General features: G+C 64.9%; 104 protein-coding genes, 2 tRNA genes and 2 pseudogenes. 57 read left to right on the forward strand and 51 right to left on the reverse strand.

Features of this window, described 5'->3' with window-relative positions; genetic code table 11:
* Positions 1-36 precede the first annotated feature (36 nt).
* From ACE10Z_RS42205 to ACE10Z_RS42230, 6 genes are all read left to right on the forward strand, one after another.
* The gene (locus ACE10Z_RS42205; protein ID WP_375785952.1) at positions 37-1,236 is read left to right on the forward strand and encodes an MFS transporter; all 1,200 of its coding nucleotides are present in this window, start codon (positions 37-39) and stop codon (positions 1,234-1,236) included.
* Between the two features lie 120 nt (positions 1,237-1,356).
* Positions 1,357-2,439, forward strand: a complete 1,083-nt coding sequence (locus ACE10Z_RS42210; RefSeq protein ID WP_375785953.1) for a zinc-binding dehydrogenase — start codon at positions 1,357-1,359, stop codon at positions 2,437-2,439.
* A 9-nt stretch (positions 2,440-2,448) separates the two neighbouring features.
* Positions 2,449-3,210: a tRNA (guanosine(37)-N1)-methyltransferase TrmD gene (gene trmD, locus ACE10Z_RS42215; protein ID WP_375785954.1), complete on the forward strand. Its 762-nt coding sequence runs from the start codon at positions 2,449-2,451 to the stop codon at positions 3,208-3,210.
* 108 nt (positions 3,211-3,318) lie between these two features.
* Positions 3,319-3,699 carry a 50S ribosomal protein L19 gene (rplS, locus tag ACE10Z_RS42220; RefSeq protein ID WP_092126446.1) on the forward strand — a complete coding sequence of 127 codons (381 nt, stop codon included), beginning with the start codon at positions 3,319-3,321 and terminating at the stop codon, positions 3,697-3,699.
* A 561-nt stretch (positions 3,700-4,260) separates the two neighbouring features.
* Positions 4,261-5,667, forward strand: coding sequence for a 3-isopropylmalate dehydratase large subunit (gene leuC / locus ACE10Z_RS42225; protein ID WP_375785955.1), 1,407 nt, complete (start codon positions 4,261-4,263; stop codon positions 5,665-5,667).
* 102 nt (positions 5,668-5,769) lie between these two features.
* Complete coding sequence (locus ACE10Z_RS42230) at positions 5,770-5,979, forward strand: hypothetical protein (protein ID WP_194457726.1); 210 nt, start codon at positions 5,770-5,772, stop codon at positions 5,977-5,979.
* A gap of 137 nt (positions 5,980-6,116) precedes the next feature.
* Here the strand turns inward: ACE10Z_RS42230 and ACE10Z_RS42235 are convergent, their stop codons facing one another.
* Positions 6,117-6,443, reverse strand: coding sequence for a hypothetical protein (locus tag ACE10Z_RS42235; protein ID WP_375785956.1), 327 nt, complete (start codon positions 6,441-6,443; stop codon positions 6,117-6,119).
* Positions 6,444-6,570: 127 nt separating this feature from the next.
* Positions 6,571-6,807 carry a hypothetical protein gene (locus ACE10Z_RS42240; protein ID WP_375785957.1) on the reverse strand — a complete coding sequence of 79 codons (237 nt, stop codon included), beginning with the start codon at positions 6,805-6,807 and terminating at the stop codon, positions 6,571-6,573.
* Between the two features lie 318 nt (positions 6,808-7,125).
* Between ACE10Z_RS42240 and ACE10Z_RS42245 the strand changes: the two genes are divergently transcribed.
* On the forward strand, positions 7,126-7,341 hold the full coding sequence (locus ACE10Z_RS42245) for a hypothetical protein (RefSeq protein ID WP_375785958.1): 216 nt from the start codon (positions 7,126-7,128) through the stop codon (positions 7,339-7,341).
* 29 nt (positions 7,342-7,370) lie between these two features.
* Here the strand turns inward: ACE10Z_RS42245 and ACE10Z_RS42250 are convergent, their stop codons facing one another.
* Positions 7,371-7,697, reverse strand: coding sequence for a hypothetical protein (locus ACE10Z_RS42250; protein ID WP_375785959.1), 327 nt, complete (start codon positions 7,695-7,697; stop codon positions 7,371-7,373).
* A 114-nt stretch (positions 7,698-7,811) separates the two neighbouring features.
* Between ACE10Z_RS42250 and ACE10Z_RS42255 the strand changes: the two genes are divergently transcribed.
* From ACE10Z_RS42255 to ACE10Z_RS42265, 3 genes are all read left to right on the forward strand, one after another.
* Positions 7,812-8,210: a metallopeptidase family protein gene (locus tag ACE10Z_RS42255; protein ID WP_375785960.1), complete on the forward strand. Its 399-nt coding sequence runs from the start codon at positions 7,812-7,814 to the stop codon at positions 8,208-8,210.
* Positions 8,211-8,297: 87 nt separating this feature from the next.
* The gene (gene leuD / locus ACE10Z_RS42260; RefSeq protein WP_298374225.1) at positions 8,298-8,900 is read left to right on the forward strand and encodes a 3-isopropylmalate dehydratase small subunit; all 603 of its coding nucleotides are present in this window, start codon (positions 8,298-8,300) and stop codon (positions 8,898-8,900) included.
* Positions 8,901-8,993: 93 nt separating this feature from the next.
* Entirely contained in the window at positions 8,994-9,782 is a 789-nt protein-coding gene (locus ACE10Z_RS42265; RefSeq protein WP_375785961.1) for a hypothetical protein, read from the forward strand.
* Between the two features lie 382 nt (positions 9,783-10,164).
* On the opposite strand, the gene ACE10Z_RS42270 is transcribed toward ACE10Z_RS42265, so the two are convergent.
* Positions 10,165-11,043 (reverse strand): HpcH/HpaI aldolase/citrate lyase family protein, encoded by an 879-nt coding sequence (locus ACE10Z_RS42270; RefSeq protein WP_375785962.1) that lies wholly within the window; start codon positions 11,041-11,043, stop codon positions 10,165-10,167.
* A 143-nt stretch (positions 11,044-11,186) separates the two neighbouring features.
* Here ACE10Z_RS42270 and ACE10Z_RS42275 point away from each other — a divergent pair, with 143 nt between their 5' ends.
* Positions 11,187-11,843 carry a carbonic anhydrase gene (locus ACE10Z_RS42275; RefSeq protein ID WP_375785963.1) on the forward strand — a complete coding sequence of 219 codons (657 nt, stop codon included), beginning with the start codon at positions 11,187-11,189 and terminating at the stop codon, positions 11,841-11,843.
* Positions 11,844-11,853: 10 nt separating this feature from the next.
* Here ACE10Z_RS42275 and ACE10Z_RS42280 read toward each other — a convergent pair whose 3' ends face one another.
* Positions 11,854-12,405 carry a TIGR00645 family protein gene (locus ACE10Z_RS42280; protein ID WP_375785964.1) on the reverse strand — a complete coding sequence of 184 codons (552 nt, stop codon included), beginning with the start codon at positions 12,403-12,405 and terminating at the stop codon, positions 11,854-11,856.
* Between the two features lie 30 nt (positions 12,406-12,435).
* On the reverse strand, positions 12,436-13,470 hold the full coding sequence (locus tag ACE10Z_RS42285) for an aspartate-semialdehyde dehydrogenase (protein WP_375785965.1): 1,035 nt from the start codon (positions 13,468-13,470) through the stop codon (positions 12,436-12,438).
* 116 nt (positions 13,471-13,586) lie between these two features.
* Between ACE10Z_RS42285 and ACE10Z_RS42290 the strand changes: the two genes are divergently transcribed.
* Together ACE10Z_RS42290 and ACE10Z_RS42295 are read left to right on the forward strand one after the other, a co-directional pair.
* Positions 13,587-14,381 (forward strand): hypothetical protein, encoded by a 795-nt coding sequence (locus tag ACE10Z_RS42290; protein WP_375785966.1) that lies wholly within the window; start codon positions 13,587-13,589, stop codon positions 14,379-14,381.
* Between the two features lie 178 nt (positions 14,382-14,559).
* Positions 14,560-14,967 carry a hypothetical protein gene (locus ACE10Z_RS42295; protein ID WP_375785967.1) on the forward strand — a complete coding sequence of 136 codons (408 nt, stop codon included), beginning with the start codon at positions 14,560-14,562 and terminating at the stop codon, positions 14,965-14,967.
* 195 nt (positions 14,968-15,162) lie between these two features.
* Here ACE10Z_RS42295 and leuB read toward each other — a convergent pair whose 3' ends face one another.
* On the reverse strand, positions 15,163-16,275 hold the full coding sequence (gene leuB / locus ACE10Z_RS42300) for a 3-isopropylmalate dehydrogenase (RefSeq protein ID WP_298374242.1): 1,113 nt from the start codon (positions 16,273-16,275) through the stop codon (positions 15,163-15,165).
* Positions 16,276-16,536: 261 nt separating this feature from the next.
* Here leuB and ACE10Z_RS42305 point away from each other — a divergent pair, with 261 nt between their 5' ends.
* Complete coding sequence (locus ACE10Z_RS42305) at positions 16,537-17,400, forward strand: EamA family transporter (protein ID WP_375785968.1); 864 nt, start codon at positions 16,537-16,539, stop codon at positions 17,398-17,400.
* Positions 17,401-17,489: 89 nt separating this feature from the next.
* On the forward strand, positions 17,490-18,668 hold the full coding sequence (locus tag ACE10Z_RS42310; protein ID WP_375785969.1) for a YbfB/YjiJ family MFS transporter: 1,179 nt from the start codon (positions 17,490-17,492) through the stop codon (positions 18,666-18,668).
* Between the two features lie 38 nt (positions 18,669-18,706).
* On the opposite strand, the gene ACE10Z_RS42315 is transcribed toward ACE10Z_RS42310, so the two are convergent.
* From ACE10Z_RS42315 to ACE10Z_RS42325, 3 genes are all read right to left on the reverse strand, one after another.
* Entirely contained in the window at positions 18,707-19,492 is a 786-nt protein-coding gene (locus ACE10Z_RS42315; protein ID WP_097676953.1) for a molybdopterin-binding protein, read from the reverse strand.
* 71 nt (positions 19,493-19,563) lie between these two features.
* Complete coding sequence (locus tag ACE10Z_RS42320) at positions 19,564-20,196, reverse strand: cytochrome b/b6 domain-containing protein (RefSeq protein ID WP_375785970.1); 633 nt, start codon at positions 20,194-20,196, stop codon at positions 19,564-19,566.
* 180 nt (positions 20,197-20,376) lie between these two features.
* Entirely contained in the window at positions 20,377-20,931 is a 555-nt protein-coding gene (locus ACE10Z_RS42325; protein ID WP_375785971.1) for a fasciclin domain-containing protein, read from the reverse strand.
* Positions 20,932-21,258: 327 nt separating this feature from the next.
* On the opposite strand from ACE10Z_RS42325, the gene ACE10Z_RS42330 reads away from it, so the two are divergent.
* On the forward strand, positions 21,259-21,609 hold the full coding sequence (locus ACE10Z_RS42330; protein WP_375785972.1) for a hypothetical protein: 351 nt from the start codon (positions 21,259-21,261) through the stop codon (positions 21,607-21,609).
* 119 nt (positions 21,610-21,728) lie between these two features.
* Here the strand turns inward: ACE10Z_RS42330 and ACE10Z_RS42335 are convergent, their stop codons facing one another.
* Positions 21,729-22,490: an SDR family oxidoreductase gene (locus ACE10Z_RS42335; protein ID WP_375785973.1), complete on the reverse strand. Its 762-nt coding sequence runs from the start codon at positions 22,488-22,490 to the stop codon at positions 21,729-21,731.
* An 87-nt stretch (positions 22,491-22,577) separates the two neighbouring features.
* Between ACE10Z_RS42335 and ACE10Z_RS42340 the strand changes: the two genes are divergently transcribed.
* From ACE10Z_RS42340 to ACE10Z_RS42350, 3 genes are all read left to right on the forward strand, one after another.
* Complete coding sequence (locus ACE10Z_RS42340) at positions 22,578-24,107, forward strand: malonyl-CoA synthase (RefSeq protein WP_375785974.1); 1,530 nt, start codon at positions 22,578-22,580, stop codon at positions 24,105-24,107.
* A 26-nt stretch (positions 24,108-24,133) separates the two neighbouring features.
* The gene (locus ACE10Z_RS42345; RefSeq protein ID WP_375785975.1) at positions 24,134-24,631 is read left to right on the forward strand and encodes a hypothetical protein; all 498 of its coding nucleotides are present in this window, start codon (positions 24,134-24,136) and stop codon (positions 24,629-24,631) included.
* Positions 24,632-24,780: 149 nt separating this feature from the next.
* A complete protein-coding gene (locus tag ACE10Z_RS42350; protein ID WP_375785976.1) occupies positions 24,781-25,215 on the forward strand; it encodes a DUF3658 domain-containing protein in 435 nt (144 codons plus the stop codon).
* A gap of 9 nt (positions 25,216-25,224) precedes the next feature.
* Here the strand turns inward: ACE10Z_RS42350 and ACE10Z_RS42355 are convergent, their stop codons facing one another.
* Positions 25,225-26,085 carry a sulfite exporter TauE/SafE family protein gene (locus tag ACE10Z_RS42355; protein ID WP_375785977.1) on the reverse strand — a complete coding sequence of 287 codons (861 nt, stop codon included), beginning with the start codon at positions 26,083-26,085 and terminating at the stop codon, positions 25,225-25,227.
* Positions 26,086-26,245: 160 nt separating this feature from the next.
* Between ACE10Z_RS42355 and ACE10Z_RS42360 the strand changes: the two genes are divergently transcribed.
* The 5 genes from ACE10Z_RS42360 to ACE10Z_RS42380 all read left to right on the forward strand — a co-directional run bounded on the left by ACE10Z_RS42360 (position 26,246) and on the right by ACE10Z_RS42380 (position 30,813).
* The gene (locus ACE10Z_RS42360) at positions 26,246-27,148 is read left to right on the forward strand and encodes a LysR family transcriptional regulator (RefSeq protein WP_375790060.1); all 903 of its coding nucleotides are present in this window, start codon (positions 26,246-26,248) and stop codon (positions 27,146-27,148) included.
* 228 nt (positions 27,149-27,376) lie between these two features.
* A complete protein-coding gene (gene sdhC / locus ACE10Z_RS42365; protein ID WP_050402512.1) occupies positions 27,377-27,775 on the forward strand; it encodes a succinate dehydrogenase, cytochrome b556 subunit in 399 nt (132 codons plus the stop codon).
* 14 nt (positions 27,776-27,789) lie between these two features.
* The gene (sdhD, locus tag ACE10Z_RS42370; RefSeq protein ID WP_094194339.1) at positions 27,790-28,164 is read left to right on the forward strand and encodes a succinate dehydrogenase, hydrophobic membrane anchor protein; all 375 of its coding nucleotides are present in this window, start codon (positions 27,790-27,792) and stop codon (positions 28,162-28,164) included.
* A gap of 3 nt (positions 28,165-28,167) precedes the next feature.
* Positions 28,168-30,009 carry a succinate dehydrogenase flavoprotein subunit gene (gene sdhA / locus ACE10Z_RS42375; protein ID WP_375785978.1) on the forward strand — a complete coding sequence of 614 codons (1,842 nt, stop codon included), beginning with the start codon at positions 28,168-28,170 and terminating at the stop codon, positions 30,007-30,009.
* An 18-nt stretch (positions 30,010-30,027) separates the two neighbouring features.
* A complete protein-coding gene (locus ACE10Z_RS42380; protein WP_050402509.1) occupies positions 30,028-30,813 on the forward strand; it encodes a succinate dehydrogenase iron-sulfur subunit in 786 nt (261 codons plus the stop codon).
* A gap of 20 nt (positions 30,814-30,833) precedes the next feature.
* Here ACE10Z_RS42380 and ACE10Z_RS42385 read toward each other — a convergent pair whose 3' ends face one another.
* The 3 genes from ACE10Z_RS42385 to ACE10Z_RS42395 form a co-directional block, all read right to left on the reverse strand.
* The gene (locus tag ACE10Z_RS42385) at positions 30,834-33,590 is read right to left on the reverse strand and encodes a bifunctional acetate--CoA ligase family protein/GNAT family N-acetyltransferase (RefSeq protein WP_375785979.1); all 2,757 of its coding nucleotides are present in this window, start codon (positions 33,588-33,590) and stop codon (positions 30,834-30,836) included.
* A gap of 113 nt (positions 33,591-33,703) precedes the next feature.
* On the reverse strand, positions 33,704-35,578 hold the full coding sequence (locus ACE10Z_RS42390) for a ferrous iron transporter B (RefSeq protein WP_375785980.1): 1,875 nt from the start codon (positions 35,576-35,578) through the stop codon (positions 33,704-33,706).
* Positions 35,575-35,880, reverse strand: coding sequence for a ferrous iron transport protein A (locus tag ACE10Z_RS42395; protein WP_375785981.1), 306 nt, complete (start codon positions 35,878-35,880; stop codon positions 35,575-35,577). The genes ACE10Z_RS42390 and ACE10Z_RS42395 overlap by 4 nt, the downstream gene beginning before the upstream one ends.
* A gap of 410 nt (positions 35,881-36,290) precedes the next feature.
* Here ACE10Z_RS42395 and ACE10Z_RS42400 point away from each other — a divergent pair, with 410 nt between their 5' ends.
* The 5 genes from ACE10Z_RS42400 to ACE10Z_RS42420 all read left to right on the forward strand — a co-directional run bounded on the left by ACE10Z_RS42400 (position 36,291) and on the right by ACE10Z_RS42420 (position 44,255).
* Positions 36,291-38,393, forward strand: a complete 2,103-nt coding sequence (locus ACE10Z_RS42400) for an ATP-binding protein (protein WP_375790061.1) — start codon at positions 36,291-36,293, stop codon at positions 38,391-38,393.
* A 150-nt stretch (positions 38,394-38,543) separates the two neighbouring features.
* Positions 38,544-40,607 carry an ABC transporter ATP-binding protein/permease gene (locus ACE10Z_RS42405; RefSeq protein WP_375785982.1) on the forward strand — a complete coding sequence of 688 codons (2,064 nt, stop codon included), beginning with the start codon at positions 38,544-38,546 and terminating at the stop codon, positions 40,605-40,607.
* A 316-nt stretch (positions 40,608-40,923) separates the two neighbouring features.
* Positions 40,924-41,310 (forward strand): VOC family protein, encoded by a 387-nt coding sequence (locus ACE10Z_RS42410; protein WP_375785983.1) that lies wholly within the window; start codon positions 40,924-40,926, stop codon positions 41,308-41,310.
* A 126-nt stretch (positions 41,311-41,436) separates the two neighbouring features.
* Positions 41,437-41,670, forward strand: coding sequence for a hypothetical protein (locus ACE10Z_RS42415; RefSeq protein ID WP_375785984.1), 234 nt, complete (start codon positions 41,437-41,439; stop codon positions 41,668-41,670).
* A 1,439-nt stretch (positions 41,671-43,109) separates the two neighbouring features.
* Positions 43,110-44,255: an OmpA family protein gene (locus tag ACE10Z_RS42420; RefSeq protein ID WP_363323470.1), complete on the forward strand. Its 1,146-nt coding sequence runs from the start codon at positions 43,110-43,112 to the stop codon at positions 44,253-44,255.
* A gap of 213 nt (positions 44,256-44,468) precedes the next feature.
* Here ACE10Z_RS42420 and ACE10Z_RS42425 read toward each other — a convergent pair whose 3' ends face one another.
* The gene (locus tag ACE10Z_RS42425) at positions 44,469-46,217 is read right to left on the reverse strand and encodes an alkaline phosphatase (RefSeq protein WP_375785985.1); all 1,749 of its coding nucleotides are present in this window, start codon (positions 46,215-46,217) and stop codon (positions 44,469-44,471) included.
* 111 nt (positions 46,218-46,328) lie between these two features.
* The gene (locus ACE10Z_RS42430) at positions 46,329-46,694 is read right to left on the reverse strand and encodes a nuclear transport factor 2 family protein (RefSeq protein WP_244068790.1); all 366 of its coding nucleotides are present in this window, start codon (positions 46,692-46,694) and stop codon (positions 46,329-46,331) included.
* Between the two features lie 176 nt (positions 46,695-46,870).
* Between ACE10Z_RS42430 and ACE10Z_RS42435 the strand changes: the two genes are divergently transcribed.
* A complete protein-coding gene (locus ACE10Z_RS42435) occupies positions 46,871-47,458 on the forward strand; it encodes a TetR/AcrR family transcriptional regulator (RefSeq protein WP_375785986.1) in 588 nt (195 codons plus the stop codon).
* Between the two features lie 183 nt (positions 47,459-47,641).
* On the opposite strand, the gene argG is transcribed toward ACE10Z_RS42435, so the two are convergent.
* Both argG and ACE10Z_RS42445 read right to left on the reverse strand, forming a co-directional pair.
* Positions 47,642-48,979, reverse strand: a complete 1,338-nt coding sequence (argG, locus tag ACE10Z_RS42440) for an argininosuccinate synthase (RefSeq protein ID WP_375785987.1) — start codon at positions 48,977-48,979, stop codon at positions 47,642-47,644.
* 78 nt (positions 48,980-49,057) lie between these two features.
* On the reverse strand, positions 49,058-49,840 hold the full coding sequence (locus ACE10Z_RS42445) for a phosphatase PAP2 family protein (protein ID WP_375785988.1): 783 nt from the start codon (positions 49,838-49,840) through the stop codon (positions 49,058-49,060).
* A 335-nt stretch (positions 49,841-50,175) separates the two neighbouring features.
* On the opposite strand from ACE10Z_RS42445, the pseudogene ACE10Z_RS42450 reads away from it, so the two are divergent.
* Positions 50,176-51,291: pseudogene (locus ACE10Z_RS42450) on the forward strand (integrase core domain-containing protein); the annotation flags it as partial.
* A 186-nt stretch (positions 51,292-51,477) separates the two neighbouring features.
* On the opposite strand, the gene ACE10Z_RS42455 reads toward ACE10Z_RS42450, so the two are convergent.
* From ACE10Z_RS42455 to ACE10Z_RS42470, 4 genes are all read right to left on the reverse strand, one after another.
* Positions 51,478-51,963, reverse strand: a complete 486-nt coding sequence (locus ACE10Z_RS42455) for a hypothetical protein (protein WP_375785989.1) — start codon at positions 51,961-51,963, stop codon at positions 51,478-51,480.
* Between the two features lie 153 nt (positions 51,964-52,116).
* Positions 52,117-53,331 (reverse strand): 23S rRNA (adenine(2503)-C(2))-methyltransferase RlmN, encoded by a 1,215-nt coding sequence (gene rlmN / locus ACE10Z_RS42460; protein ID WP_375785990.1) that lies wholly within the window; start codon positions 53,329-53,331, stop codon positions 52,117-52,119.
* A 74-nt stretch (positions 53,332-53,405) separates the two neighbouring features.
* Positions 53,406-53,963 carry an invasion associated locus B family protein gene (locus ACE10Z_RS42465; protein ID WP_375785991.1) on the reverse strand — a complete coding sequence of 186 codons (558 nt, stop codon included), beginning with the start codon at positions 53,961-53,963 and terminating at the stop codon, positions 53,406-53,408.
* 218 nt (positions 53,964-54,181) lie between these two features.
* Positions 54,182-55,021 carry an SDR family oxidoreductase gene (locus ACE10Z_RS42470; RefSeq protein WP_375785992.1) on the reverse strand — a complete coding sequence of 280 codons (840 nt, stop codon included), beginning with the start codon at positions 55,019-55,021 and terminating at the stop codon, positions 54,182-54,184.
* Positions 55,022-55,126: 105 nt separating this feature from the next.
* Between ACE10Z_RS42470 and ACE10Z_RS42475 the strand changes: the two genes are divergently transcribed.
* Positions 55,127-56,107: an NADPH:quinone oxidoreductase family protein gene (locus tag ACE10Z_RS42475; protein ID WP_375785993.1), complete on the forward strand. Its 981-nt coding sequence runs from the start codon at positions 55,127-55,129 to the stop codon at positions 56,105-56,107.
* Between the two features lie 422 nt (positions 56,108-56,529).
* On the opposite strand, the gene ACE10Z_RS42480 is transcribed toward ACE10Z_RS42475, so the two are convergent.
* Both ACE10Z_RS42480 and ACE10Z_RS42485 read right to left on the reverse strand, forming a co-directional pair.
* Positions 56,530-56,922: a YkvA family protein gene (locus tag ACE10Z_RS42480; RefSeq protein ID WP_375785994.1), complete on the reverse strand. Its 393-nt coding sequence runs from the start codon at positions 56,920-56,922 to the stop codon at positions 56,530-56,532.
* Positions 56,923-57,017: 95 nt separating this feature from the next.
* A complete protein-coding gene (locus ACE10Z_RS42485; protein WP_229185893.1) occupies positions 57,018-57,323 on the reverse strand; it encodes a 4a-hydroxytetrahydrobiopterin dehydratase in 306 nt (101 codons plus the stop codon).
* 211 nt (positions 57,324-57,534) lie between these two features.
* Between ACE10Z_RS42485 and ACE10Z_RS42490 the strand changes: the two genes are divergently transcribed.
* The 3 genes from ACE10Z_RS42490 to ACE10Z_RS42500 all read left to right on the forward strand — a co-directional run bounded on the left by ACE10Z_RS42490 (position 57,535) and on the right by ACE10Z_RS42500 (position 61,954).
* Positions 57,535-58,947 (forward strand): TAXI family TRAP transporter solute-binding subunit, encoded by a 1,413-nt coding sequence (locus tag ACE10Z_RS42490; RefSeq protein WP_375785995.1) that lies wholly within the window; start codon positions 57,535-57,537, stop codon positions 58,945-58,947.
* 293 nt (positions 58,948-59,240) lie between these two features.
* Positions 59,241-60,803 carry an alkaline phosphatase D family protein gene (locus ACE10Z_RS42495; RefSeq protein ID WP_375785996.1) on the forward strand — a complete coding sequence of 521 codons (1,563 nt, stop codon included), beginning with the start codon at positions 59,241-59,243 and terminating at the stop codon, positions 60,801-60,803.
* Positions 60,804-60,955: 152 nt separating this feature from the next.
* Positions 60,956-61,954: an N-acetylmuramoyl-L-alanine amidase gene (locus tag ACE10Z_RS42500; protein WP_375785997.1), complete on the forward strand. Its 999-nt coding sequence runs from the start codon at positions 60,956-60,958 to the stop codon at positions 61,952-61,954.
* A gap of 26 nt (positions 61,955-61,980) precedes the next feature.
* Here the strand turns inward: ACE10Z_RS42500 and ACE10Z_RS42505 are convergent, their stop codons facing one another.
* Together ACE10Z_RS42505 and ACE10Z_RS42510 are read right to left on the reverse strand one after the other, a co-directional pair.
* Positions 61,981-63,141 carry a hypothetical protein gene (locus tag ACE10Z_RS42505; RefSeq protein WP_375785998.1) on the reverse strand — a complete coding sequence of 387 codons (1,161 nt, stop codon included), beginning with the start codon at positions 63,139-63,141 and terminating at the stop codon, positions 61,981-61,983.
* A 93-nt stretch (positions 63,142-63,234) separates the two neighbouring features.
* On the reverse strand, positions 63,235-63,609 hold the full coding sequence (locus tag ACE10Z_RS42510; RefSeq protein WP_375785999.1) for a response regulator: 375 nt from the start codon (positions 63,607-63,609) through the stop codon (positions 63,235-63,237).
* Between the two features lie 199 nt (positions 63,610-63,808).
* Here ACE10Z_RS42510 and ACE10Z_RS42515 point away from each other — a divergent pair, with 199 nt between their 5' ends.
* The 7 genes from ACE10Z_RS42515 (at position 63,809) to ACE10Z_RS42545 (ending at position 70,990) form a co-directional block, all read left to right on the forward strand.
* Positions 63,809-64,573, forward strand: a complete 765-nt coding sequence (locus ACE10Z_RS42515; protein ID WP_375786000.1) for a Crp/Fnr family transcriptional regulator — start codon at positions 63,809-63,811, stop codon at positions 64,571-64,573.
* Between the two features lie 226 nt (positions 64,574-64,799).
* On the forward strand, positions 64,800-65,519 hold the full coding sequence (locus tag ACE10Z_RS42520; RefSeq protein ID WP_375786001.1) for a prolipoprotein diacylglyceryl transferase: 720 nt from the start codon (positions 64,800-64,802) through the stop codon (positions 65,517-65,519).
* Positions 65,500-66,945 (forward strand): radical SAM protein, encoded by a 1,446-nt coding sequence (locus ACE10Z_RS42525; RefSeq protein WP_375786002.1) that lies wholly within the window; start codon positions 65,500-65,502, stop codon positions 66,943-66,945. The genes ACE10Z_RS42520 and ACE10Z_RS42525 overlap by 20 nt, the downstream gene beginning before the upstream one ends.
* A complete protein-coding gene (locus ACE10Z_RS42530; protein WP_375786003.1) occupies positions 66,942-67,211 on the forward strand; it encodes a hypothetical protein in 270 nt (89 codons plus the stop codon). The genes ACE10Z_RS42525 and ACE10Z_RS42530 overlap by 4 nt, the downstream gene beginning before the upstream one ends.
* Before the next feature lie 6 nt (positions 67,212-67,217).
* Positions 67,218-67,457 carry a hypothetical protein gene (locus ACE10Z_RS42535; RefSeq protein WP_375786004.1) on the forward strand — a complete coding sequence of 80 codons (240 nt, stop codon included), beginning with the start codon at positions 67,218-67,220 and terminating at the stop codon, positions 67,455-67,457.
* A gap of 282 nt (positions 67,458-67,739) precedes the next feature.
* Complete coding sequence (gene typA / locus ACE10Z_RS42540) at positions 67,740-69,566, forward strand: translational GTPase TypA (RefSeq protein ID WP_212320135.1); 1,827 nt, start codon at positions 67,740-67,742, stop codon at positions 69,564-69,566.
* 176 nt (positions 69,567-69,742) lie between these two features.
* Positions 69,743-70,990 carry a flavin monoamine oxidase family protein gene (locus tag ACE10Z_RS42545; protein ID WP_375786005.1) on the forward strand — a complete coding sequence of 416 codons (1,248 nt, stop codon included), beginning with the start codon at positions 69,743-69,745 and terminating at the stop codon, positions 70,988-70,990.
* A 97-nt stretch (positions 70,991-71,087) separates the two neighbouring features.
* On the opposite strand, the gene ACE10Z_RS42550 is transcribed toward ACE10Z_RS42545, so the two are convergent.
* The 3 genes from ACE10Z_RS42550 to ACE10Z_RS42560 are packed head-to-tail and all read right to left on the reverse strand — an operon-like array spanning position 71,088 to position 73,305.
* Positions 71,088-71,495: a thiol-disulfide oxidoreductase DCC family protein gene (locus ACE10Z_RS42550; protein WP_375786006.1), complete on the reverse strand. Its 408-nt coding sequence runs from the start codon at positions 71,493-71,495 to the stop codon at positions 71,088-71,090.
* Complete coding sequence (locus ACE10Z_RS42555) at positions 71,492-72,820, reverse strand: SDR family oxidoreductase (RefSeq protein ID WP_375786007.1); 1,329 nt, start codon at positions 72,818-72,820, stop codon at positions 71,492-71,494. Before ACE10Z_RS42555 ends, ACE10Z_RS42550 begins: the two co-directional genes overlap by 4 nt.
* Before the next feature lie 17 nt (positions 72,821-72,837).
* On the reverse strand, positions 72,838-73,305 hold the full coding sequence (locus ACE10Z_RS42560) for a DUF2269 family protein (protein ID WP_375786008.1): 468 nt from the start codon (positions 73,303-73,305) through the stop codon (positions 72,838-72,840).
* Here ACE10Z_RS42560 and ACE10Z_RS42565 point away from each other — a divergent pair.
* From ACE10Z_RS42565 to ppa, 3 genes are all read left to right on the forward strand, one after another.
* Positions 73,273-73,629: a hypothetical protein gene (locus ACE10Z_RS42565; RefSeq protein ID WP_375786009.1), complete on the forward strand. Its 357-nt coding sequence runs from the start codon at positions 73,273-73,275 to the stop codon at positions 73,627-73,629. The two genes, ACE10Z_RS42560 and ACE10Z_RS42565, sit on opposite strands and share 33 nt — an antisense overlap.
* A 45-nt stretch (positions 73,630-73,674) precedes the next feature.
* Complete coding sequence (locus tag ACE10Z_RS42570) at positions 73,675-74,184, forward strand: GNAT family N-acetyltransferase (RefSeq protein WP_194457662.1); 510 nt, start codon at positions 73,675-73,677, stop codon at positions 74,182-74,184.
* A gap of 164 nt (positions 74,185-74,348) precedes the next feature.
* Positions 74,349-74,879, forward strand: coding sequence for an inorganic diphosphatase (gene ppa / locus ACE10Z_RS42575; RefSeq protein WP_021078233.1), 531 nt, complete (start codon positions 74,349-74,351; stop codon positions 74,877-74,879).
* 163 nt (positions 74,880-75,042) lie between these two features.
* Here the strand turns inward: ppa and folD are convergent, their stop codons facing one another.
* From folD to ACE10Z_RS42590, 3 genes are read right to left on the reverse strand one after another with little or no spacing between them, the layout of a single operon-like run.
* On the reverse strand, positions 75,043-75,927 hold the full coding sequence (gene folD, locus ACE10Z_RS42580) for a bifunctional methylenetetrahydrofolate dehydrogenase/methenyltetrahydrofolate cyclohydrolase FolD (RefSeq protein ID WP_375786010.1): 885 nt from the start codon (positions 75,925-75,927) through the stop codon (positions 75,043-75,045).
* A gap of 1 nt (position 75,928) precedes the next feature.
* Positions 75,929-76,252, reverse strand: a complete 324-nt coding sequence (locus ACE10Z_RS42585) for a DUF167 domain-containing protein (RefSeq protein ID WP_375786011.1) — start codon at positions 76,250-76,252, stop codon at positions 75,929-75,931.
* A gap of 37 nt (positions 76,253-76,289) precedes the next feature.
* Positions 76,290-76,580: a YggT family protein gene (locus tag ACE10Z_RS42590; protein WP_375786012.1), complete on the reverse strand. Its 291-nt coding sequence runs from the start codon at positions 76,578-76,580 to the stop codon at positions 76,290-76,292.
* Positions 76,581-76,877: 297 nt separating this feature from the next.
* Between ACE10Z_RS42590 and ACE10Z_RS42595 the strand changes: the two genes are divergently transcribed.
* Positions 76,878-76,953: transfer RNA gene (locus ACE10Z_RS42595), tRNA-Ala, on the forward strand.
* Between the two features lie 231 nt (positions 76,954-77,184).
* Here ACE10Z_RS42595 and ACE10Z_RS42600 read toward each other — a convergent pair.
* The 7 genes from ACE10Z_RS42600 to ACE10Z_RS42630 form a co-directional block, all read right to left on the reverse strand.
* Positions 77,185-77,994 carry an enoyl-CoA hydratase gene (locus ACE10Z_RS42600; protein ID WP_375786013.1) on the reverse strand — a complete coding sequence of 270 codons (810 nt, stop codon included), beginning with the start codon at positions 77,992-77,994 and terminating at the stop codon, positions 77,185-77,187.
* A gap of 118 nt (positions 77,995-78,112) precedes the next feature.
* Positions 78,113-78,928 carry a glutamine amidotransferase gene (locus ACE10Z_RS42605; protein WP_375786014.1) on the reverse strand — a complete coding sequence of 272 codons (816 nt, stop codon included), beginning with the start codon at positions 78,926-78,928 and terminating at the stop codon, positions 78,113-78,115.
* 141 nt (positions 78,929-79,069) lie between these two features.
* Positions 79,070-79,849: an SDR family NAD(P)-dependent oxidoreductase gene (locus ACE10Z_RS42610; protein WP_375786015.1), complete on the reverse strand. Its 780-nt coding sequence runs from the start codon at positions 79,847-79,849 to the stop codon at positions 79,070-79,072.
* A 227-nt stretch (positions 79,850-80,076) separates the two neighbouring features.
* Positions 80,077-80,580, reverse strand: coding sequence for a TerB family tellurite resistance protein (locus ACE10Z_RS42615; RefSeq protein WP_229187986.1), 504 nt, complete (start codon positions 80,578-80,580; stop codon positions 80,077-80,079).
* A 170-nt stretch (positions 80,581-80,750) separates the two neighbouring features.
* Positions 80,751-82,160 carry an adenylate/guanylate cyclase domain-containing protein gene (locus tag ACE10Z_RS42620; RefSeq protein WP_375786016.1) on the reverse strand — a complete coding sequence of 470 codons (1,410 nt, stop codon included), beginning with the start codon at positions 82,158-82,160 and terminating at the stop codon, positions 80,751-80,753.
* Between the two features lie 41 nt (positions 82,161-82,201).
* On the reverse strand, positions 82,202-83,587 hold the full coding sequence (locus ACE10Z_RS42625) for a cytochrome P450 (protein ID WP_375786017.1): 1,386 nt from the start codon (positions 83,585-83,587) through the stop codon (positions 82,202-82,204).
* A gap of 83 nt (positions 83,588-83,670) precedes the next feature.
* A complete protein-coding gene (locus ACE10Z_RS42630) occupies positions 83,671-85,062 on the reverse strand; it encodes a hydrolase (protein ID WP_375786018.1) in 1,392 nt (463 codons plus the stop codon).
* 160 nt (positions 85,063-85,222) lie between these two features.
* Here ACE10Z_RS42630 and ACE10Z_RS42635 point away from each other — a divergent pair, with 160 nt between their 5' ends.
* A complete protein-coding gene (locus tag ACE10Z_RS42635) occupies positions 85,223-86,902 on the forward strand; it encodes an MFS transporter (RefSeq protein WP_375786019.1) in 1,680 nt (559 codons plus the stop codon).
* 53 nt (positions 86,903-86,955) lie between these two features.
* Here the strand turns inward: ACE10Z_RS42635 and ACE10Z_RS42640 are convergent, their stop codons facing one another.
* A complete protein-coding gene (locus tag ACE10Z_RS42640) occupies positions 86,956-87,171 on the reverse strand; it encodes a cysteine rich repeat-containing protein (RefSeq protein ID WP_092126426.1) in 216 nt (71 codons plus the stop codon).
* 110 nt (positions 87,172-87,281) lie between these two features.
* Complete coding sequence (locus tag ACE10Z_RS42645; RefSeq protein WP_375786020.1) at positions 87,282-87,572, reverse strand: hypothetical protein; 291 nt, start codon at positions 87,570-87,572, stop codon at positions 87,282-87,284.
* Positions 87,573-87,790: 218 nt separating this feature from the next.
* Here ACE10Z_RS42645 and ACE10Z_RS42650 point away from each other — a divergent pair, with 218 nt between their 5' ends.
* Complete coding sequence (locus ACE10Z_RS42650; protein ID WP_375786021.1) at positions 87,791-88,846, forward strand: polysaccharide deacetylase family protein; 1,056 nt, start codon at positions 87,791-87,793, stop codon at positions 88,844-88,846.
* Between the two features lie 376 nt (positions 88,847-89,222).
* Here ACE10Z_RS42650 and ACE10Z_RS42655 read toward each other — a convergent pair whose 3' ends face one another.
* Complete coding sequence (locus ACE10Z_RS42655; RefSeq protein WP_375786022.1) at positions 89,223-91,850, reverse strand: glycosyltransferase family 4 protein; 2,628 nt, start codon at positions 91,848-91,850, stop codon at positions 89,223-89,225.
* A 443-nt stretch (positions 91,851-92,293) separates the two neighbouring features.
* Complete coding sequence (locus ACE10Z_RS42660) at positions 92,294-92,863, reverse strand: hypothetical protein (RefSeq protein ID WP_375786023.1); 570 nt, start codon at positions 92,861-92,863, stop codon at positions 92,294-92,296.
* Positions 92,864-93,221: 358 nt separating this feature from the next.
* On the opposite strand from ACE10Z_RS42660, the gene ACE10Z_RS42665 reads away from it, so the two are divergent.
* The 3 genes from ACE10Z_RS42665 to ACE10Z_RS42675 are packed head-to-tail and all read left to right on the forward strand — an operon-like array spanning position 93,222 to position 97,991.
* Complete coding sequence (locus ACE10Z_RS42665; RefSeq protein WP_375786024.1) at positions 93,222-94,409, forward strand: efflux RND transporter periplasmic adaptor subunit; 1,188 nt, start codon at positions 93,222-93,224, stop codon at positions 94,407-94,409.
* A 26-nt stretch (positions 94,410-94,435) separates the two neighbouring features.
* The gene (locus ACE10Z_RS42670; protein ID WP_375786025.1) at positions 94,436-97,609 is read left to right on the forward strand and encodes an efflux RND transporter permease subunit; all 3,174 of its coding nucleotides are present in this window, start codon (positions 94,436-94,438) and stop codon (positions 97,607-97,609) included.
* Between the two features lie 13 nt (positions 97,610-97,622).
* Positions 97,623-97,991: a hypothetical protein gene (locus ACE10Z_RS42675; protein WP_375786026.1), complete on the forward strand. Its 369-nt coding sequence runs from the start codon at positions 97,623-97,625 to the stop codon at positions 97,989-97,991.
* Positions 97,992-98,031: 40 nt separating this feature from the next.
* Here the strand turns inward: ACE10Z_RS42675 and ACE10Z_RS42680 are convergent, their stop codons facing one another.
* The 5 genes from ACE10Z_RS42680 to ACE10Z_RS42700 form a co-directional block, all read right to left on the reverse strand.
* Positions 98,032-98,532, reverse strand: a complete 501-nt coding sequence (locus ACE10Z_RS42680) for a tyrosine-type recombinase/integrase (protein ID WP_375790062.1) — start codon at positions 98,530-98,532, stop codon at positions 98,032-98,034.
* A tRNA-Thr gene (locus tag ACE10Z_RS42685) sits at positions 98,494-98,569 on the reverse strand. Before ACE10Z_RS42685 ends, ACE10Z_RS42680 begins: the two co-directional genes overlap by 39 nt.
* A 106-nt stretch (positions 98,570-98,675) precedes the next feature.
* On the reverse strand, positions 98,676-100,442 hold the full coding sequence (locus tag ACE10Z_RS42690; RefSeq protein ID WP_375786027.1) for a heme biosynthesis protein HemY: 1,767 nt from the start codon (positions 100,440-100,442) through the stop codon (positions 98,676-98,678).
* A gap of 20 nt (positions 100,443-100,462) precedes the next feature.
* Positions 100,463-101,722, reverse strand: coding sequence for a COG4223 family protein (locus tag ACE10Z_RS42695; protein WP_375786028.1), 1,260 nt, complete (start codon positions 101,720-101,722; stop codon positions 100,463-100,465).
* A 222-nt stretch (positions 101,723-101,944) separates the two neighbouring features.
* Positions 101,945-102,673, reverse strand: coding sequence for a uroporphyrinogen-III synthase (locus tag ACE10Z_RS42700; RefSeq protein WP_375786029.1), 729 nt, complete (start codon positions 102,671-102,673; stop codon positions 101,945-101,947).
* A gap of 173 nt (positions 102,674-102,846) precedes the next feature.
* Between ACE10Z_RS42700 and tsaD the strand changes: the two genes are divergently transcribed.
* Complete coding sequence (tsaD, locus tag ACE10Z_RS42705; RefSeq protein WP_375790063.1) at positions 102,847-103,920, forward strand: tRNA (adenosine(37)-N6)-threonylcarbamoyltransferase complex transferase subunit TsaD; 1,074 nt, start codon at positions 102,847-102,849, stop codon at positions 103,918-103,920.
* A gap of 13 nt (positions 103,921-103,933) precedes the next feature.
* The gene (locus tag ACE10Z_RS42710; protein WP_375786030.1) at positions 103,934-104,914 is read left to right on the forward strand and encodes an NAD(P)H-dependent glycerol-3-phosphate dehydrogenase; all 981 of its coding nucleotides are present in this window, start codon (positions 103,934-103,936) and stop codon (positions 104,912-104,914) included.
* Positions 104,915-104,968: 54 nt separating this feature from the next.
* On the opposite strand, the gene ACE10Z_RS42715 is transcribed toward ACE10Z_RS42710, so the two are convergent.
* Complete coding sequence (locus tag ACE10Z_RS42715; protein WP_375786031.1) at positions 104,969-105,733, reverse strand: haloacid dehalogenase type II; 765 nt, start codon at positions 105,731-105,733, stop codon at positions 104,969-104,971.
* A gap of 112 nt (positions 105,734-105,845) precedes the next feature.
* Here ACE10Z_RS42715 and ACE10Z_RS42720 point away from each other — a divergent pair, with 112 nt between their 5' ends.
* From ACE10Z_RS42720 to ACE10Z_RS42730, 3 genes and pseudogenes are all read left to right on the forward strand, one after another.
* On the forward strand, positions 105,846-106,751 hold the full coding sequence (locus ACE10Z_RS42720) for a LysR substrate-binding domain-containing protein (protein WP_375786032.1): 906 nt from the start codon (positions 105,846-105,848) through the stop codon (positions 106,749-106,751).
* 123 nt (positions 106,752-106,874) lie between these two features.
* Positions 106,875-107,986 (forward strand): annotated as a pseudogene (locus tag ACE10Z_RS42725) (alpha/beta hydrolase).
* Positions 107,987-108,082: 96 nt separating this feature from the next.
* The gene (locus tag ACE10Z_RS42730) at positions 108,083-108,496 is read left to right on the forward strand and encodes an EVE domain-containing protein (protein WP_375786033.1); all 414 of its coding nucleotides are present in this window, start codon (positions 108,083-108,085) and stop codon (positions 108,494-108,496) included.
* Positions 108,497-108,553: 57 nt separating this feature from the next.
* Here ACE10Z_RS42730 and ACE10Z_RS42735 read toward each other — a convergent pair whose 3' ends face one another.
* Positions 108,554-109,732, reverse strand: a complete 1,179-nt coding sequence (locus tag ACE10Z_RS42735) for a DNA topoisomerase IB (protein ID WP_375786034.1) — start codon at positions 109,730-109,732, stop codon at positions 108,554-108,556.
* 849 nt (positions 109,733-110,581) lie between these two features.
* Here ACE10Z_RS42735 and acs point away from each other — a divergent pair.
* The gene (gene acs, locus ACE10Z_RS42740; RefSeq protein WP_375786035.1) at positions 110,582-112,537 is read left to right on the forward strand and encodes an acetate--CoA ligase; all 1,956 of its coding nucleotides are present in this window, start codon (positions 110,582-110,584) and stop codon (positions 112,535-112,537) included.
* The last annotated feature ends 252 nt before the right edge of the window (positions 112,538-112,789 follow it).

Genomic DNA, 112,789 nt, shown 5'->3' on the forward strand with positions numbered 1-112,789 from the left:
CTCCATCGTTAGATTTTCTTGCTCCGGACGGCAACGATGAGCGTGTCCGTGGAAGCCGATACGTCCCGCCCCGACCACGCCCGGGCGACCCGAACGCTGTCCGTGACCGGGCTCAACCACGCCCTCCACGACGGTTACACCGACCTGATCTACGTGCTGCTGCCGGTCTGGCAGGCGGAATTCGCGCTGGGCTACGGGCTGCTGGCGCTGCTGCGCGGGCTCTATGCCGGCGCCATGGCTGGGCTGCAGATCCCGGTCGGACGCATCGCAGAGCGGATCGACGGCAAGTTCATCCTGATCGCTGGGACGGCGCTGTCGGCGCTCGGCTATGTGTTCGCCGGATTGTCCGGCGGCGTCATCGGACTTGGCCTGGCCCTTGCGCTCTCCGGCGCGGGCTCGAGCACGCAGCATCCGATCGCATCATCAGCGGTTTCGCGCGCCTATGGCGCGGGCGCGCGCGGGCCGCTCGGCATCTACAATTTCTCCGGCGATCTCGGCAAGGCGGCGATCCCGGCCGCGACCTCGATCCTGCTCGTGATCATGTCGTGGCGGCACACGCTGCTCGTGCTTGCGCTTGCAGGCCTGCTTGTCGCGATCTGCATTGCGCTCTGGATGCCGTCGGTCGGCAAGGGCGCCGAGCGCAAGGCAACTGCCGCGTCGCGCCGCGACGGCGCCGGCGGCGGCTTTCACTGGCTGCTCGCGATCGGCATCCTAGACACCGCGGTCAGGATGGGTTTTCTCACCTTCCTGCCGTTCCTGTTGCGCGACAAGGGCGCCTCGCTGCCGACCAACGGCCTCGCGCTGGCGCTGGTCTTCATCGGCGGCGCGGCGGGGAAATTCACCTGCGGCTGGCTCGGCGAGCGCGTCGGCACGCTGCGCACCGTGCTGATCACCGAAGGCGGCACGGCGGCGCTGATCCTTGCGGTGCTGGTATTGCCGCTGGCGCCAGCCATCATGCTGCTGCCGCTGCTCGGCGTGATGCTCAACGGCACCTCCTCGGTGCTCTACGGCACGGTGCCCGAGCTCACGCCGGCGCATCGGACCGAGCGCGCCTTCGCGCTGTTCTATACCGGGACGATCGGATCGGGCGCGATCGCGCCGGTGCTCTATGGCCTGCTTGGCGACGCACTCGGTCCGACGCTCGCCACCACGGCGACCGCGCTCACGGCGCTGGCGATCTGTCCGCTCGCAGTGGCCCTCGCGCGGCATCTTGGCGACGGTCCAACGGCAGCGTGATGACCGTAGCCCGGATGGAGCGCAGCGAAATCCGGGGCCGCTCCTTATTGCTTGCATGATTCCCGGATTGCGCTTCGCTCCATCCGGGCTACTTAAGCAAGGGTCTCACGGAGCATCCCAATGACAAGCACGCACAAGGCCTGGCGGCTGCACGCCCACAATGATCTTCGCTTCGAGGAGGTCGCAACGCCTAGGCCCGCGCCCGATGGCGTCGTGGTCCGGATCGAGGCCGGCATGGTGCTGTCCTATACCAACAAGCTGCTGTCCGGCGCGCTGCCCTACAGCCTGCCGCCGATGCCGTTCGTGCCGGGCACCAATGCGATCGCGCGAATCGTCGCCACCGGCGAGAACGTCACGCATGTGCGGAGCGGCGACCGTGTGTTCCTCAGCCCGCATCTGCGCGGCGACGTGCCGGATCGAGATCCGCCGCAGATCCTGATCGGCCTCACCGCCACCGTGACGACGCCGGAGGCGCTCGCATTGCAGGCACGCTGGCGCGATGGCGTGTTTGCGGAAATCGCGCATTGGCCTGCCGCCTGCGTCACGCCCCTCGCCAATCTCGACGACAAGCCGGCGACCGAGCTGATCGGGTTGGCAAAACTGATCGTGCCGTTCGGCGGCTTGCAGCGCACCGGCCTGCGCGGCGGACAGACCATCATCGTCAACGGCGCGACCGGCTATTTCGGCTCGGGCGGCGTGATGCTCGCGGTCGCGATGGGCGCGGGCCGCGTCGTCGCGGTCGGACGCAAGGAGGCCGCGCTCGAACAATTGCGCGATGCATTCGGCCCGCGCGTCATTCCCGCCGTCGTCACCGGCGATGCCTCAGCTGACCTTCAGACTATCCGCCGCGCCGCCGGCGGCAGCGCCGATGTCGCGCTCGACCTGCTCGGCGCCGCGAAGAGCACCTCGACCACACTGTCCACCCTGCGCGCGCTCCGGCGTGGCGGCCGGATGGTGCTGATGGGCAGCGCCGAGATGCCTCTCGAACTCTCGTTCCGCGAGATGCTGGCCAATGACTGGGAGGTGGTCGGGCAGTTCATGTACGATCGCACGGCGCCGGGCCAGCTTGCCGGACTCGCCGCCGAGGGCCTGCTGGATCTGCGCAAGATCAACGTCGCGACCTTCAAGCTCGCGGACTTCCGCCGCGCGGTGGATGCGGCCGCGATGATGCAGAGCCTCGACCTCACGGCCGTGGTGCCGTAACCAGAGTCCATGACATCGCAAGAGACCCCATCCCAGGCGACACCCTGGCGCGCCACCGTGCTGACCCTGTTCCCGGACATGTTCCCGGGGCCGCTCGGCGTGAGCCTGGCCGGCAAGGCACTGGCCACGGGTCTCTGGGCGCTGGAGGCACGCGACATCAGGGCGTCGGCGACCGACAAGCACCGCAGCGTCGACGACACGCCGGCCGGCGGCGGCCCGGGCATGGTGCTGCGGGCCGATGTGCTGGCGGCGGCGATCGATGCCGCCGGCGTCGCGGCTGACCGCCCGCGCCTGCTGATGAGCCCGCGGGGTCGGCCGTTGACCCAGACCCACGTCGCGGAACTCGCGGCCGGGCCCGGCCCCCTGATCGTCTGCGGCCGCTTCGAGGGCATCGACCAGCGGGTGATCGAGGCGCGCCGACTCGAGGAGGTCTCGATCGGCGATTATGTGCTGTCCGGCGGCGAAATCGCCGCGATGGCGCTGATCGACGCCTGCGTCCGCCTGCTACCTGGGGTAATGGGGAAGCTGGCCTCGGGAACCGAAGAGAGTTTCTCCGAAGGACTACTGGAATACCCCCAATATACCCGTCCGCAGGAGTTCGAAGGCCGCCAGATCCCGGAAATCCTGATTTCTGGCGATCACGCCAAGGTGGCGGCCTGGCGGCTGGCCCAATCCGAGGCCCTGACGGCGGCCCGGCGGCCCGATCTCTGGGCCCGGAAGGCCAGCCAAAAAGCCGCCCGGCGAGGGACAAAAAACACGACAGACGGGTGACAAACCCTGCGCTTTGCCTTATAGGCACGGCCTAATCCGCACACGCGCAGGATAGATGGACGTTTGCGCAGCCCGCACAGGCTGGGCGCGCCGCCGATGGAGATTTCGATGAACCTGATTCAGCAGCTCGAAAAAGAGCAGTTCGACAAGCTCGCCGCCACCAAGACCATTCCGGAATTCGGACCCGGCGATACCGTCATCGTCAACGTGAAGGTGGTCGAAGGCGAACGCACCCGCGTGCAGGCCTATGAAGGCGTCTGCATCGGCCGTTCCGGCCACGGCCTCAACGAGAGCTTCACCGTGCGCAAGATTTCGTACGGCGAGGGCGTCGAGCGCGTTTTCCCGGTGATGTCGCCGATGATCGACTCGATCAAGGTCGTGCGTCGCGGCAAGGTTCGTCGCGCCAAGCTTTATTACCTGCGCAGCCTGCGTGGCAAGTCGGCCCGCATCGTCGAGAAGCAGGACCGCCAGACCGCCGTCGGCGAGTAACGTTTCCCTTCATAGCGTTTTCGAGCGAAGTGGGGACCGGTTCGCGTCAAGAAAACGCGTCAAACGACAACCGGATGTGACCAAAAGCGCGGGGCCTGCCCCGCGCTTTTTTGTTGCGGCATACCTATCTACCGGACTGCCCGAACTCGTCATGCGCGGGCTTGACCCGCGCATCCATCGGAATGAGAGCTTCTTGCTCAAGAGGATGGATTGCCGGATCATAGGCGAGCGGAAGCGACGCCGTCCTTCGGACGGCTATGCCCGGCAATGACGACAGGGGCACCCCGCGCATCGATCGATTGTCGCGGACGCAAGCCCTGTGTTAGAAATTTAGAATGGTTCCGGATCGAGCAAGCCAGCGCTGCCCAACTCAGACCTGCAAGCGCGTCGTGATCGACGATCGCTCGCGGCTGCCCGGCCGCTTCTTCGGACGCTTTGCGACGTCGGCAACGTCAGAGCTTACGCGCGCAGCGTAACGCTGCCTGGACGCTGTCGCCTGCTCGCGCGCCGAGACGCGCTTAACGCCATTCCACCACTGAATTTCTCCTGGAGCTGAAGCTCATGTCCAAACCGACCACGCTGTACGACAAGATCTGGAACGACCACCTGGTCCACGAAGCCGAGGACGGCACCTGCCTGCTCTATATCGATCGCCACCTGGTGCACGAGGTGACCTCGCCGCAGGCGTTCGAAGGCCTGCGCGCCGCCGGCCGCAAGGTGCACGCGCCCGAGAAGACGCTTGCCGTCGTCGACCACAACATCCCGACCACCGACCGCTCGAAGCCGAACCCCGACCCGGAAAGCATCGAGCAGATGCGGGTGATGGCGGAGAACGCCAAGGAATTCGGCATCGAATATTACAACGAGTTCGACAAGCGTCAGGGCATCGTGCACGTCATCGGCCCGGAGCAGGGTTTCACGCTGCCCGGCACCACCATCGTCTGCGGTGACAGCCACACCTCGACGCATGGCGCGTTCGGCGCGCTCGCGCACGGCATCGGCACCTCCGAGGTCGAGCACGTGCTGGCGACGCAGACGCTGATCCAGAAGAAGGCCAAGAACATGCGCGCGATCGTCGACGGCAAATTGCCTGACGGCGTGACCGGCAAGGACATCATCCTGGCGATCATCGGCGAGATCGGCACCGCCGGCGGCACCGGCTATGTGCTGGAATATGCCGGCGAGGCGATCCGTGCGCTTTCGATGGAAGGCCGCATGACGGTCTGCAACATGTCGATCGAAGGCGGCGCGCGCGCCGGCTTGGTTGCGCCCGACCAGAAGGCGTTCGACTTCCTGCGCGACCGCCCGAAGGCGCCGAAGGGCGCGGCCTGGGATGCCGCGATGCGCTACTGGGAGACGCTGCGCTCCGACGAGGGCGCGCATTTCGACCACGAGCTGCGGCTGGACGCCGCAAAGCTGCCGCCGATCGTCACCTGGGGCACGAGCCCCGAGGACGTCATCTCGGTGACCGGCTTCGTGCCCGATCCCGACAAGATCGCGGATGAGGCCAAGCGGCTCTCCAAGCACCGCGCGCTGAAATATATGGGCCTGGCCGCCGGCACCAAGATCACCGACATCAAGCTCGACCGCGTCTTCATCGGCTCCTGCACCAACGGCCGCATCGAGGACCTGCGCGCGGTGGCGAAGATCGCCGAGGGCAAGACCGTCAACGCCAACGTCAACGCGATGATCGTGCCGGGCTCGGGCATCGTGAAGGAGCAGGCGGAAGCCGAAGGCCTCGACAAGATCTTCATTGCGGCCGGCTTCGAATGGCGCGAGCCGGGTTGCTCGATGTGCCTTGCGATGAACCCGGACAAGCTGAAGCCGGAAGAGCGCTGCGCTTCGACCTCGAACCGCAACTTCGAGGGTCGCCAGGGCTTCAAGGGCCGTACCCATCTGGTGTCACCCGCGATGGCCGCGGCCGCCGCGATCGCCGGCCATTTCGTCGACGTCCGCGACTGGCGGTAAGCGAAGTTTTCGTCTCAAGCTCGAGCCGTTGTGGAAACGGCTCGTTAACGTGACGTACGCACACTGGCTCCTCGCGAAGACAGGTTTCGTGGGGAGCCGGACGTGGCCGACAAGAACGAATTCGTCGACATGATCAGTGAGGCGACACGGCAGAAGCGCCGCCGCGCCGCGCCACGCATCATCGATCCGCTTCCAGAGGTGAAGGAAACCTCCCGCCTCAGCCACTGGCCGCCGGACCGCTGGACGCAATGGCGGATGGAAAACCTGACGCCGTGGAAGATCAAGCCCTGGAAGCTGAAGGACTGGGACTAGGTTGCGTGGCGGCCTGACAAAACGGGCGCCGTGAGGCGCCCGCTGTCGTTTCAGACCCTACCACATGAACGCGCGAAACCGTGCGACGAGAAGTCCAAGCGGGAACGCCGGCGACGAGCGCAGCGCGACGAACTGCATCACCAGAACGGGCCGAACCCGAAGCCAAAGGTGAACGGCGCCGGCACAGCATATGGATACGGCCGATAGTAATAGGGCCGCCCGTAATAATAGGAGCCGTACGGCCGGTAATAGGAATAGGGCTGGTTGTATGGCCGGTAATAAGGCCGATAGCCGTGGTGATAATGGTGACGATGGTAATGGCGATGATGGCGCTGCGCGCTGAAGTCGGTCGCCTTGCCCACCTGCCGCTGTTGTGCCGCGGCCTGCGGCGTAGCCGATGCCGATGCCGGCGCCGTCAATGCGAATGCACAAGCGACCGCGGCAACACCGATCCATCTCATCATGATCAACTCCTGCAGATTGCAATCGATCTCATCTCGCGCGCGCGAATCTGCCGGTTTGATGGCTAGGAACGACAACAGGCCCGCTGCTCACGGGCCTGTGTCTCAACTGCGCTGATAAGCCGCGCGATCAGCGGCGCCAGTGGCGACGATGGCCCCAGCCCCAGCCACGGTGATGTCCGCGACCCCAGCCACGATGCCAGCCATGACCATAGCGTACCTGCGTGGTCGTCTGGTTCGCGTTGTCCTGAACCGTTGCGGCGGTGCCCGGAGTCGCGAGCGACATCGCGCTCGCGCGCTCGGCCGGCGCCGCCAGAACCAGCACGGCACCGACGGCCGCAAGCCCCAGAACCTTCATCACCTTCATGAGTCTTCTCCTTGATCCCTTGATGTCACGTCTTGCAACGACGACTCGAGCTCCTTGCCTAGACGCGTTTTCTTCATGCGAAGAAGCATCGACTTCGCTCGAAAACGCTTTGGCATTCGAATCGACCCCCGTTGCCGCGACGCAGATCGCAAGCAGAATGCAGATGACGTGAATAGGATGTGAATGACTGCGCCACGATGGTGAATGCCGCTGGCGCACGCAGGTTCCAACGCAGCCGCTGGAATTTCGTGTCTGCGCGTAAAACCGGCATAGACAATGGTCGTATGTTGTAAGGAGCCTCTCGCAAGGAGATCGCCGATGACACAACAAGGCCCGCGCGGATGGTTGGCACTCGGCGTGGCAGCGCTCGCTGGTTCCTTGATTTCAACTGATGTCGCGCTCGCCTCGCAAGGACCGGGCGGCGGCATGGGAACGGCAAGCCACCTCACACAAATGCTGATGGCGCTCGCGGTCTATGGAACGGTGGGAGTGGTCGTCGCGGCCGGACTGATCGGCGCAGTGCGCCGACGTTAGCTCTAGATTCCGCTTCGCTCGAAAATGCTCTAGCCCGGCCGCCAGAAGCAGTTCATGCGCGGCGTGATCACGGTGCCGCTCGGCCGGTGCTCCTGCACATAGGTCGCGGTGCAATCGCGCACCGCGTTCGGGCCGGGATTGTAGCGCGGGATCACATCCGGTTCCCAATGATCGGGCTGCGACCGGTAGATCGGCACCCGCTTCAGCCGGCGGTGCTCGACGACCCGCTCGCGCACGACCGGCGCCGACTCACCGATGCGCGCTTCGGCCGCCGCGCTCTGCGCCCGCGCCTCTCCGGCCGGAAGCGAAAGCCCGACTGATGCCGCCAACAGCGTTGCCGCCACGATCCGTTTCATCACGCCACCCAAGCCCCATTCTTGAGCCTCAATCTTGGGCCGCACGGTCTCCCATTGCACCGCCAAGGTCAACTGCGCTGGCGCCGCCTGAGGCACTCGCGCTAAAGGAGTGTCATGTGGACCACAGAAAAAGCCCCCTCGCTCGCCGAGATGGAGGCCGTGGCGCACGAGATCTTCGAGCGCCTGCCGCCGACGTTCCGGGCCCTCTGCGCGGGCCTGATCATCCGTGTCGACGACTTCCCGACCGACGAGGTGCTCGATGAGATGCAGGCCGAGAGCGAGTTCGACCTGCTCGGCCTGTTTCACGGCATCGGCCTGCCGCAGCAGAGCCATGGCGACGTCGCCCGGCTGCCCAACCTGGTCTGGCTCTACCGGCGGCCGATCCTGGATTACTGGGCGGAGCACGACGAAACCCTCGGCCACATCGTCCGCCACGTGCTGATCCATGAGATTGGGCACCATTTCGGCCTCTCCGACGCCGATATGGAGGCGATTGAGGCTGATGCGGGCTAGCTCTGCAGAAATGGCCCCTTTTACCGCTGTCACATTCGCGATAAACATCCGGCTCCTACCCCATATTTTTGCCCGGGAAGAGCACCGATGGACAAGTTCACCACGCTGGAAGGCGTCGCGGCGCCGCTGAAGATCATCAATGTCGACACCGACATGATCATTCCGAAGCAGTACCTCAAGACCATCAAGCGCACCGGCCTTGGCAAGGGGCTTTTCTCCGAGCAGCGCTACAAGGATGACGGCAGCGAGAACCCCGATTTTGTCCTCAACCAGTCCGCCTATCGCAATGCGAAGGTGCTGGTCGCCGGCGACAATTTCGGCTGCGGCTCGAGCCGCGAGCACGCGCCCTGGGCGCTGCTCGACTTCGGCATCCGCTGCGTGATCTCGACCTCGTTCGGCGACATCTTCTACAACAACTGCTTCAAGAACGGCATCCTGCCGATCCGCGTGTCGCAGGAGGACCTCGACAAGCTGTTCGACGATGCCGAGCGCGGCGCCAATGCGACGCTGACCATCGATCTTCCCAACCAGCAGATCCGCGGCCCCGACGGCGGCACGGTGAAATTCGAGATCGATCCGTTCCGCAAGCACTGCCTGATCAACGGCCTCGACGACATCGGCCTGACGATGGAGAAGAAGTCGTCGATCGACACCTACGAGGCCAAGCTCAAGGAGCGCGCCTGGGCCTGAGGCGCAGCCTGCCGTCGCGCCCCGGTGCCTTCAGGCGCCGGGGCTTTTCTTTGCGAGATTGTCTTCTCACGAACCTGCTGATGGCTGACGCGCATGCTGCCTGACATCGTCACCTTCTGGCACGGCTCGATGGACGCGCTGCGCCGGACCTGTCTGCGCTCGCAGGTGGCCGCCGGGCACAAGGTCACCGTCTACAGCTTCGATCCAATTCCCGGCCTGCCCGATGGCATCGGCAACGCCGAGGCCGAGGCCGTGCTGCCGCATTCGTTCTCGGAGCGGCTGCGTCCGGCCGAGCGCGACGGGTCGTGGCGCGACTGGACCATCCTGCAGTTCAGCGACTTCTTCCGCATGCGGCTGATGAAGCAACGCGCCGGGCTCTGGCTCGACGCCGATGTGCTGCTCTTGAAGCCGATCGAGATCGATCCGGCCAAGCCCTATTTTGCCTGGGAGCGGCCGCGGCAGCTCGGCAACTCCGTGCTGTATCTGCCGCAAGACGATCCGATCGTGCGCGCATTCGAAGCGCTGATGAAGCAGGACGAGCTGACGCCGGACTGGCTGGCGCTGCGTCACCGCGTGACCTTCGCGATGCGCAAGCTGCGCGGCAAATCCAATCGCCTCTCCGATATCCGCGTCGCGATCTACGGCCCGGCTGCGCTGACCGCACTCGCGCGCCGCGAAGGCGAGTTGCAGCACGCGCTGCCGAAGCGCTCGTTCTACGCGGTGCACGCCGAGCCGAGACTGTTCTTCGAGCCGTCGGATTTCCGGCGCTACCTAGATGATCCCGGGATCATCGGCCTGCACATCTCGCCCAAGGGACGCGGCAAGGAGGCACCGATCCCGGGCAGCCTCTATGCCTGGGCGTCGGAGAAGTTTGGGGCGTAGTCACCCTCCCCTGGAGGGGCGCACCACCAAAATATCGAAAACAACCCCATGCAAAGTAGCCGGCGGCTGCCGGCGCTCGGCATGGCAGCTTGACTCGTCGGGCAAATCAGCGGTATTCTTCTATTATTCCGAAATCATGCGGACGCCCCGCGGCCATGGCATAGCATGGGCGTCGGAGAGGCTTGGGGCACCCTCCCCTGGAGGGTCCCTGGAGGGGGAGGGTCGTTGCGCATGCAGCGCAGCGAAATGCGCAGCGGGGTGGGGTGATCTCTCCGCTCGGGCGCTTCCCGTGTCGAGAGATCACCCCACCCCGTCTCACATTTCGCTACGCTCAATGTGATCCGACCCTCCCCCTCCAGGGACCCTCCAGGGGAGGGTAAGATCAATGCCCCATCGCGGCGATCGCTTCCGCGATCGCGATCGTGCGCTTCGCCATCTCGGCGTGCAGGCGCTCCACCATGCGGCCGTCGAGCTGGATCGCACCGCGCGCGGCGTTCTCCGGCTGTTCGAAGGCGGCGATGATCCTGCGGGCCTCGGCGACCTCGGCCTCCGGCGGCGTGAAGATCGCGTTGCAGGCATCGATATGGCTCGGGTGGATCAGCGTCTTGCCGTCGAAGCCGAGATCGCGGCCCTGCGCGCATTCCTCGGCGAAGCCGTCGATATTGCTGATGTCGCCATAGGGGCCGTCGAGGATCTCGAGCCCGTGCGCACGGGTCGCAAGGATGCAATGCGTGATCATCGGGATCATCGCCGTGCGGCCCGGCTTCATCCGGATCCGGGTTTCGCGCGCGATGTCGTTCGGCCCGAACACGAAGCCGGCGAGCCGGACCTTGGGGTCCTTCGACGCCGCAGCAAGCTTGTCGGCGTCGAGCACCGCACGCGCGGTCTCGATCATTGCCCAGACCCGGATCGAGGCAGGGGCATTGATGTCGCTGAGCCGATCGGCGACGGCGTTGAGATCATCGACGGTGGAAATCTTGGGAACCAGGATCCCGTCCGGCTGCGCCTTGCCGGCCATGCCGATGTCGTCGACCCACCACGGGCTGTCGAGCGCGTTGATGCGGATCAGGACCTCGCGCTTGCCAAAGCCCTTGGCGGCGACCGCCTTGGCGATCTGCTCGCGGGCTGTGGCCTTGGCGTCGGGGGCAACGGAATCCTCGAGGTCGAGGATGATGCCGTCCGCCGCCAGCGTGCGGGCCTTCTCCAGCGCCCGCACATTCGATCCCGGCATGAACAACAGGCTGCGGCGCGGACGGGTCATCGGCATTCTCCTGGGGGCTTGGGCTCCGCCGCTGTCCATTGTTTGGGCATCGGGCAGGAACCATCCTTCAACGCTGCCGTATCATCTCAGGCTGCGCGCCGAAAGTCTTGTTCCCGTCATCGGCATGTGGTTAGGCAGAGGCCATGAATTTCTTTCCGAAGCAGTTGATCGACGGCTACCGGACCTTCGCGACCCAGCGGTTGCCGACTGAACAGTCGCGATACCGGGACCTGTCCGAGCGCGGCCAGTTTCCCGAGACCATGGTGATCGGCTGCTGCGATTCCCGCGTCTCGCCGGAAGTGATTTTCGATGCCGGCCCCGGCGAATTGTTCGTGGTCCGCAACATCGCCAATTTGGTTCCGGTCTATCAGCCCGACAGCAGCGCCCACGGCGTCTCGGCCGCGCTGGAATATGCCGTGACCGTGCTGAAGGTGAAGAACATCGTGGTGCTGGGCCATGCCCAGTGCGGCGGCATCCGCGCCTTCGTCGACAAGATCAAGCCGCTGACGCCGGGCGACTTCATCGGCAAATGGATGCAGATGTTCATCAAGCCCGGCGAGATCGTCGAGCAGCGCGACCATGAGAGCATGCAGGACTTCGTCACCCGCATCGAGAAGGCCGCGGTGTTCCGCTCGCTGGAGAACCTGACGACGTTCCCGTTCGTGCGCGAGCGCGTCGAGAGCGGCGAGATGCAGCTGCACGGCGCCTATTTCGGCGTCGCCGAGGGCTCGCTGTTCGTGCTCGACCGGGTCGCCAAGGAATTCATCAGCGTCACTGATGCCGTGAGGGCCGGCGAGTAGCCGCTATCGGCTACTCATCACCGTGATAGCCGCCCCAGCGATCCGAGAGCGCGAGCAGCAGCGCTGAAATCACGAACACCAGGTGCACGGCGACGAGCCAGGTCATCCGCGTCGCGTCGAAGGCAGCGTCGATGTTCAGGAACGCTTCCAGCACGTGGATCGCGGAGATCGCGACGATCGACGCCAGCAGCTTTTGCTTCAGCCCGGCAAAATCGATCCTGGTGATCCAGATCGGCCAGTTCGGGTTGCCCGACGTGTCGATGCGCGAGACGAAGTTCTCATAGCCCGAAAAGACCACGATCAGAATGAGGTTGGCGACCAGCGTGACGTCGATCAGCGCCAGCGCATCGAGGATGATTTCCGTCGATTTGTAGCCGGACGCATGCAGCACGAACTCCCACAGCATGCGCGCGAATTTCAGCAGCAGCACGGCAAGCGCCACCACCAGTCCGACATAGAACGGCGCCATCAGCCAACGGCTGTTGAACAGCACATATTCGAAGCCACGCATGATGCGCGGCGTCGGAGGCCTGGATGGGGTGGGAGCCAGCTGTTCCGACATGGTTGCGCCGCCCCCCGTTGGTCCCCGCCGTCAGGCCGCTTTCTTCTTCGCGGTGATCAGCTTGCGGTTGATCAGGACTTCCGCGATCTGGATCGCGTTCAGCGCCGCACCCTTGCGCAGATTGTCCGACACGCACCAGAACGACAGGCCGTTCTCCACCGTCGCGTCCTCGCGGATGCGGCTGATATAGGTCGCATCCTCGCCGGCGGCCTCATACGGCGTGACGTAGCCGCCCGGCTCGTGCTTGTCGATCACGAGGCAGCCCGGCGCATTGCGCAGGATGTTGCGCGCCTCGTCCGCCGTGATCGGGTTGGCGAACTCGACGTTCACGGCCTCGGAGTGACTGACGAAGACCGGCACGCGCACGCAGGTCGCGGTCAGCTTGATCTTGGGATCAAGGATCTTCTTGGTCTCCGCCATCATCTTCCACTCTTCCTTGGTGAAGCCGTCTTCCATGAAGACGTCGATCTGCGGAATGATGTTGAACGCGATGCGCTTGGGAAACTTCTTATTGATCAGCTCGTCGTTGGTGTAGACGGCCTTGGTCTGCGAGAACAATTCGTCCATCGCGTCCTTGCCGGCGCCCGACACCGACTGATAGGTCGCGACCACGACGCGCGTGATCGTCGCCTTGTCGTGCAGCGGCTTCAGTGCCACGACGAGCTGCGCGGTCGAGCAGTTCGGGTTGGCGATGATGTTCTTCTTGGTGAAGCCGGCGGCCGCGTCCGCATTCACCTCCGGCACGATCAGCGGCACGTCGGGATCCATGCGCCAGGCAGAGGAATTGTCGATCACGACCGCGCCGGCGGCGCCGATCCTGGGCGACCATTCCTTGGAGACCGAGCCGCCGGCCGACATCAGGCAGATGTCGATGTCGGAGAAATCATAGTGCTCGAGCGCCTTCACCTTCAGGGTGCGGTCGCCATAGGAGACCTCGATGCCGACGCTGCGGCGCGAGGCCAGCACGACGACCTCGTCGGCGGGGAATTTGCGCTCGTCGAGAATGTTGAGCATTTCGCGCCCGACATTGCCGGTCGCTCCGACCACCGCGACTTTGTAACCCATCGTTCACTCTCCGACGAAAAATGCCCGTTCCCCCGCAACGTGCGGAAAGGGAAGAGGCAGCGCTTCTATGCGAGAAACCCCGTCAAGACAACGTTGCGTAGCTTTTGAGCATTTTGATGCGTTTATTTCGGGCCGATCCGGCCGCCCCCCATCATACGAGAAATCCGTCAGCGCTGACGAGCTTCGTCGACGAGGTGTACGCCACGCTCTCCCGGCTGTTCGCCTATGTCGCCGTGCTCGCGCTGTTCGCCGCCCTCGGCAGCTATCTATGGAAGCAACTGCCGGACGCAACGGCGACGGCGGCGCCCGCTGCCGCGGGCTGGGGCGTAGCCGGCCGCTCGGCGCCGGCCTTCGCCGTGAGCAAGCTCGATCCACGAGATAAAACAGAGGCTTACGAAATCTTCCGGCATCCGGAGGGCGGCCGCAAGGACGTCTTCCGCTGGGCCGATGCCAATGGCGCGCCGGCAGCCGAGCTGGAAATCTACCGCCCCGGCGGCGAAGCCATGGGACCCGCGGTCACCGAGATTGCCGGGCGGCTCGACCCGGGCGGTGTCCGCGAGCTCGAGGCAGCCGGCATCGTCGACAGCAAGTTCGGCAGCGTCACCCTGTTGCGCCCGGCGCGACAGGACGGCAGCCGCGCCTGCCTCGGCTTCCTCAAGCAGGCCGACGCGCCCGATCTGCGCATCTCCGGCTGGACCTGCCAGGGCGCCAGCCTGCCGGCCCAGCGCGCCGCGGTCGTTTGCATGCTGAACCGGCTAACCCTGCTGGCCGCGGGCAACGACACGCGGCTTGCCGCGCTGTTCGCGCACGCCGAGCTGCGGCGCACCGACTGCGTTACCTCCGGCCCGCCCGCCCTGTCGGCCGACTGGGTGATGGGCAGCGAGAACCCGCTGCTGCGCGGCGCCCTTTGATGGCGAGACCGTGGCAAGGCACTGGTTTTCATGAAACTTTTGCGCTTGGACACGCATTATCTCTGATGGTGTGGCGCAATTGACCTAGTGACGCCCCACCCTCCGTGGCTACAATGTGTTCCGAGTGATTTTGGCTGATACGCCAGCCCCCGATGGGGGCCGTAATGACGAGGATGCGATGACCTTGAAATTCCCTGCCGCGAACAAGCTCGTGGTGTTGCTTGCCGCGGCTGCCGTCACCGCAACCGCGTTCGGCATGACCGCAGCCAGCGCGCAGCAGAGCCCCAGCAAGCGCAAGCAGCAAGAGCAGTATGACCGCGACGGCCGCCGCTACTACGGCGCGCAGGGTCCGAACCGGGTCTATCAGCAGGGTCCGCGCACCCGCGTTTACGTCACCACGCGCTCGTGGCTCGATGCCGGCACCGAAGTGCTGCCCGGCGACCGCAAGTTCAACGACTACGCCTATCCGCCGGAAATCGGCTACCCGTCGTTCGCACGCGAGAACAACAACCGCCCGATCGACCGCCAGCCGCTCAGCCCGCCGGCCGACCTCGGCGGCTATCCGCGGAATTTCCCGCTGTACTGAGAATTTCGGCTGATAGCCGATACGAAAATGCCCGGCTCGCGCCGGGCATTTTTTGTTGAGCTGTCATTCCGGGATGGTCCGAAGGACCAGACCACAGATGCGCAATTGCGCATCGGGGAATCTCGAGATTCTAGGTGCGCAAGCGCGCACCATAGTTCGATGCTTTCGCATCGCCCCGGAATGACGGCTACGCCGTCACGCGTGCAGCTTCTGCAATTCCTTCAGGATCGCTTCGCCCATCTGCGCCGTGCTGACGGACGTGGTGCCAGCCGACTTGATGTCGGCGGTGCGCAATCCGCTGGCGAGCACGGCCGCGATCGCGGCATCGACCTTGTCGGCGAGATCGCCCATGCCGAAGGAATAGCGCAGCGCCATGCCGAACGAGGCGATCATCGCGATCGGATTGGCGAGGCCCTTGCCGGCGATGTCGGGCGCCGAGCCGTGCACCGGCTCGTACAATGCCTTGCGCTCCTTGGTCTTGGCGTCCTCCTTGCCGAGCGAAGCCGACGGCAGCAGGCCAAGCGAGCCGGTAAGCATCGCCGCGATGTCGGACAGCATGTCGCCGAACAGATTGTCGGTGACGATGACGTCGAACTGCTTCGGCGTCTTGACGAGGTTCATGCCGCCGGAATCGGCGAGTTGATGCTCCAGCGTGACGTCCTTGTACTCGCGCGCGTGGACCTGGGTCATGACCTCGTTCCAGAGCACGCCCGACTTCATGACGTTGCGCTTTTCCATCGACGTCACCTTGTTCTTGCGCTTGCGCGCCAGCTCGAAGGCGACCCGGCCGATGCGCTCGATCTCGAAGGTATCGTAGACCTGGGTGTCGACCGCGCGCTTCTGGCCGTTGCCGATGTCAGTGATGGTCTTCGGCTCGCCGAAATAGACGCCGCCGGTGAGCTCGCGCACGATCATGATGTCGAGGCCCTCGACCACTTCGCGCTTGAGGCTCGAGGCATCCGCCAGCGCCGGATAGCACACCGCCGGACGCAGGTTGGCGAACAGCTCGAGATCCTTGCGCAGCCGCAGCAGGCCGGCCTCCGGACGCACTTCGTAGGGAACCGAGTCCCATTTGGGACCACCAACCGCACCGAAGATCACCGCGTCGGCCGCGGTGGCCTTGGCCATGTCGCCTTCGGAGATCGACACCTTGTGCGCGTCATAGGCCGAGCCGCCGACCAGCCCCTGCTCGGTCTCGAACTTCGCGATGCCCTGCGCATTCAGCCAGTCGATCAGGCGCTGCACCTCGGCCATCACTTCAGGGCCGATGCCGTCGCCGGGGAGAAGCAGCAGTTTGTGGGTCGCCATGGTCGTTACCTCTAGATAGCTGTTTGTCGTCATTGCCGGGCAAGAGCGCGAAGCGCGTCCTCGCACGGATTACCCGGCAATCCATCCCGCTTCGAAGAAGGGTGGATGGATGCCCGGGTCGAGCCCCGGCATGACGAGCGGAGGAAAATCCGGCCGGAGTGCTAAAACGCCCCGCACCGATTGGCAAGGCACCCCGGACAGGGCCAAAATGACCCGGAAAGAGCCAACCGCGCCCCAAAAGAAGCCAACAAGACGGACCTCATGACCGCAGCCATTATCTACGCCTTCGCCTCGGCCATTTTCCTCGGCGCAGGGGTCGTGCTGGCGCAGCTTGGCCTGCGCACCGTCGAGCCGCTGTCGGGCGCTGCGATCAGCGTGCCCTCCTTCACTCTGTTGTTTCTCCTGCTCTCGCCGCTGATCCTGCATGGCGAGCCGGTGGTCTGGCGCGCGCTGCCGATCTTCATGGCGATCGGCCTGTTCTTCCCGGCCTCGCTGACGCTCCTGACCTTTGCCTCGAACCGGGCGCTTGGGCCGGTCATCACCTCGACCCTGGGCAATCTCGCGCCGCTGTTTGCGGTCACCACCGCCGTGGTGCTGCTGCACGAGCCGCTACAGCCGCAGCAGCTCGTCGGTCTCGTCGTCGCGGTCGCGGGCGCCGCGATCATCACCGTGACGCGGCCCCGCGACCTCGGTCATTGGCGCAGCTGGGCCCTGCTGCTGCCGCTCACGAGCGCGCTGGTGCGCGGCATCGTGCCGCCGATTGCCAAGCTCGGGCTGGCGATCTGGCCGAGCCCGCTATGGGCCTGCCTGGTCGGCTACATCATGTCCTCGCTGGTGGTGCTGACGGTGCAGCGTATCCGCAAGGGCAGCTTCACGGTGCAGGCGCCGCGCGACGGCCGGTTCTGGTTCGCGCTGACCGGGATCAGCAACGGGCTCAGCGCGCTCAGCCTGTTCGCCGCGGTCCGCAACGGCCCGATCACATTGGTGGCACCACTCGCTGCGATCTACCCGCTGGTCACCGTGGCGCTGAGCTCGGTGATGCTCAAGCATGTCGAGATCACCGCGCGAATCGTCGCCGGAACCCTGCTGACCGTTGCCGGCGTCGCGCTGGTCCTGATCGCCTGATTGCCCGATCCGCAAGACAGTGTTGCGACGTGCGGCGCTGGGCAGGACGGGCACAGCCTGCCACAATGGGCGCATTGCCGGAGTGAATTGTGAGAGCCCCCTCCCCGTCCTACCCGCATCCCGCGCGGCTGATCCTTATTTTGTCTCTCGCACCGACGGTCGGTCTCGGCATTGGCCGTTTCGCCTATTCGCTGGTGCTGCCTGACATGCGCGAGCAGCTGGCCTGGTCCTATTCGGCCGCCGGCTTCATGAACACGATCAATGCCGCCGGCTATCTGGTCGGGGCGCTGTTCGCCTCGCGCCTGATCCAGCGCTTCGGGCTCGCCGCATCGGTGCGCTGGTCGACGGTGGCCTGCGGGCTGTCGCTGGCGCTGTGCGCCCTCTCGGGCAATTTCGCCGTGCTGAGCTTCGCCCGCCTGCTGGTCGGCTTCGCCGCCGCGATCGGCTTCGTCGGCGGCGGCGCGCTCGCAGCAACCATCGCGCAATCACGGCCGGAGCGCGCGAACTTCCTGCTCAGCCTGTTCTATGCCGGGCCGGGCGTCGGCATCCTGGCATCCGGCCTGATCGCGCCCTTCGTGCTGCAGGGCTTCGGCGCCGGCTCATGGTGGATCGTGTGGTGGGCAATGACCCTGCTCTCCGCGATCATGACCGTGCCGCTGCTGCTTGCGCCGTTCCACGCCAATACTGCCGCGGGCGGCATCGTGCGGACCAAATTCGCAATCATGCCGGTCCTGATCTACCTCACCGCCTATTTCCTGTTCGGCGCCGGCTACATCGCCTACATGACCTTCATGATCGCCTATGTGCGCGACGGCGGCGGCGGCGCGGTTGCACAGAGTGCGTTCTGGAGCCTGATCGGCGTCAGCGCGTTCGTCACGCCCTGGGTCTGGCGGCGGGTTTTGGCGCTCGACCGCGGCGGGCTCGCCACCACCATCATCCTCGGCGTCAACGCACTCGGCGCGGCCCTGCCGATCTTCGGGCATTCACCGCTGCTGCTCGCGATCTCCGCCTTGGTATTCGGCGTCGCGTTCTTCGCCGTGGTCGGCTCGACCACCGCCTTCGTGCGTCTCAACTACCCGCCGGAAGCCTGGCCGACCGCGATTGCGGCGATGACCATCGCCTTCGGCATCGGCCAGACGCTCGGGCCGATCGTGGTCGGCGCAATCACCGACGCCGTCGGCAGCTTGTCATTTGCGCTGAACGTCTCGGCCGCGATGCTGGCGCTGGGGGCGGTGCTGGCGGCGTTTCAGCGGAAGGTCGGGCCGTAGCCCTCTGTCGTCCCGGCGAAGGCCGGGACGACAATGAGTCAGCTCCCGCTGAACGAGTTGTAGCCCTGGTCTTCCCAATAACCGCCCTTGTAGTCGTTGGTGACTTCCATCGAGAGCACGTATTTCGGGTTCTTGAAGCCGAGCTTGGTCGGCACCCTTATCTTCATCGGGAATCCGTAGGCGCGCGGCAGGATCTGGTCGGCGAATTTGAACGTCATCTGGGTCTGCGGGTGCAACGCCGTGCGCATGTCGAGCGGCGAATTGTAGCCGTCCTTGTCGGCGCACTGGAACCAGACATATTTGGCGCGCGTGTCGGCGCCGACCAGCTTGAGGAAATCGCGCAAGGGCGTGCCGGTCCAGCTGCCGATCGCGCTCCAGCCTTCGACGCAGATGTGGCGCGTCACCTGCTTCTCCTGCGGCAGCTTGTACAATTCGTCGAGCGTCCACGACTTCTTGTTCTCGACCAGCCCGCGCACCTCGAGCTTCCAGTCCGCGCCCGCGATCTCCGGCGCATCGTCGAGATCGTAATAGGCATTGAACGGGAACGGCTTGGTGATCATGCTCTCGGGGAAGGTCGGCGCCAGCGCATCCGGATTGAACATCCAGGCCTGCACCGCGTCGTTGAACTTCGAGACCTTCTTCAGCAATTCCTCTGCCGACGACGAATCGACCACGTCGCAGCCGGTCAGCAGCGTCAGCGCACCGAGGCTGGTGCCGGCCGTGATGAAGCGGCGCCGCGTCAGCTCGGGCATCGTCTTCACTGCATCGCGCACCAGCAGCTTCTTGTCGACACCGGGGATCAGGAGTTTTCTGAGACGACCCATCACATCCTCTCAATCTCATTTTTGGGCATGATCAACTCCGAAAACCGGTTTCCACTTTTCGGGATCATGCCCTAACGCCCGATGATCATGGCGCGCAGGCTCTTCGGCACCAGCAGCGCGAGCGCGACATGGATCACCAGGAAGGCGACGATCAGCGCCATGCAGGTGAAATGAACGTAGCGCGCGAAGTCGTAGCCGCCGAACAGCGAGACCAGCCAGTGCAACTGCACCGGCTTCCACATCGACAGGCCGGACAGCACGATGACGACGCCGACGGTGATGATGCCGGCATAGAGCAGCTTCTGCACCGAATTGTACTTGCTGAGATCGTCATGCGACAGCTTGAAGGTCAGCGCCGCCTTGGTATCGGCTATCACGCCGCCAGGGGTGATCGGCAGCAGCTTCTTGCGGAACCGGCCGGTGGCGAAGCCGAGCGCCAGATAGATCAGGCCGTTGACCATCAAGAGCCACATCGCGGCGAAGTGCCAGAGCAGCGCGCCGCCGAGCCAGCCGCCGAGCGTGATGCTCCGCGAGAAGGTGAAGCCGAACAGCGGCGATGCGTTATAGATCTGCCAGCCGGACATGATCATCAGGATCATCGCGAATGCGTTGATCCAGTGCACCATGCGCACCCAGACCGGCTGGATCACCTTCGCGGGCGCCGCGGTCTCTGCCTGGTGGTCGCTGACGGCAAGGCTCGTCATGGAATGTCTCTGCTCGTGGTCGTTACCGGCTTATACGCCGGGAACCGGCGTTCCGTTACGGGGTAGCGCATCATCAGTTCGATATACGCCACCTCATCTGGTCACAAAAATGCGAGCCGGGGCGAGGCTCCGGCTCGCTGTTTCGTAAGGCGTTCAGGGACTAAATCGGGCCGCCGGGTGTCAGGTCGCCGGCATCAGCACGGTGTCGACCACATGGATGACGCCGTTCGACTGGTTGACGTTGGAGATCGTCACCATCGACGTGCCGCCCTTGGCATCGACGATCCAGACCTTGCCGTCCTGCTTCTTGACGGTCAGTTCCTCGCCCTCGGCGGTCTTCAGCTTCTTGCCGTCGGTGAGGTCGGAGGCCTCGAGCTTGCCGGGCACCACATGGTAGGTGAGGATCTTGGTCAGCGTCGCCTTGTTCTCGGGCTTGACGAGATTGTCGACGGTTCCGGCCGGCAGCTTGCCGAACGCGGCGTTGGTCGGCGCGAACACCGTGAACGGACCCTTGCCTTCCAGCGTGTAGACCAGGCCGGCGGCCTTCACCGCGGCGACAAGGGTGGTGTGGTCCTTCGAATTGACGGCGTTCTGAATGATGTTCTTGGACGGGAACATCGCGGCGCCACCGACCATCACGGTCTTTTCCTCGGCGCGGACCGGCGCCACGACGGTGGCAGTGATCGCGAGCGCGCTGAAGGCGGCGGCGGCAAGATAGGCAATACGCTTCGACATGGTTCGTCTCCCGATGGGTAATCCGGCCGGCTCGGTCTTCGCCGGCGATGAAGGGGCAACAACGGCGCGTGTTGATTGGTGTGCGTCGTCGTTGGCCTGAGCTACGGGAGGTTTTCCGGGCGGTTTCCGGAAATAACTCTTTGTGATTCCTGAAACCGTCTGGCGCGCGCTTCGTACATGTGGCGCTTCACGCAGCCGTCGCGCATTCCATTCAACGGAATGGACGGGTGCGCTGCCGCGAGCAATTTGCTTGCCGCCCTTGCCTGATCGGTTCAGCCTGAGATTGCGGCGCAGCTTCACAACGGGCGGTAGTGGCGAGAAGCAATCATGAGCAGCATCACGGCTGACGGCCGCGCCACGCCTATCGTGAACGATGCCGGCAGCGACATCGGCCCGCTCGAGCAGAAGCACCTGCAATACGCCAACTATCGCGCGGTCGCAGACACCACCGAGATCACGAAAACCCATTGGCACATCGCCACCGCCAACGCGCTCGGCTGGGGCTATTTCGTCGGTTTCGTGCTGTTCCCGTTCGTCTCCATCGCGCTCCAGCAGCACACCGGTTCGTTCGCACTGGCGTTCCTCTGCATCCCCGTGCTGATGATCGCGATGGCGGTCGGCGTGTACCTGTTCGTGCCGGAGCATTCCGGCAAGGAGCTGAACGAGATCAGCGAGTGAGGCGCCGGTAGACCGTAGCCCGGATGCAGCGCAGCGAAATCCGGGAACACTCCTCGCGGAAAGACCGTCCCGGATTGCGCTACGCTTCATCCGGGCTACGGATTTGAGGGCAGCCCGACCTAATCCCGGTTCGACGGCGTCTGAATAAATCCCCGGTTATGCGTCGGGCTGATCAGGATCTCGTTCATGCAGACCCGCGCCGGCATGCTGGCCACGAAAGCGATGGTGCGGCCGCAATCTTCCGGCTGCAGCATCCTGGCCTGCTCGGCTTCGCTCGGCACCACCGGCCGCTGCTTCAGGATCGGGGTCGCGACCTCGCCCGGCGACAGGCAGCAGGCGCGCAGGCCGTTGACGCATTCGTCCATGTTGAAGGAATGGGTCAGCGCCAGCACCGCGTGCTTGGTCGTGGTGTAGGCCGGGCCCGGCATCTTCGAGACGTGGCGGCCGGCCCAGGAGGCGACGTTGATGATGCAGCCGTCCTGCTGCTTGCGCATCGTCGGCAGCACCGCGCGCATGCAATAGAGCACGCCGTTGAGGTTGACCTCGACCAGCTTGTCCCAGCCTTCCAGTTCCATGTCGGCCCAGCTGCGCTTCGGCACATTGATGCCGGCGCTGTTGACCAGGAGGTCGATGCGGCCGTGTTTGCCGACGATCGCCCCGGCGGCCTTGTTGACGTCGGCCTTGTTGCTGACATCGAGCGGGATCGCCTCGGCCTTGCCGCCCTTCTTCGTGATGTTGGCCACCACGCGGTCGAGCTCTTGCTTGCGGCGGCCGGAGACCACCACCGTCCAGCCGTCCGCAGCCAGGAATTCCGCCCCGGATTCGCCGATTCCGGTGCCGCCGCCGGTGACCCAGGCCACGCGTTTCCCATGATTTGTCATGCAAACTGTCTCCGTTGCTTTCCGAAGGGCGTTTTTGCTAATCCAGCCGGACCTTTACCGGCGCTTTCGCCCCTCAGGGGATGTTGCATGAACACGACGACCAACGCCAACCTGTTTTCCCGCCTGTTCGACGGCCTCGACGACCCCAATCGGCTGGCGATCGAGCAACTCGACGGCAGCCGCATCTCCTATGGCGACCTGATCGCGCGCGCGGGCCAGATGGCGAACGTGCTGGTGGAACGCGGCGTCAAGCCGGGCGACCGCGTCGCCGCGCAGACCGAGAAATCGGTCTCGGCCCTGGTGCTCTATCTCGCCACCGTGCGCGCCGGCGGCGTCTATCTGCCGCTCAACACCGCCTATACGCTGAACGAGCTCGAATACTTCATCACCGACGCCGAGCCGTCGCTGGTGGTCTGCGATCCCGCCAAGCTGGACGGCATCAAGGCGATCGCCGCCAAGGTGGGCGCCAAAGTCGAGACGCTCGATGCCAGCGGCAAGGGCTCGCTGACCGAGGCCGCCGACAAGGCGCCGAAGGAGTTCACCACGGTGCCGCGCGGCAATGACGACCTCGCCGCGATCCTCTACACGTCGGGCACCACCGGCCGCTCCAAGGGCGCGATGCTCTCGCACGACAATCTGGCGTCGAACTCGTACTCGCTGGTCGACTACTGGCGTTTCACCGACAAGGACGTGCTGATCCACGCGCTGCCGATCTACCACACCCACGGCCTGTTCGTGGCGAGCAACGTGACGCTGTTTGCACGCGCCTCGATGATCTTCCTGCCGAAGTTCGATCCGGACGCGATCCTGAAACTGATGGCCCGCGCCACCGTGATGATGGGCGTGCCGACCTTCTACACCCGCCTGTTGCAGAACCCCGGCCTGAACAAGGACGCCACCAAGCACATGCGGCTGTTCATCTCGGGCTCCGCGCCGCTGCTCGCGGACACCCACCGCGAATGGTCGGCGCGCACCGGCCACGCCGTGCTCGAGCGCTACGGCATGACCGAGACCAACATGAACACGAGCAACCCCTATGACGGCGACCGCGTGCCCGGCGCGGTCGGCTTCGCGCTGCCCGGCGTCTCGGTGCGGGTCACCGATCCGGAGACCGGCAAGGAGCTCGCGCGGGAGACCATCGGCATGATCGAGGTCAAGGGCCCGAACGTATTCCAGGGCTACTGGCGGATGCCGGAGAAGACCAAGTCCGAATTCCGCGACGACGGCTTCTTCATCACCGGCGATCTCGGCAAGATCGACGGCAAGGGCTACGTCCACATCCTCGGCCGCGGCAAGGATCTCGTGATCTCCGGCGGCTTCAACGTCTATCCGAAGGAGATCGAGAGCGAGATCGACGCCATGCCCGGCGTGATCGAGTCGGCCGTGATCGGCGTGCCGCATGCCGATTTCGGCGAAGGCGTCACCGCCGTCCTGGTCTGCAGCAAGGGCGCCGATATCAGCGAGGCCTCGGTGCTGAAGGCGCTCGACGGGCGGCTCGCCAAATTCAAGATGCCCAAGCGCGTCTTCGTCGTCGACGAATTGCCGCGCAACGCGATGGGCAAGGTGCAGAAGAACATTCTGCGGGATACGTATAAGGATATCTACGCGAAGGGTTGAGGAAACGCGAAGTTTCGCGAGGGACCATGAATCGAGAGCAGGCTGACCGAATCAACGATCACTTGCTCGATGCCTGGGAGGCGATCCACAAGGCGGGAATGGCCGTCGCGGGTCTTGCCAAGGCCGAGCGGGTCAAATTTGACGCCCTGCTTCTCGAAGTCGTCTCCGACTTACAGGACAAGGTGCTGTTGCAGATCTGGGAGCAATATCCCGATCTGATGCCACCGGAAAATGATCGTGCGCCGCCCGAGATCTGCAGCGAGCTGACGTGGAACGATGTGAATCTCCCGTTATCGGTAAGCGAGGCCCAGCTCGACGAAATCATCCTCTCGCTCTTGAGGTCGCAGTGGCAGAAGGTGACGGTACTTCTCACCAACGCCGGAAAGTGTTGCGAGCAGCTTGGCTTGCCCATCAGTCACGAGGTGATCGCGGCGCGATTGCGGCTACTCTCAAATACCGATCGGATTGAAGGTGTTGGCGACCTTCGCAAATGGGGCGTCAGTGAAGTCCGATTAAAGGATTAGTTTGTCGTCTGGATGGAGCCAACGGGTTGCGTAGATGCGCGTCCGATATTTGCAAGCTGTTGTCACGGGGCCTTTGGATGGATCGAGAGCGGGCGGTCGAACTAAAGAAGCATCTCCAGAACGTGGGCCGAGCACTCGAGCGTACGGTCATGGCCACGAAGGGAATCGACAAGACCGAGTGCGACGCCTTGCTGGGGCATCTGACCAAGGCCGTCGCAATCGTATACGAGAAACTGTACGACATTTATGCCGAGCATCCAGAGCTGGAGCCGCGCCCCAAACGCCCACGGATCAGCAGCAAGCTCACTTGGGATGAAGTTTCGCCAAACCTGTCCGTATCGGTCATCAAACTCGACCAGATCATCTTCTCTGTCATGGAGCCAAAATGGCGGAAGATGATGCTGATCGTGGGTCAGGCCTTTGTGAATTGCACGGACATCGGGCTGGCGATCAACAGCGAAACGATCGCTGCGCGGATTCAGGCATTGGCAAGTGCAGGCCACTTTGAGAGCCAGGGCGACCTGCGGTACTGGGGCAATAGCATGATCCGATTGAAAGTCCCGCCTGCAGGCCAGCTGTCGTAGCCTTCCCGGCTAATGCCCGCCCAACAGGCTGATCACGAACCGTCCGCCGACGATGAAGAGATAGGCCCCGAACGCCACCTCCAGCGCGCGCTTCGACAGCGCGTGCGCGACCTTGACGCCGAGCGGCGCGGTGATCAGCGTGGTCGGCATCACCAGCAGCGCGCCGATCAGCGAGACATAGCCGAGCGCGAACGGCAGTTGCAGCGCGGTGACATCCGGAAAGCGCGCGGCGGCGGGCCATCCGGCATAGACGTAACCCAGCGCGCCGGGGATCGAGATCAGCACCGCGAGCGCGGACGAGGTCGCGACCGCCTGATGGATCGGCCGGCCGTAAAAAGTCATCAGGAGGTTGGCGAACAGGCCGCCGCCAATGCCCATCAGCGTCGACAGCAGGCCGACGAAGAAGCCATAGACGCGCATCAGGAAACCCCTCGGCACATCGTCGCCAAACTTCCAGGTCTCACGCGCCAATAGCAGCCGTGCCGCCGCCGACCACGCCACCACGACGAACACGATCTTGAACAGCCGCTCCGGCGCGAAGCGTGCGGTGACGCTGCCGGCGGCGACGCCGATCACGATCGGCAGCCACCAGCGCTTCAGGATCTCCATGTCGACAGCGCCGCGGCGATAATGGGCGCGAAACGAGCTCAGCGAAGTCGGGATGATGATCGCGAGCGAGGTGCCGATGCAGAGCGGCATCCGTACCTCGAGTGGCACGTCGGCGAGGCGAAAGCATTCGTAGAACACCGGCACCAGGATCGCGCCGCCGCCGATGCCGAACAGCCCGGCGAGAAAGCCGGACAGCGCGCCGACTGCAATCAGCAGCAGTGCGAGCTCGAGCAATTCCTTCGGGTCGAGGCCGGCCATCATGTCCTTCGCGCAGTGGTTGGCGCCCGCACGTAGGCACTGGCGCCGTCTTGAGACTGTTCGCGCAGAGCAATAGCCCCTTTTGGGATTCGGGAGTATCTATGCTCTTGAGCAGGCTCTCTTGCGAAATACGGAAGGATCGAGCTTGGACCAGCTGGCGGCGATGGCGGCCTTTGTCCGCGCGGTCGAGACCGGCAGCCTGTCGGCGGCGGCGCGGTCGCTGCCGAGTTCGCTGACCTCGGTGAGCCGCCAGATCAGCGCGCTCGAGGATCACTTCGGCACCCGCCTTCTGCTGCGCACCACCCGCCAGCTCGCGCTGACTGACGACGGACGCATTCTCTACGAGCGCGCGAAATCCGTTCTCGGCGAGGTCAGGGAGATCGAGACAGCGCTGGCGCGCGACCCGCGTCAACCGTCAGGCCGGATCCGCGTCAGCGCTCCGAGCCTGATCGGGCGGCTTGTGATCGCGCCGTTGCTGGTCGCGTTTCTGCGCCGCTATCCGGCACTCGCCGTCGACCTTCTTCTGATCGACCGCTCCGTCGACATGGTCGAGGAGGATATCCATCTGGCTGTCCGCATCGGCCGCTTGCGCGATTCGCAGCTCGTCGCGCGCAAGCTTACCGATCTGCAGATGATCGTGTGCGCATCACCTGAGTATCTCAGGCGGCGCGGCGAGCCGCGGACACCGGACGAGCTTTCGTCGCACGACTGCCTGGTGTTTTCCGATTCGCCAGGGAGCGCGGAGTGGCGCTTTGCCGACGGCACGAAGACGGGTCGCAAATTCCGCATATCCGGTCGGCTCTGGATGAATAGCCTCGAGGCACTGATCAGTGCAGCGCGGGAGGGCGCGGGCATCGTCCGCGTGCCGTCGTGGCAGGTGCAGTCCGATCTTTCGAGCGGCCGCCTGCGGCGGCTGCTGTTGGATCATGAGCCGGCCCCGACGCCGCTGCATCTGACGCTTCAGCCGTCACGCCTCGCATCGCCTAAGATCAGGGCATTCGTCGATTATCTGGTGGAACAATGGGGTGAAATCGACGCCTTCCGGAGCCCGTCCGCGCGCCCGTGAACACGCTCACCCATCTTATGGACATGGATTCACTCGTTAGTTCATTCGGACTTGCATCTGGTATACCACACTGCGGATCAACCAGAATTCGGCAACTCTAACAATGAACTTCGGTTCGACCGAAGGCTATTTGGCCGTTGCGCGGGCTGATCCGACTCCGTAAATAGAACTCCTCTACCGCGTTCCCCGATGGGCCGGCCGCGGTCCCTCACAACATAAAGCCCGCCGATGACCGCCAGGATCGAACGACCGCTTTCACCCCATTTGCAGACCTACCGGTGGACGCTGACGATGGCGCTGTCCATCGTTCACCGCGCCACAGGTGTGGCACTCTATTTCGGCACCTTGCTGCTCGCCTGGTGGCTGATTGCAGCCGCGTCCGGCCCGACCGCCTACGCCAACGTGCAGGCCTTCACCGGCAGCGCGATCGGCAAGCTGATCGTGTTCGGCTACACATGGGCGCTGATGCACCATCTGTGCAGCGGCATCCGGCATTTCGTCTGGGACCTCGGCTACGGCTTCAAGGCCAATGAACGCGAAGCGCTGACCTGGGGCGCACTGGTCGCCGGCATCGCGCTGACCGTGCTGGTCTGGATCATTGCCTACGCGGTTGGAGGTGGACGATGAGCGGCCCCTCTTCGATGCGCACGCCGCTGGAGCGCGTCCGCGGCCTCGGCTCGGCGCATACCGGTACGAGCGACTTCTGGCGCCAGCGCCTCACCGCGGTTGCGATGACGCTCCTGATCGTTCCCGTGATCGTCGTGGTGATCATGCTGATCGGCCGCAATCATGCCGGCGCGGCACAGATCCTCGGCTCGATCCCGATCGCCATCATCCTGCTGCTCTTCATCGTCGCCAGCACCTGGCACATGAAGATCGGCATGCAGGTCGTGATCGAAGACTACATCCATAACGAGAAGCTGAAGATCGCCAGCGTGATGGCGAACAACTTCTTCTGCGTCGCGGTCGCATTGGCCTCGATCTACGCAATCCTCAAATTGTCGTCGGGAGTATAACCCATGGCCGGTGAAGGAAACGGCAAGGCCACCAACGGCAGTGGCCCGGCCACCAATGGCAAGGCCTATCCGATCCAGGACCACACCTACGACGTCGTCGTGGTCGGCGCCGGTGGCGCGGGCCTGCGCGCCGTGGTCGGCTGCTCGGAAGCGGGCCTGCGCACCGCCTGCATCACCAAGGTGTTCCCGACCCGCTCGCACACCGTTGCGGCGCAGGGCGGCATCTCGGCCTCGCTCGGCAACATGCACCCCGACGACTGGCGCTGGCACATGTACGACACCGTGAAGGGGTCGGACTGGCTCGGTGACCAGGATGCGATCGAATACATGGTGCGCAACGCGCCCGACGCGGTCTACGAGCTCGAGCATTGGGGCGTGCCGTTCTCGCGCACCGAGGACGGCAAGATCTATCAGCGCCCGTTCGGCGGCATGACCATGGATTACGGCAAGGGCCAGGCGCAGCGCACCTGCGCCGCCGCCGACCGCACCGGCCATGCCATGCTGCACACGATGTATGGCCAGTCGCTGCGCCACGCGGCCGAGTTCTTCATCGAATTCTTCGCCATCGACCTGATCATGGACGACCAGGGCGTCTGCCGCGGCGTGATCGCGCTCAAGCTCGACGACGGCACGCTGCATCGCTTCCGCGCCCAGACCACGATCCTGGCGACCGGCGGCTATGGCCGCGCCTATGCATCCTGCACCTCGGCACACACCTGCACCGGCGACGGCGGCGGCATGGTGCTGCGCGCCGGCCTGCCGCTGCAGGACATGGAGTTCGTCCAGTTCCATCCGACCGGCATCTACGGCTCGGGCTGTCTCGTCACCGAGGGCGCGCGCGGCGAAGGCGGCTATCTCGTCAACTCCGAAGGCGAGCGCTTCATGGAGCGCTATGCGCCGTCGGCCAAGGACCTCGCCTCGCGCGACGTCGTCTCGCGCGCGATGACGATCGAGATCCGCGAAGGCCGCGGCGTCGGCAAGAAGAAGGATCACATCTTCCTGCACCTCGATCACCTCGATCCGAAGGTGCTGCATGAGCGGCTGCCGGGCATCTCCGAATCGGCGAAGATTTTCGCCAATGTCGACGTCACCCGCGAGCCGATCCCGATCGTGCCGACCGTGCACTACAACATGGGCGGCATTGCCACCAACTATCACGCCGAGGTGCTGACCAAGCGCAACGGCGACGACAATTCGGTGGTGCCGGGCCTGATGGCGATCGGCGAGGCCGCCTGCGTCTCGGTGCATGGCGCCAACCGCCTCGGCTCCAACTCGCTGATCGACCTCGTGGTGTTCGGCCGCGCCGCGGCGCTGCGCCTGGCCGACAAGCTGACGGCGAACGCCAAGCAGCCGGAGCTGCCGAAGGATTCGGCCGACGTCGCCCTCGGCCGGCTCGATCACTTCCGCTACGCCTCCGGCGGCACGCCGACCGCGAAGCTGCGCGACAGCATGCAGCATGTGATGCAGAACAATTGCGCGGTGTTCCGCACCGGCGACGTGCTGCAGGAGGGCCAGAACCTGATTCACAAGGTCTATGGCGGCGTCGGCGACATCTCGGTGTCCGACCGTTCGCTGGTGTGGAATTCCGACCTGGTCGAGACGCTGGAATTCGACAATCTGATCGTGCAGGCGATCGTGACGATGGATTCGGCGGCGAACCGCACCGAGAGCCGCGGCGCGCATGCACGCGAAGACTTCTCGGCTCGCGACGACAAGAACTGGATGAAGCACACGCTGACCTGGATCGATCCGGCCGGCAAGACCGCGATCGATTATCGTCCCGTCCACGACTACACGATGACCAATGATGTGCAGTACATCCCGCCGAAGGCGCGGGTCTACTGAGAACGAAGGCGAGCAAGCATGGTTGAATTCGCACTTCCGAAGAATTCGAAGATTTCCGGCGGCAAGACCTGGCCGAAGCCGGCCGGCGCCACCGAGACGCGCGAATTTCGGGTGTATCGCTGGAACCCGGACGACGGCAAGAATCCGAGCGTCGACACCTACTATGTCGACACGCATGATTGCGGTCCGATGGTGCTGGACGGCCTGATCTGGATCAAGAACCACATCGATCCGACGCTGACCTTCCGCCGCTCCTGCCGCGAAGGCGTCTGCGGCTCCTGCGCGATGAACATCGACGGCCAGAACACGCTGGCCTGCACCAAGTCGATGCATGACGTCGGCGCCGGCGGCGCGGTGAAGGTCAATCCGCTGCCGCACCAGCCGGTGGTCAAGGACCTCGTCCCCGACCTCACCAATTTCTATGCCCAGTATGCCTCGATCGAGCCGTGGCTGAAGACCACCACGCCGACGCCGCAGAAGGAGTGGAGACAGAGCCACGAGGACCGCGAGAAGCTCGACGGTCTCTACGAGTGCATCCTGTGCGCCTGCTGCTCGACCTCCTGCCCGAGCTATTGGTGGAACAGCGAGCGCTTCCTCGGCCCCGCCGCGCTGCTGCAGGCCACGCGCTGGGTCACCGATTCGCGCGATGAAGCGACCGGCGAACGGCTCGACAATCTCGAGGACCCGTTCCGCCTCTATCGCTGCCACACCATCATGAACTGCGCCAAGGCGTGCCCGAAGGGCCTCAATCCCTCGGAGGCGATCGCCGAGCTCAAGTTCAAGATGGTCGAACGCCAGATATGATCAGGCAGTCGCGGCTGGCGCTATGATAAGCGGCCAGCCGCAGCTCGCCGGATCAGGATATCGGCGCCGACCGCATCGACCGCGGATCGATCGAGATCGAGCACGACATCGACGATGCTGTGATCTTCCGGATCCATCGTGGCGGTGAAGCCGAGATCGCGGCACATCCCGATCATCGTGGTGTTCTCGGTCAGCACCTGGCCGGACAGCCGCTTCAATCCCTCCGACCGCGCATAGTGGATCAGGAGCTGCATTAGTGCCCAGCCAAGCCCTTTGCCCTTGAGATCGGACTGCAGCAGGATCGCATATTCGGCGTTCTGGTACAGCGAGTCCGAATGCAGCCGGACCGCTCCCATCATCTCGCCGGTCGCCGGATCGAGCGCCACAAACGCCATCGCGCGCGCATAGTCGAGCTGGGTGAGGCGCGCGATGAAGGCGTGCGAGAATTCCTTCATCGCGTGGAAGAAGCGCAGCCTGAGATCTTCGGCGGTGACGCGCTTGAAGAACGCGGCGACCATCGGCTCGTCCTCCGGTCGCATCGGGCGCACCGTGACGCGCGAACCGTCGCGTAACGCAAGCTCGCCCTCCCATTGCGACGGATAAGGCCTGACCGCTAGTCTCGTTTGACCGGCGAACAGCCGCGCCGGCTTGCGGATCGCCACCCGCGCATCGAGCGCGAGCACGCCGGTCTCGTCTGCCAGCATCGGATTGATATCGAGCCCGGCGACCTCGGGAATGTCGGCCGCCATCTGCGCCAGCTTGACCAGGGTGAGCGGCACCAGTTCGGCCGGAACGGCCGGCACATCGCCATAGCCGCCGAGCAACCGCGAGACGCGCGTTCGCCCGACCAACTCGTGGGCGAGATTCATATCGAGCGGCGGCAGCGCTACCGCCTTGTCATTGATCACCTCGACCGCAGGGCCGCCGCGGCCGAACACGATCACCGGGCCGAAGGTCGGATCGTCGGCGATGCCGAGGATCAGTTCGCGCGCCGCGCGCCGCACGATCATCGGCTGGATCGTCACGCCTTGCAGCATCGCATCCGGCCGCGCGCTTCGCGCACGTTCCAGCACCGTCCTGGCGGCCTCAATGACGCTGTCCTTGGTGCGCAGGTCGAGGATCACGCCGCCGACATCGGATGCGTGCCTGATGTCACGCGAGAACACCCTGACCACGATCGCGTGCCCCTCGGCGAGGAACGGCACCGCCTTCTCGGCGGCGTCCTCCGCACTGTCCGCCACGACCGTCGTCACGATCGGAATGCAGTAGGCCTCGAACAGAGCGACGATCTCGGCCGGATCGAGCCAGGCGCGCCCTTCCGACAACGCCTTCACCACCACATGCCGCGCCGCGGCCGTCTCCGGCGTGAACACCGATGCGACGCCCGGCGGGGTCGCGGCGAGCGCCGTGGAGGCCTCGCGATAGCGCACCAGATACATGAAGGCGCGCACCGCATCGTCCTCGGTCGGGAAGTGCGGGATGCGGGCCGCCTCGAAGATCGCGCCGGTGCGCTCGTCGGCGCCGACCCACGCCGCAAGCACCAGTGCCGCGACCGCACTTCGTTTGGTCCTGCGGTCACGAAGGCATTGCGCCACCGCCTCGGCAATGCCCTCGGCTGGCGCCACCGCCGTTTCCACATTCGCGACCAGGACGGCATCGTTGTTGGCATCATCGAGCAGCGCGTTGAGCGCTACCACGTAGCGGGCGGCATCGGCATCGCCTGCGATGTCGACGGGATTGGCGGACGACCAGCCCTGCGGCAGCAACTCGTCGAGCCGCGATATGGTCTGCGGCGTCAGCGTCGCGGGAACGCCGCCGAGTTCGGCCAGCCGGTCGGTGGCGAGGATGCCGAGCCCGCCGCCATTGGTCAGGATCGCGAGCCGGTTGCCGCGCGGCACGAAGCCACGGCCGAGCAGCTCGGCGCAATCGAATAGCTGGCGAAGGTCGTAGACGCGCAGCATGCCGGCGCGGCGGAACGCGGCGTCATAGACCGCATCAGAGCCGGCCAGCGCGCCGGTGTGGGTCGCGGCAGCCCTTGCCCCCTCGGCCATCCGCCCCGACTTGACGATGATGACCGGCTTCATGCGCGCCGCGGCGCGTGCCGCCGACATGAACTTGCGCGCATCCTTGACCGCTTCGAGGTAGATCAGGATCGCGTTGGTATGATCGTCGAGCGCGAAATAATCCAGGAGATCGGCGACGTCGACATCGAGCTGGTCGCCGATCGAGGCGATCCCGGAGAAGCCGAGCCGCCGCTCCGCCGCCCACTCGATCATCGCCGACGCGACCGCGCCGGACTGCGAGATCAGCGCGACATGGCCGTCGGACGGCTGATGCGAGGCGAAGCTCGCATTGAGCTTCGCACGCGGCACCATGACGCCGAGGCAATTCGGCCCGACCAGGCGCATGCCGTGCCGCCGCGCCGTCTGCTCCACGATCTCCGCGAGCGAGCCCGCGCCATGGCCGAGACCGGCCGAGAGGATCGCGGCGCCGGCAACGCCCGCGAGCCCGGCCTCCGCCACGATCTCCGGGATCGCAGCCGCGGGTGCGCTGATGACGACGAGGTCCGGAACGAACGGAAGCGATTTCAGGTCGGCAACGGTGGGCTCGCCGTCCACATCCGCGTAGTTGCGGTTGACGACGCCCAGCCTGCCGGCGAAGCCGCTCGCCTTGAGGTTTCGCAGCACCGCCGCACCGAGCGACGACGGCCGCGGGCTACCGCCGACAATCGCGATGCTTCGAGGCGAAAATACCCGCTCCAGGCCGAACGTCGACATTGCTTGGTCTCGCTGGGAACCCGTGGATGCGCGGGAGGCGCCCCCGAGCGAACTCTACTTCGTCGCCCGCCCGGTTGCACCCATTGCCGCCGCGACAGAACGCGGCGGCCCCGCTAATGCAACCCCAGCGCCTGCGCCAGATTGAAGGTCAGGAAGCTCGCGACATAGGCCAGCGCGAGCATGTACAGGAACGTCACCACCATCCACTTCGCGCCGCCGGTCTCGCGGCGGATCACCGCGAGCGTCGAGGCGCATTGCGGGGCGAAGATGTACCAGACCAGCATCGACAGCGCGGTCGCCAGCGTCCATTTCTGCGCCAGCACCTGGCCGATCTGCTCCGCCGCCTCCTTGCCGCCCTCGATCGAATAGACGGTGCCGAGCGCCGCGACCGCGACCTCGCGCGCTGCCATGCCCGGGATCAGCGCCACCGCGATCTGCCAGTTGAAGCCGATCGGCCGCAGCAGCGGCTCGAGCGCGTGGCCGATCATCGCCGCAAAGCTGTAGTTGATGGCCGGCCCCTCGGCGCCTGCGGGCGCGGTCGGGAACGAGGCCAGGAACCAGATCAGCACCATCATCGAAAGGATCGTGGTGCCGGCGCGATACAGGAACATCTTGGCGCGGTTGAGCACGCCGATCGCGATGCTGCGCAGTCGCGGCACCTTGTAGTCGGGCAATTCCAGCATGAACGGCGCCGGCGCATGGTCGCGCCACAGGAAGAACTTTGCGATCGCCGAGACCGTCAGCGCGCTGGTGATGCCGGCGGCATAGAGGCCGAACATCACGAGCCCTTGCAGATTGACGAAACCCCACAGCGTGGTCGACGGAACGAAGGCCGAGATGATCAGCGTATAGACCGGAATCCGCGCCGAGCAAGTCATCAGCGGCGCGATCAGGATCGTGGTCAGGCGATCACGCCGGTTGTCGATCACCCGCGTCGCCATGATGCCGGGAATGGCACAGGCAAAGCTCGACAGCAGCGGAATGAAAGCGCGGCCATGCAGCCCGGCGCCGCCCATGATGCGGTCCATCAGGAAAGCAGCGCGCGCCATGTAGCCGAAATCTTCCAGCAGCAGGATGAACAGGAAGATGATGATGATCTGCGGCAGGAACACGATGACGCTGCCGACGCCGGAGATCAGGCCGTTCTGCAGGAAGCTCTGCAACAGGCCCCAGCTTTCGGGCAGCAAATCGTGGATCAGCTGCCCGAGCGCGGAGAAGCCGTCCGACAGCAATTCCATCGCCGGCTGCGCCCAGGTGAACACGGCCTGGAACATCACGAACAGGATCACGGCCAGGATCACGAGACCCCAGACCGGATGCAGCACGACTGCATCGATCCGGTTGGTCAGCGTGTCGGGCTTGGTCGGCAGCGTCACGGCCGCCGCGATGATGCGGTCCGCCTCGCGCTGCGCCGCCTTGAGGTCGGCAATCGTCGGCGTCGCCCACTCGCTGGCCGTCGCATCATGCGACCGCGCCAGGAATTCGTCGGTTCGCTTCAAGAGCTCGTCGACACCGCCCTTGCGGACCGCGACCGAGGTCACGATCGGCAGGCCGAGCTCCTGCGACATGCGATCGAGATCGATCGTGACGCCGCGGCGCCTCGCGATGTCGATCATGTTGAGCACGAGCATCATCGGCCGGCCGACGCGCTTCAGCTCGAGCACGAGCCGCAAGGTCAGCCGCAGATTGGTGGCGTCCGCGACGCAGAGCACGAGATCGGGCACCGCCTCGCCATCGAAGCGCCCGAGCACGATGTCGCGGGTGATCTCCTCGTCCGGACTGCGGCCGCGCAACGAATAGGTGCCAGGCAGGTCGAGCACCGTCACGCTGCGGCCCTCCGGCGTGACGAAGCCGCCGGATTTGCGCTCGACCGTGACGCCCGGATAATTGGCGACCTTCTGGCTGCTGCCGGTCAACCGGTTGAACAGCGACGTCTTGCCGGTGTTGGGCGCGCCGACCAGCGCCAGGCGCAGGGATGCAGTTGTCATTCGACGATCACGGCCATTTCTACGATTACAGCCATGGCTTCGCTCCGGCGCAGCGCGATCGTGATGTTGTCGACGCGCACCGCGATCGGATCCCGCCGGATCGTGCCTTCATGCAGGATTTCCACGCGCGCGCCCTCGACAAATCCCATCTCCACCAGGCGCTGCTCGAGCTCCTGTGGAGACAGCGATGAACCCGTCACGAGCGCATCGAGCCTGATGATCTTTCCGACAAAACCGCGATCCGCATGTCCGAGCCGGATGTCCTGTAGATTATCCTGGGAAGAGTTTGGATCGCCTGTCATGCGGCCTGTGTTTCAGCAGGTAGTCACAGGGTCAAGCATTTGCCCGTGAGAGGTTTTAGAACTCCTAAAAACAGCGCCCGCGATCGTCATCCCGGCCGATTTTCCGCTTGACTGCCGCCCCTCGCTAACGAGGTCGTGATCCCTCCGGGCGGCAGCCGCCCGGCGGGCGCGGCCCGGCCGGCAGCGCGGGCGGCATCGTCCCTCCGCGCCAGGCCCGAATGTGGATCGGCTGCCGGCCGATCGCTCTGGACGGACCTTCGCTGCCCGCGGGCGGCGCATCGCCTTCCGCACGGCCATCCCGGACGGGGTTTCGCTTCCTCCGGCGCGACGGTTTGCGTTAAGGTCGCTACGGAGCCGGAGTGCCCGTGCCGACCGCTGCACAACGCAATTCGCTGAGACTGCTGCAATGGATGATGGCCGCCTCGCTGGCCCTTCCGCTGGCGCTGTTCATGTTTGCTTCCGCGATGTCCCGGATCTCGACCAGGGAGGCCGCCGACCAGGAAATCCAGCGCACGCTTGACGTCGCCCATGAGCACGCGCTCAAGGTATTCGAGACCATCGACCGCAGCCTGGCCGAGGTCACCGAGGTCGTCCGCGGCATGAGCGATGCCGATATCGTCGCGCGCGAGAAGAGCCTGCACGAGCGACTGCGCCGGGTCGCCGACACGCTGCCCCAGGTGAAATCGATCTGGGTGTTCGATGCCAGCGGCCATGCCCTCGTCAACAGCCTGGTGGAACCAGCCCCCGATATCGATTTCTCGGATCGGGACTACTTCCGCATCCACGCCGATCGCGACATCGGCACCTATATCGGCGAGGTCCTGACGCCGCGGCCGCCCTATCAGGGTGCGCGGTTCTTCAGCGTCGGACGCCGCCGCAACAACGAGGACGGCAGCTTTGGCGGCGTGATCCAGGCCTCCGTGCTTCCGGAGTATTTCGAGAATTTCTACGCCAAGATCGGCCGCGAGCCCGGCAGCTTCCTGGCGCTGATCCGGACCGATGGCTCGATACTGGCGCATTTCCCTGTCATCGACCACGACGCCAGGTTCGAGCCGAGCGGGCCGCTGGGGCAACAGATCGTCGCCAATCCCGAGACCGGCGGCATGACGATCCGTTCCCCCGCCGACGGCATCGAACGGCGCATGCGCTATCAGCGGCTGGCCGAATACCCGATCTATGTCAGCGCCGGGCTCGAAACCTCGGCGATCCAGGCGCGCTGGATCTCGACCATGGCGCAGCACCTGATCTTCGGCATACCGGCCACCGCGCTGCTGTTCGGCCTGCTCGCGCTCGCCTATCGGCGAACCGAACGCCTGCAGGAGGAGGCGGACCGGCGCATCGAAGCCGAGGACGCGTTGCGGCATGGCCAGCGGCTGGAGGCGCTCGGGCAACTCACCGGCGGCGTCGCGCATGACTTCAACAATCTGCTCACCGTGATCCGCGCGTCGGTCGACATGCTGCGGCGGCCGGACCTGCCGGAGCCGCGGCGGCAGCGCTACATCGATGCGATCTCCAACACCGTGAACCGTGCCGCCAAGCTGACCAACCAGCTGCTTGCGTTCGCGCGCCGGCAAACCCTGAAGCCCGAGGTGTTCGACGTCTGCCAGAATGTCCGCACCCTGAGCGAGATGATCACCACCCTGATCGGCTCGCGGATCGAGATCGCAGCGCAGGTGCCGGACGAGACCTGTCTCGTCAACGCCGATGCCGGCCAGTTCGAGACCGCCATCATCAATATGGCGGTGAATGCGCGCGACGCGATGGACGGCGTCGGCCGGCTCACGATCGCGGTCCGCGCCGTGAAAAATTTGCCGTCCGAGGCGATCACGCCGCCGAGCCCGCACGGCCATGTCGCGGTGTCGGTGGCCGATACCGGCGTCGGCATTCCGCAGGAGTTGTTCGGCCGCATCTTCGAGCCGTTCTACACCACCAAGGAGGTCGGTCACGGCACCGGCCTTGGCCTGTCGCAGGTGTTCGGCTTCGCCAAGCAATCCGGCGGCGAGGTCACCGTGACCAGCGAAGTCGGCAAGGGCTCGACGTTCACGCTGTATCTCCCGCGTGTCGTCGGCAGACACAACGCGCAAGCTCAGCTCACGGAGGATGCGCCATCGGTCGATCCGACCAGTGCGTCGGTCCTCATCGTCGAGGACAATGCCGAAGTCGGAAAGTTCGCCGCCGATACGCTGACCCAGCTCGGTTGCACCTGCGTGCTGGTGGAGAACGCCACCCACGCGCTGGAGGAGCTGGCCGTCGACCCCGACAGGTTCGACCTGGTGTTCACCGATGTGGTGATGCCCGGCATGAGCGGCATCGAGCTTGCGGAGGAGATCCGCCGGCAACGGCTCGATCTGCCGATCGTGCTTGCCTCCGGCTACAGCCAGGTGCTGTCGCAGCAGGGCAGCGGCGGCTTCGAGCTGCTGCAGAAGCCCTATTCGGCCGAGCAGCTGGCCCGCGTACTGCACAAGGCCACGCGCTCGCGCCGGCTGAAGCGGGATCAGGCGCCGGCGTCGTAAGGTGATTGCGGGCGCCACAAACGCGATGTCGTCCATGCGAAAGCAGGGACCCACAGGATTGGGTTGTTGAGGAGGCTGTGGCTCCAGCGACGCGTCGCGCCGCGTCGGAACAACATCGGAACCTTCTGATTTCCCTCGCGTTGTCGCGCGATGCGCAAAGCTGAGGTAAAATCCGGATCGTCGAACAGGCCCTCGCCGGCGAAGGCCAACTCGGCCCGGAAAGTCAGCGCGACGCGCGGCGTTCCCGAGGACGGCGACGCCGCACCGGGCGAGGCCGACGACAAATCGGAATTCGTCGAGATCATTGCCGAGGACGGCGACCATGTCGAACCGCCGCCGCCGGAAATTATCGAGCCCGATCCCGAGCTGTCGCCCGAAGAGGCCGAACAGGCGCGCAAGGACTATCTGCTGACGCGGTTCTGGATCACCGCGCGTGGCTATTGGGGCCGGAGCGGCGACCGCCTGGCGTGGCTGTTCACGATCGGCCTGCTGCTGCTGATCGTCGCCAATGTCGCCGTCCAGTACGGCATCAATGTCTGGAATCGAGCGATCTTCGATGCGATCGAAAAACGCGATTCGGTCAGTGTCTTTCACCTGACCGCCATCTTCTTTCCGCTTGCGATCGGCAGCGTGCTGCTCGGCGTCGCCCAGGTGTTCGGCCGCATGGCCATCCAGCGGCGCTGGCGCGCCTGGCTGACCAACGCCGTCGTCTCGCGCTGGCTGGCGAACGGCCGTTACTACCAGCTCAATCTGGTCGACGGCGATCACAAGAATCCGGAATACCGCATCGCCGAGGATCTGCGGATCGCAACCGACTCGCCGGTCGACTTCATCGCCGGCGTGACGTCGGCGCTGCTGTCCGCCGTCACGTTCATCGTCGTGCTTTGGACGATCGGCGGCGCGCTGACGCTGACGCTCGGCGGCTCCTCCATCAGCATCCCGGGCTTCCTGGTCATCGCCGCGATCATCTATGCCGCGATCGCGTCCGGCTCGATCATGGCGATCGGGCGCCGCTTCGTGCAGATTTCCGAGGAGAAGAACCAGGCTGAGGCCGAATTCCGCTATGTGCTGACCCGCCTGCGCGAGAACGGCGAAAGCATCGCCCTGCTTGGCGGCGAGGCCGAGGAACGCGACGGCATCGACAGGACGTTTTCGAACGTGCTGCGGCAATGGGCGCGGCTTGCCGGACAGCACATGCGCACGACGCTGGTGTCGCAGGGATCGAATCTCATTGCGCCGGTGGTGCCCTTGCTGCTGTGCGCACCAAAATTCCTCGAGGGAAGCATGACGCTCGGCCAGGTGATGCAGGCAGCCTCCGCCTTCACCATCGTGCAGACCGCGTTCGGCTGGCTGGTCGACAATTATCCGCGGCTCGCCGACTGGAACGCATGCGCGAGGCGCATCGCCTCGCTGATGATGTCGCTCGACGGGCTTGAACGCGCCGAGACCGGTGATGGCTTCGGCCGCATCAAGCGCGGCGAGACCGGCGGCGAGGCCATGCTGAGCCTCAACGATCTCTCCGTCACGCTCGACGACGGCACGGCCGTGGTCGGCGAAACCGAGGTCGCGATCGAGGCCGGGGAACGGCTGCTGGTCGCGGGCGAATCCGGGACCGGCAAGAGCACGCTGGTCCGCGCCATTGCCGGCTTATGGCCCTGGGGCGGCGGCAGCGTCAGCCTGCATGCGGACCGCCGCCTGTTCATGCTGCCGCAGAAGCCCTACGTGCCCTCGGGCACGCTGCGGCGCGCGGTGGCCTATCCCGGCGCCGCAGAGGACTGGAACATCGATGAGATCGGTGACGCCCTGCACAAGGTCGGCCTCGACCATCTCAAGGAGAAGATCGAGGACGACGCACCGTGGGACCAGACGCTGTCCGGCGGCGAGAAGCAACGGCTCGCCTTTGCCCGCCTGCTGCTGCACAGCCCCGACATCGTCGTGCTCGACGAGGCGACCTCGGCGCTCGACGAAAAGAGCCAGGACAAGATGATGGAGATGGTGACGACGGAATTGCCCAAGGCGACCATCGTCAGCGTTGCCCATCGCGTCGAGCTTGAAGCATTCCATAGCCGCAAGATCGTGCTGGAGCGCCGCAAGGGCGGTGCGAAGCTGGTCAGCGACGTCGACCTGATCCCGCGCAAGGGCAAGCGGCGGCTGCTCGGACGCTTCCTGCGGCAACGGCGAGCCTCGGCCAAGGTGTCGGACAAGGCGGCATGACGGGCGTTACCGCTCCCGCCAGAACCGGCTATGCATGCGCCGCTTTTGATGAGGCCATGCGTGATCCCCGGCAACGACATTTCGCCGGGCGTTAGCCCCTTTCGAAGGGGAGGCGATGCGAGAACGCGGACGCAATTGCATCACAACGGGATCGTAGCCCGGATGAAGCGCAGCGAAATCCGGGGCCAGACCATCCTCGGCCAGAGCAGCCCGGATTGCGCTTCGCTTCATCCGGGCTACATCTTCATTTCCCGTTTCCAAGGGGAGGTGAAACGAGAGCGCGGATGCCAATGCGGCACAGCAAGGGAAGCTCGCAATGATCGACCATATCGGCTTTTCGGTCTCCGACTACGAGCGCGCGAAGGCGTTCTACCAGACGGCGCTGGCGCCGCTTGGCTATGGCCTGATCATGGAAGTGCCGGCGGAAGTGACCGGGCACGCGCCTGCGGCGGGCTTCGGCGCTAACGGCAAGCCGGATTTCTGGATCGGCGGCGAAGGCGCGATGAACAAGCCGGTGCATATCGCGATCACAGCCAAGGACCGCGCCACCGTCGACGCCTTCTACAAGGCCGCGATGGCCGCCGGCGGCCGCGACAACGGCGCGCCCGGCATTCGCGCGCATTATCATGCGAACTATTACGGCGCGTTCGTGCTCGATCCCGACGGCCACAACATCGAGGCGGTCTGCCACACGCCCGGATAACGCGCACAGGAACGGCGCGGCGCGCGATCCGTTATCGCTTCGGGCTGCGATGGAGCGATCAATGCGCGCGAGGCGACCTGACATCGGCGGACCTTGCATCGGCATCAGTGACACGGTCTCGATCTAATGCCGATCGAGCCTCCGGAAATTCCTCCGGCAACGCCGGGGACGCCGAGCGAACCGCCGCCGGGGATTCCGCCCGGCAATCCGCAGCCGGAGGTGCCACCGCCGGTGCGCGAACCCGGCGAGCCGCCGCGACCGGACGAACTGCCCGGCAAGACACCCGACGAATCACCGGTGCGCGGACCGCCGGGGCCGACTGGCCCGCCGCCTGCGACAGATCGACCCGCCGTCCCCTGATTCGCCGTCGCACCCTGGTTCCAGATCGATTGCGAGTGTGTCCGAGCGTTTCTTCTGAACACGCGGTGAACAAGCGCAGATGCAACCCGTTATAATGTCGAAATAAACTTCGCCGATGATTCGGCGCTCGCCACAATCCGGCCTAACGGCTGGCAATTCATCGTCCTGCCGAATTGTTCGGCTCTGACTTCTTTTACTTCCTGCCCAGACTTTCCCCCGGGGACTCCAAGACCATGACAAAGCTTCGTCTCGTGCTGCTTGCCACGACTGCGCTGACGGTGATGCAGTTCGCCACCTCAGCGTCGCACGCACAAACTTCGCCGCTGGTCGTCGCACAGGCGCAGCCAAAGGAAGAGCTCGGACCTGACGGAAAGCCGAAGCCGCGGCCCGCGCCGGGCGCTCCAGCGCATCCGGCACCGCCTGCCGCCGCGCCGCCTGCCGCCGCACCGCATCCGCAGGCGCCGCCTCCGGCAGCCGCGCCACATCCGGCTCCGCCCCCGCCCGCAGCGCCCGCGCGTCCGACCCCGCCACCTCCGCCACCCGCCGCCGCTCCGCCGCATCCGACGCCGCCGGCTCCGCCCGCAGCCGCGCCTGCACGCCCCGCTCCGCCTCCGCCGCCCGCGGCCGCCCCCGCACACCCTGCTCCGCCGGCCGCTCCCGCACGGCCCGAACCGCCCGCCGCACGCCCGGCTCCGCCTCCGCCGGCAGCCGCGCCTGTGCGGCCCGAGCCGCCTGCCGCGAAGCCGACGCCAGCACCTGCACGGCCGGAGCCGCCTGCAGCGGCACCCGCGAAGCCTGCGACGCCACCGCCGCCGGCCGCTGCGCCCGCACATCCGACGCCGACCCCACCGCCGCCACCGGCCGCAGCCCCGCAACGTCCGGCTACGCCGCCGCCCGGCGCCGGACCTGCGCACACTCCGCCGACACCGGCGCCAAGTGCCGCACCAAGCACCGCACCGGTAGCACCTGGTGCCGCTCCTGCGGCACGCCCCGGCACGCCGCCCGCAGCCGCAACGCCAACGCCTGCAACACCCGGAGCTCCGACAACGGCACCGGCCGAGCGCCGGCCTGGCGATCGGCCGGGCGGTGAACGTCCGGCTGGTGAACGTCCTGGCGGCGCCAAGCAACCGCCGGGTACCCCGCCCGCGACCCCGCCCGGCGCGACGTCGCCGGCAACGCCTTCGACAACGACGCCTCCCGCCGCAGGCGGCCAGCCGCCGGCGCGGCCCGGCACCCCCGGCACCCCGCCCGCCGCGGCGACGCCTCCGGGTGCGACGCCGACACCACCTGCGCCGGGTCAGCAGGGACGTCCGGCCACACCGCCTGGAACGGCTCCGACCCCGGGAGCCGCGATGGGCGCCCCCGGCGCGGCACCGGCTCCGGCTCAGCAGGCACGCCCGGGCGTTGCGCCCGGCGTATCACCAGCCCAGGGAGCCGCCATGGGCGCGCCCGCGGCACGTCCGGCCGGCCCCTCGGCGCCGGGCGTCGTCCCCGGCTCGGCGGCCGCAACGCCCCCGCCCGACAAGGCGCAATACGCCCCGCCGACGGTTTCGTCCGCGTTCCGGGCCGCGCCAACGGTCACGGCGCCGCTTCCGCCGCCTCCGCGACGTGACAACGTCTCGCCGCTCGCGATCGGCGCCGCTGTCGGCGTGGGCGTCGTCGCCGGTGCGATCATCGGCGGGACCATCGCCGACCTGCACAACCAGCGGCAGGAGGTCGTCGAAGACGGCCGGACCATTTACACGGAGCCGGATCGCATCATCATTCGCGATCCGGGCGGTCAGGCCTATGTGCGTGGCGACGACGTCTATCGCTTCCGCTACGGCGCGCGTGACATCCGCACCGAGACGATCGGCGGCGAGACCCGCACCGTCGTGGTTCGTCCCGACGGCAGCGAGATCATCACGGTGGTCGGTCCTGATGGCCAGATGCTGCGCCGGATCCGCAGGGATCCCGGTGGACGCGAGCTCGTCATCATCGACAACAGCTATCGCGATCCGGGCGCGGTCGGCGGCTTCTATGTCGACCTGCCTCCGCCGGTGGTCCGCATCCCCTATGATCGCTACATCGTCGAGTCCGACAGCGCGGCGCCGGACGTGATCTACGACACCATGGAGGCGCCGCCGGTGGACCGGATCGCGCGACGCTATACGCTCGACGAGATCCGCTACAGCCCGAACGTGCGCATGCTGATGCCGTCGATCGACGTCAACAGCATCAACTTCGACTCCGGCTCCTGGCAGATTCCGCCGGATCAGGCGGCGAAGCTGCAGGCGATCGCCGACGGCCTCAACCGGGCCATCCAGCGCAATCCGCGCGAGGTGTTCCTGATCGAAGGCCACACGGATGCGACCGGCAACGACACCGACAATCTGTCGCTGTCCGACCGCCGTGCGCAATCCGCCGCCGAGTTGCTGACGCAGCAGTTCGGCGTGCCGGCGGAAAACCTGACCTCGCAGGGCTACGGCTCGCAATATCTGAAGGAGCAGACCGACGGACCGAGCCGCATCAACCGGCGCGTCACCGTCCGCCGCATCACCCCGCTGCTCAACGGCGGCACCGCCTCCGCAGCGCCGCCGCGCTGAGCCGGCACGAGACCGCGATACGAAATGGCCGGGAGCGATCCCGGCCATTTTTGTTTGATCCGTTTTGGAGCCAGTGTCAGGGAGTATGCGTCATTGCGAGCCACCGGGTCGCGCGAACGCGCGCCCGATGACAGGCTCCGCGAAGCAATCCAGCGCACCACAAGCGGAACTATGGATTGCTTCGTCGCTACGCTCCTCGCAATGACGGAGGAGCTACTTCCCCAGCCCCAGCGCGTCGACCATCACGCGAAACACCTCGGTGTTGTCCATCGCGCCGTGCACGCGCTCGCTGCCCGGTCCGGTCGCAGTGAGGATGACATCCTCGCCGGAATGCACGCTGGCGCCGATCATCGCCGGCAGATTGCGGAAGCGCAGCACGACGCCGGGGACGTCCTTGTATTTGTCGTTGGCCTTGAAGGTGTCGGGCTGATCGCCTTTCACGGTCGGCTCGTTCGGATCGTCGAGCTTCGGGCGGAACGTCTCGTAATGGTCCGGCAGGCTGGCCGAGAAGATCGCGAGCCGCCGGCTGACATCGACGCGTGACGGATAGCCTTCGGCATCGGGCGCGGGGTAATTCGGGAAGCCGGCCTTGTCATAGACACCGACGCGCTCGCGCAACGGCATGTTGGGTGCAGCAGTCATGTCGTCATTGATGGTGCCGACCAGGCTGTTCGGATGGTTGTGGTCGGCGACGACCAGGATCAGCGTGTCGTCGTTGCGCGCCTTGGCCCAGTCCTTTGCCAGCCGCACCGCATTGTCGAGCATGATGGTGTCGTAGACCGCGCGCTCCATGTCGAGCAGATGGGCGTATTTGTCGATCAGGCCGGACTCGACCATCAGGAAGAATCCAGACTCGTGCTTCGACAGAATCGTGAGCGCCGCCTGAACCTGCTCGGTCAGATCGGGCTGCTCGGGGAATTTTTTGACGCCGCCGCCCTTGAGGAATTTGCGGTCGAGCGCGCCATCCATGTTGCCGGTGGCGAACAGGCCGAGCAATTGCCGCGTCTCGGGCCGTGCGGCCAGCGCGTTCAGCTCGCTTGCGGTGGCCGCGACCGGATAGCCCGCGTCGCGGAAGCGCGCGAGATAATCGATGTCGTCCTTGCGTTTCGATCCCGCGGCGGATTGCGGCAGGAAGTTTGCGGCGCCGCCGCCCATCAGCACGTCGGGCTTCGCATCGAAATATTGCGCGACGATCGCATCATAAGCGGCGCGGCGGCGGGTATGCGCCACCATCGCAGCCGGCGTCGCGTCCTCGATTTCGGTATTGGTGACGATGCCGACGGCGAGCCCGGCCCGCTTGGCAAGACTCGCAATGGTTTCGACCCTGGGGTCGTCGAGTGGATCGGGCGTGCGATCGGCATAGACGCCGAGCGCATTGACCGCGGCCTTGTGGCCGGTGGCGTAAGCGCTCGCGGCATTCGCCGAGTCGGTGATGATCGAATCCGAGCCGGCGGTCGCGACCAGCGCCATGTGCGGCATGTCGTCGATGGCGAGCTTGCCGCGGCTCTTGCCTTCCGCGATTCCCTTGGAGAGGATCCGCGCGGCGACGCGATGCGCCGGCGACATCCCATCGCCAATGAACAGGATCACGTTCTTCGCCTTGCGCGGCCCGGTGTCGTAGACGCTCCAGGTCACCGTGCGGTTCTGCGTGCCGTCGCTGACTTCGACGGTGACCGGGCCCGGCCTGGCGAGCGAGACATCGCGCAGCAGCAACGCCGACTGGTCCCGGCCGGCTTCGCGCGCGGCAAACGTGCCGCTCTGGCCGAACACCGCGGCATAGTCCGCGCCGTTCAACGTCACCTTCAGCCGGGCTTGATCGACGACGCCGGGAAGTTCGACCTTGAAGTCGAATTTTGCGCCGACAAGGATATCGGCGCGATCGATCGGATAGACGGTCTGGGCGAGCGCCGGCGCCGCCGACAACACCAGGGTGACGGCCACGCCGGCCAATGACTTGATCATGATCGATGCTCCCGCCCCCTTGCGCATGATGCGCGTGGGGACGGAGGCTAGTTGTGGCCGATGACGCCGCAATGAGGCAGCGCCGGGACGTATTGCCGCAAGGGGCGGGGGTCAGCGCGCCATCTGCTGCGGATCGTAGAAGAAGCGCTCCTCGATCAGCTCCTCGCCGCGCCAGGTCTGCCAGGCGACCTCCTCCATGCTGCGGACCTTGCCGTCCTTGCCGGTGAATTCGAAGCGCCAGCAGATCGCCGAATGGTCGCCGTCGAGCAGCAGCGGCCCGAGCCGTGTGGTCTTCACGCCGGAGACCGCGGCCAGCACCGCCGCCTCGCGCGCCGCCAGCGCCTCGCGGCCGACGCGCCATTCGCCGTCGTTCTCCTGGGTGCGGGCATCGGCCGTATAGAAGTTCCTGATCGCACCGACATGGTCGTTGGATTCGACCGTGTCGGCGAAGGCTTGCAGCGTCTTGAGCGAAGGCACGGGACAATCTCCATTTACCGACTGATGGTCGGTATTTATCGACCAAGGGTCGGTAAGTCAACTGGCGCCGCTGCGGAACCTGGGCTAGACAGCATGATCCGGAAAAGTGTGAAGCGGTTTTCCCGCGACAAACGGGAAGCGTTTGCGCTGAGATCATGCTCAAACAATAACGAACCATGGCAACCCAGGCCGAACGGCGCGAGAAGACCAGAGCCGCGATCGTCAAGGCGGCGCGGCGCATTTTTGGCGAGCGCGGCTTTGCGGCCGCGACGATGGACGACATCGCCGCCGGCGCACGCGTCGCCAAGGGCGCGGTCTATCATCACTTTGCGACCAAGGAGGCGGTGTTCGAGGCGGTGTTCGAGCAGGTCTCGATGGACCTCGTCGCCGATCTCGACCGCATCTCGCGCGCCGAGAACGATCCGCTGGCGGCGATGGCGGCGGGAACGCAGGGCTATTTCGCGGCTTGCTCGAAAGGCCCGACCGGCCAGATCATTTTGCGCGATGGCCCGGCCGTGCTCGGCTGGGAATGCTGGCGCGAGATCGACGCCAAACATTTCGGCGGCAAGTTTCCGCGCGCGCTTGCCGCTGCGATGGACGCCGGCGTGATCGCCAAGCAGCCGATCGAGCCCCTGGCGCGGCTGCTGCTCGGCGCGGTGACGGAAGCGGCGGTTGCGGTCTCCGCCGGCCCCGACATCGGCAAGACCGGCACCGATTACGCGCGCGCGTTCCGCTCGCTGCTGGATGCGCTCAGGGTGAAATGAAAGTAAGCCGCGGGAAAGCAGTCCCGTCATCCTGAGGAGCGCGTAGCGCGTCTCGAAGGATCGACGGCCAGTAGCGGGGCCGATTCATCCTTCGAGACGGCCGCGTTGCGGCCTCCTCAGGATGACGGAGTTGCTTCTACGCCCGAGAAGGCCCGAGACGACACTGAGTGTCGCCTGCCGCCTTCAATCCTTGTCGTTCTCGAGCTGAAAAATCTGCGAGCCTTCGCCGCCCGAGAGCAGGCCGGTCTTGTTGTAGATACCGAGCTTGGCGCGCGTGTCTGATATGTCCAGGTTGCGCATCGTCAGCTGGCCGATGCGGTCGGCTGGCGTAAACGCCGCGTCCTCGACCTTCTCCATGCTGAGCCGCTCCGGCGCATAGGTCAGGTTCGGGCTCTCGGTATTTGATATCGAGTAATCGTTGCCGCGGCGCAGCTCGAGCGTCACCTCGCCGGTGATGGCGCGCGCCACCCAGCGCTGAGCGGTCTCGCGCAGCATCAGGGCCTGCGAGTCGAACCAGCGGCCCTGGTACAGCAGCCGGCCGAGCCGCATGCCGCTGATGCGGTACTGCTCGATCGTATCCTCGTTATGGATGCCGGTGACGAGACGCTCATAGGCGATGTGCAGCAGCGCCATGCCGGGCGCCTCGTAGATGCCGCGGCTCTTGGCCTCGATGATGCGGTTCTCGATCTGGTCGCTCATGCCGAGACCGTGGCGGCCGCCGATCGCGTTGGCCTCGAGGAACAGCGCGACCGGATCGGCGAACGTCTTGCCGTTCAGCGCGACCGGCTGGCCTTCTTCGAAGCGCACCACGACCTTCTCAGCCTTGACGTCGCAATCGGCACGCCAGAACGGCACGCCCATGATCGGATTGACGATGGTGATGCCGCTCGCAAGGCTCTCGAGATCCTTGGCCTCATGCGTCGCGCCGAGCAGGTTGCTGTCGGTCGAATAGGCCTTCTCCGCGCTCATCTTGTAGGCAAAGCCCTGCGCGGTCATGAACGCCGACATCTCGGCGCGGCCGCCGAGTTCGTCGATGAATTGCTGGTCGAGCCAGGGCTTGTAGATGCGCAGGCTCGGATTGGTCAGCAGGCCGTAGCGGTAGAAGCGCTCGATGTCGTTGCCCTTGTAGGTCGAGCCGTCGCCCCAGATGTTGACGCCATCCTCCTGCATCGCGGCGACCAGCATCGTGCCGGTCACCGCGCGGCCGAGCGGGGTGGTATTGAAATAGGTGATGCCGCCGGTCGAGATGTGGAACGCGCCGGACTGGATCGCGGCGATGCCCTCATGCACCAGCTGGGTGCGGCAATCGACCAGGCGGGCCTTCTCGGCGCCGAAATCCATCGCCTTGCGCGGGATTGCGTCGTAATCGGCCTCGTCGGGCTGGCCGAGATTGGCGGTGTAGGCGAAGACCTTGGCGCCCTTCAGCTTCATCCAGAGCAGTGCCGCTGACGTGTCGAGCCCGCCCGAGAACGCGATGCCGACTTTCTCGCCGGTGGGCAGGTTTTTCAGAATCGTACTCATGGGACGGTCCAATCGGTCGAAATCGGGATGATTACGCTGGGCGAATATCAAATTTCCGGAGCCTGGGCACGCCTTTAATCATGCTTCCGTGCCGCCGGGCTCGGCCTTGCCGCCCCGGCGCCAGCGCTGCATCCACCGGTAGCCGGGCATTGCCAGCCGCGTCAGCGCGGCATCGACCGCCTCGTCGGTCAGCCGGGTCGAGGCCCAGCGGTAGATCAGCGCATAGAACAGCCAGACGGTGAAGAACGACACCAGGCCTGCGATCGCCACATCGGTGAAGAAATGGCCGCCAAAGGCCATGCGAAGCCCGCTGGTGACGATGCCGAACACGGTCGCCCCGGCAAAGGCCAGCGGCCGCCAGGCGGGCGGCGTCAGCGCCGCCGGCGCATAGGTCCAGAACGCGGTGGCACCCTCGCCGGAGAAGAACGAGCAGTTGCGCGGGCAGCCGCCGCGCGGGTCCCACCACGGCATGAATTGCAGGTCGCCGCCGAACTGCGTCACGAACACCGGCCGCGGCCGGCCCCAATAGTTCTTGAAGGTGAGGTTGGTGAGCACGCCGGCCGAGAGCAGCATCGTGGTCAGCAGGAATACCGCGGCGCGGCCCGACATCAGCATCGGCCGATCCGGCCGGATGAATTTCCAGACGATGGTCACGATCGCCGGCAGCACCAGCGCCCAGGCGATCCACATCGCCGCATCGCGCGCAAACGACGCCACCGCATCGAGCTTCACGGGGAAGGTGTTTTCCGCAGCATCGTAGAACAGCGCCGCGAGCTTCAGGTCGAGCTCGGGATAGACCCCGAACAGGATGCCGATGATGAGCGCGAGCGCCAGCGCGATAAAAAGTCCGGTCCGGTTCATGGCGCGCGGTTTAGCCGAGGCGGCGGGGTATGGAAAGTGCGTCGGCTGCCTTACCCTCCCCTGGAGGGGTCGAGACGAGCGAAGCTCGCTCTTGGGTCGACTCACATTGAGCGGAGCGAAGCGTGAGCCGGGGTGGGGTGATCTCTCAACACGGGCAGTTCTCATGTGGAGGGATTTCACCCCACCTCGGTTCGCATTGCGCTTGCGCTTCATGCGAACCGATCCTCCCCCTCCAGGGGAGGATGAGAATCCCGGTCCTAACCGGCTACATAGGTAACAGAATAGACCGGCGACATGGGTAACAGGTCAACTGATCGGCAAGGAGGAGCTTGCCGATGGGGTGGATGGAGACCTGTGCTGTGGATGAGCGGATGCGGTTTGTGGTTGCGGCGCAAAAGCACGAGGAGTCATTTGCGGCGGTGTGTCGGCGGTTCGGAGTGAGCCGTCGGGTGGGCTACAAATGGCTTGCACGGTTCGAGGAAGAAGGCGCGGCCGGACTGTTCGATCGTCCGCGAGCTCCTCTGCATCGTCCGCAAAGCGTTGCGGAGGAGATCGCCGAGCGCTGCCTTGAGGTGCGTCGGGCGCATCCGACCTGGGGGCCGATCAAGGTGCTGGCCTTTCTTGAACGGAAGTCACCTCGGACGGCATGGCCTGCGGCAAGCACGATCGGCGAGCTGTTCGATCGTGAGGGCCTGACGGTGAAGCGCAAGCTGCGCCGGCGTAGCCCGCCCTCGAGCGCGCCCTTTGCCGGTTGCGATGCAGCCAACGATACCTGGTGCATCGACTTCAAGGGCTGGTTCCTGACCGGGGACGGCATGCGCTGCGAGCCGCTGACGATCACCGATGCCTACAGCCGCTACCTGCTGCGCTGCCAGGTTCTGGCGCGCACCGACACGGATCATGTCTGGCCGGTGCTGGACGCGGCGTTCCGCGAGTTTGGGTTGCCGCATTACATGCGCTCGGACAACGGCTCGCCGTTTGCCTCGCGCGGCGCCGGAGGATTGTCGCGGCTGTCGGTCAAGCTGATCAAAGCCGGCGTGACGCCAGAGCGCATTGCACCGGGCAAACCTCAGCAGAACGGCCGCCATGAACGCATGCATCTGACCCTGCTGCAAGACGTTGCCAGTCCGCCGGCTCCCACCATGCGCGAGCAGCTCAAGCGCTTGCACAGCTTCCAGCATCTCTACAACCAAGAACGTCCGCACCAATCGCTCGACAACGCCACGCCAGCCGACCGTTACCAAGCCTCCTCGCGCCGCTTCCACGGTGTCTTGCGCGAGCCGGAATACGCTGACGATCAGGAGGTCCGCTCGGTCCGGCAGAACGGAGAGATCAAGTGGCTGGGCAACACGATCTACATCAGCGAAGCGCTGATCGGTGAGCCCGTCGGCCTGGCCGAGGACCAAGACGGCTGGACCGTCAGCTATGGCCCGATCGTGCTCGGCACGATCGCTCGCCGCGGTGACCAACTCCGCAGGCCGAGACGCAAAGCAAGAGGCTGTGGACTTGAGGACAACGCTGCGCGTTGCCCTCAGGGTCCACAGCCTCAACAACAACAGACCTGAACGAAACGAGAATTGTGTTACCCATGTCGTCGGTCTGAACTGTTACCCATGTTGCCGGTTGCTCAATCCCGATCACGGCCGCGGCGATTGCGACGGCAATGGCGGGGGCGGCGGCAACGGGCGCGGCGGCTCGCGCCAGGCGCCGGCGGTGCGGCCGGCGATCAGCCAGTAGATGAGGCCGGCGACGATGCCGGCGCCGGTCATGATCTCCATGTGCCGGCGCACGATGCCGTGAAATTGCATCATGTCGGGATCGAACGGAACCAGGCCGAGGTAGCAGGCCGCGCCGACGATCGCGCCGCCGACCGCATAGGCCAGCACACTCCTGATGAAAAAGGCCTCGGTGATCAGCACCACGATCAGCGCGGGCAGCAGCGCAAAGCCTGAGATGAAGATGAAACCGAAGCCGAGCACGACATTAACAGCGCTCTGATCGATCTGCCCGCCGAAATCGCTGATCTCGGGATACAGCACCGCGACGACCACGATGATCCCTGCCACGAAGCAGGCCATCAGGAAACCGAACGCGACGACGAACAGGCGGCCGATCAGGGCCATGAGATCATTCCATCATCGGAAAACAAGCTTAGCACTCGTCTCTCCTCGTCATGCCCGGGCTTGTCCCGGGCATCCACGTCTTCTCTCGTCGCAGCAGAAGTAAGACGTGGATGGCCGGGACAAGCCCGGCCATGACCACAATTGTGGGCACCCTCAATCCGTCATCGCCATCGCGCGCAGCGCCTGGCGCTCGCGGGCCGAGAGCTTTTCGGTCTCGGACTTGAGCTGGCCGCAGGCGGCGAGGATGTCGCGGCCGCGCGGGGTGCGCACCGGCGAGGAATAGCCGGCGTTGAAGATATATTCGGAGAATTTTTCGATCTGCTCCCAGTCCGAGCATTCGTAGGCGGTGCCCGGCCACGGATTGAACGGGATCAGGTTGATCTTGGCCGGAATGCCCTTGAGCAGCTTCACCAGGAGTTTCGCGTCATCGAGCGAGTCGTTGACGCCCTTGAGCATCACATATTCGAAGGTGATGCGCCGCGCGTTCGAGGCGCCGGGATAGTCGCGGCACGCCTGCAGCAATTCCTTGATCGGATATTTGCGGTTCAGGGGCACGAGCTCGTTGCGCAGCTCGTCGCGCACCGCATGCAGCGAGATCGCGAGCATCACGCCGATCTCGTCACCAGTGCGCTGGATGTTCGGCACGACGCCCGAGGTCGACAGCGTGATGCGCCGGCGGGAAATGCCGATGCCTTCATTGTCGCCGACGATCAACAGCGCATCGCGCACCGCATCGAAATTGTAGAGCGGCTCGCCCATCCCCATCATCACGATGTTGGTGACGCGCCGCGTGCCGTCCTCGCGATCGGCCCAGTCATTCAGCCGGTCGCGCGCCACCATCACCTGGCCGACGATCTCGCCGGCGGTGAGGTTGCGCACCAGCCGCTGCGTGCCGGTGTGGCAGAACGAGCAGTTCAGCGTGCAGCCGACCTGCGATGAAACGCACAGCGTGCCGCGATCGGTTTCGGGGATATAGACGCACTCGACCTCGTGCGGCCGCTCGACCTTGTCGCCGCTCGGCAGCCGCAGCAGCCATTTGCGCGTGCCGTCGTTCGAGATCTGCTCGGCGACCACCTCGGGACGGTCGACGGTAAAATGCTTCTCGAGCTCGGCGCGCATGTCCTTCGAGACGTTGGTCATCTCGGAAAAGCTCTTGGCGCCGCGGAAATACATCCAGTTCCAGAGCTGCTGGGTGCGCATCTTGCGCTGCGCGGCCTGCACGCCGATCTCGCCCAGGCGATCGGCGATCTCGGCGCGCGACAGCCCGATCAGCGACGGCTTGGCCGGCGGCACATAGGTCTCGAGCGGAACCTTTTCGACCAGCGCGCTGGCGCCGGACACGGCATTGGTGGTCGGGGTGTCGGTCATGAAACCTCAAATAGGCCTTCCAGCCGGTGCTGGAAAGCCACCAAATTCCTCGATTTTACGGCTCAGTCGCTTGTTTAGCGCCGGCAGTCCTGCCCCAGCCGGTCGAGCGCCTGCGCCAGGCCCTTCAGCGAGAAGGTGTCCGTCGTCTCGGTACCCTTCGCCGAGACGGCTTTTACCGTCAGATCGGCCGATTTGCGCATGGCTTCAACCATCCGCCCCTCCTCGGCCGCGTTCTTGATCCAGAGGCCGTCGCCCTGCGTGTACATCGCATAGGTACCGCCCCCGACCTGGAGCGTCGATTCCGAGCCCGGCTTCACGGCGTAGCCGATCATGACCGAAACTTCGTTGACGACCTGCTCCGCCGGACGCGTCGAGATGAAGGCATAAGCCGGATCGCGCGGGCGGTTCGGCGGGTTGGTCTTGGACGAGGACGGCTTGGCGAGCGCAAAGCACACCTTCTTGCCGTTGGGTGACGCTGTGTAGGCGCCCCAGGTCCCGAATTGGCCGATCAGCGTCGGCTCCGCACCGCCGGCCGCAGCCGCGGCCGCCGAAGCCGCCGGCTTGGCCGCTTCCTTCGCCGTGTCCTTCTTGGGTGCGGCCTGCGCCGGCGCAAGCGAGATGATCCCGCACACGACACAAACAGCCAGTGATGTCAGAATTTGCCGCACGGCCAACTGGTTCCCCCATCATTGTGACTGGAAGATGGCTCGGCGATTCCCCTCCGCCGGTTCGGATGGATACCCGGGAAACGCTTTTTTGGGAAGGCAGTTGGGTCTGGACGCGTGCGCCAGCCACAGCCGCACGCGCGTCGATTCCTGCTCAGTGCTTGGTGTCGTGGGTCAGCTCTTGGTCAGCCCTTGGCGCGCGCCGCGCGCTGGCTCTCCCATTGTGCGTCGGTCCATTGCAGCAGGTCTTCGGCACCGGAACTGCGCAAATGCGCGCCGCCGTCCTGCACCACCATCTCGCCGTTGATGTAGCCGGCCTGATCGGAAATCAGGAAAGCGGCGAGATTGGCCAGCTCGGAATGCTCGCCGGCGCGGCCGAGCGGATTGCGATGCGACCAGGTCTCGCCGCGCGCTTCGGGACGCAACTGTCCGGTGGCACCTGGTGTCGGGAACGCGCCCGGCGCGATCGCCACGGTGCGGATGCCTTTCGGGCCCCACTCGACGGCCAGGCTCTTGGTCATCGCCAGCACCGCGGTCTTGGCCATCGACGACGGCACCGTGAAGGCGCGGCCGGTGATTGTGGAGGTCGAGAGGATCGAGAGCACCACGCCCTTGTGCTTGCCCTCGATCCAGCGGCGACCGGCGGCGAGCGTGCAGTACATCGTGCCGTGCAGCGTCGGTGCGAGGATCGCGTCCGCCGCACGGAATGACAAATGTTCGCTCTGCGCAATAAAAGTTGCGGCAGCATTGTTGACGAGAACGTCGATCGGCGCCTCCTGCCAGACCTGATCCATCATCGCCTCGACCGCCGCGCCGTCGCGGATGTCGCAGCGCGCGATGGAGACCTTGGCGCCGAACTCGCTGCGGAATTTGCCCGCGGTTTCCTCCAGCAGCCCCTCGCGCCGCCCGCAGATGATGAGTTCGGCACCGAGTTCGGCGAAGCGGACGCCCATCGCCGCGCCGAGGCCGGAGCCGCCGCCGGTGATCAGGATGCGCTTTTTCGCTAGCAGGCCTTTTTCAAACATAGTTTGATCCCTCCGCACTGTATTGTCGCTCCGCCGCAAATCCGGCATGAAGCTTGTAGTCCAAGATCCTGCAGCTCTTTTTGCGTCCGAAACTCAGGTGTGTCCATGAAAGCCATCCTCTGCTCGCAATACTGTCAACCCGACGATCTCGTGCTGGCTGACGTGCCCGATCCGGTGGCCGGTCCGGGCGAAGCCGTGATCGCAATCAAGGCGGCGGCGCTGAATTTCTTCGACATCCTGATGATCCAGGGCAAGTACCAGATCAAGCCGCCGTTCCCGTTCTCGCCGGCCGCCGAAGTCGCCGGCGTGATCGAGAGCGTCGGCGCCGGCGTCACTGACCTGAAGGTCGGCAACCGCGTCGTTGCGTCATGCGGCCACAACGGCGCGCGCGACAAGATCGCGCTGCCGGCGAATACGATCGTGAAGATTCCCGACAATCTCGATTACGACCGCGCCGCCGGCATCATCATCATCTACGGCACCGCGCTGCATGCGCTGGAAGATCGCGCGAGCCCGAAGCCGGGCGAGACGCTCGCGGTGCTGGGCGCCGCCGGCGGCACCGGCCTTGCCGCGTGCGAACTCGGCAAGTTGATGGGCCTCAAGGTGATCGCCTGCGCATCGTCGGACGAGAAGCTCGCATTCGCCAAGCAGCACGGCGCCGAGCTGACGCTGAACTACGCCAAGGAAGATCTTAAAGAGGGCCTGCGCAAGCTGACGAACGGCAAGGGCGCCGACATCGTGTTCGATCCGGTCGGCGGCTCCTATGCCGAGGCCGCATTGCGCTCGACCGCATGGGAAGGCCGCTTCCTGGTGATCGGCTTTGCCGCCGGCGACATTCCGAAGATTCCGCTCAACCTCGCGCTGCTGAAGGGCTGCGACATCCGCGGCGTGTTCTGGGGCGCGTGGGCGCGGCTGAACCCGGAGAAGAACCGCAAGAACCTCGAGAAGCTCGTGCAGTGGACCGCTGAAGGCAAGATCTCCTCGCATGTCGACCGCACCTTCCCGCTGTCGCAGACCGCGGAAGCCTTGAAGGTGCTCGCCGGCCGCAAGGCGATGGGCAAGGTGATCCTGCATCCGGGAAGCTGAGCTGAGATCGCGTAGCCCGGATGGAGCGCAGCGAAATCCGGGACCGCTCGATCGATTGGTGAAAAGACCCGGATTACGCTTCGCTTCATCCGGGCTACAGTCTGAGAACAGACGACGGCGCTCCTTGCCATCACCGTCACCCCCGCGCAAAGGCTTCGCCTTTGTCGCTGGAGGAGCGCGCTCTCGCGCGCGTCTCGAAGGGTCGACGGCCCGACTGGTGGCCGTGCATCCTTCGAGACGCGCTTCGCGCTCCTCAGGATGACGGGGTGATTGCTGAGCTTGCTCAGTGTCATCACCCGCGCATGCGGGTGATCCAGTATCCCAGAGACCGCGGTGCTTGAGCCGAGAGGTCGCGGCGTACTGGATCGCCCGGTCAAGCCGGGCGATGACAGCGGTGGACGAGGATATAGCCTCACATCCTCTCAGGATGACGGGTTGAGAGACGATCCATCCACCCCGCGCTTCAGTGCGGCGCGCGCGGCGTCGCGGTGCTCAGGCGTGATGTGGCTTGCCACCAGGCGGATCGCGGTTGCGAGCACCGCGGCATCGTCGGTGAAGCCGAGCACCGGCAGCATGTCCGGGATGAAGTCGAACGGCAGGATGAAGTAGGCGATCGCGCCGAGCAGCGCCGCCTGCACATGGCGCGGCGTCTGCCGGTCGAAGGCGCAATAATAGGCGGCGAGCAGATCCTCGGCGAAAGGCAGCCGCGCCACCACCTTCTTGAACTTGATCCAGAAGCGGCGGCGCACGCTTTCGGGGTCCTGCGCCAGCCGGTCGGCAGGCCCAAACCCCACGCCGGTGTCGGTCGATGGCATCGCAAGGTTCCCTTCGGCGCCGCGCGACGGATCGGCGGCGGACGATGCGAATCTGGGGATGTCGGCCAACCGGCGCAAGGTTACGCGCAGCCGGCTCAATTGACCCCGAGCTGCCTTGCGATCGCGTTCATGGCCTTGGCGAGGTCGATGTCGCGCTTGGTCACTCCGCCGACGTCGTGGGTCGCCAGCACGACCTCGACTGTCTTGTAGACGTTCTTCCACTCGGGGTGATGATCGCTCTTCTCGGCGACCAAAGCGGCGCGCGCCATGAAGCCGAAGGCCTCGTTGAAGTCCTTGAACACGAAGGTCTTTGCGATCGCCTCGCGTCCGGCCAGCTCCGACCAGCCGGCCAGTTCCCAAAGCGCGGCCTTCCTTGCTTCCGCTGACAGCCTTTCGACCATGGCAACCCTCCCGTTTGACGCCGACCTTATCCCAACAACCGGCCTTCAGGTGGGATCCACGCCGAAATTAAGGCCGAAATAGCGTCCTATCGCCGCTGGTAACCATGACGGAGATGTAACATCTGTGGCTCCAGGAATTTGCTACAAATGGAGAATGTGTGCGCGTTGGTAGTTTTGCGAGATTGAGCCCCGACGATTGTTTGCGAGATCGATGACAGACGGCTCCGCCAGCATATCGCCCAAGCCGCTGCGCTCTGCAAAGCGACGGCTGATGTTCGTCTTGATCGCGGGCGCGCTCGCCATCATCGGCGCGACGATCGCCGGGTACTATTTCGCGGTGCGCCCGGTGACGCTGCGGATCGCAGTCGGCCCCGCAAGCAGCGATGACCTCAAGGTCGTGCAGGCGCTGGCGCAGGCCTTCAACAACCAGCAGCATACCCAGGTCAAGCTCCGCCCGGTGCAAACCGACGGCGCCACCGCCAGCGCGCAGACGCTGGCCGACGGCAAGGCCGACCTCGCCATCATCCGCGGCGACCTCGAGGTGCCGAAGAACGCGCAGGCGGTCGCGGTCCTGCGCAAGAATGTCGTGGTGATGTGGGTGCCGCCCGCAGCCAAGGGCAAGGTCAAGGGCCGCAAGGCCGCAAAGATCACCAAGATTGCGCAACTCGCCGGCCGCAAGATCGGCGTCGTCGGCCGCACGCCGGCCAACGTCAATCTGCTGAAGCTGATCCTGCAGCAATACGGCGTCGACCCGATGAAGGTCGAGATCGTGCAGTTCCCGGCCAATGAGGCGGTCGAGGCCATCAAGAATCTGAAGGCCGACGCCTATCTCGCCGTCGGCCCGGCCAACAGCAAGCTCACGATCGATGCGATCACGGCGTCGGCCAAAGACGGCGGCGAACCCACCTTCCTGCCGATCGACGCGTCCGAAGCGATCGCGCAAAACCATCCGGCCTATGAGGCCGCCGAAATTCCCGCCGGCTCGCTCGGCTCGGCCGACCGGCCCGACGATGAGGTGAAGACGATCAGCTTCTCGCACCATATCGTCGCGCGAAAGGGCCTGTCGGACGCGACGGTCGCGGCATTCACCCGGCAATTGTTTGCGATCCGGCAGTCACTCAAGAACGATTTCCCGCTCGCCGCCAAGATCGAGACGCCCGACACCGACAAGGACGCCACCATCCCGGTGCATCCCGGCGCGGCCGCCTTCGTCGACGGCGAGGAAAAGACCTTCCTCGACCGCTACAGCGATTACATCTGGTGGAGCCTGATGGCGTTCTCGGCGATGGGCTCGGCCGGTGCATGGTTCGCCGGCTATCTCAAGCAGGACGAGCGCAACACCAACACCTCGCAGCGCGAGCGCCTGCTGGAAATGCTGAAGACCGCGCGGCAGAGCGATTCGACCGACGAGCTCGACCAGATGCAGGCGGAAGCCGACGACATCCTGCGCCACACGCTCGACTGCTTCGAGCACGGCGCGATCGAGGAAGGCACGCTGACCGCCTTCAACATCGCGCTCGAGCAGTTCCACAACGCCGTCGCCGACCGCAAGGCGCTGCTGCTCAGCATGCCGCAGAATTTGCAGCGGACTGCGAGCCAGTTCAGGGCAGCGGGCACGGCGTAGAAGCGTCGCCACTCTATCCACGAACTCCCTTCGCCTCTCCCGCTTGCGGGGGAGGCCGACGCGCTCGTCAGAGCGCGGCGGGTGGGGGCTCTCCCCGCGATATGACTCGTGGAGAGAGCCCCCACCCCGCCCTCCCCCGCAAGCGGGAGAGGGAGCCTGGGGCAGGTGCTCCCCTCACGATCTCTGCTGCTCTGACATTCCCTCTCGCCTCCCCTGTAATCTCTCCGTCATGGAATTTTTCTAGGTCTGTGCTCACCCGCGGCGCTCGTCGCTGTGACCTGAGGAGGCTCCCCATGACGATCCGGTTCTCGCGAAATCTGACCCGCCGACGTTTTCTCTCGACGGCTGCTGCGGCCGGCGCCGGCGTGATCGCGATGCCTTATCTTTCGCGTGCGGCCGATCGCCCCGTGATCACCCATGGCGTGCAGTCCGGCGATGTCGGCGTCGACGGCGGCGTGGTGTGGGCGCGTGCGGACCGGCCGTCGCAGATGATGGTCGAGGTCGCGACGACAGATTCGTTCAAGAACGCCCGCGCGCTGCCGCCGATCACTGCGCTGCCGGAGAGCGACTTCACCGCAAAGATGCTGCTGGAGAATCTGCCCTCGGGCCAGGACATCTTCTATCGCGTCCGCTTCCGAGACCTCGCCCATATCGACGTTGTCGGCGAGCCCGTGATCGGCCGCTTCCGCACCGCGCCGAGCGACCGCCGCGACGTCTCCTTCGTGTGGGGCGGCGACGTCGCCGGCCAGGGCTGGGGCATCAACCCGGACGACGGCGGCATGATCACCTTTGCCGCGATGAAGAAGCACGCCCCGGACTTCTTCCTGCATTCCGGCGACACCATCTACGCCGACGGCGTCATCACCGCCGAGCAGAAGCAGCCCGACGGCAAGATCTGGAAGAACATCACGATCCCGGAGAAGGCCAAGGTCGCCGAGACGCTCGACGAGTACCGCGCCGCGCACAAATACAATTTCCTCGACGGCAATCTGCGCGCCTTCAATGCCCAGGTGCCGATCTTCGTGCAGTGGGACGATCACGAGGTGACCAACAACTGGTCGCTGTCGAAGCAGCTGCCGGCGGCCTACAAGGAGCGCGACATCAACGTGCTTGCCGCGCGTGCGGCAAAAGCCTTCCACGAGATGTATCCGATGCGCGAGAGCATCGTCGAGCCGGGCCGCGTCTATCGCACGCTGAGCTACGGCCCGCATCTCGACGTGTTCATGCTCGACGAGCGCAGCTATCGCGGCCCCAACGGTCCGAACCTGCAGGAGACCTACGGCCCCGACGCCTATTTCATCGGGCCGGATCAGATGGCCTGGCTGAAGCGCGCGCTGCTGAACTCGCGCGCCACCTGGAAGGTGATCGCCTCCGACATGCCGCTGTCGCTGATCGTCTATGACGATGCCGCCAACAAGAAAGGCTCGGAAGCCTTCGCGCAGGGCGACGGACCGGCGCGCGGCCGCGAGCTCGAGATCGCCGACATCCTGCGTTTCATCAAGACCGCGGGCATCGCCAACACGGTGTGGCTGACCGCCGACGTGCACTATGCGGCTGCGCACTACTACAACCCGAACAAGGCCCAGTTCCAGGAGTTCGATCCGTTCTGGGAGTTCGTCTCCGGCCCGCTGCATGCCGGCACGTTCGGTCCGAACGAGCTCGACAACACGTTTGGCCCCGAGGTGAAGTTCGTCAAGGCGCCGGGCGAAGCCAACCAGAACCTGCCGCCGTCGGCCGGCATGCAGTTCTTCGGCCACGTCAAGATCGACGGCAAGAGCGGGCAGATGACGGTGAGCCTGCGCGACCGCGTCGACGCCGAGCTGTGGGCCATCACGCTCGATCCGAAGCCGGTGTAATCAGGTCGCAGCCGCGAGGGAACCTTAACTCCCCGTGCTGAACGCCCTTGCCGCCAAGGCAGGGGCGGCGCGATTGACGGGGGATGGACGCGACCTGCCACTTCCGGTACCTCTATCAGAGCCGTTATGCTGGGGGCCCGGAGGGGCGGAGCATGAGGCGCTGCGAACTGATTCGCGTGCTCGGTGGCATCGTCGCGGGGCTTCGGCCTCATCGCTTGCTTGTCGTCGCGATCGCGGCGTTCGCACTGCTGCCGATCGAAGCCAGCGATGCCGGCTGGCTGCCTGATCTCTTCAAGAGCTCATCGAAGCATCCCAAAGCGCCTAAGCGCGCGAAATCGGCGAAGCCGGCCAGATTGGCAAGGCACCACACGCCATCAAAGCCACGCGCCACGCGGCTTGCCGCCCTTGGGCCGGTCGCCCTGCCGCCTTCCGCTTCCAAGCCGGCCGCAGCCAAATGCGATCCCGCGACATTGCGGGTCGTTCTCGACGTCGGACATACCGCTGAATCGGAAGGCGCGATCAGCGCGCGCAATGTCGCCGAGTTCGCCTTCAACCAGCGCCTTGCGCGGCTGATCGAGGACAAGCTGAAGGCCGAAGGCTTTGCCGAAACCAGGCTGCTGTTGACCGAAGGCAAGGCGCGGCCCAGCCTGTTCAGGCGGGTTGCCGCCGCCAACAATCTGCACGCGGATATCCTGCTATCGATCCATCATGATTCCGTGCCCAACAAGATGCTCGAGGACTGGGAATTCGAGGGCAAGAAGAGCCACTTCAGCGATCGCTTCAGCGGTTATTCGGTGTTCGTCTCTCGCAACAATCCGGACTTCAAGACCAGCCTCGTGTTCGCCGAACTGGTCGCCAGGGAGCTGAAGGCCGAGGGGCTGCAATATGCCGAGCAATACAGCCAGCCCATCATGGGCCGCGACCAACATCCGCTGCTGAACAAGGACACCGGCGTCTACAGCTATGACAAGCTCATCGTGCTGCGGAAGACCGCGATGCCTGCCGTCCTGCTGGAGGCGGGCTCGATCATCAACCGGGACGAAGAACTCAAGATGGACTCGCCTGAACGCCGCAACGCGATCAGCAGCAGCGTCGTGTCTGCCGTCAAGGAATTCTGCGAGCCGCGATGGGCTCTCCTCGGTCCGCTCTGACCGCCGGACGATCCACTCCCCCGGGCTCAGCCCGGTTTGCCGGCCTTGATCTCCGCGAATTTGGCCAGCGCCTGTTCGAACTTGGGGCTGAACAGCCACATCGCATCGAGGATTTCGCGGAAGCTCGCAGATGTCTTTGACCGGTCGGCCCGACCGAAAGCGAAGATGCTGTTGTTTCGCAGATATCCCATGATCCTGGGCTCGGAAATTCTGTAACTCACGAGATCGCCTGATTTCAGCGCAGACCTGGTCGGGCTGGGAATGATCTGGATGAGCTCGAACAGCTTCATTTGATCGACCGGATTGGGCAGGGCTTTTGCGATCGCCGGGACCTGCGGGAAAATATCCGCATGCTGGTTCATCAGCGCATCGCGCACTGCGGTCCAGTGATTGAAGCGGTGATCGAGATTGCCGACGCGCGCCTCTTCCTTGTCGTCGCGACGGCTCAGCGCAGGATCCAGGGCCGCGATCGAAGGCTTGATGGCGGCCCACTGCTTTCGGCCGTTGCGATCTTCGGATGGACCGGTCTGCAGGCTGCCCTTGTAGGTGTTCGACCGCGCATTTCCGGCGTTCTGCTTGCCGTTTGTCTCGGCAAAGAACAGGCCGAGGCTGATCCGGCCGGCGACAGCAGCGTCAGCGGCATCCAGCCCCCTGGCGCGCGCGATCACCGTCGCGAGGTCGACCACGTCCTTGAATGGCGTCCCGGAGCTTTGCGCGCTTGCGGGCGGCGCCTCCATCAGGTCGAACAGCTTCCTGTACTCATCGAGCAGCGGCTCATTGTCGGCGTCGAAATAGGCCGGGGGGATGCCGAACCGGTTGGGCCTTCCAATCCGGGACGGAAGCGCATCGGTGAGATCCTTGTAGGTGCTCATCATCTCGACACGGGCAAGGTAGACGGCCTGGCCCGGCAAATCGGGCAACGGCTGACGGGAATCGATCTGCGCCCGCCGCTGGCGCAGGATCGAGACGAAGCTCTTCAGCGCATTGTCGTAGGCCTTGAGCGCGGCCGATTGCTCGCTCGTGAGCGCAGCTGGCTCGGCGAAGGCTGGAGACACGAAAGCGGCGGCGACGGCCAAGGCCAGCGACGGCAACGCCGCACCGGCCATCGGATGCGTCGCAACCGGCGCAAGGAGCAGCCCGAGAGCTAGCGCCGCCGCGGGCGCAGTGGCAGGTGTCCTGATCGCCATGACAGCTTCCCGATGCCTGAGCGTCGCCGAATCCGACAGGCCGGATGGTAGACGACGAACGCACCAACGGCGAGGCCGAAGCCCGGCAATCGGTCAGTGTCCGTTTCTCAGCGCGGCTTCGAGCGCTTCGCTCGAACACGGCTTGGTCAGCCGCGGCTTGCCGGCGAGCGATTCCGGCAGCCTGATATCGGCGCCGTAACCGGTGACGAACGCGAACGGCACTTTCAGCGCATCCAGCCGCTCGGCGACCGCGAAGGTCTTCTCGCCCCTGACGAGGCCGACATCGAGCAGCGCGAAATCCGGCGCACGCTCGGCGATCAGTTCGAGCGCGCGGGCGACGTTCGCAGCGGTGCGCACCGTCCGGGCGCCGAAGCCCAGGATGGTGTCCTCGAGATAGAGCGAGATGATCGGATCGTCCTCGACCACGAGAACGTCACCGGGCATCCCGGCATTGGGGGCGGATTCCATGGCTCGGTGTCCATTGCTTCGATGATGGATGAGAGGCCGGACCAGTCCGGCCGGATGGCCCGCGACCGGCGCCCGAAAGCACGCCGGCTGTTCCCGGGATGAAACCCACCACATCGCAAGCGGCCGCGTCTGTTCACTAGTGCACATAAAAGCTGGAACTTCTTCAGTATGGTCGGCGTTGGGTTTGCAGGATTTTCCAATGATCGCGAAACGGACCGAGTTGGCCGGGACGAACGACCGGCCGTTCAACAACCTGTTGCGCCGGCTGAATGCCGCCGATTACGCGCTGATCGCATCGCATCTTGCGGTGGTCGAGGCGGCGGCCGGCGACCTGCTCTACAATCCCGGCGACGACGTCCAGATCGTGCATTTCCCATGCGGACCGAGCCTTGCGTCCTACATGGTGGCCAACGAGGACGGCCGCGACGTCGAGACCATCCTGGTCGGCCGCGAGGGCGCGGTCGGCGGCATCGTCAGCCAGGGATTCCTGCCGGCCTATACCCGCATCACCGTCAAGTTCGGCGGGCCGTTCGTGCGGCTGCCGATCAGCAAGCTCGACGCCGCCAAGCTGACGTCGATCTCGGTGCGCAACATCTTCGCCCGCTATGCCGACTGCATGCTGGCGCAGATCTTCCAGTCGACCGCCTGCAATGCGATCCACTCGATCGAGCAGCGTGCCGCGAAATGGATCATCTCGGCGATCGAGCGCACCAACGGCAACGGCGTGGTGCCGCTGACGCATGAGCAGCTCTCGACCTTGCTCGGCGTCGGCCGCAGCTACACCAGCCGCGTGATCCAGAACTTCAAGGCGGAGGGCGTGCTCGACACGCGCCGCGGCGCGATCGTGATCCGCGACCCCGACAAGCTCAAGCTGCGCTCCTGCCTGTGCAACGAGGCGGTGAAGGATCACTTCGAGGAAGTGCTGCGCGGGGTGTATCCGAGCGAGGGCAACCCGGCGAACTGATGCTGCTTACCTCTCCCCGCTCGTTGCGGGGAGAGGTCGGATCGCATCGCAGATGCGATCCGGGTGAGGGGCGAGGCACACTACTCAACAAGCCGCGAGGTGCTCGCCGGATGGAAGCCCCTCACCCCGACCCTCTAAGAGCGAGCTTCGCTCGTCTCGACCCCGTAAGAACGGGGAGAGGGAGAACCTATATCGCCTCACGCGAAGTTCGCGCTACACTCGCCTCATGAGTGGGGCTGAACTTCACGCCGTTTTCGACGTCGCAGCATGGTGTGCGGCCGCCATCGCGATGTGGTGGCTGTCCCGGGTGCGGGGGCTGCAATTCCCGCGGCAATCCTTCGAGCTGCCCTACATCGCCGCGCTGGTGTTCGGCGCCGGCATCGGCGCCTACATCTTCGGCACGCTGAACCTGTGGTTCTCGGGCATGCCTGGCATCGCACGCTCGGTCGAGGGCGCGCTGGCGGGCGGCATCGTCGCGATCGAGCTCTACAAATGGCTGCACGGCATTTCGCTGCGCACCGGGGCGCGGTTCGCGCTGCCGCTCGCGATCGGCGCCGCGGTCGGCCGGCTCGGCTGCTATTTCGCGGGGCTCGAGGATTTCACCTACGGCACGCCGACCACGCTGCCCTGGGGCCACGATTTCGGCGATGGCATCCTGCGCCATCCGGTGCAGCTCTATGAAAGTCTGGCGATGGCGGCGTTCGCCGCCTTTTATGTCTGGGCCGTGTTGAACCGCAACGCCGCTGTGATCACCAATGGATTCTACCTCGTGCTGTTCTACTACGGCCTGCAGCGCTTCGTGTGGGAGTTCATCAAGCCCTACGGCGCGCTGATCGGCCCGTTCTCGCTGTTCCACCTCCTGTCGCTGTTTGTCATGGTTTATGCCGCCGTCATGCTGGTGACGGCCCCGAATGTGAGCTTGAAGCATGAACGCGCCGCTGCGTAAGTCCCGCCCCTACATCTTCTGGGGCCAGACCCAATCGCTTTGCGAGACCTGCCTGGCCCTGGTGCCGACCAAGATCCAGATATCAGGCAACGAGGTCTGGTATGAGAAGCGCTGCAAGCAGCACGGCGTGCAGTCGACGCTGGTCTCGACCGATTCGGCCTATTGGCGGCAGTGCAAGGATTTCATCAAGCCCGGCGACCGGCCGCTGGCCTTCCAGCGCCACACCGAGTTCGGCTGTCCCTATGATTGCGGGCTGTGCCCGGACCATGAGCAGCACTCCTGCCTGGCACTGATCGAAATCACCGAGCATTGCAACCTGACCTGCCCGGTGTGCTTTGCGGATTCCTCGCCGGCCCGCACCAGCTTCACGCCGTTGGCGAAGATCGAGAAAATGCTGGACGCGCTGGTGGCGAGCGAGGGCGAGCCCGATTTGGTGCAGATCTCCGGCGGCGAGCCGACGCTGCATCCGGATTTCTTCGCCATTCTGGATGCGGTGCGCGCCCGGCCGATCCGCCACGTCATGATCAACACCAACGGCCTCAGGATCGCGCGCGAGCCGGACTTCGTCGCAAAGCTCGCCGAGAACAAGCGCGGGCTGGAAGTCTATCTGCAGTTCGATTCGCTGAAGCGCGAGGCGCTGGTCAATCTGCGCGGCGCGGACCTGCGCAAGATCCGCCAGCAGGCGCTGGAGAATCTCGAGCGCCACGGCGTCTCGACCACGCTGGTCGCGACCATCAAGCGCGGCGTCAACGACGCCGAGATCGGCGACATCGTCCGCCACGCGCTGACCTGGACATGCGTTCGCGGCGTCACGCTGCAGCCGGTACAAGACGCCGGCCGCAACGAGGATTTCAACAAGGACACCGACCGCATCATGCTGTCGGAAATCCGCCAGCGCGTGATCGAGACCGGGGTGTTCGGCGCTAACGACATGATCCCGCTGCCGTGCAATCCCGAGAGCATCTCGATCGGCTATGGCCTGCGCAACGGCGACAAGGTGCTGCCGCTGACCTCGCTGATCCCGCAGGAACAGCTCGTCGCCGTGATGCCCAACACGATCAGCCCGGAAAAATATCCGGTGCTGCGGGAAAAGTTCGTCGATTTGTTCTCGCTGTCGTCGGGGCCGCTGAACACCTCTGAGCGGGTCTGCGAACTGCTGTGCTGCCTGCCGAGCTTCGAAGTGCCGGAGGGCCTCACCTACGAGAACGTGTTCCGCGTCACCATCGTGCAGTTTTTCGATCGCTTCAATTTCTGTGTCGGCAACGTCAAGCGAAGCTGCATCCACTTCGTCACCGAGAGCGGCGCGATCATCCCGTTCGACACCTATAATCTGTTCTATCGTGACGGAAAGATCGACGGCATCCGCGCCAGCCTGGCCGGCCAGACCTATCGGGAAGCACGGCAGGGCGAGGAAGTGCCGCGATGAGCGACGACAGCCGGCCCATCAATCCGGATGGATCTCCGCCCTCGCTGCCTCCGCCGCTTCCGCCACGACGCGGCGGCTGCGCGACTGCGTTCATGGTGCTGTTCGGGGTGATCCTTCTTCTGCCCGGGCTCTGCGCCCTCCTGTTCGGGTTCGGCGTCCTGAGCGAGTCGAGAACCGATCCCTCCATTCTCTTCCTGATCCTGCTCGGGCTCGCCGTCTGCTTTGCCGGCGTGATGCTGATCCGCGCCGCGATCAAGGGGAGCTAGGACACCGTGAGCAATTCCGACATAACCCCGCCAACGGATCCGCCGCGGCAGGAATCGCGACTGCCGCCCGGCTGCGCAATTTTCATGCTGATCGTCGGGGTGCTGCTGCTGATCCCGGGCGCCCTCTGCGTGGTCCTCGGTGTCACTCTGGGTGGGTCCAACGACCCGATCACCGGGCTCGCGGTGCTGGTGACGCTTGGCGGGCTCGGGCTGATTGTGTTCGCGCGGGCGCAGAGGCGAGGCTGAATCGGCCCCGAAATGCCCCTCAAAACCGGCTTCCGGAGCGAAAATCAGGCACTTAAACCGCCAATAAACCGTTGTTTTTTGGCGTTTTCTGACTATATTGCGCCGCAACGCGCAAGGTGCCCGGTCCTCTGACCGGGCTTCCTTTTTGGGGTGATGCGTCCCCGTCAAATTTCTTGGGTATGAGCGTGATCCGGGCCCCGATTGGGCCACGTGAGCGAGCGGCCGGCCAAACTGGTCCGGCGAGATCGCGCATCTGACCATTGCACGACCAGAAGAAGAGCCATGAACCTTCGTAACGTCGCCATCATCGCCCACGTCGACCACGGCAAGACCACGCTCGTCGACCGCCTGCTGCAGCAATCCGGGACCTATCGCGAGAACCAGAAGGTCACCGAGCGCGCCATGGACTCCAACGATCTGGAGCGCGAGCGCGGCATCACCATCCTGGCCAAGGCGGCCTCGGTGCAGTGGAAAGATACCCGCATCAACATCGTCGACACCCCCGGCCACGCCGATTTCGGCGGCGAGGTCGAGCGCATCCTCAACATGGTGGACGGCGCGCTGGTGCTGGTCGATGCCGCCGAGGGCCCGTTGCCGCAGACCAAGTTCGTGGTGTCGAAAGCACTCAAGGTCGGACTGAAGCCGATCGTCGTGATCAACAAGGTCGACCGCCCCGACGCACGCCCGACCGAAGTCATCAATGAGGTGTTCGACCTGTTCGCCGCACTCGATGCCTCCGAGGAGCAGCTCGACTTCCCGATCCTGTACGGGTCGGCCAAGCAGGGCTGGATGGGCGATAGCCCGGAAGCTTCGCATGACGCCGGCATGCAGCCGCTGTTCGACCTGATCGTGCGCCACGTCGCGCCGCCGAAGGTCGAAGAGGGCCCGTTCCGCATGATCGGCACCATCCTCGAAGCCAACCCCTATCTCGGCCGCATCATCACCGGTCGCATCTCATCGGGTTCCATCAAGCCGAACCAGGCCGTGAAGGTGCTTGGCGCCGACGGCAAGACCATTGAGCAGGGCCGCATCACCAAAATCCTCGCCTTCCGCGGCATCGAGCGCACCCCGCTGGAGGAAGCCGACGCCGGCGATATCGTCGCGATCGCGGGCCTCACCAAGGGTACCGTCGCCGACACCTTCTGCGATCCCACGGTCGAGACGCCGCTGCCGGCGCAGCCGATCGATCCGCCGACGGTGTCGATGTCGTTCATCGTCAACAACTCGCCGCTCGCCGGCACCGAAGGCGACAAGGTGACCTCGCGCATGATCCGCGACCGCCTGCTGCGCGAGGCCGAGGGCAATGTCGCGCTGCGGGTCGTCGAGGCCGCCGACAAGGATTCGATGGAAGTCTCGGGCCGCGGCGAATTGCAGCTCGCGATCCTGATCGAGACCATGCGCCGCGAGGGTTTTGAGCTCTCGGTGTCGCGCCCGCGCGTCGTGCTGCAGAAGGACGAGGCCACCGGCGCCTGGCAGGAGCCGATCGAAGAGGTCGTGATCGACGTCGACGAGGAGCATTCCGGCGTCGTCGTGCAGAAGATGAGCGAGCGCAAGGCCGAGATGATCGAGATGCGTCCGTCCGGCGGCAACCGCCTGCGGCTGGTGTTCTACGCGCCGACCCGCGGCCTGATCGGCTACCAGGGCGAACTGCTCACCGACACCCGCGGCACCGCGATCATGAACCGCATCTTCCACGGCTATGCCGCCTACAAGGGCGAGATCCAGGGCCGTCGCAACGGCGTGCTGATCTCCAACGACCAGGGCGAAGCGGTGGCCTACGCCATGTTCAAGCTGGAAGACCGCGGCCCGATGATGATCGAGCCGGGCTGGAAGGTCTATAAGGGCATGATCGTCGGCGAGCACACCCGCGACAACGACCTCGAGATCAACGTGCTGAAGGGCAAACAGCTCACCAACATCCGCACCACCTCGAAGGACGAAGCGGTGCGCCTGACGCCGCCGATCCGCATGACCCTGGAAAAGGCGCTCGCCTATATCGAGGACGACGAGCTCGTCGAGGTGACGCCGAAGTCGATCCGGCTGCGCAAGAAGCACCTTGACCCGAACGACCGCAAGCGCGCCGAAAAGGCCAAAGAGGCTGTAGCTTAAGCTGTAGCGTAAGCCCGATCTGTCGTGCCCCGGCTCGACCGGGGCACCCAGTACGCCGCGGCCCATCGGCTCAATCACTCCTGTCTCTGGAATACTCGATCACCGGCATCCGCGGGTGATGACAGTTATGCGCGTGGTGACTTCAGGCGTCTTTCCAGACGTGCTAGAGCCGGGACATGAGTTCCCTTCCCTCCACGGTCGATGTTGCCATCATCGGCGCCGGCGCTGCGGGCCTCGGCGCCGCGCATGCGCTGAAGGGCACCGGCCTTTCCGCCATCGTTCTGGAAGCCCGTGACCGCCTCGGCGGCCGCGCGCATACGATCCAGGCCGCGCCTGACGTGGTGTTCGACGTCGGCTGCGGCTGGCTGCACTCGGCCGACCAGAACAGCTTTGTCGGCATCGCCCAGCAGCTCGACTTCGAGCTCAACAAGGACCTGCCGCCGTGGCGCGAGCGCGCCTATGGCAAGGCCTTCCCGCAGGCCGACCGCGACGCGTTCATGCTTGCGCTCGACCAGTTCTACGATCGCATCGAGCAGGCCGCGCGCGGCGACAAGGACGCATCCGCCGATCGCTATCTCGAGCCCGGCAACCGCTGGAACCCGATGATCGATGCGATCTCGACCTATGTGAATGGCTGCGAGCTCGACCAGCTCTCGATCCTCGACTTCGACGCCTATGAGGACAGCAACGTCAATTGGCGCGTCAAGCGCGGCTATGGCGCGCTGGTCGCGGCCTATGGCGAGCAAGTATCGGTCGCACTGAATTGCGAGGTCAGGCTGATCGATCACGCAGGCCCGCGCCTGCGCATCGAGACCTCGCGCGGCGTGCTTGAGGCGGACAAGGTAATCGTCACCGTGCCGACCAATCTGATCGCCATTGAGGCGATCCGCTTTTCGCCTGCGCTGCCGGGCAAGCTCGATGCCGCGCGCGGGCTGCCGCTCGGCCTCGCCGACAAGGTGACGCTGGCGCTCGCCGAGCCCGAGGCGCTGCCCAAGGAAGGCAATCTGCGCGGCGCCACCATGCGCACCGAGATGGGCACCTATCACATCCGCCCGTTCGGCCAGCCCTGCATCGAGGGCTTCTTCGGCGGACGCTTTGCGCAACAGCTTGAAGACGCCGGCGACGGCGCCATCGCCGCGCACAGCATCGACGAGATCGTCTCCTTCCTCGGCAATGATTTCCGCCGCAAGCTGAAGCCGCTCAGCGAATCCCGCTGGGCCAACGACCCGTTCGCCCGCGGCTCCTACTCGCACGCGCTGCCCGGCCACGCCGACAAGCGCGCCGTGCTGGCCGCACCGGTCGACGGCCGGCTGTTCTTCGCAGGCGAAGCCACCTCGCCGCATTTCTTCTCGACCGCGCATGGCGCGCGGGACAGCGGAGAGAGGGCGGCGAAGGAAGTGGTGGCGGAGTTGGCGCGCAAGTAGCCCCATCGTCATTGCGAGCGGAGCGAAGCAATCCATCGCGCCGCAATCGGATAGATGGATTGCTTCGTCGCTTTGCTCCTCGCAATGACGGCGGAAACTATTCGAGCACCCTCGCCCGCATGTCGGCGTCCGGCACAAAGCACGTCTCGTACTTCCCGAAGATCTTGTAGCGGTTGCGGGCGATGAGGCTGTAGACCGCGTCGCGCAGCGGCTTGGGCACTGCGAACAGCGCGCGGGTCCAGCCCCAGCCGGGGAGATAGCTCAGCACTGTCAGTGCCGCATCCGACTTCATCCAGGCGATGCCGCCATGGACCACGGCGTTGGTGTCGGGATCCTCGGGGTCGATGCCGAAGGTCTTCGCCAGCCGTGTGCCGTAGTCGGATTGGATCGGCGTGAAGCGGAAGCGGCGCGCCATATCGCGCGCGATGACGAAGCGGACCCAGCGCGAGCAGAAGATGCAGACGCCGTCGTAGAGGATCACGTCGTCGTCGGGCCAACTCGTCATCGATTATCCAGCATGAGAAGCGCGACCAGCATCAGCACGATCGCAGGCCCGGTCTTCACCAGCGCGCCGAGCGGCTCGATCCAGAGATCGGGCGTCAGGATCGCAGATCCCGCCATGTAGCCGAGCGAGGCGACGATGCCTGCAACAAGACCGAACGCGGCGGTGCGGCGGAAGGCGATCAGCACACCGATGCTCATGTCCATCAGGCTGGTCAGCACCGTCACCGGCCCAACCAAGGCAGGCGGGAAATGGTGCGCGCTCAAAATGCCGGCGGCGGCGTCATAGGAGATGACCAGCGCGATGAAGCCGGACGCAACCCAGAACAGCACGAGGCTTGCGAAGGTCAGCGCCTTGATCAGGAACAGGCGCGCGAACCATTTGTCCTGAATGGTCGCGGGGCGCCCGCCGACGGCTTGCGCGATGGTCTTCGGCACGATGCCCGTCGCTTCCATCCACGCCGCGGGATCGCCGGTGACGCCGCGGCGCAATTCGGCGATCGCGTTGGAGCGCAGCGGCGGCATCCAGCCGAGGCGGCTTGTGAGATCGCCGAGACGGGCGCCGAGATCGATCAGCAACGACGGCGTCGGAAGGCGGACATGTTTCGCCGTGCCGAACGACCAGCGGAACTGGGCGATGACGCCGCCGAGCGAGATCGGCTGCGGCTGCATCAAATCCCATGTCACGGATCGCACCGCTTCGTCGGCAACATCGCGCGAAGCGAGCCAGGCGATGGTGGCGGTGATATCCTCGACTGCAACCGGCTGGAACGGCGTCGCCGCCTCGGCGGCCGGCAAATCGACCGGCAGCGCCGCCAGCGCGCGCAGCATGGCGCTGCCTCCATAGGCCGAAGGCGCGACGACAAAGCCCGGGCGCAGGATCGCGTAGGCGATGCCGGACGCCGCGATCAGCCGTTCGGCCTCGCGCTTGGTGGCGCTGAAGGCGGTGCGATCCTCACTATCCGTGCCCGGAATCGAGATGTGCACGAGCCGGACGGCGCGGTGGCTGTCCCTGACAGCCTGCAGCAACCGCGCCACGAAGTCGCGATGAACCGCGCTTGTGTCGCTGCCCGGACCATCCTGCAAGACGCCGAGGCAATTCACGACAATGTCCGCCTCGTGTGTGCGAATCAGCTGCGTCAGCGCCGCCGCATCCATCGACATCACGGGAAGTTCGAGGTCGGCCGCGCTCATCTTTTGAGCAGGCGTGAAATGCCGCGCGACCCCGACCGCGTGAAAGCCGCGCGCCCTCAGATCGTCGGTGATGGTGCGCCCGATCAGGCCCGACGCGCCGAGCACGAGTATCTTGTGTGATGCGTCATCACTCATGGGAGTCGGATCATGCTCTAGAATGGTTTCGCGATCATCAGCCCGAGGATGATCATCACCGAGCCGAAGCCGGGAATCCCGAACAGGAACCAGCGGCGAAACAGCGCATCGTAGCGCGGCGGCAACGGGAGACCTTTTTCGGCGGCCGCCTGCGCAAGGTCGCGCATCTCCATCTGCATGAAGATGACGGGAACCCAGAACGCGCCGGCCAGCGCGTAGAGCGCCAGCGAAACCAACAGCCAGCGCTCGGTCAGGCTTGTGGCCGACAGCATCATCAGCAGTCCACCGCTCACCGGCTGCAGCAGCACGGCGCTCAGCGTGAAGATCATGTCCGCAATCACGACGGTCGACGCCGTGCGCGCGATGAAAGCCGCATCCTGCGTGCGATGCGCCGCCAGCATGAAGAAGGCGATGCCGGTCCCGGTGCCGAGGATCACGATGGCGCCGAGCACATGCAGATATTTGATCAGGAAGTAGAGCGTCATAGCAGTCCGCTCGTGATCAGGCCGGTCTCGGCGCGCGCAAATACCGCCGCTGCCATAGGCCGGACGCGCGCGGAAATCCACTGCGGCGCAGAAGCGGAGCGCGCGATGCACCCACGTGACGACTGGATTCGTTCGCAAAATTCCGACGACGAATCAGCTCCGAACGGACTTTTCCGAGCTGCGGCATTGTCATACAGCGCCCGCGATCCACGCTTTGCACAGGCCGGGATCGGCGATTGGTCGCGCGAGCCCGGCGAGTGTCCTCTTTCGGCACAAGTTTTCATGACACTGATGCAAAAAATCCACACGTTAACCGATAATTAACGATGGACCTTGAAGGCGGCCCTCCGACTTGCTTTGATTAGACCCATGAGCACAACGCTAATCGAGGTCCGGCCGGCCAAAGCTGCAGACGCAGCCTCGGTGGCGTCTACCCATGACGAAGCCTGGCGCTCGGCGTATCAGGGAATCATCCCCGGCGCCGAACTCGAAAAGCTGATCAATCGCCGTGGCCCGCAGTGGTGGGACAGTGCCATCCGCAAGGGCAGCCGCGTCAGCGTGCTGGTGTTCGGCGACAGGATCGCGGGCTACGCCAATTACGGCCGCAACCGCGCCCGCAGCCTGCACTTCGAAGGCGAGATCTACGAGCTCTATCTGCGGCCGGAATTCCAGGGCCTCGGCTTCGGCCGGCGCCTGTTCGCCGCAGCCCGCCGCGACCTCCTGCAGAGCGGCCTCAAGACCATGGTGATCTGGGCGCTCTCCGACAACGAGCCGGCGACCGAGTTTTACCGCGCGCTGGGCGGCCGCATGGTGGCGCGCTCCTCGGAGCGGTTCGGGCCGAAGTCGCTCGACAAGGTCGCTTTCGCCTGGTCCAACTGAAAATCCTGCTTCTCTCGCAGCTGCAGCAAGGCTAAACAGCCTGAGCGTTTGCGCGCGACGGCCAGCCCGGCCCCCAGGCCGGGCCTGATGTTGTTTCGCGGCCTGGCGGCGCCAACCAAAAAATCACATCCTTCTCAACTTCCAAAGGCCACGCGGAGCAATCCATGCGTATCGACGCCATATCGATCGGAAAAAATCCGCCCCACGACGTCAACGTCATCATCGAGGTTGCCGTCGGCGGCGAGCCCATCAAGTACGAAATGGACAAGGAGGCCGGCACACTGGTGGTGGACCGCTTCCTCTACACGCCGATGCGCTATCCCGGCAATTACGGCTTCATCCCGCACACGCTGTCGGGCGACGGCGATCCCTGCGACGTGCTGATCGTCAACACCCGCGCGATCGTGCCGGGCGCCGTGATGAGCGTCCGCGTGGTCGGCGTGCTGCTGATGGAGGACGAGGCCGGCGGAGACGAGAAGATCATCGCGGTGCCGTCCTCGAAGCTGACCCAGCGCTACGACAAGGTGCACAACTACAGCGACCTGCCCGACATCACGCTGCAGCAGATCCAGCACTTCTTCGAGCACTACAAGGACCTCGAGAAGGGCAAGTGGGTGAAGGTGCTGCGCTGGGGCGACGCCGACGAAGCCCGCAAGCTGATCCTCGAAGGCATCGAGCGCGCGAAGAAGAAATAGCACGCTGCCTGGACTCCCTCGCCCCGCTCTTGCGGGGAGAGGGTTGGGGTGAGGGGCTTCCCTCCACGAGTTGCGAACGTCGAGAGACCTGTACCCCCTCACCCGGATTGCATCTGACGATGCAATCCGACCTCTCCCCGCAAGCGGGGCGAGGTAAGAGAGGCTAAACCGCCGGCGCCGGCAGGCCGGCAATCGCGCAGGCGGCACGCAGCGTGTTGACCAGGAGGCACGCCACCGTCATCTGCCCGACGCCGCCGGGCACCGGCGTGATCGCGCCGGCCACGCCGAGCGCTTCCTGGAAGGCGACGTCGCCGACCAGCTTCGGCTTGCCGCCGGGGACCGGAATGCGGTTGATGCCGACATCGATCACGGTCGCGCCCGGCTTCAGCCAATCGCCGCGCACCATCTCCGGACGGCCGACCGCCGCATAGACCAGATCGGCCTGGGCGCAGAGCTTTGCCAGATCGCGCGAGCGCGAATGCGCGATCGTCACCGTCGCGTTCTCGTTCAACAGCAATTGCACCAGCGGGCGGCCGACCAGATTGGAGCGGCCGATCACGATCGCGTTCATGCCCTCGAGCAAGGGGTGCACGCTCTTGGTCAGGATGATGCAGCCGAGCGGCGTGCAGGGCGACAACGCGGCAAGGCCGCCGGCGAGCCGGCCGGCATTGTTCGGGTGCAGGCCATCGACGTCCTTGGCCGGGTCGATCGCGTTGATGATGGTCTCGGTGTGGAGCGATTTCGGCAGCGGCAGCTGCACCAGGATGCCATGCACCTTCGGATCGCGGTTGAGCTGTGCGATCAACGCCAGCAGATCGGCCTGCGAGACATCCTCCGGCAGCTTGTGCTCGAACGAGGCCATGCCGGCGGCCTGGGTCTGGGTGTGCTTGCTGCGGACATAGACCTCGCTTGCCGGATCATGGCCGACCAGCACGACGGCGAGCCCCGGCGTGAGCGCATGGTCGCGCTTGACGCGTGCGACCTCGTCGGCGACGCGGGCGCGAAGCTCGGCGGCGATGGCTTTTCCGTCGATGATGCGGGCAGTCATGTCAGTCCCTTGTTTCCTGCTGGGTCAGCTTTCTCAACATTTCGCCAAGCCCCTTCGGGTCGCCGTCGACCGCCACCTGCTTCAGCCGCGAGGTGGCGCCGGACAACAGCTTCACCCTGGCCTTGGGCACGCCGAGCGCCTTGGCCAGCAGCTCGGTCACCGCACGGTTGGCCTCGCCGCCTTCCGCAATGGCGCGGACCCGCACCTTCACCACCGAGCGGCCGTTGGCCAGCGTCTCGATCCCGTCGATACCGTCGCGGCCGCCGCGCGGCGTCACGCGCAAGGCGATGCTGATGCCCCCGGTGGAATAGCGCCAAGGATCCATCGCCACGGCTCCATCAGCAAGGGTCCATCGCGGGGGATCAGATCACGTTGGGATAGATGTAATAGGCGATCACCCGCTGGACGAACATGATGATCAGGATCACGATGATCGGCGAGATATCGAGCCCGCCCAGGTTCGGCATCACGTTGCGAATCGGCCGCAGCACCGGCTCGGTGATCCGGTAGAGGAACTCGGCCACCGCGGAGACGAACTGGTTGCGCGTGTTGACCACATTGAAGGCGACCAGCCAGGACAGGATGGCGGAGGCGATCAGGAGCCAGACATAGAGGTCGAGGACGATGATGACGATGTCGAGAACAGCGCGCATATGATGGGGGCTCGCGGGTGGGACGACCAGGTGAAGCGCAACGAGACCGGACTGAACCGCCAGCGCGCTCCTTGTTTGAGCAGGATCTTTTCAGAAAGCCGCGACGCACTTTTTGCTGGCGCGGCCCGCCGGGTCCGGTTCATGCTCTAAATATCGGTTCATCCCCCCGCAAACAAGGGAAGTTCCCGGCGGTACGGGCCGAAAACCGTTGTTTCACCGTTCTTGACTTGACCTTGGGCGGGACTGTAAATGGCGCCCGACTGACGGCCGGGATACTCAGCAACACCCGGCCGCAATGGGGCCATAGCTCAGCTGGGAGAGCGCGTCGTTCGCAATGACGAGGTCGGCGGTTCGATCCCGCCTGGCTCCACCACGCTTCGCCCTTCGGGCTACGCGTGGCGCAGCCGCGCAGAGCCCGAAGGGTGAAGCGTGGTGTCCGGCGAAGCCCAAAGGGCGAAGACGGACCGGTCCAAAACCCCTCTTCTTCAGTCCTCACCCTACGCGTGGCGCAGCCGCGCAGAGCCCGAGGGGTGAAGCGTGGTGTCCGGCGAAGCCCGAAGGGCGAAGCCGGGCTGGTTCGGCAACCTCAGGCCCCCCTCTCCCCTCACGTCCCGGTAAACCTTGGCGGCCGCTTCTCAACAAAGCTCGCGACGCCTTCCTTGAAATCATTGCCCTTGAGCGCGATCTGCATTTCGCGGTTGGCGTCGATGGTGGCCTCGGCGAGCGTCTGGAACGGCACGTCGTAGACTTGGCGCTTGATCACGGCGATGGCGCTCGGCGAGACGAAATCGGCGAGATCGCGGGCATAGGCATAGGTTTCCTCGCGCAGCTTCTCCGGCGACGAGAGCCGGTTGACGAGGCCGATGCGCAGCGCCTCCGCGGCCGACACGCGCCGTGCCGACATCAGCAGGTCGAGCGCGTTGGCATGACCGACGATGCGCGGCAGCATCCAGCTGATGCCGTGTTCGGCGATCAGGCCGCGCCGCGCGAAGGCGGTGGTGAACACCGCGCTATCGGCCGCGAAGCGCAGATCGCAATACAGCGCGTGGACCAGGCCGATACCGGCCGTGGCGCCGTTGAGCATCGCGATCACGGGCTTCTTGATGGCGGGATAATAGGCGTAGCGCGTCTGCCAGTCGGCACGGCGGTTCATGTCGAACGGGATGCTCTCGCCGCGCCGGACCTCGTTGGGATCAATCCCCTTCAAGGCTTCCATGTCGGCACCGGCGCAGAAGCCGCGGCCCGCGCCGGTCAGCACGATGACCCGAACATTGTCGTCATTGGCCGCCGCCTCCATCGCGTGGCGCACGTCGCGCTCCATGATCGCGGTCCACGCATTCATGCGGTCGGGGCGGTTGAGCGTGATGGTCGCGATCCTGTCGCTGACCTCATAGAGGATGTGTTGGTAGCTCACGGCGATCTCCCTGTGCCTTGTTGTTATTGATCCGCGCGGCGATGCGGGCCGCGCGCGGCAACGGCAAGACTAGCACATCCCTGCAAATGAAAAGACGGCGCGAAATTCCGCGCGGCGGCTATTCCGCGGCCTGCAGCATGACCGGCCGCGGCACGCGCGCGATCCAGCCGTCGATGAAATGCTTCAGCCAGGCGCGCTCGGCGGCATCGTGCACGGCGCGCTCGGCGAAGTGCAGATGACCCGGTTGAGCGCCCGGCGAATCCATTCGCGCGCAACCGCGCGTGGTCCAGCGATGCATCATCGCGTAGGTCACGTCGGGATGGAATTGCAGGCCGAAGGCGTTGCCGAACTGGAATGCCTGTACCGGGAAATCATCGCCCGCCGCGAGCAGCTCCGCTCCTGCAGGCAATTGAAAGCCCTCGCCATGCCAGTGATAGACCCGCGCCGGCCAGTCCGGGCACAGTGCGCGGCCTGCCTCGGTCGGCCGGACCGGGTAATAGCCGACCTCGACGCGGCCCTGCGGATGCGGCGCGACCCTGGCGCCGAGTTGCCGCGCCAGCATCTGCGCGCCGAGGCAGATGCCCAGGAACGGGCGCTGCTCGCGCAGCGGAACTGAAATCCAGTCGATCTCGCGCCGCACATAGTCGTCGGGATCGTTGGCGCTCATCGGACCGCCGAAGATCACCGCACCGGCATGCGCCTCGAGCGTATCGGGCAGCGCGTCGCCGAAGCGCGGACGTCGGATGTCGAGAGGGTAACCCAGCGCCCGCAGGGCGTTGCCGATCCGGCCGGGAGTTGATGTCTCCTGATGCAGCACGACCAGCACCGGCCGCAGCGAGGTTTGATCCGAGATCTGATCCTTGGGCGTGACCGCGGCCGGCCTTCGGCTCGCGAAGGGCACCACGACACGGCTCTGGTCAGACCGGAACGACATTGCCTCTGCTTAAAGTTTCGGCACGTAAGGCACGATCATAGCTAAGTGGTCGTTAACATCGTGTGAGTTTGCGCACACCCCTGCGAAGCAAATCGCGGGCCAGAAACAGGCTTAACGGCGATAAAGGGCGATTCGGGAAAGCTAGCGCTTGCGCAGCTGAAATCCGCCGACCGCGGTCAGGATGAAGGAGCGCGGAAACAGCCGGAGCAGGAACGGCACCATTTTGATGAAGGCGCCCGGCAGCACGGCGCGCTTGTTGGCCATCAGGCCGCGATAGGCCTGGCGGGCGACCTCGTCCGGCGCGACGTCGAGGATGGCGGAATCGAATCCGGGAGCAAAGCCGGCGCGATCCTGGAACTCGGACGGCACGGGACCCGGACAAACCACGGTGACGCGCACGCCTTTCGGCGCCAGTTCACAGCGCAACGCCTCGGAAAACGACAGCACATAGGCCTTGCTGGCGTAGTACACGGCCATGCCGGGGCCCGGCAGGAATCCGGCGATCGAACCGAGATTGAGGATTCCACCGCGGTTGCGGATCAGCTGGTCGGCAAAACGCAGCGTCAGATCGGTCAGCGCGCGGATATTGAGGTTGATGATGTTGAGCTGTTCGGCGCGGTCGCGCTCGATGGCGAGCCCGAACAGGCCGAAGCCGGCATTATTGACGAGATATTCGACCTCGACCCCGGCCTCGGTCAGGGCCTGTGCGATCCGCTCGCCCGCATCGGTCTGCTGGAGATCGCAGGGAATCACGATCGGCGCCGCGCCGCCCTTGGCCCCGAGCTCGTCGGCGAGGGTCTTCAGGCGATCGGCGCGCCGCGCCACCAGCGCCACGCGGTGACCATTCGATGCAAACACGCGCGCCAGTTCGGTGCCTATGCCCGCCGATGCCCCGGTTATCAGCGTCACACGCTCAGTCACGTTTCAAACTCTTACTGCAAATTCTGGTGAGGTCCCCAACGGGGCGACGAGAGCATAGGGATGCGGTGTGACGCAAGCCGCGTATGGGCTTGTGGATAGCGGCGGGGTCGCTGGTTTCGTGACGAAACGACCGATTTTCAGTCGGATCGCCCGCAATCGCGGCTGACATTAAAATTTCGTCATCCACAACGTCGCCAGAGGGGCGTCCGCTTGCGCAGGCAGCCGGGTCAGATTGCCGCGTCTGCCGTGCCCCAGGGGCCCTTTGGCAGCTCCGCCTGCTTCTCCGCGACCCGGTGCTTAAGATCGATGCGGTCGCGCGAGGAAATGCCGAGCAGATCGGCGGCACGCCAGACCACATTGTCCTCGAACTCGCTGACCTGACCGTCGGCATAGACCAGCTCCCACATCATCTCGACGATGCGCAGCCGTCCCTCCTCATTCACCGAGCGCATGATCACACTGGTAAAGTGATAGAGATCGACGGCCTCGCCCTCGACGCGCATGGCGGAGGCGATCAGTCTGTCGGCGGTGCCGGGATCGAGCTGGAAACGGCTCTCGATCAGGCTGTGCAGCTTGCGCGTCTCGGCCGGCGTCGGCTCGCCGTCCAGCGAGACGACATGCACCAAGAGCGCGGTCGCCGCCAGGCGGTAGTCGCCGTCATCGAAGGCGCGGTCAGCCTGGGCATCGGGGGAGACGATATCGGCAATGAATTGGCGGAGTCCGTCGAGCATCGCTCTCTCTGTGGGATGAAGCCTGGAAGCTTTGATTGAGCATCTATCCGGAAAACAGCCGGACCATGCGCTGTTGAAATCTATATGGCGTGGAAACACAACCGGCGCAATCCGCGCGGGTTCCCGCTGCGGCATTACGTTTCAGCAAGCATTACGTGTCGGCAATGTGACTACGGTATCTCGTACACCACGAGCTTGTCGGCAATGCCGCGCAGCGCCGCTTCCTTCTGGATCGGCTTGATCGCCGCGCGATCGAGGATGCCCGCGACCTCTGCCGATTCCATCACCGGCTGGGTCAAATGGATTTCCTGCGACGTCGACAGGCTCTGCACCCGTGCGGCGATATTCACGGTCTGGCCGAAATAGTCCTGCCGCTCGTTCAGCGTCACCGCGAGGCACGGCCCCTCATGGATGCCGATCTTGACGATCAGATCCTCCTTGCCGCGCTCGGTGTTGAGCTGCTTCATCGCGGCCCGCATGCGCAGGCCCGCCGACAATGCGTGCTCGGGCCGGATGAAGGTCGCCATCACGGCATCGCCGATCGTCTTCACGACTGCGCCGTGTTCGGAGGCGATGATCTCAAGCAGCGCGTGGAAATGCGCGCGCACCAGGTCGAACGCGGCGAGATCGCCGACCCGCTCATAGAGCGCGGTCGATCCTTTGAGATCGGTGAACAGGAAGGTCAGCGCGGTGATCTTCAGCCGCTGGTCGACGGTGAGGTTGTCGGCCTTGAACACGTCGCGGAAGGTCTGGTTCGACAGCATCCGCTTCGCGGTGAGGATCGGCTTGCGCTTGCCGAGCAGTTTGTGCAGCGGATCGCCCGCGATCCACACCGAAGGCAATACGCGAACGTCGGCGTGATTCTCCAGCGAGAGCCGCAGCGGCCCCGGCCGCATCGTCGAGGTGCCGGTCGGCGCATGGGACTTGTTGAACGCGATCGAGAATTGCTGACGCTCGGTGGTCGGCTCGCCCTCGATGGCGAAGAAGTGCGCCGAATGCGTCACCGGCTCGAACACGATCACGAACTGATTGGGCAGGTTGAGCGACAGGATCGCCTTTTCGCCGGGCGGCAGCTCGAGCCCCTCCAGCGTCACCTCGTTGATCAGGGTCGACACTGAACTCTCGTCGAACTCGATCCCGGAACTCCAGAACATCTGGCGGAAATATTCCCAGATCGGCAGCGTATTCGGATCGTGCGCGGCGATGCGGCGGACCCGCGGGCTGACGGTGAAGGCAACCTCGACCAGCTCGTCGACCGAGGCCTCGTAGCCGGCCGCGCACAGCGCGCAATTGTAGTCGTCATGGCGCAACGACTTCAGCGTGGTGTGGGCGTCGAGCACGCCGCCACACCCCGGACACAGCACGTTCCAGCTCATGTCGAACAGGCCGAGCCGCGAGGCATGCAGGAAACCGGAGATCACCCTCTCCTGGTCGAGCCCGGTGCGGCGCGAGAAATCCAGAACGTTGATGCGGTTGAGCTCGCGGTCATGGCCGTCCGCGATCAGCTGCTGCATGGCATCGACGACGGCCGGATCGGCCGTCTGCCTGAGGACTGCGAAGTGGGCTTGCGTATCGCTCATGGTGAGCCCCTAGATGAGCATTGGGACACCGCCGCGCAAGGTCAGCGCGGCTTGATCGTGAACGCCGGAGAGCGGTTCGGCTGTGTCGTCACTACGCCGATCGGAAGCACCGGATCCTTGTCCGCCAGCGCGACGCGGAACGCGCCGATGATCCGCGCCAGCGCAAGCGTCGCCTCGACCAGCGCGAAATGCGCGCCGATACAGACCCGCGCGCCGACGCCGAACGGAAGATAGGCGAAGCGATCGGGCGGCGTTTCCGTCATGAAACGCTGTGGCACGAACGCGTTAGGATCGCGCCACAACTTTTCATGCCGGTGCAACAGCCACGGCGCGATCAGGATTACGTCATGCTTCCTGACCGGACGGCCCGAGATGGTGTCGGGGCCGCCTGCCGCCCGCGCGATCAGGAACGCCGGCGGATAGAGCCGCATGGTTTCGTCGATCACCGCGCGGGTGAATTTCAGCCGCTCGATGTCGAGCGCGCCTGATGTCGTCACGCTCCTGACTTCTGCTGCCAACTGCTCCTGGGTGTCGGGATCGAGCGCCAGCAGATAGAGCGCCCAGAACAGCGCGGTCGCGGTCGTCTCATGGCCGGCCAGGATCATGGTCGCGACCTGGTCACCGAGTTGGGCGTCGGAGAAGGCCTGGCCGGTTTCGGGATCGCGCGCGGCGCCCATCAGGTCGAACAGGTCGCGGGCCGGCGCGTTGTCATCCTTGCCGGCGGCACGACGCTCGGCCATCAGCTGGCCGACAAACGCGGTCCAGCGCTTGCGGAAGCGGGCGCGCCGGAAATCCTGCGGGGTCGGCCAGCTCAAGGGCAGCACCAGGTCGAGCATATGCGGCCGCGCCAGCGTGTCGCCATACTCCATGACGAAGTCGCGCAACGCGGCGCCGTGGCGATCCATGCCGAACGAGAACATGGTGCGGCCGGCGATCTCCAGCGTCATGCGCTGCATCACCTCGCGCAGATCGACCGGGCCGCCGCTCGCGGCCTTCAGCTTGGTGATGGTCTCGTCGACCGCCGCGATCATATACGGCACCAGCGTCGTCACCGCGCGCGGCGTGAACGCCGGCGCCAGCGTGCGGCGCTGATGCTTCCATGCACGGCCCTCGGCGATCAGCAGTCCCTCGCCCAGCATCGGACGCAGCACGCGAAGGCCGGCGGGCGTACGGGTGTAGTTCTCGTAATTGTCGACCAGCACGTGGCGGATCGCATCCGGCGTATTGAGGATAAAGCTCGAGTGGTTGAGGAAGCGGCCCTGGACGATGTCGTCCTCATAGGCGCGCTGGCCCCAGGTCTCGATCGGCGAGTTGCGCATCACCCGCATCCGCTGGAACGCGCCCATGTCGGCGGGCGCGCGCGGCGGCGCCGGCGGAACCAGGGGACGCCGCATGACCGTGATATCGTAGACTTCGGCTATGCTCATGGTCCTCGCTTCCTGCCTCACGCAACGGCCGATCCGGCCATGCGATCCCGCCGCCATGAAGGCGCGCGGACCCTGCACAAGACCTAATAAGTCAGCTCGGCGACCGCAATCCGATTCTCCGACGCCGGCCAGGCCCGCATCACAATGCGCTCCTGATTGAAAACGGCAACCACCGGACGGCCGACATCGGCTGCGGCGAGCCGCAACGTCGTCACCGCATCCGTCGGCACGCCGGATTTGACATCGGCCGGCTCCTTGCCGTCGAACAGCACGATATCGCGCGGTAGCCCGAAATAGCCGCGCGGCCGTGACATCAGCACGATGGCACCCGCACCGGCGTCGGCAGGCAGCAGCGGTCGCGCCGCGCGCAGATGCACGATCTCGGACGAGCGCGGAAACGGCGAGCGATAGATGTGCGTCGTCACTCCATCAGGCGAGGTCAGCACGAATTCGAGCGGCCAGGATGGTTCGACCTGCGCCGGCCCCCAGCGGCCGTCGGCACCGGTCTGCGAGCTGTGCAGCGGGCCACCGATACGCTCGCCGGTTTCCGCCGACACATGATAGATGTCGACCGTGGCACCCGGCACCGGCCGGTTGGTCGGCACGCCGCCGGGCGTCCCCGTGACGAGGCCGCTCAGCCTCACCGCCGTCTCCGGCACGATCTCGATCCGCGACGGCTCGTGGCCTGCGATGAATTTGTAGATCTCGCGAAAGGCACGTGGATGATACGCGGTCTCGCGATGATCCACGGCGCCGAGCACCAGGTTGGTCGCGCCTTTCAGCGCCGGACCTTCGGACGTAACGTTGGTCGGCGTGCCCGGCTTGCCGATGAAGCGGCCGTCGGCTTGCGCATATTTGTCGAGACCGTCGCTGCGCAAGGTCAGGAATGCGGTGCCGACAGTCACCTCGCTGTCGCCATCGTTCAGTCCGCGCAGGAACGGACCGCGCCCGTTGAACTCGTTGCCGAGCCCATCGTCCGAGGCATACACACCGTGATTGGGGGTACCGCACAGCACCGCGTGGCCGATGTCGCCGCCGCCACCATTTTTGACGTAGTTGCGGATCGCATTGCCGCCGCGCGAATTTCCGACCAGCGCGATACGCGCAGCGCCGCTCTTTTGCTTCAGCTCCCTGACCGCCTCGGCGAGTTCGCGGCGCTGATCCTCGGTCGAAGAGCGGCCCGCCTGCTCGACCTTGTCGTCCGTGCGCGCCAGCGGATCGATGAAATTGATCGCGGCCATGCGCTCACGCGGCACGCCGTTGGATTCCATCCGCCAGAGCGTCGTCAGCCAGAGCGCTGCGTGATCGCCATTGCCGTGCACGAACAGGATCGGCGGGATGTCGCCGGCGGACGCCGGCTGGGCCAAGGCGGACCGAGCGAGGACCGACTGAGCCAGGTCCGCGACGGCAAGACGGCCGGCCAGCAGGGACAGCGCGCCGGCCCCCTGCAAAATTGTTCGCCGCGACAGCGCCATTGGTCCCCTTCCCCAAGCCTTCCTCAGGTCTTTCAGTGCTTTAGCTGTGTCCTACAGCCCGTAAGGATACCGTAAACGCTGGACAGGACACGCGTTTCGCGGGCATCAGTTGATCAGCCGGAATATTCAACAAGCCATAGCAGGCCAACCGGAACCGGATATGACCGCACCGCCTGATCGACCCGACAGTATCACTGCACCGTTGCGGCACTCAATCTTCAGGCGGATCTGGCTCGCCAGCCTGCTCTCCAATCTCGGCATCCTGATCCAGGGCGTCGGCGCCGCCTGGGCGATGACCCAGATGACCGCGGAGGCCGACAAGGTCGCGCTGGTGCAGACCGCGCTGATGCTGCCGGTGATGCTGATCGCGATGCCGGCCGGCGCCATCGCCGACATGCATGACCGCCGCATCGTGGCACTGGTGTCGCTGGCGATCGCACTCTCCGGCGCCACCACGCTGACGGTGCTGGCCTGGCTCAATCTGGTGACGCCGAACATCCTGCTCGCGCTGTGCTTCGTTGTCGGCAGCGGCATGGCGCTGTTCGGCCCGGCCTGGCAATCCTCGGTCAGCGAGCAGGTGCCGTCGGAGACGCTGCCCGCCGCGGTCGCGCTGAACGGCATCAGCTACAACATCGCGCGCAGCTTCGGCCCGGCGATCGGCGGCATCGTGGTCGCGTCCGCCGGCGCCGTGGCGGCATTCGCCGCCAATGCCGTGCTGTATCTGCCGCTGCTCGTCGTGCTGTTTCTGTGGAATCGAGTCAGCGAGCCGTCGCGGCTGCCGCGCGAGCGGCTGAACCGCGCCATCGTCTCCGGCGTGCGCTACATCACGAATTCGCCGTCGATCAGGATCGTGCTGACCCGCACCATGGTGACCGGCATCATCGGCGGCTCGGTCTCGGCGCTGATGCCGCTGGTGGCGCGCGACCTGCTGCATGGCGGCGCCCAGACCTACGGCATCATGCTCGGCGCCTTCGGCATGGGCGCGGTGATCGGCGCGCTCAATATCAGCGAGATCCGCAGCCGGCTCAGCGGCGAAGCTGCGATTCGCGTCTGCGCGTTGACGATGGGCGCAGCGATTGCCGCGGTTGCCGTGAGCAAGCAGCCGGTGCTCACCGCCGCCGCGCTGGTGGTTGCCGGCGCGGTGTGGATGCTTGCGATCGCGCTGTTCAATATCGGCGTGCAGCTGTCGGCGCCGCGCTGGGTCGCGGGCCGTTCGCTGGCGGCCTTCCAGGCCTCGATCGCCGGCGGCATTGCGATCGGAAGCTGGTGCTGGGGCCGTATCACGGACCTCGGCGGCGTCGAGATGGCACTGTTGATCTCCGCCGGGCTGATGCTGCTGTCGCCGGTGCTCGGCATCTGGCTCAGGATGCCGCCGGTCGGCGCGCGCAACGAGGACGCGACCGATACCCTGGCCGATCCCGAGGTGCGGCTGCAACTGACCGGACGCAGCGGGCCGCTGGTGGTGGAGATCGAATACCGGGTGGCGCAGGACAACGCCCGCGCCTTCCACAATGTGATGCAGGACGTGCAGCTCAGCCGCCAGCGCAACGGCGCCTATGGCTGGTCGATCGCGCGCGACATCGCCGATCCCGAATTGTGGACCGAGCGCTATCACTGCCCGACCTGGCTCGATTTCCTGCGTCAGCGCAACCGCGCCACCCAGATCGAGCGCGCGCTGCATCAGAAGGCGGCCGGCTTCCACATCGGCGCCGAGCCGATCCGCGTGCGCCGGATGCTGGAGCGTCCGTTCGGCTCGGTGCGCTGGAAGGACGAGACCCCGGACCGCGCCGCCAAGGAAGTGATCCCGGTGGTCGCGACCGCGGCAGGCAGCAGCACGTAATATCTGGCGTCATTCCGGGGCATCGCGCAGCGATGAACCCGGAATCTCGATGGCTACTGCCCGTTATCGATGAGCGTCTGCTGGCAGGCCTTGCTGAGGCGGCTGCGATGCTCCTTCAGGCAGGCCAGCACGACCTGATCGCCCTCGCTGAGATGGGCGCGGCAGAACCGCGAGGCGTCGCGTGAGCAGGCATCACGCCCCTGCTGCTGTGCCGAGGCGGCCGACGTCAACAGAACCAGCGGAACGACGGCGAACAGAAATCGGGTCATCTTCAATGCCTCTAAGGAATGCAACGCCGGTTCTATAGCGTTTCAGGGCCGCGAAGAAGCTTGAAACCGCGGGCCAGACCAGCCGGTTCCCTGTTCGATGCCGCGCAAAATCACTCCGCGGCGGCCCTGCGCTGGGCGGCGAGATCGCGGTCGAGCACGACGCGGCAGCCGCTGCTCAGCTGGGGGCGATTCCTGACCATGCAGGCGGTGATCCTGGGGATGTTCGGGATCTCGGCGCTGCACAGGCGGAACGCGTCGCCTGAGCACATCTGTTGCGCCTCGGCGCTGAACGCAAAGCTCGCGGTCGACGACAGCACGCAAACGGTGGCCGCAAAAGCCAGTGTGACGCCGATACTGCGAACGCCAGACCCAAGAACCTCAGTTTTGAAGACGGTGATCATGATCGGCTCCCATCGGCGCCGCAACTGGCGGGGCCCGTTGTTTGATGGATCCGATCCTGCACGGGAGCGAGCTGACCGACTGTGACGGTCATCACGCACGCCTAAGCCGCACTTTTTCTTGTCCTTCCTGCGCCCTGTTGGGATCGCGTTAAGACCTTGTTGGCATTAATCGCTCGTTACGGGTGTGGCGTATCCTTAAGTTCCGAGAGAGTGTAGCGATGCGTAGTGCGTTGGGCCTGATGCTGGCCAGTGTTGTAGCGGCGATTGTGATCGCCGGCGTGTGGTTCTGGACCTCCTCGCCGCGTGCCGACGCGGCTCCTCCGCAGACAACTGCCGCCGCCAAGGCCGAGCCGCTTCCTGCGGCCGCGGCAAAGCAGGCTGCCAAGGACGATGTCGAGACGACGGCCGCGTTGTCGAAGCGCGCCGATGCCAGCCAGCCGGCAGCCCCGGCCGCAGCCCCCGCAGCGGCGCCGGCCCCGGTCGCAGCCGCGCCCAGATGCGCCAATCCCGATGCGCTCGGCATCACCCGCACCGTCGTCGTCGACACCACAGGCGGCCCAGGCTTCGGCTTCCTGCAGTACAAGCAGTATGACTTCCTGACCGACCATGAGGTGGTGCTGACCTTCGACGACGGTCCGTGGCCGACCACGCCCGCCGTGCTCAAGGCGCTGGCGGACGAGTGCACCAAGGCGGTGTTCTTCCCGATCGGCCTGCACACCACCTATCACCCGGACATCCTCCGCCAGGTCGCCGCCGCCGGCCACACCATCGGCGCCCACACCTGGTCGCATGCGCATCTGGCGAGCAAGAAGCTCACCGAGCAGCAGGCCAAGGACGAGATCGAGAAGGGTTTTAGCGCGGTGAAGCTGGCGCTGGGCAGCAACCCCGCACCGTTCTTCCGCTTCCCGGCACTGGCGCATACGCCGGCGACCACAGCCTATCTCGGCACCCGCAACATCGCGATGTTCTCGGTCGACGTCGACTCCAACGACTTCAAGTCGAAGAGCTCGGACGAGGTGATCAACAACGTGATGACCAAGCTCGACAAGGAGCACAAGGGCATCATCCTGATGCATGACTTGCAGAAGCACACCGCGCAGGCACTGCCGACGCTGCTGCGCAAACTGAAGGCAGGCGGCTACAAAGTGGTCTGGATGAAGGCCAAGACCCAGATCGAGACGCTGCCGGAATACGACGCGATGATGGCGAAGACCGAGAAGCCGATCGCAACCGGCCGCCCAATAGGCAACGTCGTGCAGACGGTCGCCGAGTAACGCGGCGAACACGCGCAGCACGCTCAACGCAAAGCGCCCCTGGATCCGATCCGGGGGCGCTTTCGTTTTCTGATCGCAGCCACCTTGTGCTGGCCCGGCACGGCCGAACGACCTTGAAGGCCGATGCGCCCTCGACAGCAGCGCCATCGCGCCCGGTGGCTGCGGCTCCCACCAAAATATCGAAAACAACCCCATGCAAAGTAGCTGCTGGCGGGTGCCGGCGCTCGACAGTGGGCCCGTACGCGCGGATCTAGAGCGTTTCCGAGCGAAGCCCGTCCCGCACTTGATGCGGGCTGGACACCGGTTCGCGTGAAGAAAACGCGTCAAGGCAAGAATCCAGAGCTTCGGTTCTGATTCAATCAGAACCGAAAATGCTCTAGGCGGCGCAAATCGTTCGATAGGCGGCCAGTTGAAGCGCGACGACGCGTTGCGCGGAATGACACGTCTCAAACCACAGGCGCGCGGCATCGCCACGGCCGTTGCCGTCCAGCGGATCAGCAAGAATTTCGAGAATCCGGGTCGCGCACGTCTCGACGCTGTCGGCGGCCAGGCAGGGCGGCGCCGCTCCAAAGAACTCCGCTGATTGGGTTTCATCAAGGTTGGTTATAACTCGGCGTCCGAGCGCCATCGCCTCAAAGGTAACGCCGCCGATCGCCGGTATCCTGAACTGATCGACGACGACGTCGCTCGAGCAGTACAGCTGTCGAAGCTCCGCCTTGTTCAACGACGGTATCCACGAAACCATATCTTCAATTCGAAGTTCCTGAATGAGTTCCCTACTTCGGTAAACGTCAACACCCCACTCGACCAGGATGATGCGAAAATCGCGATGCATTGGCGCAACCTGCGCGGCCGCCCGCAAGAAAAGGTCATTGCCCTTCTGCATCGAAACAGGTGCCGCGTGCCAGTGATGGCGCGTCGGGCTAAAGAATGTGGTGACCTTGAAGTCCTGCTTCGGAAGCTTGAGGCCTGCTCGAAAGCTTGAAATCTTTTCATCGTCGAAGGCATGCGGAAGATAAACGGTCCGCTCCCTCTTCAACTTCAGCCGGGCCACCGACGGCAGCACGTCCGAGTTGGTTACGAAGGAGAAGGCCGCATTCTTGTACGACGCCGAACAAAGAATGCCATTATAGGTTCTCTCAAAAGGCAGTTCCCGCAACGTGCCATGCTCGTAACACGTGTAATTCTTGAGCCCGTTGATGAACGGAATGAACCCGTCGATCGAATAGCCCTGAATGATGTCATAGTGCTGCAATACGTCAGCGAATTCATTGGCAACGGTGGATGCGAAGGCTTCGACCAGGACCAGGGCTTCTGCCGGATAATCCGTGAACTGTCGCAGCAGGTCACCAAGAAGTGCCGCACGTTGCGAGGCGTTTCGATCCTCTCCCTTGCCGTATTTTTCGAAGTAGCGAAACTCCGGGCGGTCGACGATGTCCGGGCGGGTCACCACGGGAACGGCTGATGAACCGGCGTCAGCGGCCGCGCTGTTGCTTGCAACCGGCGTCGCGGCGTCGGGACCTGGGATCGTGGAGACATCGCTTTCGCTTGCAACCGGCGTCGCGGTGTCAGGATCCGGCATCGTGAAGGCATCAGCAGGAAACTCGAAGCCAAAACGCGGCAAGCCGCGGCTGCGTCTCTGACTTCGCCAGATTGCGACCGCCAAACTCGACCCGTCGACAACGCCGGTTTCCGCCTCACGCCGCAAATGAGCAAATACATATTTCATCAGCAGGGAGCGATAGATCGATGTAAGGCGGCCAGGTCCTTTGGGATTTGGTGACCGCGAACCGCCAAACCTCCCATCTTCACCGCCTTCGCCTGCAGCCGGTGTCGCGATGTCAGGATTTTGGATCGTGAAGACATCAGCAGGAAACTCGAAGCCAAAACGCGGCAGGCCCCGGCTGCGTCTCTGGCTTCGCCAAATTGCGACCGCCAAACTCGGTCCGGCGACAACACCGGTTTCCGCCTCACGCTGCAAATGAGCAAATACGTACTTCGTTAGCAGCGAGCGATAGGTTGATACGAGCCGGCTTGGTCCTTTGGGACTTGATGGCCGCGAGTCGCGGAACGTCCGATATTCATTGCCTTCGCTTGCAGCCGGCGTCGCGGCGCCAGGATTCGGCATCGTGAAGACATCAGCAGAAAACTCGAAGCCAAAGCGCGGCAAGCCGCGGCTGCGTCTCTGACTTCGCCAAATCGCGACCGCCAGACTCGGCCCGGCGACAACGCCGGTTTCCGCCTCACGCCGCAAATGAACAAAGACGTATTTCGCCAGCAAGGAGCGATAGGTTGATACGAGGCGGCCTGGTCCTTCGGGATTCGGATATTCGTTGGCGAGAGATCGGCTTTGCTCAGTCTGCGGATCTGGCGAGACCAACTCTGATGAGGTTGGCAGAATCGGGGAGAGTGCAGACTCAGGCTCTATGGTCGCCCCTGGCAGGACGATGGTCGGCTGATCGAGCGGCGGCGCGTTTCTGGATGCCTTGCTTGCCTGGAAGTCCTGAAACTCGCGCGCAATTGAAATTGTGTCTGCCAGATGCTCCGGCATCGGTGGACGGACCCTGCTCTCTGCGGCTGCGATGCCGTCAAGCATCTCCCAATATCTTGCCTGCAGCAGCGTCCAGAAAAATACCGCGGCTTCGCTGTCACCGGCGTTCTTCGCACGAAGGTACGAGAGGCAATCGAGAACGGGGCCTTGCACAAACCAATCCGGTCGCCGCCAACCGCCCAATTCGGTGGCCCACCAATCCGGGAACATGTTGTCGACGTTGCCGTCGAAGCTTGCGGCCTCCCATTCCGGGCAACCCATGACGTGATAGTAGTTGTAGCAAATGGCATCCGCTTCGATTCCGAAGCGCCGCTGAATCAAGGCATTGTTGTAAGCGTTGTTCGCGATATTGCCGATATGCAGGACGCGGAGCGGGCGATTGTGGGCGCGTTGGAACTCCCTCAGGAAGGCAAGCTGTAGTTGAAAGTCGCTATCGTGGTTCGTCTGTCCCAACGTCACTCCCCAGCAATCGCATTTTAGTTATTAAGTCTTCCGCCCGAAAACGCACAATCAACGTACACCGATTCCGCTGCGGTCATTCTGCTCCATGTCGCGTCTTATCTCACCAATCATTTAGTCGGCTTGCGCATCGGGCGCGGTTCGCGTTGCGCTGGAGTTCGCTACCGCCGGATGTGTTCCGGGTGTTGCAGATCGGCGCGGGGCGTTGACCTCGCCACGTTCATTGTCACCCATCTGTCACCCATCTGAACGCACCGCAGGGCCGCCACAGTCCCCAACGGGCTCGCAGCAGGCCAACTCGCCGTGATTGCGACATGAACGGATTGTGCCGTGCGAGAATCCAGGCGAGCAAGGCTCACCTGCGCATCGAGGCGGGGGATGGTCCTGAGGAGTGGTGCCGCAAGAGCGCATCACATTTTGTTACTGAGATGCTGCAATTACGTCATTTCATATTTTGGGTTGGCAAAAGTACCAACGTATGTACCAACAGCTTCGGACCATTGCCCGCCTGTTTGCAAGCGGGAAGGATCGTCGGAATCGCTGGCGCCGGCTTGAATTGCCGCTAGGCGTGGGTCGCCGTGTGGGAATGAAACGCGCAATTTGCCGGCCGCGGCGGCGATCTGCGTCACCGATGTTCGTCGGTGCATGATGCGGGCGCAGGTCGGGCAGAGCCCCCGCAGGCTGCCGCGCGCGGACCCGTCAGGCCAAAATTCGACCTCGTCAAAGGCCGGCCGCCGCGGCTCCTTGCGGCGCAGACAATAGAGTCGACCGGGACCACAAGGTTGCTTCCGGCTGGTGCCGCGCCGCTTCAGGAAGTCGATCAGGTCCGCGCCGCGAATGATCGTCGGGTAGCGGCTCCCGACGGGGTGCAACCCGCTCTTGAGCCAATGCCGGACGGTGCCGGGGGTTGCGCCGGTTACTTGGCCGCCTCCCTGACGTTGTATGTGCGCAGACGTTTGACCCGCCGCGCCGAGTGTCGCCGGTTCGCCACCCAGCTTAGCGTCCAAGGCACACGATCAGGTCGCGGATGTCCTCGACGCGCCACGCGGTCGTTTTGACGCCGAGTCAAGCGGGCTTTTGAGATCCGCTTGCGCGTTGAGCGACCAAAGCGGTGTTGGACGACTAACTACTTCTATTCCGTTGAGCGTCTTCGCGCTTTCACGCAGCCAGGACCTGAAGTCCACGTTTCGGACCTGTGGGCACCACGTTGATCTAGATCAATAGGTTTTTGCGGCATTGTGTCCCGATGAGGGTTCAAGGTCGGGCCGGTGCAGCTCACCAAGGACAGGCATCAGATCATTCGGCACGCGCGTGCCATAGCCTCGACCGACGGTTCGCGTTTCTAGCTCAGCAGGGAATGCGGCGATGATCCAGAAACCGGCGCACATGAACCACCCGACTTGGCACCTCGCTGCCGTGCTGACGGTTGCGCTCGGCCTGCTCGGTGGATGCAACGAGGCGAAGAACAAGCTGGTTCTTCCGGCACCGGCCAATGTCGGCGTCGCTGCGCCCGTGCAAAAGGCAGTAACGCCCTATCTTGAGCACACAGGAACGATGACGGCCTTTGCCTCTGTCGATCTGGTCGCGCGCGTGAATGGCTACTTGAAGTCCATCAACTATGTCGATGGCGCAACTGCGAAAGCCGGCGAGCTCTTGTTCGAAATAGAACCGGCGCCCTACCAAGCGCAACTGAACCAAGCTAAAGCAACCCTCGACGGCGCTAAGGCAGGGCTCGTACAGACACAGGCAGAGTTTGAACGCCAGGACACTCTGCAAAAAGAGGGCGTCAACACGGAAGCAAATCTGGACAAGGCCCGCGCGAACAGGGATACCGACAAGGCAAATGTCGAATCGGCAGATGCCAACCTGCAAACCGCGCAAATCAACCTGTCTTACACGCGAGTTGAGGCGCCATTCGATGGGATCGTCACGCGTCATCTGGCGTCGCTCGGTGAACTCGTAGGCACCGCGGGGCATATCAACCTGGCCAGTATCGTGCAGCTTGATCCGATCTACGTGACCTTCAATGTCAGCGATCAAAATCTGCTGAAGTTTCGCACGAATGAAGGTCGTCGTCTCTCACTAGCCGAGCTTCAGCAAATCCCGATCGAAGTTGGCCTGATGGACGAAGAAGGTTTTCCCCATCGGGGCAAGATCGACTACGTATCCCCGGATATAGACCCGCAGACGGCGACAATTCTCGTGCGTGGCGTGTTTGAGAACAAGAACCACGCGCTGCTCCCCGGCATGTTCGTTCGGCTCCGCGTGCAAATGGGCCCACCCAAGGCAGACGCGTTGCTGGTCCCCGACAGGATCCTGCAACAGAACCAGGAAGGCCGCTACCTGCTCGTGGTGGGTGCCAACGACGAGGTGGAGCAGCGCGCTGTGCAGCTTGGCGAACTCGATGGTCAGCTGCGTGTCATAGCCGCGGGACTGAAGCCAGACGACAAGGTCGTGATCACTGGATTGGACCGTGCAATCCCAGGCCGGAAGGTCAACACCCGGCTGATTTCGATCGCGAGCGCAGCAGGCGGCACTGATACGTCCAAGTAGACGCACGGCACCCGGAGGGGGCGGCCATGTTTTCCAAGTATTTCATTGAGCATCCGATCCTCGCAAACGTCGTCGCGATCGTGCTGGTTTTGATCGGGGCGGTTTCGGTTTTCAGACTTCCCGTCGCGCAGTATCCGGACATCGTGCCGCCGACGGTACAGGTCACCACCCGCTATCCGGGCGCGAGTGCTCAGACCGTCATCGATAGCGTTGCACTGCCAATCGAAAACCAGGTGAATGGCGTTGAAGATGCGCTCTACATGCAGTCCACCAGCGCGAGCGATGGCACCTACACCTTGATTGTCACTTTCGCGATCGGCACCGATCTGAACTTCGCACAGGTGTTGGTGCAGAATCGCGTCTCAGCCGCGCTGGCCTCGCTTCCCACTCAGGTGCAGGCGCAAGGCGTGACGGTGCAGAAGAAGTCGACCGCAATTCTCGAAATCGTCACGTTGAGTTCGCCGGACGGTCGTTTCGACAGCCTCTTCATGAGCAACTACGCAACGATCAATCTGGTGAACGAATTGGCGCGGCTGCCGGGCGTTGGCAACGTCAACGTTTTCGGTACGGGCGAATACGCGATGCGGATCTGGATGGATCCGCAGAAGATGTACGCGCTCGGCCTCGTCCCTCAGGACATCATCAGCGTCGTCAGTCAACAAAGCCAGCAGGCAACGGCGGGGCAAATCGGGATCCCGCCAACGCCTTCTACGCAGGACTTTCAGTACACCGTCAACATCCAGGGCCGACTTTCCGATCCCGCTCAGTTTGAAAACGTGGTCGTGCGCGCCGCTACCGCGGACGGCGGACGGCTCGTGCGCCTCAAGGACGTCGCTCGCGTCGAGCTTGGGGCACAGACTTATTCCCAGAGCTTCCGTCTGAACGGAAAGCCCGGCACCGGCATTGCCATCTATCTTACGCCCTCGGCGAATGCTCTGGAGGTCGCAAAACTCGTCAAGAACAAGATGGAGACCCTGTCGCACGACTTCCCGACCGGCTTGTCCTATGCGATCCCCTTCGACACAACGACGTTTGTCGAAACGTCAATCAATGAGGTCTACAAGACGCTGTTTGAAGCCGGCATCTTGGTACTGATCGTCATCCTGATGTTCCTGCAGAACTGGCGCGCTTCGCTTGTGCCCGCCACGACGATCCCGGTCACCATCATCGGAGCCTTTGCGGCGATGGCCGCATTGGGCTTCTCGATCAACCTCTCGACCTTGTTCGGCATCGTTCTTGCGATCGGCATCGTGGTCGATGATGCGATCGTCGTGGTCGAGAGCGTATCGCGCGAAATCGAGGCGGGCTTGCCCGGACGCGAGGCCGCCGTCAAGGCGATGACTGAGTTGTTTGGTCCCATTGTCGGCATCACCCTCGTGCTGATGGCCGTGTTCATTCCGGCCTCGCTGCTGCCAGGACTCACAGGCCGCATGTTCGCGCAATTCGCGCTGGTGATTGCGGCCACCGCCCTGCTGAGCGCGATCCTGGCGACAACGCTGAGCCCGACACAGTGTGCGTTGCTGCTCCGAGAACCAGTGCCCCCCGATCAGCGAAATTTTTTCTTCCGTGGCTTCAACTTTGTCTATGACCGGTTGGAAGGGGGGTACACGTGGCTGGTCGGCAGGATGGTTCACCTGAGTGGCCTTATGGTGGTGATCGCACTTGGACTGATAGCCGGGGGAATTTTCGGCCTCACGCAATTGCCGACCGCGTTTATTCCGAACGAAGACCAGGGATACGGGTTGGTCGTGGTTCAGCTTCCTGATGGCGCCTCGTCGGTACGCACGCAGGCAGCCCTGACGCAGGCCGCGGAGATCGCCAGGCAGCAGCCAGGCGTCGCGGAATCGCTCGCCATCTCTGGCCTTTCCGTTCTGGACAATAATGCCACTTTGGCGAACGCGGGCATCGCCTATGTGACCTTCAAGCCTTGGAGTGAGCGCGGCCGGGCTAAAGACCAGGATCTCAGATCGATCATGCGCGGCATCCAGGGCCGACTTTCTGAACTCACGGATGGCAGAGGTTTTGTGCTGGTGCCACCGCCGATTCAGGGCGTGGGCAACGCTGGTGGCTTTTCGATGCAGTTGCTGCAGCGCGACGGCACATTCGACTACATGAAGATGCTCTCTTCGGCGAATGCCGTGATAGACGCCGCGGAATCGCAATCGACGATCGAGCGAGCTGTGACGTCGTTCCGAACGGACTCGCCACAGCTTCAAGTCATCATCGATCGCACCAAGGCGGAGACGCTTGGGGTATCCGTCGGCAGCGTCTTTGCCGCGTTATCATCATACCTCGGCTCGACCTACGTCAACCAGTTCAACAAGTTTGGTCTGACGCTTCAAGTCTACGTCCAAGCCGACTCGCCTTATCGCCTGCATCCGGACGATCTCCTCAAGCTCAATGTCAAGACTGCGGACGGCAGCACCGTACCGATCGGATCGCTCGCGCAGATCCGTCCAGCTGTCGGCCCTTCGCTGATCAGCCTGTTCAATCTTTATCTGACCGCGACCATTTCGGGGGTCGAGGCGCCGGGCTTCAGCTCGGGAGAGGCAATGGACGTGATGGAGGAGGTCGCAAGACGCAGCCTGCCACCGCGTACCGATTTCGCATGGAGCGGCATGTCCTATCAGGAGCATGCGGTCGGCAACGAGCTTTACATGGCCTTCGCGCTCTCACTTCTGCTGGTCTATCTCTGTCTCGCCGGACAGTACGAAAGCTGGCTGTCGCCATTGGCCGTTTTGCTGGCGGTGCCGCTCTCGCTACTCGGTCCTGTTGTCGCACTCACGACGCTTGGTGTTGCAAACAATCTTTATGTCCAAATCGGTCTCATGCTGCTGATCGCGCTATCGGCCAAGAACGCGATCCTGATCGTCGAGGTCGCGCGCGAGCGGCGAGCCGCGGGACGGGAACTTCTTGAAGCCGCCGTCGAAGCTGCACGGACGCGCTTCCGTCCAATCCTCATGACGTCGTTTGCATTCCTGCTTGGTGTCTTGCCGTTGGTGACGGCGACAGGCGCCGGTGCCAATGCCCGTCGATCGCTCGGTATCTCCACCTTCAGCGGCATGGTCGCTTCCACCTGCCTTGCCGTGCTGTTCGTTCCCTCATTCTTCGTTGTCACGCAGCGCCTTGAGGAACGCCGGCGAGGCAAAAAATCTGAGGTTTCCGCTGTCACGGCGTCACCTGCTGCAATGGTCGATTAGAGGGAGACTTCCAATGAAGGTAGCGCTCTTATCGTTCACCCTGCTTGCAGGTCAATCAGCGATACCGGTTTCAGACAGCATCCCTCAGCTGAATGTGGAGCCGTTGTGCAGGGCTACCACGGATCTCGACAATTCAATGGGACTTACCAGGGCTCAAAGCTTCGACGATTGCATGCGCGACGAAATGACTGCGAAGCAGAAGGCCATTGGTCTTTGGGCGACCAGTCCAGCTTCTGTGCGCGATCAGTGCGAGGCCGAGGCATCCACGGGAAGCCAAAGCTACGTCGATCTCCTGACTTGCATACAAATGTCGGATTTAGCGAATGCGGAATGGCCGGCAACCCCTCTCAGGGGAGCGAGCAAGAACCGAAATAAAAACTAGCTTTGAGTTGTTCGCCGCGGTTCAAGGCCGATGTCTATTTCTAATCATCCACACTTGAGTGTTGGCGCAAGGTTCCGTCACTTCTGCTTTTGCTCTTAGCTGACCTTCGCGCAGAACGTTGCAACGCCCACTCAGGGGAGATGAATCCGCGCGCGGTCATTTCGTCTTTCGAGAAACCGAGTCTGCGCAGGGCGGCATTGATGGTGTTTTCGCTCATGCACCGCTGGCGCGATCGATTGGACGGGAAAACGAAGCGTCCATTCCCGGTGAGGTTGTGAAGCTCACGCAGCAAGGTAACGGCGCGGGGCGCCAGCGGGATGCGATGCGGACGTTGCATTTTCATCTTCGCGGCCGGAATGGACCAAATCGCACGATCGAGATCGAACTCGCTCCATTCCGCCGCGCGAACCTCACCCGGGCGCGCGAAAGTCAGCGCCAGCAGATCCAGAGCGGCCTTCGTTTCCGGAGCCCCTTCGATATCGGACGAATTTGGGTGAGAAAGTGGTGCCGCAAGAGGGACTCGAACCCCCGACCCCGTCATTACGAATGACGTGCTCTACCAACTGAGCTATTGCGGCGAACCGTTCGGCAACGGCCTGACAGCGGCCACCTGATATCGGGCATGACCCCGATTGGCAAGGAAAACGCGGCCGTTGAACCACACACCGGTTATCTAGCCGCGAATTAGCTTCCCAAACGTGACAGAAATCCGCGCCAACCGCCGATCTGGGCCTTGGCCGGGCCGATTTGTTCCGCAAATTCGTCCACGGCGCCGTCCTCGTCGACCCCGGGGTCGTCGGGAGCCCGGACGATCGGAATCACGGCCGGAATGGGCGCGGGCGCCGCCTTCGGCAGGTCGGTCCGGGAACGGAACAGGGGGGCGGGCGCCGGGGGAGCCGATTCGGCGGCTGGCGGTGGGGCCGGCTCCGGGGCGGGCGGATCGGCTTGAACTGGGGCCGGGTCGGCCTCGATCGCCGCCGGCAGCGGGACGTTGTCCTGCACAGACGGTGTGGCCGGCTCCAAGGGCTTCGTCTCGATCGGCTTGACCTCGACCGGCTCAGCCGGCTTCGCCGCCTCGGGCTCGCCGGCCACTTCCTTGAGCGGCTCGACCCGGCGCGGCGACAGCATCGCCTCCTCGAATGGCGAGGGCTCGATCGCATTGCCCTTGTCGGACGGCAGCGCCGCCACCGGCGTCTGCCACTGGAAGGCATCGAGACGGCCGGTAACCGGCGACACCGGACGCCAGCGGTCGGAGACATAGCCGTCGGCAGTCCACACCGGATCGTGCAGCGCGCGCACCGCGCGCAAGGTCCAGGCCCGCGCCCGGCCGCTGTCGCCATGCTCGGTGCGCTCGATCTCCGCCATCAACAGCGCGACGCGCTGCGTCGGCGCCGCCGTGAATGGCTCCAGCGCCGCACGCGCCTTGGCGAATTCGCTCGCATCGATTGCGGCGCGCGCGATCGCCAGCGCGCCTTCGATATGCCCGGGCGTTTTCGCCGCCAGCGTCTCGACGCGCACCAGGCGCTGGCGCGCGGAATCGCCGAGCCGCACATGCGAATAGGCATCGGCAAGATCAGGATGCGGCTGCGCCAGCCACGCGGTCTCGACGATGCGTATCGCGCGGCGTACCTGATGCGCCTCGCTCTCGAATTTGGCGGCGAGCACCGCCGCCGGAATCAGCGTCGGCGCCAGCTTGATCGCCTCCATCGCGCTCGAGCGCGACAGGTCGCGATCGACGGTTTCGAACTCCAGCGCTCGCGCCGCGAGCAGCACGCCGCGCTGCCGCCGATAGGCCGCCTTGTCGATCAACCCGGCGGCCTGGTTGTTGTCGATGATCGACAGCGCGCCGGCCCAATCGCCCTTGGCGCAGCAGAAGCCGAGCACCGCATGCGAGGCCCAAGACGAGGACGGCGACATTTTCAGCGCTTCCTCGGCAATCATCACGGCCGACACCGGATCGTCGGCGCGCTGCGCCTCGATGAACAGGCCGCGCAGGCCGAGCAGCCGCGTGTCCGCGCGCTCGGCCATGGCGCGGAAGGCGCGCTGCGCGCCGTCGCGATCGCCGTCGAGCTGCGCCGATTGTGCGTGCAGCAACAGCGCCAGCGGATCGCCTCCGGCATGGCGCCGCGCCACTTCGGCATGCGCCCGCGCCGCCGACGAATCGCCGTGCCCGATCGCGAGCAGGCCTTGCGTGATAGCGTGACGGCCCCGCGCGTGGCGCCGCTCGCGCCTGCCGCGGCGGACGTGGCCGGGGATCTTCCACAGTGCGCGCAGGATCACGCCGGCGACCATCGCGACGACGATGACGAGGCCCAGCAAGTACATCGGCTGCTTGGACGTCAGGCGCAGACCGCCCCAATTCAGCACGAGATCGCCGGGCTGATCGGCCAACCAGGCCGCACCCGCTGCAGCGAGCGCGATCAGCAGCAGGAACAGAATGATGCGGATCATCGAGAGCCTATTGCAAGGATTTACTGGTTGACCGTGGCGAGCGCCGCCATGGCGTTGTCGGCAAATTTCCGCGACGCGTCGAGCGCGGCGCGGCGCGCGTCCACCTTGGCGAGCCAGGCTTGCGCCGCGGTGCGATCGGCCGGCGGCAACGACTTCAATTCGCGCTCGGTCAATGCGAGATCATTGTGCACGGCGGCCGATGTCACGCGCGCGACGATGCTGCCGCGATCGGTCCCGGTGCCGTCGGTCCGCTCGATCTGGATCAGGGTAGAGGCGCCGGCCTTCAAACGATCGACCAGCCCGGCGCTGGACGCCGCAGCTTCCGGCGGAGGCGGCGCGAGCTGGGGCACGATCTCGATCAGATCGCGGCACAGCTTATTCGGACTAGGCACGCCTGACGCAGCGAAGACGTCGAGCGGCTTCAGCAGGTCGGGATTGTCGGCGATCGCTTTCGCGGCCTCGAGCGCCGAGGCATAGGGATCGCCGTGACGAACCGCGACGTCGAGCAGCGATGCCGCGACCACGCGGCGCAGCGGCACGTCGTCCGCCTTCGCCTCGGCCTTGGTGTCGGCGATCTTGCTATCCTGCCTGGCGATCGCAGCACCCTGCGCTTTCACCGCGCCCTCGACCTTGTCGATGCGCGCCGTGATGCCGGCGATGTCAGGCGCAGCCGCGCCATCGCGCGGCGCGGCCTTCGCGTCATTGACTGCCGCGGCAAGCTTGTCGGATTGCGCCCGGGTCGCGGCGAGCTCGGTGCGCAACGCGGCGATCGATTTGTCGAGCGCCTCCAGCCGCGCGGTTGCCGCGGGATCGGCGGCCGCCGCGACCGGCCTGCTCGCCTTTGATTCAAGCGCGGTCAGGCGCGTGCCGAGCTCGTCGACCGTTGCGGCACTGGGCTGCGGCGCCGACGCCGGCGGCACCGCGGGCCAGCCGAGCAGCCAGCCGACCCCGATCACCAACGCTGCCGCGACCGCCCCCGATACCGGCGCCACCACCCAGGGTGACACCGGCCGCGACGGCTCGGCCTGGGGCGCCGCGGAGGCGGCCTCGGGCTGCGGCTCTGCCTGGGGAGCAGGATCGGGATGGGGCTCGGCCTCAGGCGCAGCCGCCGCCGCTGCCTTGTCGGTATCCGTTTCGGTATCCTTGCCGGCTTCCTCGCCCCCCTCGGCCCTTGGCGGCTCGCTGGAGATCTCGGTCGCCTGAAGATCGATGGTCGGCGGCGCGCGCTTGGGCCGGGAATCCGGCGAAGGTCCTGGGTCGTCGGGCCTTTCTTCAGCCATCGCGAGGGTCCTCAAAACTACTGGCCGCACATTCTAGGGCATGATCCGATCCGATTGAATTGGATCATGCTCCTATCCTTTTGTTTGGTCGCGTTTTCTTAACGCGAACCGGTCCCCACTTCGCTTGAAAACGCTCCGTCAGAATCGGCTCAGGTCCTTAGAGCACGATCCGAAAAACGGAGCATTGCCTAACATCATGGTCAAACGAAAGAATTGTTCCGTTTACGGCCGCAGGGCGCGGCCGAGCGCCTCCAGCAGGGCGTTTTCGTCCGGCCGCGCCGCCACCACCACCTTGGTCGCGCCGGCGTCATGGAGCACCGAGCCGACCGCGGCCGAGATGCAGCATTGCGGCAGCGCGAGCGCCGAAATCTCGATTCCGTCGGCCCGTATTGTATTCAGGAACGCCTGCGCGCTGCGGCGGGAATAATGCAGCACCGCTGTGATCCGGTTGGCCAGGAAGGCATCGCTGACCTCCGTCGGGAAGCCCGTCACCGGCGCCATCCGGTAGGTGGTGTGGGTGACGACGCTAAGCCCCTTTCCGCTGAGCTCGCCCGCCAGATCGCGCGAAAGGTCGGCGCCGGCGATATAGAGCAGTGTGGCCGACGCCGCCAGTTCGCCGGCCTTGACCCGCGCGAGCACGAGATCGCGCAAGCTCACCGCATCGCCCTTGGCCACCATCACCCTGTCGAAGCCCGCGGCGCGCGCGGCGTCGGCGGTATGCGCGCCCACCGCGAACAGCGGCAGCCGCAGCAGCCGGCTGCCGGCGAGATCGATTGCGCGCGGGGCGTTGGCGCTGGTCAGGATGACCGCGTCATAATCCGCGTCGTCGTCATGAAACGGTAACGGTTCGAAGCGCAGCACCGGTGCCGCGAGAGCCTCAAAGCCGCGTTGGCGCAGCGTCGCCAGCGTCGCTTCATTGTCGGGATGCGGTCGTGTGACAAGGATGGTCACGGATCAGGTCTCCCACCTTGCGAATTGGACCTTGCCGACCGATTGCACTTTAAGACCTCGCAATGCTACCCCGGAGGGGACATTCTGATGAACATGATCTTGCCGGAAACCGGTTCCGGCCTGTCCGGATCATGCTGGTAGCACAAGGACCGAAATTGGGACACGAACCACCGATGCTGGTGCTGGGGATCGAGACCACCTGCGATGAAACCGCAGCCGCCGTGGTCGAGCGCCAGGCTGACGGACAGGCAAGGATCCTCTCCAACGTCGTGCGCTCGCAGACCGACGAGCACGCCCGCTTCGGCGGCGTGGTGCCGGAGATCGCCGCGCGCGCCCATGTCGACCTGCTCGACGGTATCGTCGCCTCCGCCATGAAGGAGGCCGGTGTCGGCTACGGACAATTGTCGGCGGTCGCCGCTGCCGCCGGACCCGGCCTGATCGGCGGCGTGATCGTCGGTCTCACCACCGCGAAGGCGATCGCGATGGTGCACGACACGCCGCTGATCGCGGTGAACCATCTCGAGGCGCACGCGCTGACGCCGCGGCTGACCTGCGCGCTGGCGTTTCCCTATTGCCTGTTCCTGGCCTCGGGCGGCCACACCCAGATCGTCGCCGTGGTCGGCGTCGGTGAATATGTTCGGCTCGGCACCACGGTCGACGACGCGATGGGCGAGGCGTTCGACAAGGTGGCGAAGATGCTGTCGCTGCCCTATCCGGGCGGGCCGCAAGTCGAGCGCGCGGCGGCCGGCGGCGACCCGACGCGGTTTGCCTTCCCTCGTCCAATGCTCGGCCGCCCCGATGCGAATTTCTCGCTGTCGGGATTGAAGACGGCGGTGCGCAATGAAGCCAGCCGGCTGGAGCCGCTCGAGCCGCAGGACATCAGCGACCTCTGCGCGAGCTTCCAGGCCGCGGTGCTGGAATCGACCGCGGATCGGCTGACCGTCGGCTTGAGGTTGTTCGAGGAGCGCTTCGGCACGCCGCGCGCGCTGGTCGCGGCCGGCGGCGTTGCCGCCAACCATGCTATCCGCAGCGCGCTGCAGGATGTCGCGGCGAAAGCGCAGACCACGCTGATCATCCCGCCGCCGGCGCTCTGCACCGACAATGGCGCGATGATCGCCTGGGCCGGCGCCGAGCGGATGGCGCTCGGGCTCACCGACACCATGGAAGCGCCGCCGCGCGCCCGCTGGCTGCTCGATGCCAACGCCAAGGCGCCGGCCGGCTACGCCAACAGCCGCGCCGGATATTGAGCTGAGGGTTCCGATGCCCGCGCATACGTCAGTCAGCGTGATCGGTGCGGGCGCCTGGGGCACGGCATTGGCCGAGGTCGCGGCGCGCGCTGGACGCAAGGTGACGCTGTATGCGCGCAATGCCGAACATGCCGCGCAGATCCAGGCGACGCGGGTCAATCCGCGGCTGGCTGGCGTCCAGTTGCATCCCGGCATCGCCGTGACGCCGGATATCGCGGCGGCCGCGCGCGCGGACATCATTCTCGCCGTCACCCCGGCGCAGCATCTGCGCGCGGCGGTCAGCCATCTGGCGCCGCATCTTCCGCCCGATACACCGGTCATCGCCTGCGCCAAGGGCATCGAGCACGGCACGCACAAATTCATGACCGAGGTGATCGCCGAAGCAGCACCTGGTGCCGTGCCCGCGATCCTGTCGGGGCCGAGCTTTGCTGACGACGTCGCGCGCGGATTGCCGACCGCCGTGACGTTGGCCACCAGGGACGAGGCGCTGGCACGCGCGCTCGTGCAGGCGCTCGGCTCGGCGACCTTCCGGCCCTATCACACCACCGACGTTCGCGGCGTCGAGATCGGCGGCGCGGCCAAGAACGTGCTGGCGATCGCCGCCGGCATCGTCGTCGGCAGAAATCTCGGCGCTTCCGCGCTCGCCGCGCTGACCACGCGCGGCTTCAGCGAGCTCGCAAGATTGGGCCGCGCCTGCGGGGCGCGCACCGAAACCCTCTCCGGCCTGTCTGGATTGGGCGATCTCCTGCTCAGCTGCTCGACCGCGCAATCGCGCAATTTCGCGCTCGGCCTCGCGCTTGGTCGCGGTGAAGCGGCGCCGGTGGGCAAGCTCGCCGAAGGCGCATTCACCGCCCCCGTGCTGTGCGAGCTCGCCGCTGCGCAGAAGGTCGATATGCCGGTGTCAAACGCGGTCGCCGCGATCCTGAGCGACCGGCTGACGATCGATGACGCGATCGAAGGCCTGCTGACGCGGCCATTCAAGGCCGAAGGCTAGCGCTTGGTATTGACGTTTTCTCCACGCGAACCGCTTCGCGCGAAGACGGCCTGATCACCGCGCGGTCGCGAAGGCGACGAGGTCGTGCAGTCCGGCGCCCGCCCCATCCGGCGTCACGCCGAGTTCCTCGGCTGACGCGTTGCTGCGGTTGACCCAAAAGGTCGGATAACCGAACCATTTGGCGCCGGCCACGTCCCATCCGGCGAATGCCGCAAAGACGATCTCCTCCTTCTTCAGTCCAAACGCGTCGACACCCATTTGATAGGCGCGCGCATCCGGCTTGAAGGCCGCGACCTTGTCGGTGCTGAGGTGTTCTTCGAACAGCCCCTCGAGTCCGGAATTCCTGATCACCGCGTCCAGCATCGGCGCGGTGAAGTTGGAGAGAAACGCCATGCGCAGGCCGGCGGCGCGAAGCTGTACCAGCGCCGGCACGACGTCCGGCCACGCCTTGAGCTCCAGGTAACTCTGCATCGCGCGATCGCGCTGCTCGGGCGACAGCGAGATCTTCATCGCCTTCGCCGCGAACACCAGTGCGTCCTCGGTGACCCGCCAGAAGTCGGCATATTGCCCGCCGAGCGTCCTCAGCCAGCCGTATTCGAATTGCCGTGTTCGCCACACGGCGCTCAGCTCCGCGCCCATACCGGGGAACATCTCTTCCAGCCGGGCGGACACGGGGCGGGGATCGATCACGGGGAAGCCGTCGAAAGCAACTGCCCGGAAAGGCGGGCGGCCTGCCGCGCGCGACCGATCGGGCAGCACCGTCGCGGCCGTGACGGAAGCCGCGGCCAGGGTCGTAAACGTCCGGCGATCCAGGCGCATGTCGTTTCCTCGCGTTGCGTGCCGCCAGCGTTCACACAATTGCGTGTTGGCACAATCGCCCGATTTCAGCAGAGATCATTCCGTGTCTCAGAACAATCGGAGAGGGATGACGATGGACCGGCTCGAGGAGCTCCGCCTGTTTCTCGCGATCGTCGACAGCGGACAGTTTGCGGCCGCCGGCCGCAAGTTCGCTCGTTCACCCTCCTCGACGACGCGGATCGTCGCCGAGCTCGAGCGGCGCCTCGGCACCCGGCTGCTGCAACGGACCACGCGAAAGCTGTCGCTGACCGACTCGGGCGCGCGGCTTGCGGCGCAGGCGCGCCGCCTGCTCGCCGATTATGACGATGCGATCGACGGCGCGATCGGCGAGGCCGCGAGCCTGCGTGGCAACATCAAGCTGTCAGCGCCGACGCTGTTCGGCAGCCGCCACATCGCACCGCTGGTGCGCGCATTCCTTGAACGTCACCCCGACATCACGTTGCAACTGGCGCTCGAGGATCGTCTCGTCGATCTCATCGACGAGCGGATCGACATCGCGCTGCGGATCGGCCATCTGACGGACTCATCGCTGAGGGCCCGGCGCGTCGGGGAAGTGCGGCGCATTGTCGTCGCCAGCCCCGACTATTTGAAGCGACACGGCCGGCCGCGCAGGCCCGACGATCTCGCGCAGCATTACGCCGTGACCTTCGTCAATCAGGCGAGCCCGGCGGCCTGGTCGTTCCAGCACAAACAAGGGGGTCCGCAGAAGGTCAAGGTGTCGAGCCGCATGGAGGTCAACCGCGCCGAGACGGCGATCGGACTGACGCGTGACGGCATGGGCTTGACGCGCGTGCTGTCCTACCAGGTTGCGGATGAACTCGCGGCGGGGTCCCTGGTCCGCGTGCTGAGAGATTATGAAGTCGCGCCGATCCCGGTGCAGCTGGTCTACCCCAGCGCACGCCTGATGGCGCCGCGCATTCGGAACTTCCTGGACTTCGCCGCCGGCGAGATTCCCCAGATCGCGTTCAACCACTTATAGCGGGTCTGCAGCCGTCGCGCGTGACGGCGCTGGCTTCCGCGCCGAGATCATGCGCATTGTGATAGCGTCGCGGCCATCGCCGGGTCCCGTTCCAACAACAAGAAACCAAACTTGGGAAAGTACATGCGTCAACCGCGTCACGTTATCGTTTCGATGAGCATTCTGTTTGCCGTTGCCACCTCCTGCGTCACCGCGCGCGCGCAAACGGCCGTACCGTACGACGAACTCGCCAAGCGCGAGGCTACGGCGAACGCCGAGGATGGCAAGCGGGTCGCCCCGCTCAAATCGATCGGCAATCCCACAAGTGACGTCTCCCCGGAGATGCAGGCGATGATCGGCGCCCCCTACCCGCCGCATTTCAACGCCGACCCGAAGACCCCTGCGGAGTGGAAGGAGCTGATCGACCGCCGCGCCAAGCTCTTGATCGCGGGTATTCCGGCCATGAAGGCGAAGCTCGGCGTCAAGGTCGAGGAAACCAGGATTGCCGGCGTGCACTGCTACATCGTGACGCCGAACAAGATCGCGCTGGAGAACCGGCGGCGCCTGCTGATCCACGTCCATGGTGGCGGCTACGTGTTCGGCCCGGCGAAGCGGCGTTGCCGGAGGCCATCATGATGGCCGGCTTTGGCGGCTACAAGGTGATCTCGGTCGACTACCGGATGCCGCCGGACTTCCCCTATCCCGCCGCGCTGGACGACGCGATGGCGGTCTGGAAGCAGGTTCTGAAGTCGCATGAACGCCACCGGCTGGCGATCTTCGGCACCTCGACGGGCGGTGCGATGACGCTTGCGATGGTGTTGCGGGCGAGGGACGAGAAGCTGCCGCTGCCCGCCGCCATCGCGCCGGGGACGCCATGGTCGGACATCGACAAGATCGGCGACAGCTACGCCAGCAACGAGTGGGTCGACAATGAGCTGGTGACCTGGGACGGCTGGCTAGGCCGCGCAGCAAAGCTCTATGCCAACGGGACCAGCCTGAAGAATCCCTACATTTCGCCGATCTACGGTGACTTCAAGGGATTTCCGCCGACCATCCTGACGTCGGGCACGCGCGACCTGTTCCTCAGCAACACGGTTCGCACGCATCGCAAATTGCGGCGCGCCGGCGTGATCGCCGACCTCAACGTCTATGAGGGGCAGTCGCACGCGCAGTACCAGATGAACGTCGATGCACCCGAGACGAAAGAGGCGTTCACCGATATCGCCAACTTCTTCGATCGGTATCTGAAGCAGTGAGTGCCGCCATCAACACCTGATGCTCGCGCTTGTCGCGGGCATCTGGCTGCCTGTAGATTGCGGCGCGATGAGCGATCGAGAACGGGGTGAGTTGCGATGAATTACTGGCTGGTGAAATCCGAGCCGTCGGTCTGGTCATGGGACCAGCAGGTCGCCAAGGGCGCGAAGGGCGAAGCCTGGACCGGCGTGCGCAACTTCACGGCGCGGCAGAACCTCGTCAACATGAAGAAGGGCGACAAGGCGTTCTTCTATCATTCCAACGAGGGCAAGGAGATCGTCGGCATCGCCGAGATCGTCAAGGAGGCCTATCCCGATCCGACCGACAAGACCGGCAAGTTCGTCTGCGTCGACATCAAGGCCGACAAGCCGCTGAAGACCCCGGTGACGATGGCCGCGATCAAGGCCGACAAGAAGCTCGCCGACATGGCGCTGGTGAAATATTCGCGGCTCTCGGTGCAGCCGGTGACATCAGAAGAGTGGAAGTACGTCTGCAAGATGGGCGGGCTGTAGCGTCGCTCTACTGTCGTCCCGGCGCAGGCCGGGACGACGGAGGAGTATGCGGCGAGCTTACGCCCCGGCCGCCATCACCACCTGCGCCAGCAATTGCTCGCGCTTGCTCTGGGTGCGGTAACCGCCCATCGTCGCGGCGAAGCGTTCGAGGATGCCGTCCTCGAAGGCGGTGACGATGGTGTCGTGGACATAGCTCTTGCGGCAGATCGCCGGCGTGTTGGAGAGCTGGTCGGCGGCGGCGCGGATCGCGTCCAGCACCTGGCGCTTGCGGCCGCGCTGGCTGGCGGCCGGCGTGATCCGCGACAGTGATTCCACGACGACGGCCGAGGCCATCAGGGTGCGGAAATCCTTCAGCGAGATCTTGATGCCGGCGAGCTCGCGCAGGAACGCGTTCACCGCCGTGGTCGATGCAGCGCGGACCACGCCGGAGCGGTCGTGATACTGGAACATGCGCTTGCCCGGAACACCGCGCAGAATGCCGATCGCACGCACCAGCTTGGCCGCGTCGCACTCCTTGCGCACGGCCTTGCCGCCCTTGGCCTTGAAGGTCAGCACCAGGGAATCGTCTTCCAGCGTGACGTTGGACTTCAGAAGAGTGGTGGCGCCGCGGGTGCCGTTGAGGCGGGCATAGGATTCGTTGCCGGGCCGGATCGCGGTGCGCGCGATCAGCTCGATCACCGCCGACAGCGCGAACTCGCGCGTCGGCTCGTCACCAGACAGGAACGCCGAGACCTTGCGCCGGATCTTCGGCAACGCGGCGACGAGCTTGGCCAGGCGATGCGCCTTGCGCTGCTCGCGGACCTTCTCCCAGTCGGCGTGATAACGGTATTGCAACCGGCCCGCGGCATCGCGGCCGACCGCCTGCAGATGCGAGCTCGGATCATTGGAATAGCGCACCTGGCGATAGGCCGGCGGAACCGCCATCGCATGGAGCCGGCGGATCGTCCGTGCATCGCGGACGCGCGAACCATTGGCACGCACGAACGAATAGTTCTTGCCGCGCTTGATGCGGCGGATGGTCAGCTCGTTCTGGTCACCGAGCCGCAGACCGAGATCGCGCGCCAGATCCTCGACGGAGGTCTTGATGGCGGCGGGCGCGTCAAGCTTGAGCTTTGCCCGGGGCGACTGCAATTTTGCCTGCGGCCGCTTCGGCCATTGGCCCAGCGCCTTCGCCAGGGCGACAGCGGGATCGGCGGACATGGGCCGCACAGCCGCGATGTTCTGCTGATCCATCATACTACCAAGACGCCTTGTTCCGCTGTTCTCCCGGTAATGCCGTTGCTTCGGGCTTCGTTCCGGTGGGGCCGTCCGGCCTCGGTTTCGCGATTTAGGGCGTCGGGGCCGACATTGCGAGTCGCGAATCGGTTATTGACGGTTTCTAATTACCTTTCATGGGTGCCATTCGCCTGCTAACCTTGATTTTGAGCCCTCCGGGATCGGTCAAAATGGCGGGAGCCCGGCTTGGGAACCAGGTTTTTGAGACCGGCCGGGCTACAGGAGACAGGTCAGGAACCGTGCCGTTTCGTACCGAGTCTGCGGACGACCCCGCCACACGTCACGATCCACCCGGCTGTTCCGGAAGGCGATCCAGCCGCACAGGCGGGTTCGGGCGAAATTGTCGGCGCAGATCGTCGGGGCGACCTTTTGTCGAAACGCGCTGGAGATGGTCCCGCAGAATTGGCGTCGAGGCGCCGTGTCGCCGTCGGCGTCACCACGCTCCTGAACGTTGCTTTGAAGCGCTCCAAAATCAGCACAGGCGGATCGCGGTCAGCAATTCCCTTGCGACAGCCAGCGTCCGCGGTGACGGCGTGAGACACCGGCGAGCGGAGCAGAGAACGAGACCACTACGACCAAGAGACCAGTGACCTGAAGCAGGCGATGGAGCATAGGTTTCACTCATCAACGAGGCGCGGTAAACCGCCCGATCAGATGAGGAAGCCGCCGGGATGTCCGGCGGCTTCGGCGCGACGAAGGTGACAGTCATTTTTCCTTGCCGGGCCGGAATGCGGCAACGCATAATCGCGGCAATGATCAAGACGGCTTGCCGTTGCGTCGTTTGCGATCGGCAATGAGTGGAGGAAAGCGATGTCCGAGAAGATCTACGACGTGCCGGCCGACTGGGCCAAGCGCGCTTATGTCAACGACGCCAAATATCGCGAGATGTACGCGCACTCGGTCAAGGACCCGAACGGCTTCTGGGGCGAGCACGGCAAGCGGATCGACTGGATCAAGCCCTTCACCAAGGTCGAGAACGTCTCCTTCGCGCCCGGCAACATCTCGATCAAATGGTTCGAGGATGGCGTGCTGAACGTCGCCTGGAATTGCATCGACCGCCACCTCGAGAAGCGCGGCGACCAGACCGCGATCATCTGGGAGGGCGACGACCCCTCCGAATCCAAGCACATCACCTACCGCCAGCTGCACGACGAAGTCTGCAAGATGGCCAACATCCTGCGCACGCGGAACGTCAAGAAGGGCGACCGTGTCACGATCTATCTGCCGATGATTCCGGAAGCGGCCTACGCTATGCTGGCCTGCGCACGGATCGGCGCGATCCACTCGGTGGTGTTCGGCGGCTTCTCGCCGGACAGCCTCGCCCAGCGCATCAAGGACTGCGATTCCAAGGTGGTCATCACCGCCGACGAAGGCCTGCGCGGCGGCAAGAAGGTGCCGCTGAAGGCCAATGTCGATGCCGCGCTCGCCAAGATCGACTCTAAGGATTTCGGCGGTGTCGACTGGGTCGTGGTGGTAAAGCGCACCGGCGGCAAGATCGACATGAACCCGACCCGCGACCTCTGGTATCACGAGGCAGCCGCCATGGTGACGACGGAGTGCCCGGCCGAGCACATGCATGCCGAGGACCCGCTGTTCATCCTCTACACCTCGGGTTCGACCGGCACGCCGAAGGGCGTGCTGCATACCTCGGGCGGCTATCTCGTGTTCGCGTCGATGACGCATCAATACGTCTTCGACTATCACGAGGGCGACGTCTACTGGTGCACCGCCGATGTCGGCTGGGTCACCGGCCACAGCTACATCCTCTATGGGCCGCTCGCCAACGGCGCGACCACGCTGATGTTCGAGGGCGTGCCGAACTACCCGGACAATTCGCGCTTCTGGAACGTGGTCGACAAGCACAAGGTCAACATCTTCTACACCGCGCCGACCGCGATCCGCGCCCTGATGCAGGGCGGCGACGAGCCGGTGAAGAAGACCTCGCGCAAGTCGCTGCGCCTGCTCGGCTCGGTCGGCGAACCGATCAATCCGGAAGCCTGGGAGTGGTACTACCGCGTGGTCGGCGACGACCGCTGCCCGATCGTCGACACCTGGTGGCAGACCGAGACCGGCGGCATCCTGATCACGCCGCTGCCCGGCGCGACCAAGCTGAAGCCGGGATCAGCGACGCGGCCGTTCTTCGGCGTGGTGCCTGAAATCGTCGATGCCGACGGCAAGACGCTGGAGGGCGAGACCTCGGGCAATCTCTGCCTGACCAAATCATGGCCGGGCCAGATGCGCACGGTCTACGGTGACCATGCGCGGTTCGAGCAGACCTATTTCTCGACCTACAAGAACAAGTACTTCACCGGCGACGGCTGCCGGCGCGATGCCGACGGCTATTACTGGATCACCGGCCGCGTCGACGACGTCATCAACGTCTCCGGCCACCGCATGGGCACCGCCGAGGTCGAAAGCTCGCTGGTCGCCCATGAGGCGGTGTCGGAAGCCGCCGTGGTCGGCTACCCGCACGACATCAAGGGCCAGGGCATCTACGCCTATGTCACCCTGATGAGGGGCACCGAGCCGACCGAGGCGTTGCGCAAGGAGCTCGTCGCCTGGGTCCGCAAGGACATCGGCCCGATCGCCTCTCCCGACCTGATCCAGTTCGCGCCCGGCCTGCCGAAGACGCGCTCCGGCAAGATCATGCGCCGCATCCTGCGCAAGATCGCCGAGGACGAGCCGTCCAGCCTCGGCGACACCTCGACCTTGGCCGATCCGGCCGTGGTCGACGACCTCGTGCAGAACCGGCAGAACAAGAAGTAGTCCGGCTACGGCAATATCGGGACATTGAAGAAGGGCCGCGCGATCTCCGCCGCGGCCTTTCGCTTTCTCGTCGCGCGAACCGGCATCCATCCCGCATCACCGGCGGGACAGGCTTCGCTCAAAAAGCCGCTCGGCGCGGCCATTTCACGGGATTGTCAGAGGCGCGGCGCTGTTGCGGCGTGTTTGTGGCCAAGTGTTGTTTTCAGGTCATTTACTTTAATCCGAACTTTTCCTTTTCTTCCCGCCATCAGG

It is taken from the genome of Bradyrhizobium sp. Pha-3 (assembly GCF_042258615.1).
GTDB lineage: Bacteria > Pseudomonadota > Alphaproteobacteria > Rhizobiales > Xanthobacteraceae > Bradyrhizobium.

Bases quoted from the DNA above. Each gene is read 5' to 3' on its own strand.
- ACE10Z_RS42235 (WP_375785956.1), bottom strand. From the start codon at position 6,443: ATGATGAGATGGATCGGTGTTGCCGCGGTCGCTTGTGCATTCGCATTG.
- ACE10Z_RS42505 (WP_375785998.1), bottom strand. From the start codon at position 63,141: ATGGCGATCAGGACACCTGCCACTGCGCCCGCGGCGGCGCTAGCTCTC.
- ACE10Z_RS42485 (WP_229185893.1), bottom strand. From the start codon at position 57,323: ATGGTCGAAAGGCTGTCAGCGGAAGCAAGGAAGGCCGCGCTTTGGGAA.
- ACE10Z_RS42390 (WP_375785980.1), bottom strand. From the start codon at position 35,578: ATGACAACTGCATCCCTGCGCCTGGCGCTGGTCGGCGCGCCCAACACC.
- ACE10Z_RS42715 (WP_375786031.1), bottom strand. From the start codon at position 105,733: ATGCGCCTGGATCGCCGGACGTTTACGACCCTGGCCGCGGCTTCCGTC.
- ACE10Z_RS42495 (WP_375785996.1), top strand. From the start codon at position 59,241: ATGACGATCCGGTTCTCGCGAAATCTGACCCGCCGACGTTTTCTCTCG.
- tsaD (WP_375790063.1), top strand. From the start codon at position 102,847: ATGCTGGTGCTGGGGATCGAGACCACCTGCGATGAAACCGCAGCCGCC.
- ACE10Z_RS42565 (WP_375786009.1), top strand. From the start codon at position 73,273: ATGCAGATATTTGATCAGGAAGTAGAGCGTCATAGCAGTCCGCTCGTG.
- folD (WP_375786010.1), bottom strand. From the start codon at position 75,927: ATGACTGCCCGCATCATCGACGGAAAAGCCATCGCCGCCGAGCTTCGC.
- ppa (WP_021078233.1), top strand. From the start codon at position 74,349: ATGCGTATCGACGCCATATCGATCGGAAAAAATCCGCCCCACGACGTC.
- leuC (WP_375785955.1), top strand. From the start codon at position 4,261: ATGTCCAAACCGACCACGCTGTACGACAAGATCTGGAACGACCACCTG.
- ACE10Z_RS42350 (WP_375785976.1), top strand. From the start codon at position 24,781: ATGGCCACGAAGGGAATCGACAAGACCGAGTGCGACGCCTTGCTGGGG.
- ACE10Z_RS42410 (WP_375785983.1), top strand. From the start codon at position 40,924: ATGATCGACCATATCGGCTTTTCGGTCTCCGACTACGAGCGCGCGAAG.
- ACE10Z_RS42615 (WP_229187986.1), bottom strand. From the start codon at position 80,580: ATGCTCGACGGACTCCGCCAATTCATTGCCGATATCGTCTCCCCCGAT.
- ACE10Z_RS42280 (WP_375785964.1), bottom strand. From the start codon at position 12,405: ATGTCGGAACAGCTGGCTCCCACCCCATCCAGGCCTCCGACGCCGCGC.
- ACE10Z_RS42640 (WP_092126426.1), bottom strand. From the start codon at position 87,171: ATGACCCGATTTCTGTTCGCCGTCGTTCCGCTGGTTCTGTTGACGTCG.
- ACE10Z_RS42355 (WP_375785977.1), bottom strand. From the start codon at position 26,085: ATGATGGCCGGCCTCGACCCGAAGGAATTGCTCGAGCTCGCACTGCTG.
- ACE10Z_RS42635 (WP_375786019.1), top strand. From the start codon at position 85,223: ATGACCGCACCGCCTGATCGACCCGACAGTATCACTGCACCGTTGCGG.
- ACE10Z_RS42530 (WP_375786003.1), top strand. From the start codon at position 66,942: ATGAGCGACGACAGCCGGCCCATCAATCCGGATGGATCTCCGCCCTCG.
- ACE10Z_RS42480 (WP_375785994.1), bottom strand. From the start codon at position 56,922: ATGCCATCGACCGACACCGGCGTGGGGTTTGGGCCTGCCGACCGGCTG.
- ACE10Z_RS42240 (WP_375785957.1), bottom strand. From the start codon at position 6,807: ATGAAGGTGATGAAGGTTCTGGGGCTTGCGGCCGTCGGTGCCGTGCTG.
- trmD (WP_375785954.1), top strand. From the start codon at position 2,449: ATGACATCGCAAGAGACCCCATCCCAGGCGACACCCTGGCGCGCCACC.
- ACE10Z_RS42335 (WP_375785973.1), bottom strand. From the start codon at position 22,490: ATGACAAATCATGGGAAACGCGTGGCCTGGGTCACCGGCGGCGGCACC.
- ACE10Z_RS42665 (WP_375786024.1), top strand. From the start codon at position 93,222: ATGATCCAGAAACCGGCGCACATGAACCACCCGACTTGGCACCTCGCT.
- ACE10Z_RS42470 (WP_375785992.1), bottom strand. From the start codon at position 55,021: ATGTTTGAAAAAGGCCTGCTAGCGAAAAAGCGCATCCTGATCACCGGC.
- ACE10Z_RS42545 (WP_375786005.1), top strand. From the start codon at position 69,743: ATGAGTTCCCTTCCCTCCACGGTCGATGTTGCCATCATCGGCGCCGGC.
- ACE10Z_RS42570 (WP_194457662.1), top strand. From the start codon at position 73,675: ATGAGCACAACGCTAATCGAGGTCCGGCCGGCCAAAGCTGCAGACGCA.
- ACE10Z_RS42680 (WP_375790062.1), bottom strand. From the start codon at position 98,532: ATGACGGGGTCGGGGGTTCGAGTCCCTCTTGCGGCACCACTTTCTCAC.
- ACE10Z_RS42670 (WP_375786025.1), top strand. From the start codon at position 94,436: ATGTTTTCCAAGTATTTCATTGAGCATCCGATCCTCGCAAACGTCGTC.
- ACE10Z_RS42315 (WP_097676953.1), bottom strand. From the start codon at position 19,492: ATGGGTCGTCTCAGAAAACTCCTGATCCCCGGTGTCGACAAGAAGCTG.
- ACE10Z_RS42560 (WP_375786008.1), bottom strand. From the start codon at position 73,305: ATGACGCTCTACTTCCTGATCAAATATCTGCATGTGCTCGGCGCCATC.
- ACE10Z_RS42360 (WP_375790060.1), top strand. From the start codon at position 26,246: ATGGCGGCCTTTGTCCGCGCGGTCGAGACCGGCAGCCTGTCGGCGGCG.
- ACE10Z_RS42405 (WP_375785982.1), top strand. From the start codon at position 38,544: ATGCGCAAAGCTGAGGTAAAATCCGGATCGTCGAACAGGCCCTCGCCG.
- ACE10Z_RS42500 (WP_375785997.1), top strand. From the start codon at position 60,956: ATGAGGCGCTGCGAACTGATTCGCGTGCTCGGTGGCATCGTCGCGGGG.
- ACE10Z_RS42270 (WP_375785962.1), bottom strand. From the start codon at position 11,043: ATGACCCGTCCGCGCCGCAGCCTGTTGTTCATGCCGGGATCGAATGTG.
- ACE10Z_RS42445 (WP_375785988.1), bottom strand. From the start codon at position 49,840: ATGAACCGGACCGGACTTTTTATCGCGCTGGCGCTCGCGCTCATCATC.
- ACE10Z_RS42515 (WP_375786000.1), top strand. From the start codon at position 63,809: ATGATCGCGAAACGGACCGAGTTGGCCGGGACGAACGACCGGCCGTTC.
- ACE10Z_RS42455 (WP_375785989.1), bottom strand. From the start codon at position 51,963: ATGGCCCTGATCGGCCGCCTGTTCGTCGTCGCGTTCGGTTTCCTGATG.
- ACE10Z_RS42510 (WP_375785999.1), bottom strand. From the start codon at position 63,609: ATGGAATCCGCCCCCAATGCCGGGATGCCCGGTGACGTTCTCGTGGTC.
- ACE10Z_RS42420 (WP_363323470.1), top strand. From the start codon at position 43,110: ATGGGCGCGCCCGCGGCACGTCCGGCCGGCCCCTCGGCGCCGGGCGTC.
- ACE10Z_RS42695 (WP_375786028.1), bottom strand. From the start codon at position 101,722: ATGGCTGAAGAAAGGCCCGACGACCCAGGACCTTCGCCGGATTCCCGG.
- ACE10Z_RS42380 (WP_050402509.1), top strand. From the start codon at position 30,028: ATGGTTGAATTCGCACTTCCGAAGAATTCGAAGATTTCCGGCGGCAAG.
- ACE10Z_RS42490 (WP_375785995.1), top strand. From the start codon at position 57,535: ATGACAGACGGCTCCGCCAGCATATCGCCCAAGCCGCTGCGCTCTGCA.
- ACE10Z_RS42245 (WP_375785958.1), top strand. From the start codon at position 7,126: ATGACACAACAAGGCCCGCGCGGATGGTTGGCACTCGGCGTGGCAGCG.
- ACE10Z_RS42605 (WP_375786014.1), bottom strand. From the start codon at position 78,928: ATGTCGTTCCGGTCTGACCAGAGCCGTGTCGTGGTGCCCTTCGCGAGC.
- ACE10Z_RS42340 (WP_375785974.1), top strand. From the start codon at position 22,578: ATGAACACGACGACCAACGCCAACCTGTTTTCCCGCCTGTTCGACGGC.
- ACE10Z_RS42210 (WP_375785953.1), top strand. From the start codon at position 1,357: ATGACAAGCACGCACAAGGCCTGGCGGCTGCACGCCCACAATGATCTT.
- ACE10Z_RS42285 (WP_375785965.1), bottom strand. From the start codon at position 13,470: ATGGGTTACAAAGTCGCGGTGGTCGGAGCGACCGGCAATGTCGGGCGC.
- sdhC (WP_050402512.1), top strand. From the start codon at position 27,377: ATGACCGCCAGGATCGAACGACCGCTTTCACCCCATTTGCAGACCTAC.
- leuD (WP_298374225.1), top strand. From the start codon at position 8,298: ATGGACAAGTTCACCACGCTGGAAGGCGTCGCGGCGCCGCTGAAGATC.
- ACE10Z_RS42250 (WP_375785959.1), bottom strand. From the start codon at position 7,697: ATGAAACGGATCGTGGCGGCAACGCTGTTGGCGGCATCAGTCGGGCTT.
- ACE10Z_RS42275 (WP_375785963.1), top strand. From the start codon at position 11,187: ATGAATTTCTTTCCGAAGCAGTTGATCGACGGCTACCGGACCTTCGCG.
- ACE10Z_RS42650 (WP_375786021.1), top strand. From the start codon at position 87,791: ATGCGTAGTGCGTTGGGCCTGATGCTGGCCAGTGTTGTAGCGGCGATT.
- ACE10Z_RS42720 (WP_375786032.1), top strand. From the start codon at position 105,846: ATGGACCGGCTCGAGGAGCTCCGCCTGTTTCTCGCGATCGTCGACAGC.
- ACE10Z_RS42730 (WP_375786033.1), top strand. From the start codon at position 108,083: ATGAATTACTGGCTGGTGAAATCCGAGCCGTCGGTCTGGTCATGGGAC.
- ACE10Z_RS42415 (WP_375785984.1), top strand. From the start codon at position 41,437: ATGCCGATCGAGCCTCCGGAAATTCCTCCGGCAACGCCGGGGACGCCG.
- ACE10Z_RS42385 (WP_375785979.1), bottom strand. From the start codon at position 33,590: ATGTCGACGTTCGGCCTGGAGCGGGTATTTTCGCCTCGAAGCATCGCG.
- ACE10Z_RS42205 (WP_375785952.1), top strand. From the start codon at position 37: ATGAGCGTGTCCGTGGAAGCCGATACGTCCCGCCCCGACCACGCCCGG.
- ACE10Z_RS42645 (WP_375786020.1), bottom strand. From the start codon at position 87,572: ATGATCACCGTCTTCAAAACTGAGGTTCTTGGGTCTGGCGTTCGCAGT.
- ACE10Z_RS42520 (WP_375786001.1), top strand. From the start codon at position 64,800: ATGAGTGGGGCTGAACTTCACGCCGTTTTCGACGTCGCAGCATGGTGT.
- ACE10Z_RS42590 (WP_375786012.1), bottom strand. From the start codon at position 76,580: ATGCGCGCTGTTCTCGACATCGTCATCATCGTCCTCGACCTCTATGTC.
- rplS (WP_092126446.1), top strand. From the start codon at position 3,319: ATGAACCTGATTCAGCAGCTCGAAAAAGAGCAGTTCGACAAGCTCGCC.
- ACE10Z_RS42400 (WP_375790061.1), top strand. From the start codon at position 36,291: ATGATGGCCGCCTCGCTGGCCCTTCCGCTGGCGCTGTTCATGTTTGCT.
- ACE10Z_RS42330 (WP_375785972.1), top strand. From the start codon at position 21,259: ATGAGCAGCATCACGGCTGACGGCCGCGCCACGCCTATCGTGAACGAT.
- ACE10Z_RS42630 (WP_375786018.1), bottom strand. From the start codon at position 85,062: ATGGCGCTGTCGCGGCGAACAATTTTGCAGGGGGCCGGCGCGCTGTCC.
- ACE10Z_RS42710 (WP_375786030.1), top strand. From the start codon at position 103,934: ATGCCCGCGCATACGTCAGTCAGCGTGATCGGTGCGGGCGCCTGGGGC.
- ACE10Z_RS42675 (WP_375786026.1), top strand. From the start codon at position 97,623: ATGAAGGTAGCGCTCTTATCGTTCACCCTGCTTGCAGGTCAATCAGCG.
- argG (WP_375785987.1), bottom strand. From the start codon at position 48,979: ATGAGTACGATTCTGAAAAACCTGCCCACCGGCGAGAAAGTCGGCATC.
- ACE10Z_RS42345 (WP_375785975.1), top strand. From the start codon at position 24,134: ATGAATCGAGAGCAGGCTGACCGAATCAACGATCACTTGCTCGATGCC.
- rlmN (WP_375785990.1), bottom strand. From the start codon at position 53,331: ATGACCGACACCCCGACCACCAATGCCGTGTCCGGCGCCAGCGCGCTG.
- ACE10Z_RS42625 (WP_375786017.1), bottom strand. From the start codon at position 83,587: ATGAGCATAGCCGAAGTCTACGATATCACGGTCATGCGGCGTCCCCTG.
- ACE10Z_RS42305 (WP_375785968.1), top strand. From the start codon at position 16,537: ATGACCGCAGCCATTATCTACGCCTTCGCCTCGGCCATTTTCCTCGGC.
- ACE10Z_RS42475 (WP_375785993.1), top strand. From the start codon at position 55,127: ATGAAAGCCATCCTCTGCTCGCAATACTGTCAACCCGACGATCTCGTG.
- ACE10Z_RS42290 (WP_375785966.1), top strand. From the start codon at position 13,587: ATGCGTTTATTTCGGGCCGATCCGGCCGCCCCCCATCATACGAGAAAT.
- ACE10Z_RS42425 (WP_375785985.1), bottom strand. From the start codon at position 46,217: ATGATCAAGTCATTGGCCGGCGTGGCCGTCACCCTGGTGTTGTCGGCG.
- ACE10Z_RS42555 (WP_375786007.1), bottom strand. From the start codon at position 72,820: ATGAGTGATGACGCATCACACAAGATACTCGTGCTCGGCGCGTCGGGC.
- ACE10Z_RS42320 (WP_375785970.1), bottom strand. From the start codon at position 20,196: ATGACGAGCCTTGCCGTCAGCGACCACCAGGCAGAGACCGCGGCGCCC.
- ACE10Z_RS42265 (WP_375785961.1), top strand. From the start codon at position 8,994: ATGCTGCCTGACATCGTCACCTTCTGGCACGGCTCGATGGACGCGCTG.
- sdhA (WP_375785978.1), top strand. From the start codon at position 28,168: ATGGCCGGTGAAGGAAACGGCAAGGCCACCAACGGCAGTGGCCCGGCC.
- ACE10Z_RS42690 (WP_375786027.1), bottom strand. From the start codon at position 100,442: ATGATCCGCATCATTCTGTTCCTGCTGCTGATCGCGCTCGCTGCAGCG.
- ACE10Z_RS42435 (WP_375785986.1), top strand. From the start codon at position 46,871: ATGGCAACCCAGGCCGAACGGCGCGAGAAGACCAGAGCCGCGATCGTC.
- ACE10Z_RS42525 (WP_375786002.1), top strand. From the start codon at position 65,500: ATGAACGCGCCGCTGCGTAAGTCCCGCCCCTACATCTTCTGGGGCCAG.
- ACE10Z_RS42620 (WP_375786016.1), bottom strand. From the start codon at position 82,160: ATGAGCGATACGCAAGCCCACTTCGCAGTCCTCAGGCAGACGGCCGAT.
- ACE10Z_RS42255 (WP_375785960.1), top strand. From the start codon at position 7,812: ATGTGGACCACAGAAAAAGCCCCCTCGCTCGCCGAGATGGAGGCCGTG.
- ACE10Z_RS42295 (WP_375785967.1), top strand. From the start codon at position 14,560: ATGACCTTGAAATTCCCTGCCGCGAACAAGCTCGTGGTGTTGCTTGCC.
- leuB (WP_298374242.1), bottom strand. From the start codon at position 16,275: ATGGCGACCCACAAACTGCTGCTTCTCCCCGGCGACGGCATCGGCCCT.
- sdhD (WP_094194339.1), top strand. From the start codon at position 27,790: ATGCGCACGCCGCTGGAGCGCGTCCGCGGCCTCGGCTCGGCGCATACC.
- typA (WP_212320135.1), top strand. From the start codon at position 67,740: ATGAACCTTCGTAACGTCGCCATCATCGCCCACGTCGACCACGGCAAG.
- acs (WP_375786035.1), top strand. From the start codon at position 110,582: ATGTCCGAGAAGATCTACGACGTGCCGGCCGACTGGGCCAAGCGCGCT.
- ACE10Z_RS42550 (WP_375786006.1), bottom strand. From the start codon at position 71,495: ATGACGAGTTGGCCCGACGACGACGTGATCCTCTACGACGGCGTCTGC.
- ACE10Z_RS42585 (WP_375786011.1), bottom strand. From the start codon at position 76,252: ATGGATCCTTGGCGCTATTCCACCGGGGGCATCAGCATCGCCTTGCGC.
- ACE10Z_RS42395 (WP_375785981.1), bottom strand. From the start codon at position 35,880: ATGACAGGCGATCCAAACTCTTCCCAGGATAATCTACAGGACATCCGG.
- ACE10Z_RS42735 (WP_375786034.1), bottom strand. From the start codon at position 109,732: ATGATGGATCAGCAGAACATCGCGGCTGTGCGGCCCATGTCCGCCGAT.
- ACE10Z_RS42325 (WP_375785971.1), bottom strand. From the start codon at position 20,931: ATGTCGAAGCGTATTGCCTATCTTGCCGCCGCCGCCTTCAGCGCGCTC.